Origin of the sequence: Chromobacterium sp. IRSSSOUMB001, assembly GCF_023507765.1 — a bacterium.
In the GTDB taxonomy this organism is placed as follows: domain Bacteria; phylum Pseudomonadota; class Gammaproteobacteria; order Burkholderiales; family Chromobacteriaceae; genus Chromobacterium; species Chromobacterium haemolyticum.
In genome coordinates this window covers 57672-167142 of record NZ_JALCYU010000012.1, presented here as the reverse complement: position 1 = coordinate 167142, position 109471 = coordinate 57672, and the positions used below count along the sequence as shown (strand labels likewise).

General features: G+C 64.0%; 109 protein-coding genes and 3 tRNA genes (1 of these 112 running past the window's edge). 58 read left to right on the top strand and 54 right to left on the bottom strand.

Going from position 1 to position 109471, the window contains the following annotated elements:
• Positions 1-87 precede the first annotated feature (87 nt).
• Positions 88-993 carry a LysR substrate-binding domain-containing protein gene (locus MOV80_RS16860; RefSeq protein WP_249605329.1) on the bottom strand — a complete coding sequence of 302 codons (906 nt, stop codon included), beginning with the start codon at positions 991-993 and terminating at the stop codon, positions 88-90.
• A 119-nt stretch (positions 994-1112) separates the two neighbouring features.
• Between MOV80_RS16860 and MOV80_RS16855 the strand changes: the two genes are divergently transcribed.
• Positions 1113-2036 (top strand): DMT family transporter, encoded by a 924-nt coding sequence (locus tag MOV80_RS16855; protein WP_019103099.1) that lies wholly within the window; start codon positions 1113-1115, stop codon positions 2034-2036.
• An 18-nt stretch (positions 2037-2054) separates the two neighbouring features.
• On the opposite strand, the gene MOV80_RS16850 is transcribed toward MOV80_RS16855, so the two are convergent.
• Positions 2055-2603 (bottom strand): disulfide bond formation protein B, encoded by a 549-nt coding sequence (locus tag MOV80_RS16850; protein ID WP_191186609.1) that lies wholly within the window; start codon positions 2601-2603, stop codon positions 2055-2057.
• Positions 2604-2613: 10 nt separating this feature from the next.
• A complete protein-coding gene (locus tag MOV80_RS16845; protein WP_019103097.1) occupies positions 2614-2769 on the bottom strand; it encodes a DUF5993 family protein in 156 nt (51 codons plus the stop codon).
• Between the two features lie 267 nt (positions 2770-3036).
• Here MOV80_RS16845 and MOV80_RS16840 point away from each other — a divergent pair, with 267 nt between their 5' ends.
• The 15 genes from MOV80_RS16840 to MOV80_RS16770 all read left to right on the top strand — a co-directional run bounded on the left by MOV80_RS16840 (position 3037) and on the right by MOV80_RS16770 (position 18583).
• Positions 3037-6378, top strand: a complete 3342-nt coding sequence (locus MOV80_RS16840; protein ID WP_249605328.1) for an ATP-binding protein — start codon at positions 3037-3039, stop codon at positions 6376-6378.
• Positions 6375-7268, top strand: coding sequence for a response regulator transcription factor (locus MOV80_RS16835; RefSeq protein ID WP_118267249.1), 894 nt, complete (start codon positions 6375-6377; stop codon positions 7266-7268). The genes MOV80_RS16840 and MOV80_RS16835 overlap by 4 nt, the downstream gene beginning before the upstream one ends.
• 130 nt (positions 7269-7398) lie before the next feature.
• Positions 7399-8664: an urea ABC transporter substrate-binding protein gene (urtA, locus tag MOV80_RS16830; protein ID WP_118267251.1), complete on the top strand. Its 1266-nt coding sequence runs from the start codon at positions 7399-7401 to the stop codon at positions 8662-8664.
• Between the two features lie 18 nt (positions 8665-8682).
• Positions 8683-10263 (top strand): urea ABC transporter permease subunit UrtB, encoded by a 1581-nt coding sequence (gene urtB / locus MOV80_RS16825; RefSeq protein ID WP_249605327.1) that lies wholly within the window; start codon positions 8683-8685, stop codon positions 10261-10263.
• 8 nt (positions 10264-10271) lie between these two features.
• The gene (urtC, locus tag MOV80_RS16820) at positions 10272-11372 is read left to right on the top strand and encodes an urea ABC transporter permease subunit UrtC (protein ID WP_118267255.1); all 1101 of its coding nucleotides are present in this window, start codon (positions 10272-10274) and stop codon (positions 11370-11372) included.
• 37 nt (positions 11373-11409) lie between these two features.
• The gene (gene urtD / locus MOV80_RS16815; protein WP_043592228.1) at positions 11410-12243 is read left to right on the top strand and encodes an urea ABC transporter ATP-binding protein UrtD; all 834 of its coding nucleotides are present in this window, start codon (positions 11410-11412) and stop codon (positions 12241-12243) included.
• Position 12244: 1 nt separating this feature from the next.
• A complete protein-coding gene (gene urtE, locus MOV80_RS16810; protein WP_019101204.1) occupies positions 12245-12943 on the top strand; it encodes an urea ABC transporter ATP-binding subunit UrtE in 699 nt (232 codons plus the stop codon).
• Between the two features lie 3 nt (positions 12944-12946).
• Entirely contained in the window at positions 12947-13789 is an 843-nt protein-coding gene (locus MOV80_RS16805) for an urease accessory protein UreD (RefSeq protein WP_249605326.1), read from the top strand.
• 27 nt (positions 13790-13816) lie between these two features.
• Positions 13817-14119, top strand: coding sequence for an urease subunit gamma (gene ureA / locus MOV80_RS16800; protein ID WP_019101202.1), 303 nt, complete (start codon positions 13817-13819; stop codon positions 14117-14119).
• Positions 14120-14129: 10 nt separating this feature from the next.
• Positions 14130-14435 (top strand): urease subunit beta, encoded by a 306-nt coding sequence (locus tag MOV80_RS16795; protein WP_043641697.1) that lies wholly within the window; start codon positions 14130-14132, stop codon positions 14433-14435.
• On the top strand, positions 14432-16132 hold the full coding sequence (gene ureC / locus MOV80_RS16790; RefSeq protein WP_118267259.1) for an urease subunit alpha: 1701 nt from the start codon (positions 14432-14434) through the stop codon (positions 16130-16132). Before MOV80_RS16795 ends, ureC begins: the two co-directional genes overlap by 4 nt.
• A 9-nt stretch (positions 16133-16141) precedes the next feature.
• On the top strand, positions 16142-16636 hold the full coding sequence (gene ureE / locus MOV80_RS16785; protein WP_019101199.1) for an urease accessory protein UreE: 495 nt from the start codon (positions 16142-16144) through the stop codon (positions 16634-16636).
• Entirely contained in the window at positions 16633-17313 is a 681-nt protein-coding gene (locus MOV80_RS16780) for an urease accessory protein UreF (protein WP_118267261.1), read from the top strand. Before ureE ends, MOV80_RS16780 begins: the two co-directional genes overlap by 4 nt.
• A gap of 30 nt (positions 17314-17343) precedes the next feature.
• Complete coding sequence (ureG, locus tag MOV80_RS16775) at positions 17344-18009, top strand: urease accessory protein UreG (RefSeq protein ID WP_019101197.1); 666 nt, start codon at positions 17344-17346, stop codon at positions 18007-18009.
• Positions 17993-18583: a HupE/UreJ family protein gene (locus tag MOV80_RS16770; protein ID WP_019101196.1), complete on the top strand. Its 591-nt coding sequence runs from the start codon at positions 17993-17995 to the stop codon at positions 18581-18583. Before ureG ends, MOV80_RS16770 begins: the two co-directional genes overlap by 17 nt.
• A 99-nt stretch (positions 18584-18682) precedes the next feature.
• On the opposite strand, the gene MOV80_RS16765 is transcribed toward MOV80_RS16770, so the two are convergent.
• Positions 18683-19204, bottom strand: a complete 522-nt coding sequence (locus MOV80_RS16765) for an ATP-binding protein (protein WP_019101195.1) — start codon at positions 19202-19204, stop codon at positions 18683-18685.
• A gap of 222 nt (positions 19205-19426) precedes the next feature.
• Between MOV80_RS16765 and MOV80_RS16760 the strand changes: the two genes are divergently transcribed.
• Positions 19427-20116 (top strand): SOS response-associated peptidase family protein, encoded by a 690-nt coding sequence (locus MOV80_RS16760; protein ID WP_019101194.1) that lies wholly within the window; start codon positions 19427-19429, stop codon positions 20114-20116.
• Positions 20117-20183: 67 nt separating this feature from the next.
• On the opposite strand, the gene fumC is transcribed toward MOV80_RS16760, so the two are convergent.
• A complete protein-coding gene (fumC, locus tag MOV80_RS16755; protein ID WP_019100390.1) occupies positions 20184-21563 on the bottom strand; it encodes a class II fumarate hydratase in 1380 nt (459 codons plus the stop codon).
• Between the two features lie 327 nt (positions 21564-21890).
• Here fumC and acnA point away from each other — a divergent pair, with 327 nt between their 5' ends.
• A complete protein-coding gene (gene acnA, locus MOV80_RS16750; RefSeq protein WP_118267263.1) occupies positions 21891-24563 on the top strand; it encodes an aconitate hydratase AcnA in 2673 nt (890 codons plus the stop codon).
• Positions 24564-24640: 77 nt separating this feature from the next.
• Here acnA and MOV80_RS16745 read toward each other — a convergent pair whose 3' ends face one another.
• The gene (locus tag MOV80_RS16745; RefSeq protein ID WP_118267265.1) at positions 24641-25729 is read right to left on the bottom strand and encodes a polyamine ABC transporter substrate-binding protein; all 1089 of its coding nucleotides are present in this window, start codon (positions 25727-25729) and stop codon (positions 24641-24643) included.
• A gap of 340 nt (positions 25730-26069) precedes the next feature.
• On the opposite strand from MOV80_RS16745, the gene MOV80_RS16740 reads away from it, so the two are divergent.
• Positions 26070-27620, top strand: coding sequence for an APC family permease (locus MOV80_RS16740; RefSeq protein ID WP_118267267.1), 1551 nt, complete (start codon positions 26070-26072; stop codon positions 27618-27620).
• Between the two features lie 224 nt (positions 27621-27844).
• Here MOV80_RS16740 and MOV80_RS16735 read toward each other — a convergent pair whose 3' ends face one another.
• The 9 genes from MOV80_RS16735 to MOV80_RS23470 all read right to left on the bottom strand — a co-directional run bounded on the left by MOV80_RS16735 (position 27845) and on the right by MOV80_RS23470 (position 34238).
• On the bottom strand, positions 27845-29476 hold the full coding sequence (locus MOV80_RS16735) for a methyl-accepting chemotaxis protein (protein ID WP_019100386.1): 1632 nt from the start codon (positions 29474-29476) through the stop codon (positions 27845-27847).
• A 256-nt stretch (positions 29477-29732) separates the two neighbouring features.
• Positions 29733-30515: a peptidylprolyl isomerase gene (locus MOV80_RS16730; RefSeq protein ID WP_019100385.1), complete on the bottom strand. Its 783-nt coding sequence runs from the start codon at positions 30513-30515 to the stop codon at positions 29733-29735.
• Positions 30516-30541: 26 nt separating this feature from the next.
• The gene (locus MOV80_RS16725) at positions 30542-31330 is read right to left on the bottom strand and encodes a peptidylprolyl isomerase (protein WP_019100384.1); all 789 of its coding nucleotides are present in this window, start codon (positions 31328-31330) and stop codon (positions 30542-30544) included.
• A 25-nt stretch (positions 31331-31355) separates the two neighbouring features.
• The gene (locus MOV80_RS16720; protein WP_019100383.1) at positions 31356-31622 is read right to left on the bottom strand and encodes a BolA family protein; all 267 of its coding nucleotides are present in this window, start codon (positions 31620-31622) and stop codon (positions 31356-31358) included.
• Positions 31619-31921, bottom strand: a complete 303-nt coding sequence (locus tag MOV80_RS16715) for a YciI family protein (protein ID WP_081574049.1) — start codon at positions 31919-31921, stop codon at positions 31619-31621. Before MOV80_RS16715 ends, MOV80_RS16720 begins: the two co-directional genes overlap by 4 nt.
• Positions 31921-32454 carry a septation protein A gene (locus tag MOV80_RS16710; protein ID WP_043593525.1) on the bottom strand — a complete coding sequence of 178 codons (534 nt, stop codon included), beginning with the start codon at positions 32452-32454 and terminating at the stop codon, positions 31921-31923. The genes MOV80_RS16715 and MOV80_RS16710 overlap by 1 nt, the downstream gene beginning before the upstream one ends.
• 119 nt (positions 32455-32573) lie before the next feature.
• The gene (locus MOV80_RS16705; protein ID WP_043593526.1) at positions 32574-33518 is read right to left on the bottom strand and encodes a stomatin-like protein; all 945 of its coding nucleotides are present in this window, start codon (positions 33516-33518) and stop codon (positions 32574-32576) included.
• A gap of 5 nt (positions 33519-33523) precedes the next feature.
• Positions 33524-33958 (bottom strand): NfeD family protein, encoded by a 435-nt coding sequence (locus MOV80_RS16700; RefSeq protein WP_043641722.1) that lies wholly within the window; start codon positions 33956-33958, stop codon positions 33524-33526.
• Between the two features lie 151 nt (positions 33959-34109).
• Positions 34110-34238 (bottom strand): hypothetical protein, encoded by a 129-nt coding sequence (locus MOV80_RS23470; protein ID WP_019100378.1) that lies wholly within the window; start codon positions 34236-34238, stop codon positions 34110-34112.
• A gap of 117 nt (positions 34239-34355) precedes the next feature.
• Here MOV80_RS23470 and MOV80_RS16695 point away from each other — a divergent pair, with 117 nt between their 5' ends.
• Together MOV80_RS16695 and MOV80_RS16690 are read left to right on the top strand one after the other, a co-directional pair.
• Complete coding sequence (locus MOV80_RS16695; protein ID WP_107732231.1) at positions 34356-34943, top strand: YigZ family protein; 588 nt, start codon at positions 34356-34358, stop codon at positions 34941-34943.
• A gap of 58 nt (positions 34944-35001) precedes the next feature.
• Positions 35002-35931 carry an exopolyphosphatase gene (locus MOV80_RS16690; protein ID WP_019100376.1) on the top strand — a complete coding sequence of 310 codons (930 nt, stop codon included), beginning with the start codon at positions 35002-35004 and terminating at the stop codon, positions 35929-35931.
• A gap of 79 nt (positions 35932-36010) precedes the next feature.
• Here MOV80_RS16690 and MOV80_RS16685 read toward each other — a convergent pair whose 3' ends face one another.
• Positions 36011-36673 carry an HAD family phosphatase gene (locus tag MOV80_RS16685; protein WP_019100375.1) on the bottom strand — a complete coding sequence of 221 codons (663 nt, stop codon included), beginning with the start codon at positions 36671-36673 and terminating at the stop codon, positions 36011-36013.
• 103 nt (positions 36674-36776) lie between these two features.
• Here MOV80_RS16685 and MOV80_RS16680 point away from each other — a divergent pair, with 103 nt between their 5' ends.
• Entirely contained in the window at positions 36777-37424 is a 648-nt protein-coding gene (locus tag MOV80_RS16680) for a ParA family protein (RefSeq protein ID WP_019100374.1), read from the top strand.
• Between the two features lie 188 nt (positions 37425-37612).
• Complete coding sequence (locus tag MOV80_RS16675) at positions 37613-38563, top strand: GMP reductase (protein WP_191186613.1); 951 nt, start codon at positions 37613-37615, stop codon at positions 38561-38563.
• 15 nt (positions 38564-38578) lie between these two features.
• On the opposite strand, the gene MOV80_RS16670 is transcribed toward MOV80_RS16675, so the two are convergent.
• On the bottom strand, positions 38579-39064 hold the full coding sequence (locus MOV80_RS16670; protein WP_019100372.1) for a MaoC family dehydratase: 486 nt from the start codon (positions 39062-39064) through the stop codon (positions 38579-38581).
• A gap of 97 nt (positions 39065-39161) precedes the next feature.
• Between MOV80_RS16670 and MOV80_RS16665 the strand changes: the two genes are divergently transcribed.
• The 5 genes from MOV80_RS16665 (at position 39162) to MOV80_RS16645 (ending at position 43007) form a co-directional block, all read left to right on the top strand.
• A complete protein-coding gene (locus tag MOV80_RS16665; RefSeq protein WP_039753707.1) occupies positions 39162-39914 on the top strand; it encodes a copper homeostasis protein CutC in 753 nt (250 codons plus the stop codon).
• 71 nt (positions 39915-39985) lie between these two features.
• Entirely contained in the window at positions 39986-40507 is a 522-nt protein-coding gene (locus MOV80_RS16660) for a cupin domain-containing protein (RefSeq protein WP_249605325.1), read from the top strand.
• A 64-nt stretch (positions 40508-40571) separates the two neighbouring features.
• Positions 40572-41378, top strand: a complete 807-nt coding sequence (locus MOV80_RS16655) for a hypothetical protein (protein WP_157221990.1) — start codon at positions 40572-40574, stop codon at positions 41376-41378.
• 86 nt (positions 41379-41464) lie between these two features.
• The gene (locus MOV80_RS16650) at positions 41465-42142 is read left to right on the top strand and encodes a hypothetical protein (protein ID WP_043593544.1); all 678 of its coding nucleotides are present in this window, start codon (positions 41465-41467) and stop codon (positions 42140-42142) included.
• Positions 42143-42233: 91 nt separating this feature from the next.
• Entirely contained in the window at positions 42234-43007 is a 774-nt protein-coding gene (locus MOV80_RS16645; protein ID WP_275975358.1) for a transporter substrate-binding domain-containing protein, read from the top strand.
• Positions 43008-43014: 7 nt separating this feature from the next.
• Here the strand turns inward: MOV80_RS16645 and MOV80_RS16640 are convergent, their stop codons facing one another.
• Positions 43015-43806, bottom strand: coding sequence for a helix-turn-helix transcriptional regulator (locus MOV80_RS16640; protein WP_043593546.1), 792 nt, complete (start codon positions 43804-43806; stop codon positions 43015-43017).
• Between the two features lie 114 nt (positions 43807-43920).
• Here MOV80_RS16640 and MOV80_RS16635 point away from each other — a divergent pair, with 114 nt between their 5' ends.
• The 3 genes from MOV80_RS16635 (at position 43921) to MOV80_RS16625 (ending at position 47589) form a co-directional block, all read left to right on the top strand.
• Positions 43921-45291 carry an APC family permease gene (locus MOV80_RS16635; RefSeq protein ID WP_019100365.1) on the top strand — a complete coding sequence of 457 codons (1371 nt, stop codon included), beginning with the start codon at positions 43921-43923 and terminating at the stop codon, positions 45289-45291.
• A gap of 2 nt (positions 45292-45293) precedes the next feature.
• Positions 45294-46415 carry a P1 family peptidase gene (locus MOV80_RS16630; protein ID WP_039753704.1) on the top strand — a complete coding sequence of 374 codons (1122 nt, stop codon included), beginning with the start codon at positions 45294-45296 and terminating at the stop codon, positions 46413-46415.
• A gap of 214 nt (positions 46416-46629) precedes the next feature.
• Positions 46630-47589, top strand: coding sequence for a sensor domain-containing diguanylate cyclase (locus tag MOV80_RS16625; protein ID WP_043593552.1), 960 nt, complete (start codon positions 46630-46632; stop codon positions 47587-47589).
• A 292-nt stretch (positions 47590-47881) separates the two neighbouring features.
• Here the strand turns inward: MOV80_RS16625 and MOV80_RS16620 are convergent, their stop codons facing one another.
• The gene (locus MOV80_RS16620; RefSeq protein ID WP_118267274.1) at positions 47882-48280 is read right to left on the bottom strand and encodes an SRPBCC family protein; all 399 of its coding nucleotides are present in this window, start codon (positions 48278-48280) and stop codon (positions 47882-47884) included.
• Between the two features lie 328 nt (positions 48281-48608).
• On the opposite strand from MOV80_RS16620, the gene MOV80_RS16615 reads away from it, so the two are divergent.
• Together MOV80_RS16615 and MOV80_RS16610 are read left to right on the top strand one after the other, a co-directional pair.
• A complete protein-coding gene (locus MOV80_RS16615; RefSeq protein ID WP_162897038.1) occupies positions 48609-48863 on the top strand; it encodes a hypothetical protein in 255 nt (84 codons plus the stop codon).
• Between the two features lie 380 nt (positions 48864-49243).
• Positions 49244-49594, top strand: a complete 351-nt coding sequence (locus tag MOV80_RS16610) for a hypothetical protein (protein ID WP_081574065.1) — start codon at positions 49244-49246, stop codon at positions 49592-49594.
• 95 nt (positions 49595-49689) lie between these two features.
• Here the strand turns inward: MOV80_RS16610 and MOV80_RS16605 are convergent.
• From MOV80_RS16605 to MOV80_RS16560, 10 genes are all read right to left on the bottom strand, one after another.
• Positions 49690-49779: transfer RNA gene (locus MOV80_RS16605), tRNA-Ser, on the bottom strand.
• 46 nt (positions 49780-49825) lie between these two features.
• Positions 49826-51496, bottom strand: coding sequence for a DNA repair protein RecN (gene recN / locus MOV80_RS16600; protein ID WP_081574066.1), 1671 nt, complete (start codon positions 51494-51496; stop codon positions 49826-49828).
• An 18-nt stretch (positions 51497-51514) separates the two neighbouring features.
• A complete protein-coding gene (locus tag MOV80_RS16595) occupies positions 51515-52390 on the bottom strand; it encodes an NAD kinase (protein WP_019103054.1) in 876 nt (291 codons plus the stop codon).
• Between the two features lie 9 nt (positions 52391-52399).
• Positions 52400-53068, bottom strand: a complete 669-nt coding sequence (locus MOV80_RS16590) for a response regulator (RefSeq protein ID WP_019103053.1) — start codon at positions 53066-53068, stop codon at positions 52400-52402.
• Between the two features lie 21 nt (positions 53069-53089).
• On the bottom strand, positions 53090-55366 hold the full coding sequence (locus tag MOV80_RS16585; RefSeq protein ID WP_118267456.1) for an ATP-binding protein: 2277 nt from the start codon (positions 55364-55366) through the stop codon (positions 53090-53092).
• 127 nt (positions 55367-55493) lie between these two features.
• Complete coding sequence (gene msrA, locus MOV80_RS16580; protein ID WP_118267458.1) at positions 55494-56018, bottom strand: peptide-methionine (S)-S-oxide reductase MsrA; 525 nt, start codon at positions 56016-56018, stop codon at positions 55494-55496.
• Entirely contained in the window at positions 56015-56968 is a 954-nt protein-coding gene (locus MOV80_RS16575) for a histone deacetylase (RefSeq protein ID WP_249605324.1), read from the bottom strand. Before MOV80_RS16575 ends, msrA begins: the two co-directional genes overlap by 4 nt.
• Positions 56969-56976: 8 nt before the next feature.
• Complete coding sequence (locus tag MOV80_RS16570; protein WP_019103050.1) at positions 56977-57192, bottom strand: DUF1653 domain-containing protein; 216 nt, start codon at positions 57190-57192, stop codon at positions 56977-56979.
• A gap of 15 nt (positions 57193-57207) precedes the next feature.
• On the bottom strand, positions 57208-58152 hold the full coding sequence (locus MOV80_RS16565; RefSeq protein WP_107732241.1) for a nucleoside hydrolase: 945 nt from the start codon (positions 58150-58152) through the stop codon (positions 57208-57210).
• 61 nt (positions 58153-58213) lie between these two features.
• Positions 58214-58684, bottom strand: coding sequence for a GNAT family N-acetyltransferase (locus tag MOV80_RS16560; protein ID WP_107732242.1), 471 nt, complete (start codon positions 58682-58684; stop codon positions 58214-58216).
• Between the two features lie 58 nt (positions 58685-58742).
• Here MOV80_RS16560 and MOV80_RS16555 point away from each other — a divergent pair, with 58 nt between their 5' ends.
• Complete coding sequence (locus tag MOV80_RS16555; RefSeq protein WP_081574072.1) at positions 58743-59690, top strand: tRNA-dihydrouridine synthase; 948 nt, start codon at positions 58743-58745, stop codon at positions 59688-59690.
• Between the two features lie 271 nt (positions 59691-59961).
• Positions 59962-61497, top strand: coding sequence for a mechanosensitive ion channel family protein (locus tag MOV80_RS16550; protein WP_043593571.1), 1536 nt, complete (start codon positions 59962-59964; stop codon positions 61495-61497).
• Positions 61498-61541: 44 nt separating this feature from the next.
• Here the strand turns inward: MOV80_RS16550 and mmsB are convergent, their stop codons facing one another.
• The 6 genes from mmsB to MOV80_RS16520 form a co-directional block, all read right to left on the bottom strand.
• Entirely contained in the window at positions 61542-62432 is an 891-nt protein-coding gene (gene mmsB, locus MOV80_RS16545; RefSeq protein WP_043593573.1) for a 3-hydroxyisobutyrate dehydrogenase, read from the bottom strand.
• An 18-nt stretch (positions 62433-62450) separates the two neighbouring features.
• Positions 62451-63569, bottom strand: a complete 1119-nt coding sequence (locus MOV80_RS16540) for an enoyl-CoA hydratase/isomerase family protein (protein WP_043593576.1) — start codon at positions 63567-63569, stop codon at positions 62451-62453.
• A gap of 24 nt (positions 63570-63593) precedes the next feature.
• Complete coding sequence (locus MOV80_RS16535; RefSeq protein ID WP_118267461.1) at positions 63594-64376, bottom strand: enoyl-CoA hydratase; 783 nt, start codon at positions 64374-64376, stop codon at positions 63594-63596.
• Positions 64377-64484: 108 nt separating this feature from the next.
• Positions 64485-65645 carry an acyl-CoA dehydrogenase family protein gene (locus tag MOV80_RS16530; protein ID WP_019101372.1) on the bottom strand — a complete coding sequence of 387 codons (1161 nt, stop codon included), beginning with the start codon at positions 65643-65645 and terminating at the stop codon, positions 64485-64487.
• Positions 65646-65658: 13 nt separating this feature from the next.
• The gene (locus MOV80_RS16525; protein ID WP_019101373.1) at positions 65659-67161 is read right to left on the bottom strand and encodes a CoA-acylating methylmalonate-semialdehyde dehydrogenase; all 1503 of its coding nucleotides are present in this window, start codon (positions 67159-67161) and stop codon (positions 65659-65661) included.
• A 51-nt stretch (positions 67162-67212) separates the two neighbouring features.
• On the bottom strand, positions 67213-68061 hold the full coding sequence (locus MOV80_RS16520) for a 3-hydroxybutyryl-CoA dehydrogenase (RefSeq protein WP_118267464.1): 849 nt from the start codon (positions 68059-68061) through the stop codon (positions 67213-67215).
• 137 nt (positions 68062-68198) lie between these two features.
• Between MOV80_RS16520 and MOV80_RS16515 the strand changes: the two genes are divergently transcribed.
• Together MOV80_RS16515 and MOV80_RS16510 are read left to right on the top strand one after the other, a co-directional pair.
• On the top strand, positions 68199-68600 hold the full coding sequence (locus tag MOV80_RS16515) for a MerR family DNA-binding transcriptional regulator (RefSeq protein WP_043593585.1): 402 nt from the start codon (positions 68199-68201) through the stop codon (positions 68598-68600).
• Positions 68601-68610: 10 nt separating this feature from the next.
• Entirely contained in the window at positions 68611-69795 is a 1185-nt protein-coding gene (locus MOV80_RS16510) for an acetyl-CoA C-acyltransferase (protein ID WP_118267466.1), read from the top strand.
• Positions 69796-69826: 31 nt separating this feature from the next.
• Here the strand turns inward: MOV80_RS16510 and MOV80_RS16505 are convergent, their stop codons facing one another.
• A complete protein-coding gene (locus tag MOV80_RS16505; protein WP_249605323.1) occupies positions 69827-71056 on the bottom strand; it encodes an amidohydrolase family protein in 1230 nt (409 codons plus the stop codon).
• Positions 71057-71208: 152 nt separating this feature from the next.
• Here MOV80_RS16505 and MOV80_RS16500 point away from each other — a divergent pair, with 152 nt between their 5' ends.
• Positions 71209-72744: a thioredoxin family protein gene (locus MOV80_RS16500; protein ID WP_043593593.1), complete on the top strand. Its 1536-nt coding sequence runs from the start codon at positions 71209-71211 to the stop codon at positions 72742-72744.
• Between the two features lies 1 nt (position 72745).
• Here MOV80_RS16500 and MOV80_RS16495 read toward each other — a convergent pair whose 3' ends face one another.
• Positions 72746-73930, bottom strand: coding sequence for a GGDEF domain-containing protein (locus MOV80_RS16495; protein WP_052052233.1), 1185 nt, complete (start codon positions 73928-73930; stop codon positions 72746-72748).
• A gap of 167 nt (positions 73931-74097) precedes the next feature.
• On the opposite strand from MOV80_RS16495, the gene arfB reads away from it, so the two are divergent.
• The 4 genes from arfB (at position 74098) to MOV80_RS16475 (ending at position 77101) form a co-directional block, all read left to right on the top strand.
• Positions 74098-74505 (top strand): alternative ribosome rescue aminoacyl-tRNA hydrolase ArfB, encoded by a 408-nt coding sequence (gene arfB, locus MOV80_RS16490; RefSeq protein ID WP_019101379.1) that lies wholly within the window; start codon positions 74098-74100, stop codon positions 74503-74505.
• 83 nt (positions 74506-74588) lie between these two features.
• On the top strand, positions 74589-76211 hold the full coding sequence (locus MOV80_RS16485) for a methyl-accepting chemotaxis protein (protein ID WP_019101380.1): 1623 nt from the start codon (positions 74589-74591) through the stop codon (positions 76209-76211).
• A gap of 75 nt (positions 76212-76286) precedes the next feature.
• Positions 76287-76493, top strand: coding sequence for a hypothetical protein (locus tag MOV80_RS16480; RefSeq protein ID WP_019101381.1), 207 nt, complete (start codon positions 76287-76289; stop codon positions 76491-76493).
• On the top strand, positions 76490-77101 hold the full coding sequence (locus tag MOV80_RS16475; RefSeq protein WP_107732248.1) for a 3'-5' exonuclease: 612 nt from the start codon (positions 76490-76492) through the stop codon (positions 77099-77101). The genes MOV80_RS16480 and MOV80_RS16475 overlap by 4 nt, the downstream gene beginning before the upstream one ends.
• A gap of 213 nt (positions 77102-77314) precedes the next feature.
• Here MOV80_RS16475 and MOV80_RS16470 read toward each other — a convergent pair whose 3' ends face one another.
• Positions 77315-78247: a LysR family transcriptional regulator gene (locus tag MOV80_RS16470; RefSeq protein ID WP_043593597.1), complete on the bottom strand. Its 933-nt coding sequence runs from the start codon at positions 78245-78247 to the stop codon at positions 77315-77317.
• A 230-nt stretch (positions 78248-78477) separates the two neighbouring features.
• Here MOV80_RS16470 and MOV80_RS16465 point away from each other — a divergent pair, with 230 nt between their 5' ends.
• The gene (locus MOV80_RS16465) at positions 78478-79287 is read left to right on the top strand and encodes a phytanoyl-CoA dioxygenase family protein (RefSeq protein WP_019101384.1); all 810 of its coding nucleotides are present in this window, start codon (positions 78478-78480) and stop codon (positions 79285-79287) included.
• A gap of 48 nt (positions 79288-79335) precedes the next feature.
• On the opposite strand, the gene trpE is transcribed toward MOV80_RS16465, so the two are convergent.
• The 4 genes from trpE to rpe form a co-directional block, all read right to left on the bottom strand.
• A complete protein-coding gene (trpE, locus tag MOV80_RS16460; RefSeq protein ID WP_019101385.1) occupies positions 79336-80799 on the bottom strand; it encodes an anthranilate synthase component I in 1464 nt (487 codons plus the stop codon).
• A 138-nt stretch (positions 80800-80937) separates the two neighbouring features.
• Entirely contained in the window at positions 80938-81606 is a 669-nt protein-coding gene (locus MOV80_RS16455; RefSeq protein ID WP_019101386.1) for a phosphoglycolate phosphatase, read from the bottom strand.
• Between the two features lie 69 nt (positions 81607-81675).
• On the bottom strand, positions 81676-82431 hold the full coding sequence (locus MOV80_RS16450; protein ID WP_019101387.1) for an SDR family oxidoreductase: 756 nt from the start codon (positions 82429-82431) through the stop codon (positions 81676-81678).
• A gap of 29 nt (positions 82432-82460) precedes the next feature.
• Entirely contained in the window at positions 82461-83141 is a 681-nt protein-coding gene (gene rpe / locus MOV80_RS16445) for a ribulose-phosphate 3-epimerase (protein WP_019101388.1), read from the bottom strand.
• A 107-nt stretch (positions 83142-83248) separates the two neighbouring features.
• On the opposite strand from rpe, the gene apaG reads away from it, so the two are divergent.
• Together apaG and MOV80_RS16435 are read left to right on the top strand one after the other, a co-directional pair.
• Positions 83249-83629 carry a Co2+/Mg2+ efflux protein ApaG gene (gene apaG / locus MOV80_RS16440; protein ID WP_019101389.1) on the top strand — a complete coding sequence of 127 codons (381 nt, stop codon included), beginning with the start codon at positions 83249-83251 and terminating at the stop codon, positions 83627-83629.
• Positions 83630-83967: 338 nt separating this feature from the next.
• Positions 83968-85761, top strand: a complete 1794-nt coding sequence (locus MOV80_RS16435) for an ABC transporter ATP-binding protein/permease (protein WP_019101390.1) — start codon at positions 83968-83970, stop codon at positions 85759-85761.
• An 11-nt stretch (positions 85762-85772) separates the two neighbouring features.
• Here MOV80_RS16435 and MOV80_RS16430 read toward each other — a convergent pair whose 3' ends face one another.
• The 5 genes from MOV80_RS16430 to MOV80_RS16410 form a co-directional block, all read right to left on the bottom strand.
• A complete protein-coding gene (locus tag MOV80_RS16430) occupies positions 85773-86168 on the bottom strand; it encodes a hypothetical protein (protein WP_019101391.1) in 396 nt (131 codons plus the stop codon).
• A 70-nt stretch (positions 86169-86238) separates the two neighbouring features.
• Entirely contained in the window at positions 86239-86964 is a 726-nt protein-coding gene (locus MOV80_RS16425; protein WP_161523625.1) for a metallophosphoesterase, read from the bottom strand.
• A gap of 130 nt (positions 86965-87094) precedes the next feature.
• A complete protein-coding gene (locus MOV80_RS16420; protein WP_043641807.1) occupies positions 87095-87760 on the bottom strand; it encodes an HD domain-containing protein in 666 nt (221 codons plus the stop codon).
• Positions 87761-87948: 188 nt separating this feature from the next.
• Positions 87949-88875 carry a pseudouridine-5'-phosphate glycosidase gene (locus tag MOV80_RS16415; RefSeq protein WP_107732253.1) on the bottom strand — a complete coding sequence of 309 codons (927 nt, stop codon included), beginning with the start codon at positions 88873-88875 and terminating at the stop codon, positions 87949-87951.
• A 25-nt stretch (positions 88876-88900) separates the two neighbouring features.
• Positions 88901-89983 (bottom strand): PfkB family carbohydrate kinase, encoded by a 1083-nt coding sequence (locus tag MOV80_RS16410; protein WP_107732254.1) that lies wholly within the window; start codon positions 89981-89983, stop codon positions 88901-88903.
• 417 nt (positions 89984-90400) lie between these two features.
• On the opposite strand from MOV80_RS16410, the gene MOV80_RS16405 reads away from it, so the two are divergent.
• On the top strand, positions 90401-90589 hold the full coding sequence (locus MOV80_RS16405; protein WP_043641810.1) for a putative motility protein: 189 nt from the start codon (positions 90401-90403) through the stop codon (positions 90587-90589).
• 60 nt (positions 90590-90649) lie between these two features.
• Here MOV80_RS16405 and MOV80_RS16400 read toward each other — a convergent pair whose 3' ends face one another.
• The 5 genes from MOV80_RS16400 to trxB all read right to left on the bottom strand — a co-directional run bounded on the left by MOV80_RS16400 (position 90650) and on the right by trxB (position 95073).
• A complete protein-coding gene (locus tag MOV80_RS16400; protein ID WP_232060563.1) occupies positions 90650-91477 on the bottom strand; it encodes an alpha/beta fold hydrolase in 828 nt (275 codons plus the stop codon).
• Complete coding sequence (locus MOV80_RS16395) at positions 91477-92880, bottom strand: PhoH family protein (RefSeq protein ID WP_043593601.1); 1404 nt, start codon at positions 92878-92880, stop codon at positions 91477-91479. Before MOV80_RS16395 ends, MOV80_RS16400 begins: the two co-directional genes overlap by 1 nt.
• Positions 92881-92937: 57 nt before the next feature.
• Positions 92938-93390, bottom strand: coding sequence for a peroxiredoxin (locus MOV80_RS16390; protein WP_019101399.1), 453 nt, complete (start codon positions 93388-93390; stop codon positions 92938-92940).
• Between the two features lie 98 nt (positions 93391-93488).
• Complete coding sequence (locus MOV80_RS16385; protein ID WP_043593604.1) at positions 93489-94112, bottom strand: Smr/MutS family protein; 624 nt, start codon at positions 94110-94112, stop codon at positions 93489-93491.
• 4 nt (positions 94113-94116) lie between these two features.
• On the bottom strand, positions 94117-95073 hold the full coding sequence (gene trxB / locus MOV80_RS16380) for a thioredoxin-disulfide reductase (protein WP_019101401.1): 957 nt from the start codon (positions 95071-95073) through the stop codon (positions 94117-94119).
• Between the two features lie 579 nt (positions 95074-95652).
• Between trxB and tig the strand changes: the two genes are divergently transcribed.
• The 11 genes from tig to MOV80_RS16325 all read left to right on the top strand — a co-directional run bounded on the left by tig (position 95653) and on the right by MOV80_RS16325 (position 106693).
• A complete protein-coding gene (gene tig, locus MOV80_RS16375) occupies positions 95653-96960 on the top strand; it encodes a trigger factor (RefSeq protein ID WP_019101402.1) in 1308 nt (435 codons plus the stop codon).
• Between the two features lie 18 nt (positions 96961-96978).
• Entirely contained in the window at positions 96979-97611 is a 633-nt protein-coding gene (gene clpP / locus MOV80_RS16370; RefSeq protein ID WP_019101403.1) for an ATP-dependent Clp endopeptidase proteolytic subunit ClpP, read from the top strand.
• A gap of 19 nt (positions 97612-97630) precedes the next feature.
• Positions 97631-98905 carry an ATP-dependent Clp protease ATP-binding subunit ClpX gene (clpX, locus tag MOV80_RS16365; protein WP_019101404.1) on the top strand — a complete coding sequence of 425 codons (1275 nt, stop codon included), beginning with the start codon at positions 97631-97633 and terminating at the stop codon, positions 98903-98905.
• Between the two features lie 143 nt (positions 98906-99048).
• Complete coding sequence (gene lon, locus MOV80_RS16360; RefSeq protein ID WP_043593607.1) at positions 99049-101466, top strand: endopeptidase La; 2418 nt, start codon at positions 99049-99051, stop codon at positions 101464-101466.
• A 174-nt stretch (positions 101467-101640) separates the two neighbouring features.
• Positions 101641-101910, top strand: a complete 270-nt coding sequence (locus tag MOV80_RS16355; RefSeq protein WP_019101406.1) for an HU family DNA-binding protein — start codon at positions 101641-101643, stop codon at positions 101908-101910.
• A 44-nt stretch (positions 101911-101954) separates the two neighbouring features.
• Positions 101955-102030: transfer RNA gene (locus MOV80_RS16350), tRNA-Val, on the top strand.
• 6 nt (positions 102031-102036) lie between these two features.
• Positions 102037-102113 (top strand) — tRNA-Asp (locus tag MOV80_RS16345).
• Positions 102114-102185: 72 nt separating this feature from the next.
• A complete protein-coding gene (locus tag MOV80_RS16340) occupies positions 102186-104021 on the top strand; it encodes a SurA N-terminal domain-containing protein (protein WP_249605322.1) in 1836 nt (611 codons plus the stop codon).
• Between the two features lie 370 nt (positions 104022-104391).
• Positions 104392-105129 (top strand): methionine ABC transporter ATP-binding protein, encoded by a 738-nt coding sequence (locus MOV80_RS16335; protein WP_052052234.1) that lies wholly within the window; start codon positions 104392-104394, stop codon positions 105127-105129.
• Positions 105129-105815, top strand: a complete 687-nt coding sequence (locus tag MOV80_RS16330) for a methionine ABC transporter permease (protein ID WP_019101409.1) — start codon at positions 105129-105131, stop codon at positions 105813-105815. The genes MOV80_RS16335 and MOV80_RS16330 overlap by 1 nt, the downstream gene beginning before the upstream one ends.
• 68 nt (positions 105816-105883) lie before the next feature.
• On the top strand, positions 105884-106693 hold the full coding sequence (locus MOV80_RS16325; protein WP_019101410.1) for a MetQ/NlpA family ABC transporter substrate-binding protein: 810 nt from the start codon (positions 105884-105886) through the stop codon (positions 106691-106693).
• Between the two features lie 268 nt (positions 106694-106961).
• Here the strand turns inward: MOV80_RS16325 and MOV80_RS16320 are convergent, their stop codons facing one another.
• Positions 106962-107237, bottom strand: a complete 276-nt coding sequence (locus MOV80_RS16320) for a metal/formaldehyde-sensitive transcriptional repressor (RefSeq protein ID WP_019101411.1) — start codon at positions 107235-107237, stop codon at positions 106962-106964.
• A gap of 133 nt (positions 107238-107370) precedes the next feature.
• Here MOV80_RS16320 and MOV80_RS16315 point away from each other — a divergent pair, with 133 nt between their 5' ends.
• Positions 107371-108510 carry a sulfite exporter TauE/SafE family protein gene (locus MOV80_RS16315; RefSeq protein WP_118267474.1) on the top strand — a complete coding sequence of 380 codons (1140 nt, stop codon included), beginning with the start codon at positions 107371-107373 and terminating at the stop codon, positions 108508-108510.
• A 383-nt stretch (positions 108511-108893) separates the two neighbouring features.
• Here the strand turns inward: MOV80_RS16315 and MOV80_RS16310 are convergent, their stop codons facing one another.
• Positions 108894-109471: the final stretch of a prolyl oligopeptidase family serine peptidase gene (locus tag MOV80_RS16310; RefSeq protein WP_249605321.1), read on the bottom strand. Its footprint extends 1867 nt past the window's final position; 578 of the gene's 2445 nt are visible here — the last part of the coding sequence; its start codon lies beyond the right edge, outside the window; the stop codon is at positions 108894-108896.

Sequence of the window (109471 nt, the reverse complement as noted above, 5' to 3'; positions counted from 1 at the left end):
CGCATCTGGTGGCGGTGTACATCTATCAGCCGCTGGGCGGCAAGCCGCCGCATGTGACTCGCATCGAGAACGTGCGTCTGTAAACTGCTAGGCAAGACGCTGTTGCGCAACAAGCCCGCCGCCCGGCGGGCTTTTGTTTTGGGCGGCCGCGGCTTGTTCCAGCAGCCATTGTTTGAAGACGCCCATTTCCGGGTCGCGCAGGAGGTCCGGACGGTGTATCAGGTAATAAGCGAGGTCGCTTCGCAGCGGCGGCGCGGGGAGTTCGCGCAGCCGGCCGGCGGCCAGTTCGGCTTGCAGCAAGGAGCGTCGCGCCAGCGCGTAGCCGCGGCCGGCCAGCGCGGCTTCGATGGCGGCGTTGGAGTCCACGCAGACCACGCCTTGGTCGCAGTCCAGTTCCAGGCCGGCGGCGCGGCTCCATAGCCGCCAGTCGCCGCGGTGTTCGTCGTGCAACAGCCGTTCCCCGCTGAGGGCGTCCAGCCGCGCCGGCAGCGTGGGCGCGCATACCGGCGTCAGTTCGTCGTCCAGCAGCTTGCATGCGCTGAGGCCGGGGTAGTCGCCCAGGCCGTGGCGCACGGCGAAGTGGATGTTTTCCGAAGCGAGGTCGACCACGCGGTTGCCGGTGCTGACGTGGACGTCGATGCGCGGGTGCTCGCGCATGAAGCCCTGTAGCCGAGGCAGCAGCCATTGAGCGCCGAACGATGGGGTGCAACTGAGCAGGATCACCCGGCGAGCGTCGGTCAGCCGCGCGGTGGCGTGGTCTATCAGGTCTAGCGCTTGGCGGCAGGCGTCCAGGTAGTCGCGGCCGGCGGCGTTGAGCGCCAGGCCGCGCGCGCGGCGTTCAAACAGGGGCTGGCCGAGGAAGCTTTCAAGTTTGCGCAGTTGTTGGGAGACGGCGCCGGGCGTGACGTGGAGTTCTTCGGCGGCTTGCTTGACGCTGAGTCGTCTTGCGGCGGCTTCAAAGAAGCGGAGGGAGTCCAGCGGCGGTTTGGGCATACGGTTTAGATTTTCTAAATCATCAAGCAGGAAAAATCGTTTGTTCGCGACATCTTTGCGGTTGATGATTTCAGTATCTGGTTTAGCAAAGTTAAATACAAGGCGAAGGGAGAGGCATCATGGGGATGGCGAGCTTGAGTCGTTTGCTGCTGTTGGCGGCCTTGTGGGGCGGCAGTTTTTTGTTCATGCGCATCGCCGCGCCGGCGCTGGGCGCGTTGCCCACGGCGTTTGGCCGGGTGGCGTTGGGGGCGGCGGGTCTGTTGGGGTTGATCGCTTTGCTGCGGGTGCGTTTGTCTTTCAAGGGCAAGCTGGCCGCCGCCATGATGCTGGGAGTGATCAATTCCGGCCTGCCTTTTCTGCTGTTCGCGCTGGCGGCCCGGGTGTTGCCGGCCGGTTATAGCGCGATCTTGAACGCCAGCACGCCGCTGATGGGGGTGTTGATCGGCGCGGCGGCGTTTGGAGAACGTATTACCGCCAACAAGCTGGCCGGCGTGTTGATTGGCCTGGCGGGCGTGGCGGTGTTGACGCGGACGGGGCCGGCCGCGGGGCCGGAGGCGCTGTGGGGCGTGGCGGCTTGTCTGACGGCCACCGCCTGCTATGGGCTGGCGGGGTTTCTGACCAAGCGCTGGATAGCGGACCGGGGCGGCCTGGATAGCCGCGTGGTGGCTTTGGGCAGCCAACTGGGCGCGGTGGTGTTGCTGTTGCCGTTCATGGCGTGGCAGGCAAGCGCACAGCCCTTGAGGTGGCCGGCGGCGGGAGCGGAGGTGTGGCTGGCCATGCTGGCCTTGGGCCTGCTGTGTACTTCGCTGGCCTATGTCTTGTACTTCCGCTTGATAGCCGACGTCGGCCCGCTGAAGGCGCTGACGGTGACGTTTTTGATTCCGCCCTTCGGCATTTTCTGGAGTTGGCTGGCGCTGGGCGAGACGGCGACGCTGTCCCAGGCTTTGGGCGGAGGTTTGATCGCGCTGGCGCTGTGGCTGGTGCTGCGGCCGGAAGCGCCGGCGGCGCGCGCCGCCGCGCCGGACGAGGATTGGTCGATCTAGCGGCGGCGCGGTGCGGGTTTAGTTGAGCAGCAGGTAGTTGATCGGGCTTTCTCCGCAGGCCGCCAGGCCGCATTCCAGGAACACGGACAGGGCGTTGCCCAAGAGCAGCAGCATGGTCAGGGCCACGCCGGCTTTGGCCAGCCGGCTCAGTTGCGCAGGGGGCTGGCGGTCGAAGCTGTGTTCTCGCTGGCACAGCATCAGCAGCAGCCCGCTGCCGATGAAGACGGCGAAGAAGGCGATGGCGGCCCAGGTGTAGAAGTGCAGGCCCAGGACGGGCGGGCCGAAGCCGGCGTCGCCGGGAGCGATGTGCAGCAGCACTTGGCGGCCGGCCACGGCGAAGCCGGCGGCGGCGGCCAGCAGCATCATGCCGTAATGACCGGGTTTGTCGCCCAGCAGCACGTTGGCGGCCAGCGCCACCGCTATCGCGCACAAAGCCACCCGTTGCAGCAGGCAGAGCGGGCAGGGCAGTTCATGCTGGGCGAACTGGAAGTAGAAGGCGACGAGCAGCATCAGGTTGATTAGCAGCAGGCCCAGCTGGTTTAGTTTGCCGGTGAGGTTTTGCGTCATGTCGGGTTCCTCACAGGGAAATGGGCAATGTGCTGGTGGCGTGGAACTTGAACCAGTAGAGCGTGAGCGCGAAGGCCAGGCCCCAGCAGGCGTAGGCCCATTGGCGCTTGCGCAGAATCAGGGCCAGCAGGGAGGCGGCTAGCAGCAGAAACAACAGGGTATCCATCGGAAAGTCCTTAATGTGGCGGGCCGGCGGGGCCGGCCTGGGTGGTGGTTGCCAATCAATATTAGCGCTTGCTTAATGTTGTGTGAATAGCTTGTTTGCAGGCGGTGGAGCGAAATTCGTCGCTCAATCAGTACATTTGCAATTCGTATCGTATAAAAGGGCGCGGCCGGACGCGATGTCGAGCCGGCCGCGCTTTGCGGCGCGCGGCGGCCCTTGGCAAGCTTTTTGCATTGAAGCTGTTGTTAGCATACGCTCAAGGCCGCCGCCATGTCCGCCTCCGATCCCGCGCCGCTTTACGCGGTGAAAGTCCGTCGCGATTACAACAGCTGGGTAGCGCGCGAGTCGCTGGAGGATTTTGCGCTGCGTTATACCCCGCACAGCTTCCGGCGCTGGTCGCCGTGGCGAGTGGCGCACACCGCGCTGGGCGGCGCCGCCGCCTTTCTGGTGTTGGAGGCGGTGGGCGCGGCGATGCTGACGGCGGGAGGCTTCGTCAACGCGGCCTGGGCCATTCTGGCGGTGGGGCTGGTGATTTTGCTGGTTGGCCTGCCGATCAGCGTCTACGCCGCCCGCTATGGCGTGGACATGGATTTGCTGACCCGCGGCGCCGGTTTCGGTTATCTGGGCTCCACCGTCACCTCTTTGCTGTACGCCGCCTTCACCTTTATTTTCTTCGCGCTGGAAGCCGCCATCATGGCGTATGCGCTGGAGTTGGGGTTTGGTCTGCCGCCGGCCTGGGGCTATCTGCTGTGCACAGTGGCGGTGCTGCCGCTGGTGGCTCACGGGGTCACCGCCATCAGCCGGCTGCAAGCCTGGACCCAGCCGCTGTGGCTGGGCTTGTTGCTGTTGCCTTACGGCTTCGTGCTGACGCGCCAGCCGGAGGCGCTGAGCGGCTTCTGGCACTATGCCGGGGCCGAAGGCGGGGCGGGCGGTTTCGATCTGCGCCGTTTTGGTGCGGCCTTCGGCATCGGGATCGCCTTGATCGCGCAGATGGGGGAGCAGGCGGACTATCTGCGCTTCATGCCGCCGCCCGCCGCCGGCCAGCGCCGCCGCTGGTGGTTGGCCTGTCTGGCCGGCGGCCCGGGATGGGTGTTGCCGGGCATGCTGAAGATGCTGGGCGGCGCGCTGCTGGCCTGGCTGGCCTTGGATCACGGCCAGACGGATGGGCCGGCGCCGGATCCGGCTCGCCTGTATTGGTTCGGCTATGTCCAGGGATGGGGCGACGGCCGGCTGGCGCTGGCGGCGACGGTGCTGTTTGTGCTGCTGTCGCAGCTGAAGATCAATGTCACGAATGCCTACGCCGGTTCGCTGGCCTGGTCCAATTTCTTTGCGCGGCTGACCCACAGCCATCCGGGACGGGTGGTGTGGGTGGTTTTTAATCTCTTGATCGCGCTATTGCTGATGGAGCTGGAGGTTTTCCAGGCGCTGGCGCATGTGCTGGCGCTGTTCGCCAATCTGGCGATCGCCTGGATGGTCACCGTGGCGGCGGATTTGGCCATCAACAAGCCGCTGGGGCTGAGCCCGCCGGGCATAGAGTTCCGCCGGGGCTATCTCTACGACGTCAATCCGGTGGGGCTGGGTTCGCTGGTCTTGGCCTCGGCGGTTTCGGTGTCGGCGCATCTGGGGGCGTTGGGCGAGCAGATGCAGCCGCTGGCGCCCTTCCTGTCTTTGCTGACCGCCTTGCTGGCCACGCCGGCGCTGGCCTGGCTCAGCGGCGGCCGTTATTACCTGGCGCGCCGGCCGGCGTTGCCGCCGGCCCCGCCGCAGCGCTGCGTATTGTGCCGCCGCCAGTACGAGCCGCCGGACATGGTGAGCTGCCCGGCGTATCGCGGTTGGATCTGCTCCTTGTGCTGCACGCTGGACGCGCGTTGCGATGACCGCTGCAAGCCCAAGGCGCGGCTGGACGAGCAATGGCGAGCATGGCTGAGCCGGCTGTTGCCGAGCGCTTGCCGGCCGTATCTGCAACGAGGCCTGGCCGATTATTTGCTGCTGATGACGCTGTTGCTGGCTGGCTTGGGCCTGTTGTTGGGCGGCTTGTTTTACCTGGCGCGGAGCCGACCGGGCTTGGACGCGCTGGCGGCGCGGCTGCCGCAATTGGGCGCGGGCCTGCTGTTGGGCGGCAGCGTGCTGGCGTGGTGGCTGGTTTTGCTGCGCCAGAGCCGGCAGGTGGCGAGGCAGGAGTCCAAGCGGCAGACCCAGCGCTTGTTGCGGGAGATCGCGTCCCACCGCCGCACCGACACGCTACTGCAAAAGGCGCGCCGGGCCGCGGAACAGGCCAACCAGGCCAAGAGCCGTTATGTGAGCACGCTCAGCCATGAGCTGCGCACGCCGCTGAACAGCATGTTGGGCTATGCGCAGATCCTGGACGGGGACCCTGAGATTCCGCCGTCGAAGCGGCCGGCGCTGGCGGTGATCCGTCGCAGCGGCGATCACCTGCTGTCGGTGATCGAGGGCACGCTGGATCTGGCGCGGATCGAGAGCGGCCGGCTTAATCTGGAGCCGCGGCCGCTGGATTTCGCTGAGTTCATCCGCCAATTGACGGCGATGTTCCAGTTGCAGGCGCGGGAGAAGGGGCTGGGCTTCCGCTTCCTGCCGCAAGGGGAATGGCCGGCCATGGTGCGCGCCGACGAACGCCGGCTGCGACAGGTCCTGATCAATTTGCTGGGCAACGCGGTCAAGTTCACCGCGCATGGCGAGGTCAGCCTGGGCTTGCGTTATCAGGGCGAGGTGGCGTGTTTCGAGATTGCCGACACCGGCCCCGGCATCGCGCCGGAGGAGGCCGAGCGCGTGTTCGAGCCGTTTGAGCGCGGCGGCGGGGCCGCCGGCCAGGGCGGCAGCGGGCTGGGCCTGACCATTGCGGGGATGTTGACCTCGCTGATGGGGGGCGAGTTGAGGCTGGACAGCCGGCCGGGCGGGGGCTGCGTGTTTACGCTGCGCTTGTTCCTGCCGCGATTGGGCGCCGCGCCGGCGCCGCCCTTGTCGGCGCGCGTCGGCTATCAGGGCCGGCGGCGGCGGGTGCTGCTGGTGGACAACCATGCGCAGGACCGGGAGATGCTGGCCAGCGCCTTGCTGCCTTTGGGTTTCGAGGTGGAGCAGGCCGCCAGCGGCCAGGCTTGCCTGGACTGGCTGGAGCAGGCGGCGACGCTGCCGGACCTGGTGTGTATGGATCTGGCGATGCCGGGCCTGGACGGCTGGGAAACCTTGAGGCGTATCCGCCGTCGGCACGGCGATGCGCCGGCGTTGGCGGTGATTTCCGCCAATGCCTTCGAGCAGGGGCAGGACAACGACGCGGGCATCCGCGCCGAGGATTTCTTCGTCAAGCCCATCCGGGTAGAGCGCCTGCTGGACTGGATAGGCCAGCGCTTGGAGCTGGAGTGGCTGAGCGGCGCGGAGCCGGCGCTGCGCTGGCCGCCGGAGGAGGCGCTGGACGAACTGCGGCAGGCATTGCGGCGCGGGTATTTGCGCGGCGCGCGCGCCGCCCTGTTGCGGCTGGAGGTGGGCGCGCTGGGCGCGGACCCGGCTTACCGGCCATTCCTCGCACGGGCGCGAAGCCTGCTGGACGGCTGCCGGCTGGACGAGCTGCTGCAATGGCTGCCGGGAGCGCCGGCATGAGCGCGCCCTGGGCGGAGCGGGCGACGGCGCTGATTGTTGACGATCAGCCGGAAAACCTGGCCTTGCTGCACGATGCGCTGGATTCTGCCGGCTACCGGGTCTTGCTGGCCACGGACGGCGCGGCGGCCTTGCGACGCGCCGCCGAATGCCGGCCGGACATCATTCTGCTGGACGCGGTAATGCCGGGCATGGACGGCTTCGAGACGGCGCGGCGTTTGAAGGCGGAGGCGGAAACGCAGGCGATCCCCATCGTGTTCATGACCGGGCTGAGCGACAGCGAGCACGTGCTGGCGGCGTTTTCCGCCGGCGGCGCGGATTACGTGGTCAAGCCGCTGCGGCCGGCGGAGGTGTTGGCGCGGCTGGCCGCCCATATCGGCAGCGCGCGTCAGCTGTGCCGGGCGCGGCAGGCGCTGGAGGCGTCGGGCCAGGCCTTGCTGGCGGCGGACCCGGCCAGCGGACGGCCGCTGTGGTTGACCGAGCGCGCGCGCGGCCTGCTGCGCGCTCACGGCTGGTCCGAGGCGGCGCTGGCGGAGCGCTGGCGGCTTTGGCTGGGGCAGGCCGAGGCGGGCGCGAGCCTGGCGTTGGAGGGGGGCGACGGCTCGGGCTTGCTGGCGAAGCGCTTGGCCGGGGACGAGTGCTTGCTGGCCTTGAGCGAGGGGGGCGAAGCCGCGGCGCCGCAGCGCCTGATGCGGGCGCTGGGGCTGACTCCGCGTCAGGCCGAGGTCCTGCATTGGCTGAGCCTGGGCAAGACCAACCGCGACATCGGCGACATCCTCGGCATGAGTCCGCGCACCGTCAACAAGCATCTGGAGCATGTGTTCGCCCGCCTGGGGGTGGAAACCCGCACCTCGGCCGCGGCGCTGGCTTTGCGCAGCGCCGGAGGCGGGTGAGAGGGCATACGTCATGTAACGTATTTCGGCCGGGCGGGCCGGGGCTTAGTCTGATCCTGCAGTGCAACAATTTCCAGCCGGGCCGGCCAGACGGCCTCCCGGCGTTTCAGGATCGTCCCAGGAGCTTCCCATGTTCATTCGCCCTCATGTCTTGCCTACCCTTGCGCTGAGCCTGGCGCTGGGCGGCCTCGGCGCCGCGCCGGCCCTTGCCGCCGGCACCATCAAGGTGGGGGTGCTGCACTCCCTGTCCGGCACTATGGCCATTTCCGAAACCTCGCTCAAGAATATGGCGCTGTTCGCCATCGACCAGATCAACGCCGATGGCGGGGTGCTGGGCAAAAAGCTGGAGCCGGTGGTGGTGGACCCGGCTTCCAACTGGCCGTTGTTTGCGGAGAAGGCGCGCCAATTGCTGAGCCGAGACAAGGTGGTGGTGACCTTCGGCTGTTGGACTTCGGTGTCGCGCAAATCGGTGCTGCCGGTGTTCGAGGAGTTGAACGGCTTGCTGTTCTACCCGGTGCAGTACGAGGGCGAGGAGATGTCGCCCAACGTGTTCTACACCGGCGCGGCGCCCAATCAGCAGGCGATTCCGGCGGTGGAGTACCTGATGAGCAAGGAGGGCGGCGGCGCGCGGCGCTTCTTCCTGCTGGGCACCGATTATGTCTACCCGCGCACCACCAACAAGATTCTGCGGGCCTTCCTCAAAACCAAGGGGGTCAAGGACGCGGACATCCAAGAGGCCTACACCCCGTTTGGCCATAACGACTACCAGACCATCGTCGCCAATATCAAGAAGTTCGCCGCCGGCGGCAAGACCGCGGTGGTGTCCACCATCAACGGCGACTCCAATGTGCCGTTCTACAAAGAGCTGGGCAATCAGGGTCTGAAAGCGGCCGAGGTGCCGGTGATGGCGTTCTCGGTGGGAGAGGAGGAGCTCAAGGGCATGGACGCCAAGCCCTTGGCCGGCCATCTGGCGGCCTGGAATTACTTCATGAGCGTTAAGAACCCGGTCAATGCCAAATGGACGGCGGACTACCGCGCCTGGGCGCGCAAGAAGGGCATTGCCGGGGCGGACAAGCTGGTGACCAACGATCCGATGGAGGCGACCTACGTCGGCATCCGGCTATGGGCGCAAGCGGCGCGCAAGGCCGGCAGCACCGATGTGGCCGCCGTGAGCAAGGCCCTGGCCGGGATGCGCCTGGACGCGCCGTCGGGCTATCCGCTGGAGATGGATGCCCGCAACCACCATTTGCGCAAGCCGGTGATGATTGGCGAGATTCAGCCCAACGGGCAGTTCTCGGTGGTGTGGAAAAGCCGGAGCGTGGTGCGCGCACAGCCGTGGAGTCCGTACCTCCCAGGCAACGACAAACGGCCGGATGCCCCGGTGAAGAGCAAGTGAGCCGAGAAGGAGTCCGCGATGTCCTGGTGTAAAGCCTTGTCTTGGGCGCTGGCGCTGTGGTGCGCGGCGGCCGGCGCCGGCCCCTTGGCCGACCTGGCCGGCGCCGATCCGGCCGAGCGCGCCGGCTTGATTGAAAGCTGGGCGCCGCGTCCGGACGCGGAGCGCCGCGCGGCGGTGGCCGCGTTGGAGGAGGGCCGGCTGTTACAGTCCGCCGATGGCCGGCGCGTGTTGTGGCTGCGGCCGGACGGCGCGCTCGGCGATGCGGTGTCCGGCCAGCCGGCGGCGGGCGACGCCGCCAGTCTGGAGCCGCTGCCGCTGAACAACCGGCTGCGCGGCGCTTTGGCGGTGTTTCACGCGGTCGACGAACTGGCCGCTGCGGATGCTGTCCGGCGGCTGGCCGCGGTCCGTGTGCTGGCGGACAGCGCCAACCCGGCCTTGCTGCCCTTGTTGCGGAACCGGCTGGCGCGGGAGAGCGACGCCGAGTTGCGGCGCGCGTTGGAGCAAGCGTGCGCCCGCTTGTCGCTGGCCAGCCCGGACCCGGCGCAGCGGAGAGCCGCCGCCGCGGCGCTGGCGGACAGCGGCGATCCGGCCGCCTTGGCCTTGCTGGCGCCCTTGACCGACGCCGCCAGCGAAAGCGACGCCGGGGTGCGCGACGCCGCGACGAGTGCGCAAGCGGCCATCCGCGCCAGCATGCAGGTGGACAATTTACTGGGAGCGGCCTTCGCCGGCCTCAGCCTGGGCTCGGTGCTGCTGCTGGCGGCGTTGGGCTTGGCCATCACTTATGGCTTGCTGGGCGTGATCAATATGGCGCACGGCGAGATGCTGATGCTGGGGGCCTATGTCTCTTATGCGGCGCAAAGCCTGTTTCAAAGCCGCTGGCCGGCCGCCGCCGACGCCTATCTGGCGCTGGCGTTGCCGGCGGCCTTCCTGTTCACCGCCGGTGTGGGCATGGCGCTGGAACGGCTGGTGATCCGCCATCTCTACGGCCGGCCGCTGGAAACGCTGCTGGCCACCTGGGGTATCAGCTTGGCGCTGATGCAGTTGGTGCGAACGCTGTTCGGCGCGCAGAACGTGGCGGTGGCCAATCCCGGCTGGTTGACCGGCGGCTGGGTCTTGAGCCCGGCGCTGACGCTGCCCTACAACCGCATCGCCGTCATTGTGTTCTCCGCGCTGACGCTGGGCCTGGTCTGGCTGGCGCTGAACCGCAGCCGGCTGGGTCTGTTTGTGCGCGCGGTGACCCAGAACCGGAGCATGGCGGACAGCCTGGGCGTGGCGACCGGGCGGGTGGACATGCTGGCCTTCGGCCTGGGCAGCGGCATCGCCGGCCTGGGCGGGGTGGCGCTGAGCCAGATAGGCAATGTCGGCCCGGACTTGGGCCAAGGCTATATCGTCGACAGTTTCATGGTGGTGGTGCTGGGCGGCGTGGGCCAGTTGGCCGGCGCGGCGTGGGGCGCGCTGGGCCTGGGCGTGGCCAACAAGCTGCTGGAACCGGCGCTGGGCGCGGTGCTGGGCAAGATTCTGATCCTGGCCGGCATCATTCTGTTCATCCAAAAACGTCCGCAAGGCCTGTTCGCCCTCAAGGGCCGGGCCGTGGATTAGGAGCCGCCATGCATCTTCCTTACTCTTTGGGGCTCTTGTCCGGCCTGAGCCGCAGGCGCTGGGGCGCGGCGGCGTTGGCCCTGGTCTGGCTCGGCTTGCTGGCGCTGCCCTTGCTGCATGTGTTCGCGCCGGCGGACAGCGGCTGGCGGGTGTCGGCTTATGTTCTGACCCTGGCTGGCAAGATTCTGTGCTACGCGGTGCTGGCGCTGGCTTTGGACCTGGTCTGGGGCTATGCCGGCTTGCTCAGCCTGGGCCACGGCTTGTTCTTCGCGCTGGGCGGCTACGGCATGGGCATGTATCTGATGCGGCAGATCGGCAACGATGGCGTCTATCAGAGCACGCTGCCGGATTTCATGGTGTCGCTGGACTGGCGGGCGCTGCCGTGGTTCTGGCAGGGCAGCGAGCACCTGGGCTGGGCCTTGTGCCTGGCGGTGGGCGCGCCCGGGCTGCTGGCGCTGGGCTTTGGCTGGCTGGCTTTCCGTTCCCGCATTCGCGGTGTGTATTTTTCCATCATCACCCAGGCGCTGACCTACGCGGCGATGCTGCTGTTCTTCCGCAATGAGACCGGTTTTGGCGGCAATAACGGCTTTACCGGTTTCAAGCGCATCCTGGGCTTCGGCATTGCCGAGCCGGCCACCCGCGCCTGGCTGTTCATCCTCAGCGCGCTACTGCTGTCGCTGTCTTTGCTGGGGGCGTTCTGGCTGATGCGCGGCAAGTTCGGCCGCATTCTCACCGCGGTGCGCGACGCCGAATCGCGGCTGATGTTCTGCGGTTATCGGCCGCAGGATTACAAGCTGGCGATATGGGTGTTGTCCGCCATGCTGTGCGGGCTGGCCGGCGCCTTGTACGTGCCGCAGGCCGGCATCATCAATCCGGGCGAGATGTCGCCGGGCAACTCGATAGAGGCCGCCGTCTGGGTGGCGGTGGGCGGCCGCGGCACCTTGATTGGCCCGGTGCTGGGCGCGGTGCTGGTCAATGCGGCCAAGAGCTGGTTTACCGTGGCCTTGCCGGAGTACTGGCTGTTCTTTCTGGGCGGCTTATTCATTGCCGGCACCCTGTTGCTGCCGCGCGGCTTGATGGGTTTGCTGGCGCGAGGCCGCGGCGCGTGAAACCGCCGCGCGCTTATTTATTTTCCGGATATGCGACATGAATGCAACAAGCGAAAATCCTGCTCCGCGCGGACAGTGGGAGGGCGAGGCGGTGGGCTTGTCCCGTCCATTGACGCCGGGACTGGACATCCGGCACGGACAGATATTATATCTTGACGATGTCATAGTTGATTTCGACGGTTACCGCGCCTTGAACCGCTTGACGCTGTCGATCGCCGTCGGCGAATTGCGGGTGGTGATCGGCCCCAACGGCGCCGGCAAGACCACGATGATGGATGTGATCACCGGCAAGACCCGGCCCGACGCCGGTAGCGTGTTCTTCGGCCAGACCATAGACCTGCGCCGGCACGACGAGGCCGAAATCGCCCAACTGGGGATAGGGCGCAAATTCCAGAAGCCCACGGTATTCGAGGCGATGACGGTGACGGACAACCTGGAGCTGGCGCTGGCCGGGGACCGATCGGTGCGCGCCAGCCTGCGCGCGCGGCTGGGCGCGGCTCCGCGCCGCCGCATCGACGAGCTGCTGGAACGGGTGCGGCTGCAAGATCAGCGCGGCCGGCTGGCCGGCCTGCTGTCGCACGGCCAAAAGCAATGGCTGGAGATTGGCATGCTGCTTGCTCAGCAACCCAAGCTGCTCTTGCTGGACGAGCCGGTGGCCGGCATGAGCGACGCCGAAACCGAGCAGACCGCGGAGCTGCTGCTGAGCCTGAAGGGCGAGCACTCCCTGATGGTGGTGGAGCACGATATGGATTTCGTCGCCAGCCTGGGCGGCAAGGTGACGGTGCTGGCCGAAGGCGCGGTGCTGGCGGAGGGGACGCTGCGGCAGGTGCAGGCGGACGAGCGGGTGATCGAAGTGTATCTGGGGCGCTGACATGCTGGAAATCGACGGACTGGAACAGTATTACGGCGGCAGCCGCATCCTGCGCGGTATCAGCCTGCGCGCCGAGACTGGGCAGATCACCTGCCTGCTGGGGCGCAACGGCGCGGGCAAGAGCACGCTGCTCAAATGCCTGAGCGGGCAATTGCCGATACGCGGCGGGCGCATGCTCTGGCGCGGCGAGGACATCGCCGCGCTGGCCCCGCATCAGCGCGCGGCGCGCGGCATCGCCTATGTGCCGCAGGGGCGCGAAATCTTTCCGAGGCTGACGGTGGAGGAAAACCTGCGTTTGGGGCTGGCTCGCTTCTCCGGCGGGGCGGGGCGGCGCTTGCCGGACAGCGTGTTCGAGATGTTTCCGGTGCTTGACGAGATGCGCGGCCGCCGGGGCGGCGACCTGTCCGGCGGCCAGCAGCAGCAATTGGCGATTGGCCGCGCGCTGGTAGGGCGGCCGTCGCTGCTGATGCTGGACGAGCCGACCGAGGGCATTCAGCCCTCCATCATCAAGCAGATCGGCGCGGCGATCCGTCAACTGGCGGCTGGACGCGAGATGGCCATTTTGCTGGTGGAGCAGTATTACGACTTTGCCGAAGCGCTGGCGGACCGCTATCTGGTGATGGCGCGCGGCGAAGTGGTGCGCAGCGGCCTGGGCGGGGACATGCAGGCGGACGGCGTGCGCGGACTGCTGGCGATCTGAGCGATGCGCCGCGACTCCGCCGCTGTCGGCCTGCCGCCGCCCTGGGCCGCCGAACTGGAACTGGCTTACCAGCGCCGCGACGGGCGCACCATTCCGGTGCGGCGCCGGCATTGCGGCCCTTTGAGGGTGCAACGCCACTTCATCGACGCCGCCGGCCAGTGCCAGCACATCATCGTGCACCCGCCGGGGGGCATGGCGGGCGGCGACAGCCTGAATCTGGCGGTGAGTTTGGAGGAGGGCGCGGACGCGCTGCTGACCAGCCCCGGCGCCGCCAAGTGGTACGACGGATTCGGCCGCCCGGCCAGCCAGCGGCTGGAGCTGAGCTTGGCCCCCGGCGCGCGGCTGGAATGGCTGCCGCTGGAAACCATTCTGTTCGCCGGCGCGGAGGTGAGCTTGCAAGGCCGCGTCCGGCTGCAGGGCGACGCCGCGCTGCTGTACGGCGATGTGCTCTGCCTGGGGCGTCCGGCCTGCGGCGAGCGTTTCGACCGCGGCCGCTGGCGGCAAAGCCTGGACATTGAACGCGACGGCCGGCTGATTTGGTGCGAGCGCGCCGCCTTGGCCGGCGGGGACCGCATGCTGGACGCGGCGGCGGGGATGGGCGGCCAGACCGTGGCCGGCCTGCTGCTGTGGGCCGGGCCGGCGCTGCCGGCGGCCTTGCACCAGGCGATCTTGGAACTGCCGCTGACGGGCCGCGCCGCCGCCAGCCAGTTGCCGGATGTCTGGCTGGCGCGCTTCATCGGGGACAGCGCCGAAGCCGCCCATCATTGGCTGCGGCGGGCCCGGCGTTTGCTTTACCCGTTCACCCATGGCCGCGCGGCGCAGGAGCCGCGCATCTGGGCGACTTGACCCTTCAATGAGAAATGGGACTTCACGATGGAATTGACGCCCAGAGAAAAAGACAAGCTGCTGATCTTCACCGCCGGCCTGCTGGCGGAGCGCCGCCGCGCACGCGGCCTGAAGCTGAACTATCCGGAGGCGGTGGCTTACATCAGCGCCGCCATCATGGAGGGCGCGCGCGACGGCAGGAGCGTGGCGGAGCTGATGCATTACGGCGCCACGCTGCTGGGCCGCGAGGAGGTGATGGACGGCGTGGCCGAGATGATCGCCGATATTCAGGTGGAAGCCACTTTCCCGGACGGCACCAAGCTGGTCACCGTCCACCAGCCCATTGTATGAGGACGCCGCGATGATTCCGGGACAGATCCAGGCCGCCGAAGGCGAGATCGAACTCAACGCCGGCCGCCGCACCGTGACGCTGACGGTGGCCAATACCGGCGACCGGCCTATCCAGGTGGGCTCGCACTATCACTTTGCCGAAACCAACGACGCCTTGCAGTTCGACCGCGCCGCCGCCCGCGGCTGCCGGCTGAACATCGCGGCCGGCACCGCGGTGCGCTTTGAACCGGGACAGACCCGCAGCGTGGAACTGGTGGAGCTGGCCGGCCTGAGGCGGGTGTTCGGCTTTCAGGGCCGGGTAATGGGGGGCTTATGAAAATCAGCAGGCAGGCGTATGCCGAGATGTTCGGCCCCACCGTCGGGGACCGGGTGCGCTTGGCCGACACCGAATTGTGGGTGGAGGTGGAGCGCGACTACACCGTGTACGGCGAGGAGGTGAAGTTTGGCGGCGGCAAGGTGATCCGCGACGGCATGGGTCAAGGGCAGGGGCTGGCGGCGGAGGTGGCCGACACCGTGCTGACCAATGCGCTGATCCTGGATCACTGGGGCATCGTCAAGGCCGACATCGGCCTCAAGGACGGCCGCATCGCCGCCATCGGCAAGGCCGGCAACCCGGATATTCAGCCCGGCGTCGACATCGTCATCGGCGCCGCTACTGAAATCATCGCCGCCGAAGGCATGATCGTCACCGCCGGCGGCATCGACAGCCACATTCATTTCATCTGCCCGCAGCAGATCGAAGAAGCCTTGATGTCCGGCGTCACCACCATGATAGGCGGCGGCACCGGGCCGGCCACCGGCAGCAACGCCACCACCTGCACGCCGGGGCCATGGCATCTGGCGCGGATGCTGGAAGCGGCGGAGGCCTTTCCGATGAACCTGGGCTTCACCGGCAAGGGCAACGCCAGCCTGCCGGAGCCGCTGCGGGAGCAAGTGAGCGCCGGCGCCATCGGCCTCAAGCTGCACGAAGACTGGGGGAGCACCCCGGCGGCGATAGACAACTGCCTGACGGTGGCGGACGAGATGGACGTGCAAGTGGCGATCCATACCGACACCCTGAACGAATCCGGCTTCGTCGAAGCCACGCTGGCCGCGTTCAAGGGCCGCGCCATCCACACCTATCACACCGAGGGCGCCGGCGGCGGCCACGCGCCGGACATCATAAAAGCCTGCGGCTACGCCAATGTGCTGCCCAGCTCCACCAACCCCACCCGGCCGTTCACCGTCAACACCATAGACGAGCACCTGGACATGTTGATGGTGTGTCATCACCTGGACCCGGGCATCGCGGAGGACGTGGCCTTCGCCGAAAGCCGCATCCGGCGCGAGACCATCGCCGCAGAGGACATCCTGCACGACCTGGGCGCCTTCGCGATGATGTCCTCGGACAGCCAGGCGATGGGGCGGGTGGGGGAAACCATACTGCGCTGCTGGCAGACCGCGGACAAGATGCTGCGCCAGCGCGGCCCCTTGCCGGGCGACGGCCCCGGCCACAGCAACTTCCGGGTCAAGCGCTATCTGGCCAAGTACACCATCAACCCGGCGTTGACCCACGGCATCGCCCATGAGGTGGGCAGCGTCGAGCCCGGCAAGCTGGCGGATTTGGTGCTGTGGCGGCCTGCCTTCTTCGCGGTCAAGCCCAGTCTGATCCTCAAGGGCGGCGTGATCGCCGCCGCCGCGATGGGAGACCCCAACGCCAGCATTCCAACGCCGCAGCCGGTGCACTACCGGCCGATGTTCGGCAGCTGCGGCGCGGCGGTGGCGCGCGGCAGCGTCACCTTTGTATCGCAGGCGGCGCTGCAGGCCGGCATCGGCGCGGAACTGGGCCTGCACAAGCGCTTGGTGGCGGTGCGCGGCTGCCGCCATCTGCGCAAGACGGACCTGATCCACAACGATTATCTGCCGCATATCGAGGTGGACCCGCAAAACTATCAGGTGCGCGCCGACGGCCAACTGCTGTGGTGCGAACCGGCCGAGCGCCTGCCGCTGGCGCAGCGCTATTTCTTGTTTTGAGAGGATGCCATGTTGCTGCTGACACGCCGCGCCGATGATGCGAGCGCCTGGGACGATGAGCTGCTGATGAGTTGCGAACTGCGCGGCAAGCGCCGGCTACGCACCCGCAGCGCCGCCGGAGAAGACTGCGGGCTGTTTCTGGAGCCGGGGCCGCCGCTGGCCGACGGCGAAGTGCTGCAGGCAGAGGATGGTCGCCGGGTGCGGGTAGTGGCCGCGCCGGAAGCCTTGCTGCATGTCAGTTGCGCCGACGCCATGGCCTTGACCCGCGCTGCTTACCACCTGGGCAACCGCCATGTGCATCTGCAAGTGGGCGATGGGTGGCTGCGGCTGCTGGACGACGAGGTGCTGGCGCGGATGCTGGAGCAGATGGGCGCGCAGGTGCGAAAAATCGACGCGCCGTTTCAGCCGGAGGCCGGCGCTTACGGTGGCGGCCATCATCACTCCCACGGCAAAGAGGCGGCCTTCCAATATCCGCCGCGGCTGCATCAGTACGGCGCGGCATGAGCGCGCTGTCGCGGCTGCAACTGCTGCGGCTGGCCAGTCCGGGCCTGCCTATCGGCGCGTATAGCTACTCGCAAGGGCTGGAGAGCGCGCTGGAGCTGGGCCTGGTGCATGACGCCGCCAGCGCCGCCGCCTGGCTGGGCGATGTGTTGCAAGGACCGCTGGCCCGTTTTGAAGCCGCTCTGCTGGCTCAGGCCTGGCGCGCGCTGGCCGCCGACGATCAACCGGCGCTGGCGCGGATCAATCAGCAATTGCTGGCCAGCCGAGACAGCCGCGAATTGAGGCAGGAAACCGTGCAGATGGGGTATTCGCTGCGCCGCTTGCTGCAAGCGCTGCCGGAGTGCGCCGCTTTGCCGTGGCCGGCCGGCCTGGAGCAGCCGGAGTTGGCGCTGCCGGCGGTATGGGCGCAGGCGGCGCGCGCCTTGGGCGTGGACGAGGCCGGCACGGTGGACGCGTATCTATGGGGCTGGCTGGAAAACCAGGTCACGGTTCTGCTCAAGGCGATGCCGATGGGGCAGACGGCCGGCCAGCAATTGTTGTCGGCGCTGTTGCCGGCCGTGGCCGCGGCCGGCGCGGAGGCGAGACGGATGCCGGCGGAACAACTGAGCAATTTCGCCCCTGGCCTCGCCTGGGCGGCGATGAAGCATGAAACCCAGTACAGCAGGCTGTTCCGGTCTTGAGCCGGCGGCCGCGATCTCAAGGAGAAAGCGATGAACACAACAGGACTCGCCAAGGGCCGCGGGCCGTTGCGGGTGGGCATAGGCGGGCCGGTGGGCTCCGGCAAGACCCACCTGACCTGGGCGCTGTGCGCGGCGCTGCGCGATAAATACAATGTCGCCGCCGTGACCAACGACATCTACACCCAAGAAGACGCGCAATTCCTAGTCCAGCATCAAGCGCTGGAGGCGGACCGCATCATCGGCGTGGAAACCGGCGGCTGCCCGCACACCGCCATCCGTGAGGACGCGTCGATCAACCTGGAGGCGGTGGCGCGGCTGAACGCCCGTCATCCCGGCCTGGATATCATCTTCATCGAAAGCGGCGGCGACAACCTGGCCGCCACTTTCAGCCCGGAGTTGTCCGATCTGACGCTGTACGTGATCGACGTGTCCGCCGGCGACAAGATTCCGCGCAAGGGGGGGCCGGGCATCTGCAAGTCGGACCTGCTGGTGATCAACAAGATCGATCTGGCGCCGTTGGTGGGGGCCTCGCTGGACGTGATGGCGCGCGACGCCGGCCGCATGCGCGGCGAGCGGCCCTTCGTTTTTTCCAATCTCAAGCTTGGTCAGGGTTTGGCCGACATCATCGCCTTTGTCGAAACCCAGGGCATGCTGCAACTCAACGTCTCAGGAGCCGAAAATGACTCTCTTGCGTAAACCTCTGTCGGCCGCGCTGGCCATATTGCTGGTCAGCGGGCTGGCCCAGGCTCACCCCGGTCACGCCGTCGCCGGTTTCTCCAGCGGCCTGGCGCATCCGCTTGGCGGGCTGGACCACCTCTTGGCCATGCTGGCGGTGGGCTTGTGGTCGTGGCGGCTGGGCGGCGCGGTCCGATGGCAAGGACCGCTGACCTTCATGGCTTTGCTGGCCGTTGGCGGCGTCCTGGGTTGGCTGGGCGTGAGCACGGCGGCGCTGGAAAGCGGCATCGCCGCCAGCGTGATCGCGCTGGGCTTGCTGCTGGCCTTCGCCTTGCAGCCGCGACGGGGGCTGGCCTTGACGGCGATTGCCGGTTTCGCCTTGCTGCATGGCATCGCCCATGGTCAGGAGATGCCGCACGACGCCTCCGGCTTGGCTTACGCCGCCGGTTTCGTGCTGGCTTCCGGCCTATTGCACGCGGCCGGCTTGTTGTTGGGACAAACGGAAGCGCGCTTTGCGCTGGGCGAACGGCTGGGCCGCGTTGTCGGCGGCGGCATCGCCCTGTGCGGAGCGCTGATGCTGGGCGGCTGGGTCTAATAGCGCGGCAAGGCAGGGCGCCGGCGGGTAAGCGGCCATCTTGTCAATGAAAAAACGCCGGCAAGCCGGCGTTTTCCGCTGAGACGGCCAGGGGCCGGTTCAGGCCTCCGCGTTGCTGTGGGCGACTACGTTGAAGCCTTCCTGCGGGCTGGGCGGCACGAAGTAGCGAGTGATGTGGTCGAACTCCGCTTCGCTGACGCTGAACGGGTGGGCGCCCTTGGCGTTGCGCTGACGCAGCCGCGCTTTGCAGGCTTCGTCGCTGACGTCCAGCAGGTGCAGCTGGTGCGCCGCGCCGCTGGCGTCGATCAGCTCGCGCATCCAGCGGCGGCTGTCCAGTGTATTGGCCGGCATGTCCAGCACCACGGACAGGCCTTGGCGCAGCAGGGCGGCGATGTGGGCGGTCAGCGCCTGTTTGAGCGACTGCGAGCGGCGCACGTAGTCGGTCATGGTACGGATCTCGCCAGGGTAAAGCTGGGCCAGCCATTCGTCCTCGCTGATCAGTACGGTGCGAGCTTGTTTGGCCAGGTTGCGGGTCAAGGTGGACTTGCCCGCGGCGATCTTGCCGCAAACCAGATGCAGCGTCGCCGCGGCCGTGTCTTTGGATTGTTCATTGCTTGGCATGGCAGTCTCCTGGTGGTGGCTCATATGAAAAAACCCGCCGTGTGGGCGGGTTGCCGGGCTTCGTCTGGCCGCGTGCTAACCCGCCCCGAAACGGGCGTTAATCCAATCTTGGCTGGCATAGGGGACGAAACGGCGCATAGTGGGCTTATGGTCGCCGCTTGAGGCTTGCTTGTCAAACCGCGGAGGCGGGCCGGCCGCCGCAATATCCGGTAAACTGCGCCGATGTGCGTCAACTATCTATGTCCCCATCCCGATCAACTACCGCTGTTCGGCGTAGAGCCTGGCGGGCTGGTTTGGCAGGAAGAGGCCTGGCAGGACTACGCCGCTCCCTTCATCGTGGCCGGCCGCCAGGGCCTGGAGCTGCGGCTGGGCAATTACGGGCTGGTGCCCAAACGCCATCAACCGGACGGCCTGCGGTTGTCCACCACCAACGCGCGCTCGGAAACCGTGGCCGAGCTGAAAAACTTCCGCTACCCGTGGCGGGCCGGTCAGCGTTGCCTGGTGCCGATGCGGGCCTTCTTCGAACCTTCGTATGAAACCGGCCGCGCGGTGCGCTGGCGAATCGGCCTGGCCGACGATGCTCCGTTCGCGGTGGCCGGGTTGTGGCGGGCGTGGTCGGAGCCGGATGGCTCAATCAGCCACGCTTTCACTCAGTTGACGGTAAACGCCGAGGCGCACGCGCTGATGCGCCGCACGCATAAGCCGGAGGACGAAAAGCGTTCGCTGGTGATTGTGCGGCCGGAGGATTACCTGGTCTGGCTGACGGCGCGCCGCCCTGACAACGCGCATCGCTTGCTGCGGCTGTTTCCGGCGGAGGAGATGCGCGCCGAGGACGCGCCGCTGGCGCCGCGCCAGGGCGGGCCTAAGCCGGCGCCTCAGCCGCTGCCGCGTACATTGGGTTTGTTCGACTGAGCGTCGGCGGTCGTTCATGCTCTTCCTCTTTGCCTTGTGAATCACGAGGAAGAGCGTGAACCGGTTTTTAGATCATCGCCTTCGGATCCACCCACTGGTCAAACTGCTCCGCCGTCACATAACCCAGTTCCAGCGCCGCTTGCTTGAGGGTGCCTCCGTTGGTGTGGGCCAGCTTGGCGATGGCGGCGGCCTTGTCGTAGCCGATGTGCGGATTGAGCGCGGTGACCAGCATGAGCGATTGCTCCAGCAATTGCTCGATGCGAGGGCGGTTTGCCTGCATGCCGCGCACGCAATGATGGTTGAGGCTGTCCATGCCGTCGGCGAGCAGGCGCACGCTTTGCTGGAAGTTGTGCGCGATCAGCGGCTTGAACACGTTCAATTCGAAGTTGCCGGAAGCGGCGCCGATGGATAGCGCCACGTCATTGCCCAGCACTTGGCAGCACAGCATGGTCACCGCCTCGCACTGGGTGGGGTTGACCTTGCCCGGCATGATGGAGCTGCCTGGTTCGTTTTCCGGAATCAGCAGTTCGCCCAGGCCGCTGCGCGGGCCGGACGCCAGCCAGCGGATGTCGTTGGCGATCTTGATCAAGGCGGTGGCCAGTTGCTTGAGCGCGCCGTGCGAGTGCACCAGCGCGTCGTGCCCGGCCAGCGCGGCGAATTTATTGCCGGCGCTGACAAAGGGCAGGCCGCAAGCGCGGTTGAGTTCGGCCGCAACGCGCGGGCCGAACTCCGTGTGGGTATTGAGGCCGGTGCCCACGGCAGTGCCCCCCACGGCCAGTTGGTAGAGGCCGGGCAACGCGGCGCGGACGGCGTGTTCCGCTTGCTCCAGTTGATCCACCCAGCCTGACAGCTCCTGGCCCAAAGTCAGCGGAGTGGCGTCCTGCAAATGGGTGCGGCCGATCTTGACGATGTCGGCGAAAGCGGCCGCTTTGTCCACCAGCGCGGCGCGCAGCCGGCTCAGCGCCGGTAGCAGCCGGTCATGCACCGCGCGTGCGGCGGCCACGTGCATGGCGGTGGGATAAATATCGTTGGAGGATTGGCCGCGGTTGACGTCGTCGTTGGGGTGGACGAGCCGACCGGGGCCGCGCTCGCCGCCCAGCAGTTCCGAGGCGCGGTTGGCCAGCACCTCGTTCATGTTCATATTGGTTTGAGTGCCGGAGCCGGTTTGCCATACCGACAGAGGGAAGGCGTCCGGGTGTTTGCCGGCCAGCACTTCGTCGGCGGCGGCGACGACGGCGTCGGCCTTGTTCGCAGGCAGCTTGCCCAGCTCGCGGTTGGTCAACGCGGCGGCGCGCTTGACTTGGGCCAGCGCCAGGATCAGTTCCTGCGGCATGGTTTCGTTGGATATGGCGAAGTGGCCGAGCGAGCGCTGGGTTTGCGCGCCCCACAGCGCATTGGCTGGGACTTCGATGTCGCCGAAGGAATCGTGTTCTATTCTGTGTGTCATGGCATGCCTTTCGCACGGGAATGAGGTTTCGATTGTATGCCAAATGCAAGGCAAGGGCTGAACCATTGACCTGTTTCAGGGTCTGTATACGAGGCGGAGCACCTCGGACTGGCCGCTTTTCGAGGTGTTCCCATCGTTTTGGCCTTTGAGAGTGTGTTAACGATCTCGCGAGAAAAAGCGAGACAAGACGAAAACAGCGGAGAAAGCGGCACGTACATGGGGTACATGAGCATTTCGACACTGTACTCACCGTGTCGCGTCTGACGAATCGCAGCAGATCGTAAACAGGTTCTTGGCTTGCATCTTGGCTTTCAACAGGAGTCCACCATGTCGCTTCGTTCCGAATCCACTTTGCGTTCCTTTACCCTGGCCTCGGGCCAGTCCTGTCAATTTCATTCGCTGCCGGCCCTGGCGGAGCTGGGTATCGGCGATGTCAGCCGGCTGCCGGTGTCGCTGCGCATCGTGCTGGAGTCCTTGCTGCGCCATCTGGACGGCCAGCACGTCGGCGAGGAACATGTGCGCCAATTGGCGGGCTGGCGGCCGCAGGCGCCGCGCAGCGAGGAGATCCCCTTTGTGGTGGCGCGCATCGTGTTGCAGGATTTCACCGGAGTGCCGCTGCTGTGCGATCTGGCGGCGATGCGCTCGGTGGCCGAGCGCTTCGGCAAGCCGCCCAAGCGCATCGAGCCGCTGGTGCCGGTGGATCTGGTGGTGGACCACTCGGTGCAAGTCGACCACTTCCGCGAGAACAACGCTTTGGACCTTAACATGAAACTGGAATTCCGCCGCAACGCGGAGCGCTACCGTTTCATCAAATGGGGAATGCAGGCCTTCGACACCTTCAAGGTGGTGCCGCCGGGCATCGGCATTGTGCACCAGGTGAACCTGGAATATCTGGCGCGCGGGGTATTGAGCAAGGACGGCGTGTATTACCCGGACAGCCTGGTGGGCACGGATTCGCACACCACCATGATCAACGGCCTGGGCGTGGTGGGCTGGGGCGTGGGCGGCATCGAGGCGGAAGCCGGCATGTTGGGTCAGCCGGTGTATTTCCTGACGCCGGACGTGGTGGGCGTGCATTTGAAGGGCAGGCTGCGCGAGGGCGTGACCGCCACCGACTTGGTGCTGACCGTCACCGAGCTGCTGCGCAAGGCGCAGGTGGTGGGCAAGTTCGTGGAGTTCTACGGCGCAGGCGCGGCCTCGTTGACCTTGCAGGACCGGGCTACGCTGGCGAATATGGCGCCGGAGTACGGCGCCACCATGGGTTTCTTCCCGCCGGACGAGCAGACCGCCGCCTATCTGACCGCCACCGGACGCAGCGAAGCGGAGGTGGACGCGTTCCGCCGCTATTTCGAGGCGCAGCAGATGTTCGGCATGCCGCAAGAGGGCGAGATCGATTACAGCAGCGTGTTGGAACTGGACCTGGCCATGGTGGTGCCCAGCGTGGCCGGGCCGCGCCGTCCGCAGGACCGCATCGCCTTGCCGGAGCTGAAGCCGCGCTTCACCGAGCTCTTGCATCAGCCGGCCAAGGCCGGCGGCTACGGCAAGAACGAGGCTGGCGGTTTCAGCGGCAAGCTGCGGCACGGCTCGGTGCTGATCGCGGCTATCACCTCCTGCACCAACACCTCCAACCCGGGGGTGATGCTGGCCGCCGGCTTGCTGGCGCAAAAGGCGGTGGCGCGAGGGCTGAGCGTGGCCAGCCATATCAAGACCTCGCTGGCTCCCGGCTCGCGGGTGGTGACGGACTACCTGGGCAAGGCGCATTTGCTGGCGCCGCTGGAGCAACTGGGTTTCCGCGTGGCCGCCTACGGCTGCACCACTTGCATCGGCAACGCCGGCCCGCTGGATCCGGAATTGGAGAACGAGGTCAGCGGTCAGGATTTGATCTGCGCTTCGGTCTTGTCCGGCAACCGCAACTTCGAGGCGCGCATCCATCCGGCAATCAAAGCCAACTTCCTGATGAGTCCGCCGCTGGTGGTGGCCTTCGCCATCGCCGGCCGGGTGGACATCGATCTAGAACATGAGCCGCTGGGCGTTGGCGTGGATGGCAAGCCGGTGTACCTGCGCGATATCTGGCCCAGCCAGCAGGAAGTGGGAGAGGCTTTGCTGCAAGCTACGGACGCGGCGACTTACCGCCGGCTGTACCAGGATTTTGCCAGCGGCAACCCCTTGTGGAACGACATTGCCGCCAGCGTGGGCGAGGTCTACGGTTGGGAGCCGTCCAGCTATATCGCGGAGCCCCCGTTCTTCCAGGATTTCGCGATGCAGCCCACGGCGCAGCCGCCTATCCGCGGCGCGCGCGCCTTGGCGATCTTCGGCGATTCGGTGACCACAGACCACATCAGCCCGGCCGGCTCGATCAAGCCCAGCTCGCCGGCCGGCCTGTATCTGCAGGCGCAGGGCATCACGCCCGGCGATTTCAACAGTTACGGCTCGCGCCGAGGCCATCACGAGGTGATGATGCGCGGCACATTCGCCAACGTGCGCATCCGCAACCTGATGCTTGCGCCGGATGCGGACGGCAAGCCGGTGGAAGGCGGCCTGACCCTGTTGCAGCCGGACGGCGAGCAGATGTCGATTTACGATGCGGCGATGACCTATGTGCGCGCCGGCACGCCGACGCTGATCTTCGCCGGCGAGGAGTACGGCACCGGCTCCAGCCGCGATTGGGCGGCCAAGGGCACGCGGCTGCTGGGCGTGCGCGCGGTGGTGGCCAAGAGCTTCGAGCGCATCCACCGCTCCAATCTGGTGGGCATGGGGGTGTTGCCGCTGCAGTTCCTGGACGGCGACAGCGCCGCCGGCCTCAAGGGCGACGAAACCTTCGAGCTGCGCGGGCTGGAGGACGGTATCGAGCCGCGGCAGCGGGTGCGCCTGCTGATCCGCGACGCAGCCGGGGGCGAACGTGAACTGCCCTTGCTGCTGCGCATCGACACGCCGGTGGAGGTGGATTACTACCAACACGGCGGCATCCTGCCTTATGTGTTGAGGCAGTTGCTGGCCTGAGCGCCGTATTTTGAACGGCGCTTAATGAACAACAGCCGCTCAAAGCGGCTGTTGTTCATTGGTGGCGCAGCGCGGATTCAGCTGCGGCCCAGCTTGAAGTTTTGCCACAAGCGGCCGTAGATGCGCAGGGTTTCCTGACCCACGCTCTTTTGGATGAAACTATTTTTCAAGTCTTCGGCGTTGGGGAAGATGGAGCGGTCGTTCAAGTACTGCTTGTTGACGAACTGCCGCGCCGGCAGGCTGCCGGGGGCGAAGGTCACGGTGTTGGCGTTGTCCGCGGCGATCTTGGGATCCAGGCTGTAGTTGATGAAGGACAGCGCATTGGCCACGTTCTTGGCGTCTTTGGGGATGGCCATGCTGTCCACCCAGATGGCCACGCCCTGTTTGGGCATCAGCGGCACCACTTTGACGCCGTTCTTGGCGTCCACGGCGCGGCGCTTGGCGATGTTGAGGTCGCCGCCGTATCCCATGGCCAGACAGACTTCGCCGCTGGCCATATCGTTGATGTAGCCCGAAGAGGAAATGCGGGTCACGCTGGCGCGAATGGCGTTGAGCTGCGGCATGATGGCGCGATAATCGGCTTCCTTGGTGCTACCCGGATCCTTGCCGAAGTAGTGCAGCGCCATCGGGAAGAATTCGGACGGGGAGTCCAGGATGCTGACACCGCAGGATTTGAGCTTGGATACGTATTCCGGTTTGAACAGCAGGTCCCATTCATTGGCCGGCAATTTGCCGCCCAGCGCCTTTTTCACTTTTTCCTCATTGATGCCCAGGGTGATCACGCCCCAGAAATACGGCACCGCGTATTTGTTGCCCGGATCGGACACTTCCATCATTTTCAGCAGCGCCGGGTCGATGTTCTTGTAATTGGGGAGCTTGCTCTTGTCCAGCGGCTGAAACAGGCCGGCCTTGATGCCCAGGCCCAGCACATTGTTGGACGGCACCACTAGGTCGAAGCCGGAGCGGCCGGTCATCAGCTTGGCGTTGAGGGTTTCCATGCTGTCGTAGACGTTGTAATTGACCTTGACGCCGGTTTGCTTGCTAAAGCCTGGCACGGTGGTGGGGGCGATGTAGTCGGACCAGTTGTAGACGTTGACGGTATTGGCCTGAGCGAGGCCGGCGCCGGTCAGGCCGAGCGCGAGCAGACCGTGCTTCCAAGTGTTCATATTCTCTTCCTTCTCTCTCTTTGCGTGGTTCTTGCGATGCGTGTGGCCGGTAGGCCCGGCTCTAGCGCAAGGCGCCGGCGCGGGCCGGATCTTGCCGAGCCAGCATATCTCCCCAAGCGGGTGGCGTCTATTATTTTTGCCATTTGATGTTTTTGTGTTAATTATCTGCGTACTCCATGCAACCACGCCTGACGCGCGCGGTCCTGCCATAAGCGGGGCCGGCCGGCGGACACGGCGGGACGCGCGCATTCGCGCCGGGGCTTGCGCGCCGACGCGGACATAAAGACAACAAGGCGAGGGCCGACGTAGCGACGCGGTCCCGGAGCAAAGGAGATGCACCATGCGTAATGTTGACAACGCTTTGCCGGCCCCGGACGGGGGAGGCTTGAGCGCAAAGGGCTTGCCCGCCGGCTCCATCGGCATTCTCGGGCTGGTGGTGATCGGGATTTCCGTATGCGCGCCGGCGTACACGCTGACCGCGTCCCTGGGGCCGGCTGCCACCCAGGTGGGCAAGCAGATGCCGGCGGTGTTTTTCGTCAGCTTCATTCCCATGCTGTTGGTGGCCATAGGTTACCGCGAGCTGAACCGCGAGATGCCGGACGCAGGGACGTCCTTCACCTGGGCCACGCGGGCCTTTGGGCCATGGATAGGCTGGATCGCCGGCTGGGGGCTGGTGGTGTCCACGGTGCTGGTTCTGTCCAACACCGCCGCGGTGGCGGTGGACTTCATGTATCTGGCGCTGGGCCAGGCCTTGGAGCGGCCGGACATCGCGGCGCTGCCTGACGACGCGGTGGTGAACATCGCCTCCTGCCTCGGCTTCATGGCGGTGGCCACTTGGATTTCCTGTCGCGGTTTGCAATCCACCAAGCGGGTGCAATATGTGTTGGTGTCGTTCCAGGTATTGGTGCTGGCCTGGTTCGCTTGGGCGGCGTTCAGCGCCGCCGCCGACGGCGGTCATCCGTATTCCATACCGGTGGAGTGGAGCTGGTTCAATCCCTTCGCGGTGGAGAGCTTTTCCCAATTCGCCGCCGGGGTGGCGGTGTCCATCTTCGCCTATTGGGGCTGGGACACGGTGGTGACCATCAGCGAGGAAACCACGGGCGACAAACGCGCAAATCTGTCCGGCAAGGCCGCCACGCTGGTGATGGTGCTGCTGGTGGGCTCTTACGTGCTGATCAGCGCGGCGGTGGTGTCTTTCGCCGGCGTGGGCACCGACGCCACGGGCCTAGCAAACCCGGCCATCGCGGCCAATGTGTTCACCGCGCTGGCGGGGCCGGTGATGGGGCCGGCGGCCATCTTGCTGTCGCTGGCGGTGATGTCCAGCTCCGCCGCGTCCTTGCAATCCACCTTTATGTCGCCGGCGCGCACCATGCTGGCGATGGGCCATTATCAAGCTCTGCCGGCCAAGTACGCGGTGGTGGAGTCCCGCTTCAAGGCGCCGGCTTACGCCACCGTGGTGTCCGCGCTGGTGGCCTCTGTGTTTTACGCGGTGATGCGGGTGGTCAGCGAGAACGTGCTGTCCGACACCATTACCGCTCTGGGCATGATGGTGTGCTTCTATTACGGCCTGACGGCCTTTGCCTGCGTCTGGTATTTCCGCAAACAGGCGCTGACTTCGGCGCGCCATTTCCTGTTGCGCGGCCTGTGCCCGGGCTTGGGCGGCATCCTGCTGTTCGTCGCGCTGATCCGCACCACGCTGGACAGCATGGACCCGGCCTTTGGCAGCGGTTCTCATATCGGCGGCCTGGGCCTGGTGTTCATTTTGGGCGTGACGGTGGCGCTGACGGGCTTGCTGGTCATGCTGTACATGTATCGTAAATATCCGGCCTTCTTCCGCGGCGAGGTGCTGAAGAAGGGCACACCGGTGTTCAGTTTCGACGAAAATATCTGAGAACCTGTTTACGATCTGCTGCGCGTCGTGAAGCGTTACACGGCGAGTACAAGCTCAAAATGCTCATGTACCACGAGTACATTCCGCTTTTTCGCTCGTTTTCGCCTTGTCTCGCCTTAGCTCGCGAGATTTTGAACAGGTTCTGAGACTCTGAGGGCCGGCTGAGCGCGCGCAAATGAAAAAGCCGCCCGGAAGGGCGGCTTCGACATGGAGGGTGAGGCGGTTCAGATGCGGAAGAAGCGCACCGCTTGATGCAAGCGCTGGGCAATGTCGGACATGGAGTGTGAGCTGTCCGCCACATTGCTGACGATGGCGGTGTTTTCCTCGGCCATCTGCGCCACTTTTTCCATATTCTGCGCGATCTCGGTACTGGCCAGCTTCTGCTCCTGCACGGCGCTGACGATGGTGCCGGTGCTGTCGGTGGACTTGGCCACCGCTTGTTCGCCTTCCTGCAAGGCGTTTTCCACGGTGGAGACAAAGGACTGGCTGCTGCTTAGCGAAGCAAGGCTGGTGGTGATGGCGTCTTCCAGTTCCACCGACTGGGTGCCCAGAACGTGAGTGACCTGGTCGATTTCCTTAGCGGATTCAGCCGAGCGCTCGGCCAGTACGCGCACTTCGTCGGCCACCACAGCAAAGCCGCGGCCCAGTTCGCCGGCGCGCGCGGCTTCGATGGCGGCGTTGAGCGCAAGCAAGTTGGTTTGATCGGCGATGTCGCGCACCTGGCTGGTCATGCTGGTGATCTTACGGGTGTTGGCGACGAAGTTCTTCACCGCTTCGGCAATGCCGTTGACGGCTTTTTCGACATTGTTGACTTCCTTGATCAGCAAGCTGAGTTGGGCGGTGCCGTTCTTGGCGGTGACCAGGCTGGTTTGAGCGTGTTCGCGTACTTCCTGAGCGGCCTCGGCCACGTGGCTGATGCTGACGGTCAGTTCCTCCACGGCGGCGGCGGAGCTGGCGGCGGCCTGACTTTGCTGGTGGGAGGCGGTCAACACTTGTTCGGCGGATTCAGACAATTGGCTGGCCACGCTATTGGCTTCTTCCGCGCCTTGCTGGACGTTGCCGATGGCTTGCACCAACTGCTCGCGCATATCGGCCAGCGCGGCGATGACCTGGGCCGGCTCGTCCTTGCCGTCCGGTGTCAGCTCGATGCGCAGATTGCCGGCGGCCACTTCGCGCGCGGCTTCCACCGCGCTGTTCAGCGGGCGGGTGATGGAGCGGGTCAGCAGCCAGCCTATCAGCGCGGCCGCGGCCAGACAGATGGCGGTGATGGTCAGCGAGGTGGCGCGCACGGCGGTGGCGCTGGTTTCGGCATCTTTGCGGCTGTCCTGGGCGCGGTCCGCCAATGCCTTGCCCAGTGCTTCCACCTTTTGTTCCAACTGGTGGATCAGCGGGCGGTGCTGGTTGACCATGAAGGCTTCAGCTTCTTTGTTCTGGTTGGCCAGCGCGAAGGCCATCAGCTTTTGCGTGGGCGCGTCCAGCGCGGCCTGGGCCTGGCCCACGTCTTTGAGCAGGGCGGCGGTGGCCGGTATCGGCGGGAACTTGGCAAAATGGTCTTCCAATGCTTTTTCGGCGTTGTTGAAGGCCTTGATGGTCTGGTCGGTCTGTGCCTTGATCTCGGCCATCTTGGCCGGGTCGGTTTCAATGATCAGGTCGCGCGCGCCGATGCGCTGTTGTTGCAGGTGGTGATCCAGCTGCGCGACGATCAGCAGGGATTCCAGGCGGTTGTCGGTGATGTCCTCCATGCTGTCGCTGATGGAGGAGAGCCCGTTGAGCATGACCACACTCATGATCAGCACCAGGGCGATCAGCGCGCCGAAGGCGAGGGCGAGTCTTTGTCCAATGCGCAGGTTTTTCATCAGTTTGTCCCGTGGTGACTTTATTGTGGTGCTTCCAATTTAATATATTTATGAAGTGATCAAAAAGTGAATAATTACTTATAGGACAGCGGATAAAATTTTTGGAGACGTTTTTGCGATTCTGCGGAAAAACCATGGGCATGAGACGGGGCGATGGCAAGGCGGGCAGGGGGGCGGCCTGGCGACGTGGCTTATGCGATAGGTATGAAAAAAGCGGACCGGGGTCCGCTTGGTCTGCTTTGCCGCGGCGCGCGGCTTACTTCTGGATTTGCGCCTTGGCTTTGAGTTCGGCGATCAGCTTTTCCACGCGGCCGCCCATGATACGCTGGGTCAGTTGCGGGCGGATGTCGTCTAGCGCCGGCACATTGCGTTGCACGCGGGCGTCGTCCAGCTTGATCACATGCCAGCCGAACTCGGTTTTCACCGGTTTGGCGGTCACTTCGCCCTTGGACAGCTTGGTCATGGCTTCGGAGAACGGCGCTACGAAGGTGCCGGCTTCCTGCCAGTCCAGGTCGCCGCCCTTGTCCTTGCTGCCCGGATCCTGGGATTTCTCCTTGGCCAGCTTGTCGAAGGACTTGCCTTTCTTCAGCGCGTCGATCACCGCCTTGGCTTCGGCTTCGGTTTTCACCAAGATGTGGCGAGCGTGGTATTGCTTGGTTTCCGGCACGCTGGCCACCAGCTTGTCGTATTCGGCTTTCAGGTCGGCGTCGCTGACCGGGTTGGACTTTTCATAGTCCTTGATCAGGCGGTTGGCCAGCGCCATTGCTTGCATATTGGCCAGTTCGGCGGCGAATTCCGGCGATTTGTCCAGACCCTTCTTTACGGCTTCCTGGCGCAGCACTTCGGCGGTGACCAGTTGATCCTTGACCATGTCGCGCGCTTGCGGGTTGGCCGGCTGGCCCTGGGCTTCCATCATCTTGACCACGGCGTCGATGCGGGCGTCGGAAATGGCCTGGCCGTTGACGACCGGGCCGGCAACCACGATGGCGCTGCCGGCGAAGGCGGCGACGAGGGCGCTGGTCAGCAGGAGTTTACGCATATTCTTAGGTGTCCTGAAGGTTTGGTTTATTGGATCTTGGCCTTGGCGCGCAGGTCTTCCACTGCCTTGGCGATGGCTTCTTCTTGCAGTTGGCGGCCGATTTGCGGCTTGGCCTCATCCAGCGACGGAAGCTTGGCGTCACGAATGTCTTCCACCTTGAACACGTGCCAGCCCAGCGGGGACTGGTACGGTTTGCTGCTGGTCTGGCCTTTGCGGATGTCTTTCAGCGCGGCGGCCAGCGGCGGGTCCATGCGGTTGAGGTTGCCCCAGCCCATTTCGCCGTTGCTTTGCTTGGCGTTGGGGTCGATGGAGCGGGTTTTCACCAGTTCGTCGAACTTGGCGCCTTTTTTCAGATCGGCGATCACTTTCTGCGCGTCGGCCTCGCTCTTCAGCGTGATCTGGCGCGCGTGGATCTCCTTGCTGCCGGTCTGTTGGGCGGCGAGCTTGTCGTAGACGCTCTTGATCTGGGCGTCGCTCACCGGCGCTTGTTTGGCGATGTCGGCGAACAGCGCTTCTCGCAGCATTTCATTGCGGATGTCATCCAGGCGCTGGGTGAACAGCGGCTGCTTGTCCAACTGGCGCTTGCGCGCTTCCTGCAGGATGACTTCGCGGGTGATCAGCGAGGTTTTCAACTGCTCGCGCAATTCCGGATTGTCCTGAGCCTTGCCGCCGCTGCTTTGCACGATGTTGGCGACTGCGGCGTCCAGTTCTTTCTTGTCGATGGCTACGCCGTTGACCACGGCGATGGATTCCGCGGCGGCGGGCAGGGCGATGGTGGCGGCCAGCACGACGGCGGCGATGCGGGAAAGCTTCATGGGGTACCCCTTGGATGGAATCAAGTCAGATTTCTTCAGGCGTGAACGCTCTGATGGCCAGAGCGTGCACCTTGGTTTGCATCAAGTCGCCCAGCGTTTCGTAGATCAGCCGGTGGCGATGCACGCGGCTCAGCCCCTGAAAGCGGGCGCTGACAATGGTGAGTGTGTAATGCCCGCCGCCGTCGCGCGCGCCGGCGTGGCCGGCGTGCAGCGCGCTGTCGTCCTGAATATCCAGGTGTTCCGGCGTTAAGGCTTGCAAGGCGGAACGGAGGAGTTCAACCGTGGCGCTCATTGCGGCAATACCTTGAGGAAGGGTTTGACACTGACGCCGGCGTAGACGCCGGCCGCCACATAGGGATCCGCGTCGGCCCAGACCTGGGCGGCGTCCAGTGATTCGAACTCGGCGACGATCAGGCTGCCGCTGAAACCGGCGGGGCCGGGGCAGGCGCTGTCAATGGCGGGACAGGGGCCGGCCAGCACAAGGCGGCCGGCGTCCTGCAACGCCTGCAAGCGGGCAAGGTGGGCCGGGCGGGCTTCCAGCCGGCGCGGCAGCGAGTCTTCATGATCTTGGCCGATGATGGCGTAAAGCATTATTTCTTTTCCTCAATGTATTTGGAGAGGAACAGGCTTTGGGCGATGACGAAGGCCAGCATCAGGCCCAGGCCGCCAAACAGTTTGAAATTGACCCATACGTCTTCGCTGAAGCGATAGGCAACAAATAGATTGAGCGCGCCCATAAAGGCGAAGAAGCCCACCCAGGCCCAGGTCAGCTTGCGCCATACCGGCGCGGGGAGCTGCAACTGTTGGCCCATCATCAGCTTCAGGCCGTTTTTGCCCAGGAAGTCGCTGATCAGTAGGCCGGCGCCCATCACCCAGTACAGCACGGTGGGCTTCCACATGATGAAGTGCTTGTCGTGCAGCAGCAGGGTGGCTCCGCCCAGCACCACGATCAGGCCAAGGCTGACCCACTGCATGGTGTCCACCTTGCGGTGGCGCAGCCAAGTCCAGCCCACCAGCAAGGTGGTGGCGACGATGGCGACGCCGGTGGCGATGAACATGTCGCGGCTCAGCCAGTAAGTGGCGAAGAACAGGACGACGGGAAACAGGTCAGTGAAGAATTTCATGCGCACGATTATGGGGGCGGCCCGGCGGATATTCAAGCCGGGCAAGGGTTGAAGAGTTCAATGCGAAACGGAGGCTCGCCGGGCGTTTGCGCGCAGGGCGAGCCTGTTGCAAGGCAGCGTCAGCGCTGGGTTTGCTTGACCACGCTCATCGCGCTGGCCACTAGCGAGCTTACGTCGGCCACGTTGGCCGGCAGGATGATGGTGTTGTTTTCCTTGGCCAGTTTGCCGAAGGCGGCCACGTATTGCTCGGCCACTTTCAGGTTGACCGCTTCCAGCCCGCCCTCGGTGTGGATGGAACTGGCCACGCGCTTGATCGCGTCGGCAGTGGCATCCGCCACTAGGCGCAGCGCTTCGGCTTCGCCCAGCGCTTTGTTGATGGCGGCCTGTTTGTCGCCCTCGGAATTGTTGATGGTGGCTTGCATCTCGCCTTGGGATTTCTGGATCGCCGCTTCGCGCGAGCCGTTGGCCAGGTTGATCTGCTCCATCTTCAAGCCTTCGGACTGGGCGATGCGCGCGCGCTTTTCCCGCTCCGCGGTGATTTGCGCCTGCATCGCGTGCAGGATGTCCTGCGGGGGTACCAGGTCCTTGATCTCGTAGCGCAGCACTTTCACGCCCCAGTTGACGGCGGCTTCGTCCAGCGCGGCCACCACGGTCTGGTTGATCTCGTCGCGTTCCTCAAAGGTTTTGTCCAGCTCCATCTTGCCGATCACCGAGCGCAACGTGGTTTGCGACAGCTGGGTGATGGCGATGATGAAGTTGCTGGTGCCGTAGGAGGCGCGCTGGGCGTCGGTTACCTGAAAGTAGAGGATGCCGTCCACTTTCAACTGAGTGTTGTCGCGGGTGATGCAGACCTGGCTGGGCACGTCCAGCGGCACTTCCTTCAGGCTGTGCTTGTAGGCGATGCGGTCGATGAAGGGAACGATGATGTTGAGGCCAGGCGCCAGTGTGCCGTGGTAGCGGCCGAGGCGCTCGACGATGTAAGCGTTCTGCTGCGGCACCACGGCCAGTGATTTGAACACGAAGACGATGACAGCGGCGAGCAGGATCAGGGGCAGGAGTTCCATGGGTCTTATTGTTCCGGTTGGGTTGAACTGATTTTGAGCAGATTGCCGTCGCGGCCGACGATGTAGGCGGTGGCGCCGGTTTCCAGCGGCGCGCCGTCGACCGGGGCGGCGTCCCAGGCTGCGCCGCGGTATTGCACGCGGGCGTGGCCGGAGGCGGGGGCGTGGAGAATTTGCACCGGCTGACCGAGATCCGGGTCGTCGGCCCGCGGCTGGGCGGGGAGGGGCGGATGTCGGCGTTTGTAGCCGTAGACCAGCGCCACGCCGGCCACGCCGGCGATGCTGGCGATCACGTATTGGCTGGCTTCGGGCGCGCCCAGCCAGGCGGACACGCCGCCGCACAACATGGCGACGGCGACGACCAGCAGGTAAAAGGTGCCTGAGTAGAACTCGGCGATCAGCGCGATCAGCGCGCTGGCAATCCAGATGGCGGTTAGCGGCAAGACGATGCCCTTGTCAAATTAATGCGCTCATTTTCATGCCATCGCCGCGGAATGACAAGCGAACGGGAGCGCGCCCCTCAAAAACGAACGCGCTCTCAAGAGTTGGTTCAATGCCGCGTTGCCGAAGCGCGGCGGACATCAAACCGGTTCTTTAGACATGATCTTTGTCCGGCAGATAATGGGACAGGCGAGCCTCTTCCTCGTCATCCAGCCAGAATTTGTCCAGCATGACCCAGACTACGGCAAGCAGCGAAGCAAGCACGACGAGCAGGATGATCATGGCTTTGGCTCCTTTAGGGTGAACAAGGCGCATTCCCGTTTTCATTGTAGTGCTTGCCCCGGCGCTTTGCCGGTGATAGGGGTACAATCCACCCCTTCAGACACCCAGAGGGACGGAATGTTCCATTTGCAAGCGTTGGCGCAGGCCGAGGTTGAAATCAAGAAGAGCCGTTTCATCGGCATTGTGCAAGCGGTGAGCAGCCGGGAGGAGGCGCAGGCGCGGCTGGCGGAGATCCGCGCCCAATGGCCGGATGCGCGTCATTACTGCGCGGTGTTGCTATGCGGCGCGGATTCCATGCTGGACGACGACGGCGAACCTTCCGGCACTGCTGCGCGGCCAATGTACAACGTGCTTAGGCACAAGGGCGTCTGCGATGTGCTGGCGGTGGTGGTGCGGTATTTCGGAGGAATAAAATTGGGTGCGGGCGGCTTGGTCAGAGCCTACACTCAAGCTGTTAACGCCGCGATGGATGCGGCCTGCCTGGTGGCGGTGGTGCCGCGCGGAGATTACGATGCGACGGTGGATTTCGCCGGCGAGGCGCGTCTGCGCCATTTATGCCAAGAGTTGGGGGTGCCGGTGTCGGCCCCCAGTTACGGCGAACGGGTGAGCTTGAGGCTGAGCTTGCCTCTCGCTGAGGCGGAGGCCCAGTTGGCGGCGTTGACGGACGGGATGGCCGGCGCGCTGGAGGTGTCGCCGGTCGACTGAGGCGCCGTACGGCGCGGGCGGGGCCGCGCCGGCCCTTCAAGCTGGAGAGAGGGAACTCATGTCGCAACAGCAATATCGCCTGGTGACGCGCAGCGATTTCGACGGACTGGTGTGCGCGGTGCTGCTCAACGAGCTGAATCTGATCAACGAGATCAAGTTCGCCCACCCCAAGGACATGCAGGACGGCAAGGTGGAGATCACCGAGAACGACATTACCACCAACCTGCCTTACGTGGCGGCGGCGCATCTGGTCATCGACCATCATCTTTCCGAAACCCTGCGCAACTCCAGCGCGGACAATTATGTGATAGACCCCAAGGCGCCCTCGGCGGCGCGGGTGGTGTACAACCACTTTGGCGGCAAGCAGGCGTTTCCCAATATCAGCGACGAGATGATGGAGGCGGTGGACAAGGCCGATTCCGCGCAGTACACGCTGCAGGAAGTGCTGCACCCGTCCGGCTGGGTGCTGCTCAATTACCTGATGGACGCGCGCACGGGTCTGGGGCGCTTCAAGGAGTTCCGCATCAGCAATTATCAGCTGATGCTGGACTTGATCCGGTATTGCCGAGATCACAGCATCGATCAGATCCTGGCCCTGCCGGATGTGCAGGAGCGCGTGGAGTTATACGCCAAGCACGAGGCGCTGGCCAAGGAGCAGATCCGTCGCTGTTCCCGCGTTTATGGCAACCTGGTGGTGTTGAATCTGCTGCATGAAGATGTGATTCACCCGACCAACCGCTTCATGATTTACGCGCTGTTCCCAGACTGCAATATCTCCATCCATCAGTTGTGGGGCGTCAATCGTCAGAACACGGTGTTCGCGGTGGGCAAGTCCATCATCAACCGCACTTCGCGCACCAATGTCGGCGCGCTGATGCTGCAGTACGGTGGCGGGGGGCACGAGGCGGCTGGCACTTGCCAGGTGGGCAACGACCAAGCCGAGGATGTGCGCGATGAGTTGATCGCGCGCATCCGCGGCCACGGCTGAGAAAACTGCCCCTGGCAACCATTAACGATCTTGAGAGCAAGCCCTAGTCCGCGCATAGATCTTGGACGGACGCTAAACGTCAGGCCAGCTGGCGCAGTACGTCCAGGGCCTGATGCAGGTCCTTGCACACCGCCAGCGCTTGATGGGTCTGGTCCGCCGGCGGCGTAACCAGGTCCGGCACCAGGATCACCCGCATGCCGGCGGCGACGCCGGCGTGCAGGCCGTAGATCGAGTCTTCCAGCACCACACAGCGGAGCGGGTCCACGCCCAGCTTGCGCGCGGCGGCCAGATAGACGTCCGGCGCCGGCTTGGTGTGGGCCACTTCGTCACCGGCCACCACGGTGTCGAAATACCGCGAGAGCCCGGTGCGGCCCAGCTTGATGTCGGCCAGCTGGCGCTGGGTGGAGGTGGCCACCGCGCGCGGCAGCGCTTGCGCGTCGACCCAGTCCAGCAAGGCCTCGATGCCGGTCTTCAGCGGAATCTCCTCATGCTCCAGCATCTGCCAGTAATGGCGGCGGCCCACGTTTTGCAGCGCGACGGCCCCGTCCTGGCTGCCCAGTCTCTCGCTGAGGAATTCGGTGCAGCGGCGCATGGACAGGCCCACCATGTCCAGCAGCAGTTGATCGCTGAGCGGCATGTCCAGCTCGTCGGCGGCGCGGCGCCAGGACTCCATGGAAATTCTTTCGGTGTCTATCATCAAGCCATCCATGTCGAACAGAATGGCGTCATAGTTTTGCGGCATGCGGGCTCCTTTTCCGGGCTTCGACCTTACCCCTATAGCCCGGCTGCGGCAAGCGCTCCCCCTCTGGTATAGTGGGCCATCGTAAACGGCAGAGGAGGCGGATGTGCAATCGGTATTGGTGGCCAACCCCAAGGGCGGCAGCGGCAAATCGACCTTGGCGACCAATCTGGCCGGCTATTACGCCGCGCGCGGCAAACGCGTGATGCTGGGCGATGTGGACCGGCAGCAATCCTCGCTAGGCTGGCTGGCGCAACGCGACGCGGCGCTGCCCTCCATCGCGGGCTGGGAGGTTAAGGCTGGCGAGGCGGCGCGGCCACCCAAGGGCACCGAGGTGGTGGTGTTGGACAGCGCGGCGGGCCTGCACGGCAAGAAGCTGGCGGCGCTGGTGTCCCGGGTAAGCCGCATCCTGGTGCCCATTCAGCCGTCGCCGTTCGATATGTGGGCGAGCGAGGCTTTTTTCGAGCAACTGCTGGAAGAGAAGGCCATCCGGAAGAACAAGGCCTTCATGGCGGTGGTGGGCATGCGGGTGGATCCTCGCACTCGCTCCGCGCGCGAGCTGGAGAAATTTCTGGCGGATCACGAAGTGCCGGTGTTGACCTGGTTGCGCGACACCCAACTTTACGTGCAGGCGGCTTCCAGCGGGTTGTCGCTGTTCGACCTGCCTGTGTCGCGCACCCAGCGCGACCGCGAAGCCTGGCAGCCGCTGCTGAACTGGCTGGGCGAGGAAGACGAAAGCTGGTGCGACAAGTGAAATGTTTTGTCTTGATCTGAAATAAAATGGCTTGACGTGAAGAAACCGGCGGCGTAAGGTGTGCCGGTAAGTGCGTGCGAGCCAAACGAGGCGTCGCAGGGGACACTGTAAACGGGAGCCGTCGGGGCTCCCGTTTATATTTGGGGCCCCTCGTTTTTTGACTCTATTTCCGCTTTGGGAGCACACGCATGATCAAGACAGAACTCAATTACGGCGACGTTTATCTGGTGCCGAAAAAAACCGTAGTGGACAGCCGCAAGGAATGCGACACCTCGGTGCAGTTCGGCCCGCGCCGTTTCGACATGCCGGTCTACGCGTCGAATATGAAGTCGGTGGTCAGTGCCGAGACCAGTGAGCTCTTCGCCGCTCAGAACTGGTTCTACACCATGCACCGCTTCAATGTGGACGCGGTGGCTTTCACCCGCGCCATGCAGGGAAAAGGTCTGTTCGCCTCCATCAGCGTAGGCGTCAACGAAGACACCCACGAACAACTGGACGCGCTCAAGCAAGCGGGGCTCACCCCTGAGTACATGACGCTCGACATCGCCAACGCCTGGTGCGTGAAGGCGGAGCGCATGATCAAGCACATCAAGCAGCTCTTCCCCGGTACTTTTCTGATCGGCGGCAACATCGCCACCGCCGAGGCCGCGCGCGATCTGGAAAGCTGGGGCTGCGATGCGATCAAGGCCGGCATCGCCGGCGGCCGCGTCTGCATCACCAAGAACAAGACCGGCTTCCATCGTCCGATGATTTCCACGGTGCAGGACTGCGTGGCCGCGGTCAAAGTGCCGGTGATCGCGGATGGCGGCATCGTCGAGCACGGCGATATCGCCAAGGCGCTGGCCTGCGGCGCCAGCATGGTCATGGCGGGCTCGCTGTTTGCCGGTTACGACGAATCCGCCGGCGAGATCGTCGAGATCAACGGCAAACACTACAAGGAATACTTCGGCAGCGCCTCTCAGTTCAACAAGGGCGCCTACGTCAACGTCGAAGGCAAGAAAATCCTGGTGGAGTACAAGGGCAGCATCGGCAAGCTGTTGCGCGAACTGAAGGAAGACCTGCAGTCGTCGATCAGCTACGCCGGCGGCAACACCTTGCAGGCCTTGCGCAACGCTGAACTGATCCAGGTTCGCCGCTGATCCGGGCTGCTCGGCTCAGGCGTGCTGCGTCGTCGGACGGGGCGCGTCTTCTTGAGGCTGGGCGCGGCATTGCGCCCAGATCGAGCACTCCAGTTGCATGGCCACCTCGTCGCGTTGATTGAGGGTGGTCCAGCGCACTTTCACCACGCCGAAGCCGGGCTGGCTGTTGGAGCGGCGCTTGTCCAGCACCTCCACGGCGACTCGCAAGGCGTCGCCGGCGCGGGTGGGCTGCGGCCAGCGCATCTTGTCGATCTGCATGCCGATCAGGCCGTTGGCCATCTTCCCAAGCTCGGTCTGGGTCACTAGCCGCATGCTCAGGCTGCTGGTCTGCCAGCCGCTGGCGGCCAGGCCGCCGAACAGGCTGTCCGCGGCGCTTTGCGGGTTGGTATGGAAATGCTGCGGATCATACTGCCGTGCGAAGCCGATCAGCTCTTCCTCGCTCAGTACGTGGGTGGGGCTGTGGAACAATTGTCCCGCTTTCAAATCTTCAAAATAGAGCATATCGACTTACGTTTGCGTCATCTCGAGCGCGCAGCTTAACGCGGCCGGCGAAACGGGTCAAAATCCGCAAGGCATTCAGCCGAGCAAGGGGAATATTTTGTCGCAAGATAGACAGTTGGAAGTGTGCGCCGGCTCGCTGGCGTCCTGCCTGGCCGCCGCGCAGGGCGGCGCGGCCAGGGTGGAGTTGTGCGCCAGCCTGGAAACCGGCGGCGTCACGCCGTCGCCGGGCATGATCGCGCTGGCGCGGCAGCGGCTGGACATCGGCCTGCATGTGATCGTGCGTCCGCGCGGCGGCGATTTTCTGTATTCCGACGACGAATTCGAAGTGATGCGCCGCGACGTGCTGGCCTGCCGCGAGCTGGGGGCGGACGGCGTGGTGCTGGGCCTGCTGACCGCGGACGGCGACGTGGACGTGGAGCGCAGCCGCGAGCTGGTCCAACTGGCCGGGCCGATGAGTTGCACCTTTCACCGCGCCTTCGACATGGCGCGAGAGCCCGAACAGGCGCTGGAGCAAGTCATCGCCAGCGGCTGCCGACGCGTGTTGACCTCCGGCCAGGCGCCGGACGCGCTGGAAGGCGCGGCCCTGATCAACCGTTTGCGCCGCCAGGCGGGGGCGCGGCTGATTCTGATGCCGGGCGGCGGCGTGCGGCCGGACAATCTGGCCGAGCTGGCGCGGGCCACCGGCTGCCGTGAATTCCACGCCTCCGCTCGGGCCAGGGTGAGCAGCGCGATGCGCCATCGCCAAGCCGGGGTGAGCATGGGGGCGGCGGGTATGGACGAGTATGACAGAATGGAAACCTGTGTCGAAACCGTGCGAGCCATGACGGATTTGCTGCGCGGATTGGATTGACGCTTGTCTGGCGGAACGGATTTGCAGGATGATTCTGGCATTTTCCGGCCGCGGGTCATGAGGAGCGCAGAATGAGCAAGCCGTCGCATGTGGTCAATATCGATCAGGTGGAAGCCGTGGACTATCGGGAAGGGGAAGGGTGGGGCGGCAGCTATCAGCCGTTGACGCCGGCGCTGGACGCCTTGCCCGGCCGGCTGGGCGCCAATTTGACCCGTCTGCCGCCGGGGCGCGCGGGCTGTCCCTTTCACTCCCATGCCCGCGAGGATGAAATCTTCTATGTGTTGTCCGGGCGCGGAGTGCTGCGCCTGGGCGATAGCCTGCAGGAAATCGGTCAGGGAGACTGTATTTCCTGCCCTGCGGGCACCGGCGTCGCGCATCAGATCGCTAATCCTTTCGATCAAGACCTGGTCTACCTCGGCATCGGTGTCAACGACCCGCACGAGGTCTGCGTCTATCCGGACAGCGGTAAGGTGCTGGTCCGCCATCTGAAGCAGGTGGGGCGGCTGGAGAGCGCGCCGTATTACGACGGGGAGCCGGCGCGCCCCGGCATCTTCGACTTGCTGGAGCGCCAGCAGGCCCTGCCCCGGAAATAGGCGGTTTGGCATGCGGCGGCGGCATGAGCGATAAAGGAACCATCGCTCATTAATGGACAAGGCAATGAAGAGGCGGGGATTAAGTCTTGCGGGAGCGGTGTTGGCGCTGGCCTGGCCGCTGAGCGCGGCGGCGGCGGAGCCCTTGCTGCTCTGCTACGAGGACCAGGCCTCTTATCCCTGGCTGGACGGCCGCGGCGGCGGGCTGGACATTCAACTGATCAAACACCTGCAGGGCGGGTTGAAACGGGAGCTGTCCCTGCATCCAATGCCGTGGCGGCGCTGCATCAATATGCTGCGCCAAGGCAAGATGGACGGCGCCTTCGCCGCCAGCTTTGTGCCGGAGCGCTTGCAATGGGGGGTATACCCCATGTTGTCGGACGGCGCGCCGGACGCCAGCCAGCGTCTGCATAGCGCCACTTACTCCCTGTACCGGCTCAAGGGCACCACGGTGGACTGGGACGGCGCGCGCCTGTCCAGCGGCATGGCGCCGATAGGCATGCAGACCGATTTTTCCATCGGTGTTTTCCTGCGCAAGCAGCAGGTGGCGATAGACGACAGCAACCGCGATCCGCTGGCCATCTTGCAAATGTTGCGCTTGCGGCGCTTAAGCGGCGCGGCGCTGCAAACGCCGCGCGCGGAGCAGATTCTGCACGACCATCCCGAGCTGGCGGAGGCGATAGAGCGCTGCCGGCTGCCTTTGGAAGAGAAACCTTATTTTTTGATACTGTCTCGCCAATTGGCGTACCGCGAGCCGGGCCTGCCGGGCAGAATCTGGGCGGAACTGGAACGGCAACGGGAAGCGCCGGCTTTTCTCGCCCAGTTGCGGGTGGCGGGAGCGCACCGGGAAGCAGGCGGGGCTGCGCGCAAATGAAGACAGAATGCTCAGCGACCGCTTGCTATCAAACTTAAAGTTTTTGCTTTATTATTTTCCGCTCCATGATTGACTTGGGAATCCCAATGCATAAAAAAACGCTTCTGGCCGCAGGCTGTTTGTGGCTGACCGCCGGACCGGTCTTGGCGGAGGCCTGGTCCTATCCCGGCTGGCAGGACGGCCGCGATACCCGCGTCAAGGCGCTGGCTCTGTTGCAAACCTTGAACGCCACCTTGCTGAGCAATAGCAGCGCCACCCGCACTTTGCAGCAGTGGTGCGCCGATCACCGGATGGCGTCGCCGGCCCAGATTCGCGCCTTGCGCAATCCGGCGGACCACAAGGACGCCAGCGCGGAAGTGCGCGCCCAGTTGCAGGCGCGGCCTGGCGAACGCATCGCCTACCGCCGCGTGCAATTGGCCTGCGGCGAACACGTACTGTCCGAGGCCGATAACTGGTATCTGCCCTCCAAGCTGAGCGCGGAAATGAACCGCCTGCTGGACAGCAGCGATGTGCCGTTTGGCCGCGCGGTAGCCGCGCTGAATTTCCGCAGGCAGACTGAGGAGGTCAAACTGCTGTGGTCGCCGTTGCCGGCTGGCTGGGAAATGAAAGCCGCTGCTTCGGAGACCGCCGCCGCCGGGCTGGATATCGCCCAGCAAGTGCTGCAACACCGCGCCGTGCTGTATCGCGGCAGCGACAACGCGCCGTTCAGCGTGGTGGTGGAAACCTATCAGCGCGAAGTCTTCGCCTTCCCTCTGGCTTATTGAGAATCTGTTCATGATCTGCTGCGGGTCAGCAGATAGCTCGAGCCGGGTGCTGGCAGCGCCCGCCGAGTAAACATCACAAGAAAAAACGACCATGATGAAGCAAAAACAAATGCTGGGCTGCCTGTTGGTGGGCAGCCTGATGGCGGGCCAGCCGGTGCTGGCGGACCGCTTGGACGACATCCTGCAACGCGGCAGCGTGCGGGTGGGCACCACCGGCGACTACCGCCCGTTCAGCGAACGCGATTCCGGAGGCGACTACCGCGGCCTGGATATCGAAATGGCCCAGAGCCTGGCGCGGGCGCTGGGCGTCAAGCTGGAACTGGTGGCCACCAGCTGGCCGACGCTGATGCGTGACCACGCTGCCGGCAAGTTCGACATCGCGATGAGCGGGGTGTCGATCAATCTGGAGCGGCAGAAGCGGGCGCTGTACTCGCTGCCTTATCTGAACGACGGCAAAACGCCGATCACCCGCTGCGAAAACGCGCAGCGCTTCCAGACCATCGCCCAGATCAACCAGCCCCAGGTCAAACTGATCGTCAACCCGGGCGGCACCAATGAAAAGTTCGCTCGCGCCCGCCTGCCGGCGGCCACGCTGACCGTGCATCCGGACAACGTCACCATTTTCCGGCAGATCATAGACGGCAAGGCGGATCTGATGGTGACCGATGCGGTGGAAACCCGTTACCAGCAAAAGCTGCACCCGGAGCTGTGCGCGGTGCACCCGGACAAGCCGTTCGACTTTTCGCAAAAAGCCTATCTGCTGCCCAACGACTGGCGCTGGAAAGCCTGGGTGGACCAATGGCTGAGCCAGAGCCTGCAAAACGGCGAATTCGCCGGCCTGTCGGCGAAGTGGCTGGGGAAATAAATCTAGCCTAGGCTTCGCTGCCTCGCAGTTGCTCGATATAGCAATTGAACAGCTCGGCGTGGCTGGCCACGCCGAGCTTCAGATACAGATTGCGGCGGTGCACCTTGACCGTTTCCGGCGAAATGGCCAATTGCTGGGCGATGGCCTTGCTGGACAGGCCGCACAGCGTCAGCCGCGCCACCTCGGCTTCGCGCTCTGACAGCTTGCCGTGGCCAAAATGACTCAGCGTTTGAGTCAACTGGTCGGACAGGCGGGCAGCAGGCGGGGTGGGCGCGGAGCATAACTGCCAGTGACGCCGCATCGCGGACAGCAGCCAGGGCTGCATCACGCGCAGCTTGCCGATGTCGGCTGGCTCGAACTCGCTGGCCTTGCCCAGCGACAATGACAAGACCTGTCCCGCATCGACGCGCAACAGCACCTGAACCTCGTCCACGCCGACTTCGCCGCTCATGTAACGTTGAAAATATTCGCTTTGACGGAAGTGGTCCGGCGCGATGTCGGGCAAGTGGTGGATGCCGTCGACAAAAGGGCGCTGCGTGTATTGATAGAAGGGGTCCAGCAGGTATAGCCCCTGGCAGTAAAGCGCCATCGGCGACGCCGCGGCCTGGTGCTGAAAATCGCACTCTTCCAGAATCCGTGGCGGCGCATCCGAGTGGTAACAAGCGGCCAGCGCATTGTCCAGCGGCACGCCGCCGCGCAACAGCAAAACCATCTGACGCCAAAACCCGGGCAGGCCGATTTGCGCCATCAGCTGAGCCAGATGATGGTGCAGCGGCAGTTCCTTCAACAAAGCTTCCATCCGGCAATCCCCGCTTGGGGTAACCCATCACGGTGATTGGGCACCTTCTCGCGTCAAAATACACTGTCTTCCGCAAGTCTGACTACAAGACCATAGCGACAAGAGGAGAACAGCATGAGCCAAGAAGCAAGCAGTCCGGGATTGCGCCGCTCGTTGAGTGTGACGGATGTCGTGTTGATTACCGTATCCGGCGTGACGCCGGCCAGTTCCATTTTCGTGATTGCACCGTTTGCGCTGCAAGGCGCCGGCAGCGGAGCTTTTTTGGCCTTCGCGCTGGCGGCGGCGCTGGCCGTCGCGTTCGCGCTTTGCTACGCCGAGCTGGGCGCGGCCCACCCCAACGCCGGCGGAGAATACGTGATCATCGAGCGGGTGTTCGGCCGCGCGCTCAGCCTGCAAATGTATCTGCTGATTTTATGCCTGTTGTTGTTCATCCCCGCGGTGCTGGCCACCGGCGCCGCGCCCTATCTGAACTCCGCGCTGGGCACCCGGCTGGACGGCGCCGAAGTGGCGCTGGCCATGATCGTGCTGTGTTTCGGCATCGCGGTGCTGGACATCAAGCTGAACGCCTGGCTGACCGGCTCCTTCCTGCTGCTGGAGCTGGCCGCCTTGGCCTTGATCGCCTGGCTGGGTTTCAGCGAAGCGCAGCAGCCGGCGACGGTGCTGTGGCAGCCGGTAAAGGCGGCGGCCGACGGCGGCCTGAGCGCGGTCTCCGCCGCGACGATCTTCGCCATGGTGGGGACGGCCGTGTTCGCTTACAACGGTTTTGGCGGGGCGGTGTACTTTGCCGAGGACATGCGAGAAAGCGGCCGGCCGGTGGCGCGGGCGGTGCTGGCTGCGCTGTCCATCGTGGTATTGGTGGAGTTGATACCGGTGACCGCCTTGATCCTGGGCGCGCCGTCGCTGGCTGAGATGAGCCGGCAGGCTGACCCGATCAACTACGTGCTGAGTCATTTGAGCAGTCCGACGCTGGCGCGGGTGATCAGCGGCGGCATCTTTTTATCGGTGTTCAACGCCATCATCGCCATCGTGGTGCAAAGCGGCCGCTTTTTGTACTCCAGCGGCAGGGACGGCTTGTGGCCGGCGCCGGCGAGCCGGGCGCTGCAGCGCATCCATCCGCGCTTTGGCACGCCCTGGGTGGCCACGCTGGCATTGGCCATCCCGTCCGCCTTGTTGACCTTTCATTCCAGCTTGGGCGATCTGGCTTCCTTCACCGTAATCATCCTGATGCTGAACTACTTATTGCTGGCGCTGGCGGCCTTGCGCAGCCGCCTGGGCCTGCACCCTCACCCTTACCGCATGCCGGGCTGGCCGTGGCCGCCCTTGCTGGCTGTGGTTGGCAGCCTGGCCCTGTTGTGGGCGGTGCTGCGGGACGCGCCGGCGCGCGACTGGTGGATTATCGGCGGCATCGCGCTGACCGGGCTCTTGCTGGCGGGCCGTAAGCAGCCCGTCGCGGTATTGATCGTTGAAGAACAGAAAGAGAGGTGATTATGTTGAAACGAGCCAGGGCATTGGGCATTCGCATCGGCCAGGGCGAGCCCGGCCCCTTGAACGCGATTACGGACGTGCCCGGCGTGCGGGTGGGGCATGCCGCCGCCTGGGCGGATTTCGACGACGGCCGCCGCGCACGCACGGGGGTCACGGTGATTGAGCCGCGGCCGGGTTTGGCGCGGCGCAGGCCGTGCTTTGCCGGCGTGCATGTCTTGAACGGCAACGGCGACGCCACCGGGCTGGAGTGGCTGCGCGAGGCCGGCGTGCTGAGCACGCCGATCGCGCTGACCAATACCCACAGCGTGGGCGTGGTGCGAGACGCCTTGATCGCCAGCGAGCGCGAGGCGGTGGCCGGAGAGCCTCAGCTGTATTGGACCATGCCGGTGGTGCTGGAAACCTTTGACGGCCTGCTCAACGACATCAACGGCTTCCACGTGACGGCGGAGCACGCGCGCGCCGCGCAAAAGGCGGCCAGCGGCGGCTTGCCTGCCGAGGGCAGCGTGGGCGGCGGCAGCGGCATGATCTGCCACGAGTTCAAGGGCGGCATCGGCACTGCTTCGCGGCGGCTGCCGGCGGAGGCGGGCGGCTGGACCGTGGGCGCGCTGGTGCAGGCCAACCACGGCAAGCGCGGCTCCTTGCTGGTGGAGGGCTATCCGGTGGGCCGCCGCCTGAGTTGCGCGGAGATTCCCTCTCCGTTTGAGACCGGGCGGCTGCCGCAGCCCGGCATGGGCTCCATCGTGGCGGTGCTGGCCACCGACGCGCCCTTGTTGCCGGATCAATGCAGGCGGCTGGCGCAGCGCGCCGGCATCGGCATCGCCCGAACCGGCGGCGGCACCGAGGACTCCAGCGGCGACATCTTCGTGGCCTTTGCCACGGGCAATCAGGGCTTGCCGATGACCGATTACGCCGGCAAGGGCGCGTTGACCTGCGCGGTGGAAATGGTGAACGCGGACCATCTGTCGCCCTTGTTCGAGGCGGCGGCGGAAGCGGTGGAAGAGGCCATCGTCAACGCCTTGCTGGCGGCGGGAGAGCTGACGGGCAACCACGGTCACGCGGCGCATGGACTTAAGGCCGAGCGCTTGCTGAGCGCGCTGAGGGAAAGCGGCTGGCGTCCGCGTTAAGACCCGCTAACCAAACCCCTGATCCTGCGTTGCGCCTCCTTGTCGTACTACTTGTACTGCCTGCGTCGGCGCGCCTTGGCTCAGGTTCTCTGCGAGGTTTTGTTAGCGGCTCTAAGCCGCAGGTCCGCCCGGCTCCGACGTTGGGTTCGCGCTATGTGATGCTATTATCATTGTGTGGCCGCCCCGGCGGCGAATCGACGTGCAGGAGGCGGGCATGAAGACACCGGACATTCCGGCGGACGAGCCGCAGCGTTTGGCGACCCTACGCGCGTTGGGCGTGCTGGACACGGCGGCGGAGGAGCGTTTCGACCGGCTGACCCGCATGGCCAAGCGCTTGTTCCGGGTGCCTATCGCCTTGGTCAGCCTAGTGGACGAAAACCGCCAGTGGCTCAAGTCCTGCGTCGGCATGTCGACGGTGGAAACCGGGCGCGATATTTCCTTTTGCGGCCACGCCATTCTGGGCGATGACATCTTCTACATCCCGGACGCCTTGGCGGATGAACGTTTCGCCGACAATCCGCTGGTGACGGGCGCGCCGCATATCCGTTTCTACGCCGGTTGTCCGCTGCATGCCGCCAACGGCGCCAAGGTGGGCACTCTGTGTGTGATCGACGTCCAGCCGCGGGAGTTCGATCACGACGACGCACAGGCGCTGCACGATCTGGCGCGCATGGTGGAGGCGGAACTGATTGCCTTCCAGGCCGCCACTACGGATGAACTGACCGGCCTTTCCAACCGGCGAGGTTTCCGGCTGCTGGCGCAGTACAGCCTCAATTTCTGCGCGCGGCAAAACCTGCCGGTCAGCCTGGCTTTTATGGACCTGGACAAGTTCAAGGCGATCAACGATTGCTTCGGTCACGCCGCCGGCGACCAGGCGCTGGCGGCCTTCGCTGAGCTGATGCGCGGCTCTTTTCGATCCGCGGACCTGCTGGCGCGGCTGGGCGGAGACGAGTTCGTGGTGTTGCTGTCCGATGTCGGGCAGGAGCGGGCGCAGGCGGCGATGGCCAAATTCGAACGCCATCTGGACGCTTACAACGCCGGCTCCGGGCAGCCGTATCCGCTGGCGTTTTCCGCCGGCATTGTCGAGCTGGACGCGGAGCGCCATTTCTCCATCGAGGCCTTACTGGCAGAGGGCGATGAACTGATGTATTCGATCAAAGCCGCTAAAAGGTAGCTTTTCGTGGCTGTCCATGTGTTTTTTGCGCCGGAACTTCACTTTGCATGCCCCTCTGCTCTGAAAACAGACTGCGCATTGCATGCGTTACGAATAATATTCAAGAGTCCGTTCAAGGCCTCGCTCTTGCTCGCACGAGCGTAAACACGTTTTCAGAGTGGGCGCGCCGCCTGGAGCGCCGTCCCGACCGCTATGAGTACCGAGCGCACATATCTGGCGGGCAGCATAGGTCGGCACGTGCTGCACTGCTTCACCGCCGAAGCGGCGCGGGCGACGCACTGAAAGCGGCCGCTCAGTCCCGCTCCAGCCAGGCTTTGGCCGCGGACAGATCGCGCGCCACCCAGTCGGCGTCGGCTTCGAATTGCGCGTCGTCGACGCCTGGCTGGCGGAACAGCGTCAACAGCAACTCGCAACCCTCGTCCCGCGCCAGCAGACGCAAGGGGACGTAGACTTCAGCCTGACCGGGCGGCGACACCCAGTGATCCAGCACGCCGTAGTCGTTGGCCGGCGAAAAGCGCAAGGGCATCACGCCGTGAGGCGTGTCCGCCAACCAGCCGTCGCCGTCGCGGCGCATCACGCCGGCCAGGCCGGATGCCCATAGCGGAAAATTCTCCGGCGGCGCCAGCAAGGCGTAGGCGCGGGCGAAAGGGCAGGCAATACTGATGCTGAGGTGGCGTGGCGGCGTGGACATGGAATTCTCCAATACGGCAGTGCTCTTGAGTGTAGCCGACAGCGGACCATGTGCCGTTGACATGGCCCGTGCCAGCGGGCTATGGTCGTCCCCGGTGCTCAAAACACCAAACAAACATACAGCGGCTACCGCACCCGTAAGATTCGCGGTTTTTTTGCGTCCATGGTTTTGGCAAACCCCCACTTGTGGGACAATGCGCGTCCATGGCCGGGTGTGCGGCTAATACAATACCCGCAAGGGGAATACGCCCGCCGTCTGTATGCGGTTTTGAGCACCCGGCCGCCCTCTCAAAAGGGGCAGAACTCAAAACGACATACAGGAGGCCGCCATGGCCAAAATCGACACCCTCCGCGAGGCGCGTCGCGCCCTCAGGCATCTTCGTGCCGCCCAATCCCATTTCAAACAATTGCCCGAGGCGCTGCGCCGGGAGATGTCCCGTCAACCACCGCGTCAAACGCCGTTCATCGTAGAACTGTCCCCGGAGGTTTTGTGGAGCCTGCTGGAGGCGAGGTATAGCGTGGAATGCGCGTATGAGCGGCTGCAGTTGCTGATTGCTTCGATGCAGGGTGGGAGCCTCAAATAGGCGAGGGTAGGCCTGGTTCGCAAGGTCGCCTGTGTTGGCTGGCCTTGCAACCACGCTCGGGCTATATTGTCTACGTTTTATGCCAATCACTTTTTAGACAAGGCTCCTGTTATGAAACGCACGACCATGACCTTAGAGGCGATTTCCGTATCGTCAGAGGAGTTGGATGCAAAGACTTTCTTGGAACTTGCGGAGCAACACCCTGAGCAGATTAAGCGTGTCAGTATTGTGCCTGGCCACTTGGGTAGCCGTAGCATTGGAGGCCGGCTGCGAGTCGAGTACGCATTGCCATTTAGCAAGGTACTGAACAAATAAGCGAGCCTGCCAGAAGCTCTCCTCCCGCTGAACTGACTCAGTTATCTGAGGACACTGTACGAAGAATGCTTGAAGTACAGGCGGCTGATTTGGGTGTGAGGCGGCAAGAGTTGGAGGTGCGGAGTCAAGAGTTATTACATAATAAAGAGTACGCAGTTTCTTTGTTGGAGGCCCAGGAAAGAGACAGAGAGAATGAGCGTAAACATCAACAGGAAATTGCGAAGCAACGATCTGGCGGAAGTCTGGTTGTGTTTCTGTTGATACTGGTTTTTGCCGCTGTCGCCTTGTATTTGAATAAGGACGAAGTGGTAAAGGATATTGTAAAAATTGTGATCCCGGCAGTGTTTGCAGGCTTGGGAGGTTATCAGTATGGCAAGAATCAAGGTCTAACGCAGTCGACTGACCAGTCGCAGTAATGACTAAGGTTTGTGTCTGCTTTTTAAAAGCCGAAGCCTCGGCAGGCTGTGTTCTAAAACGGCAATGGCCCAAGCATTTGCTTGGGCCATTCTTTTGGCGGAAGCGGTGAGATTCGAACTCACGGTGGGCTCGCACCCACGACGGTTTTCAAGACCGTTGCATTAAACCACTCTGCCACGCTTCCCGATTCGGTAAGAGGGCGCAATTTTAGCGGGTCTTGCGGGGTTTGCCTAGAGGGCCGGCGCATTTGACGCCAGCATTTCCGCCGCGTGCTCGCGCGTGGTCTGGGTCAGCTCCACGCCGCCCAGCATGCGGGCGATTTCCAGCACCCGCTGTTCGCTGTCCAGCGGCTCGATGCGGCTCTTGACCCGGCCTTTGTGCTCACTCTTGCTGACCTGCCAGTGGTGGCTGCCGCAGGAGGCCACTTGCGGCAGGTGGGTGATGCACAGCACTTGGTAGCGCTGGCCCAACTGGCGCAGCATGTGGCCGATGACTTCGGCGACGCGGCCGCCGATGCCGACGTCCACTTCGTCGAAGATCAGCGTGGGCACGCTGGCCACTTGGCTGATCACCACCTGCATCGCCAGGCTGATGCGGGACAGTTCGCCGCCGGAGGCCACTTTGGCTAGCGGGCGCAGGCTGGTGCCGGCGTTGGCCGCCACCAGGTATTCGATGGATTCCAGGCCGTGGGCGCTGGGCTCGGACAGGGGCGCCAGTTCGATGGCGAAGCGCGCGCCGCTCATCGCCAGGTGCTGCATTTCCGCGCCGATGCGCGCGGACAACTCGCTGGCGGCCTGGCGGCGTTTGCCGGACAGCGCTTCGGCCTGCGTGCGGTAGCGCGCTAGCGCGGAGGTTTCCGCCAGGGACAGCGCTTCGATGTCGGCGGAGGCTTCCAGCGCTTGCAGCTGTTGCTGCCAGTCGTCCAGTTTTTCCTGCAGGTCTTGCGGCTGCACCCGGTATTTGCGCGCGGTGCTCATCAGCGCGTCTAGCCGGCCTTCCACTTCGGCCAGCTGGCCGGGGTTTTCGTCGATGTCGCTGGCGTAGTCGCGCAGGCTGTAGACCACTTCGCGCAGTTCGGCGTCCACGGAGTCCAACAGCGATAGGGTGTCCGCCAGCCGCGGGTCCAGGTTGGCCAGCTTGCTGAGCCGGGTTTGCACCTGGGACAGCATGGTCAGGCAGCTGTTGTCCATCTCGGACAGGGTCTCCACCGCCAGCTGGGCGCTTTGCGCCAGTTCTGCGGCGTTGGCCAGTCGGGAATGGCTTTGGTTCAACGCGCTCCATTCATCCGGCTGTAGATTGAGTTCGCTCAGTTCGTTGATCTGCCAGTTCAGCCGTTCGCGCTCGACTTCGGATTCGCGCGACAGCCGTTCGGCGTCGGCGCGGGCGCGGCGGGCGGCTTGCCAGTCCTGCCAGGCTTTGTGCACGTCGCGGGCCAGCGCGGAGGAGCCGGCGTAGGCATCCAGCAGCTGGCGCTGGGCGTCGGCTTTCATCAGCGACTGGTGGGCATGCTGGCCGTGGATGTCGACCAAAAATTCGCCCAGCTGCTTGAGCTGGCTGAGGGTGGCGGCCTGGCCGTTGACGAAGCTGCGCGAACGGCCGGATTTGTCCAGCAGCCGGCGCAGCAGGAGCACGTCGTCGTCGCCGTTGAGGCCGTTTTCTTCCAGCCATGCGTCGATTTCCGGGCGGCCGCGGGTGTCGAATTCGGCGGTGATCTCGGCGCGTTCGGCGCCTTCGCGCACTTGGGCGCCTTCTGCGCGGTCGCCCAGCAGCAGGCTCAAGGCGTCCAGCAGTATGGACTTGCCGGCGCCGGTTTCTCCGGTGAGCACGGTGAAACCAGCTTGGAAGTCCAGCGAGATGTTGTCGACGATGACGAAGTCTTTAACGGTCAGCGATAGGAGCATGGGTGTTCGCGTCAGGTGTCAGAGTAGGCGCTCGCCCCAGTGGAGCTTGTGGCGCAGCATGTCGTAGTAGTTGTAACCCACCGGGTGCAGGATACGCAGCGGGTTGCGGTAGCGGCGGATCAGCACGCGGTCCATTTCCATCAGGTCGCAATGGGATTGGCCGTCGAAGTGCACGCGGGCGTCGAGGCCGCGGGTGAGCATGAATTCCACTTCGCAGGAGTCATTGACCGCGATCGGGCGGTTGCTCAGCGATTGGGGGCAGATGGGCACCAAGGCGATGGCCTGCAGCGTGGGGTGCAGGATGGGGCCGCCGGAGGCCAGCGAGTAGGCGGTGGATCCGGTGGGGGTGGAGACGATGAGGCCGTCCGAGCGTTGGCTGTAGACGAACTGGTTATCGATGAAGACTTCGAACTCTATCATCGAGCCCATCGCGCCGCGGCTGAACACCACGTCGTTGAAGGCCAGCGCGTTGGCCACTTCGGCATCTTCGCGTATCACCGCGGCCTGTAGCAGGATGCGGTCTTCCGGCACGAAGTCGCCGCGCAGGATGGCGTCCACCGAGTCCAGCATCTCGTGCAGCGGGATATCGGTCATGAAGCCAAGCCGGCCCTGGTTGATGCCGATCAGCGGCACCCGGTAGGGGGCCAGCAGCCGGGCGATGGACAGCATGGTGCCGTCGCCGCCCAGCACAATGACGATGTCGGCCAGCTTGCCCATGTCATTGCGGTCTATCAGCGCGTGCGGGCCGGCTTCTTGCTGGGTGGCGCTGTCTTTATCGATCAGCACGGTGGCGCCGGAGGCGGACAGGTGGTCGGCCAGCCGGCGCAGGGATTCGACGATGGCGGGCTTGCTGTGCCGCGCCACCAGGCAGACGTGTTTGAACAGTCGTTCCATGGCGTTGTTTCAGTAAGGGGTGGGCGTATCGTTCAAAAAACTATCGTCGTTGGGTTTCTTGCCGGTGGCTTCCAGCGCTTTCAGGTAGAAGCGCACCAGGTCCGCCAGAGAGTCTACACCGAGTTTGTTGAACAGGTTGGCCCTATGTACTTCTATGGTGCGCGGTGACAGGTCCAGCACCCGGGCGATTTCCTTGCTGGACATGCCGTCCGCCACCAGTTCCAGCACTTCGCGCTCGCGGCCGCTTATGCGGGCGAGCAGGCCCATCACTTCCTGGGTTTCTTCTTCCTTGCGGTGTTGCAGGATGCTCAGGCGTATGCCCTTGCGCAGGCTTTCGATCAGCCGGGCCTGGTCTATCGGCTTGGTCAGGAAGTCGATGGCGCCGGTCTGGAAGGCGCGGCGGCATTGTTCGATGTCGCCGTGGCCGGTGATGAAGACGATGGGCAGGGTCACGTTTTTGTCGATCAGCTGTTCTTGCAGCGCCAGGCCGGTGATTTGCGGCATGCGGATGTCCAGCACCAGGCAGGCGATGTCGTTGCCGCCGTAGTGGGCGAGGAATTCCATCGCGTTGGGAAAGGTGACGGTGCGCATGCCTTGCGCGGCGATCAGCATGGCCAGCGAGTCCAGCACGGCTGGGTCGTCGTCGACGATGTAGACGGTTGGCGTGGTGTTTTGCATTGTGTTTTTGACTCCTGCCGGTTACCCCGTTGACGGCGGCGCGTCCCGTTGCGGCAGTTCAATGATGAATTCCGCGCCGCCGGTTGATTTGTTGCGTGCGCTCAGCTTGCCGCCAAACGCTTCTATGGCGGTCTGGCAGATGGCCAGGCCCAATCCCATGCCGCTGGCTTTGGTGCTGAAGAAGGGCGCGAAGATGCGATCCAGCAATTCCGGCGCGATGCCGGCGCCGTTGTCGCCTATGCTTAGCCGGATCCAGCGGCCGTTCAGGCTAGTGGCGATGCTGAGCCGCCCCCAGGGGGCGACGGTTTCCATGGCGTCCAGCGCGTTGCGCATCAGGTTCAGCACCACTTGTTCCAGTTGTATGTTGTCAGCGTAGACCAAGGGCAGATCATGGCAAATATTCTGCTCAATATGAATATCGTGGGTTTTTAGTTCGTATTCCAGCAGGTTGAGCGCATTGTCCACCACCTGGTTCAGATCCATGGGGGTGAATTGCTGGGTTTTTTTGATCACGAATTCGCGCAGGCGCTGGATGATTTGACCGGCGCGGCTGGCCTGGGTGACGGAGGAATCCAGCGCGCGGCGCAGCATGGCCATGTCCGGCTCTTCGTCTTCCAGCAGGCTGAGGCCGGCCTGGCAGTAGCTCATGATGGCGGACAGCGGTTGGTTGATCTCGTGTGCGATGCCGGAGGCCATCTCGCCCATGGTGTTGATGCGGGCGACGCGGGCCAGCTCCATTTCGTGCTGACGCAGCCGGGTTTCGCTGGCCTCCAGCGCGGCCAGCATGCGGCGGCGGATCGGCGCGGTGTCGCGGAAGGTCAGCACCGCGCCCATCAGCTGGCCGTTGCGGCCGGGTAGCGGGGACACCGAGCCTTCGATCAGCAGTTTTTCGCCGTCGCTGCGCATCAGATAGCAGTTTTGCGCCAGCAGCACGGTTTCGCGGCGTTGGATGGCCTTGTGCACCGGGTCTTCCTCCACCTGGCGCGCAAACTCGTAGTTGAGCCGAACCACTTGATGCAGCTTGCGTTGCGCGGCGTCTTGGGCCTTGAGACCGAGCAGGGTTTCCGCCGCAGGGTTGAGGTAGCGGATGCTCAGGTCGATGTCGATGCTGACCACCGCGTCGCTGATGCCGCTGAGCGCCACCATTGCGTATTCGCGCTCGCGGTGGAGCTTGTCTTGCGCCTGTTCCTGCGCCTGGCGGTTTTGCGCCAGCAGCGCCAGGATGATGAGCAACAGGTAGGCCGGCACCATGGAGAAGACGGCGCTGAGCAGCAGTTCCAGCGGAGCGGTGCGGTCGAAACTGAGCTGGCGGCGCACCGTCAGCTCATACGGCAGGTAGGGGGTGTCCAGGTTTTTGCGGATTTCCAGGGCGGGCAGCAGCCATTGCGCCAGCCAGCCGGGCTGGTCCTGTTGCTGATGGCGGTAGATCAGCGGGTCGTAGCCGCTGGGAGCGCTGTCCTTGCGCTGTAAGACCACGCTGTAGCGCGTCGCCATATTGGGGGTCAGGCTGACCAGCTTGTCCAGCGCCAGCACCTGCACCACCATGCCCGCGGTTTGCTCGCTGCGCACCAGCGGCACCGGCGACGGGGCCTCGGTGTTGTAGATGGCGGAGAAGAAGGCCAGGGCCTGCTTGCCGTTGTTGAGGCGCAGCACCGGGGACACCGCCTCGCCCTGGCCCATCGCGCGGTGGACGGTGGGCGCCAGCACGCTGTCGGCCAGCAGGTCAAGGCCCATTTCGCGCCAATCGTCGGAGGCCAGGCCGGGCTCGGCCATGCTAAGCGGCAGGTAGCGCGGCCGTTTAGCCGCCAGCCGCCAGGCTTGTTGCTGGTCCCAGGCGTTGTCCTGCTGGTGCTGGTAGTCGCGGATGCGGTAGGGCTGGCCTTGCAGCTGGCTGCGCATGCGTTCAAATTCGCGGCGGTAAGCGTGGCTGACCAGCGGCTGGTAACCGATGAAGTAGAGCTGAGGCTGTTCGCGCGCCAGAGACTCCACCAATAGGCGGATGCGCGCTTCGCGCAGGCTGTTTTCCTGGTCGACGATGTCGACCACGCTTTGCTGCAGCATCTCGCTTTCCTGCAGCCGGGTCTGTAGGCCGGAGAGGATCAGGCTGTGCACCTGCTGGTGCTCTTGATGCTGCTGGTTGAGGTCCAGCGCCACCGATTGGCCCAGCAGCAGGGCGAAGGTGAGCAGCCACAACACGGCGCAGGCCAGGCGTCCGCGCGGGGAGGCGGTGCGCAACAGGTCCAGGTGACGGGTGAGGGCGGTGCGGAATGCAGTGATGATGCTGTGCTTGTCTGCCATGGGGAGATTGGGTTCGTCCGGCGCGCAGCCAATCTGGGCATCGCCGCTACTGAGCCGGATTATAGCGGCGATGCCCGGGGTGCGCGAACCCAGCCGGGAGCTGGGTTCGCCCCTGGCAGGGTGTGGCTTATTTCTTTAAGTAAACAGAAAAATATTGCTGAAATTTGGCCAATTTTGGCGCTACGACCATCTGGCAATAGGGTTCGTGGCCATGTTGGTCAAAGTATTGCTGGTGATAGTCTTCGGCCGGATAAAAAGGCGCCGCGGCCTCCAGCCGGGTGACGATGGGAGCAGGGTAGTCGCCGGCCAGGTCCGCCAGCATGCGTTCCGCCGCCTGACGCTGTTCTTCGTCGTGGTAAAACAGCACCGACGCGTATTGCGGGCCGACGTCGTTGCCCTGGCGGTTGAGGGTGGTGGGGTCGTGCAATGCGAAGAAGGCGCGCAGCAGGGTGTCGTAATCGATCTGGGCCGGGTCGTAGCGGATCTGCACCGCTTCCACGTGGCCGCTGCGGCCGCCGCAGACTTCTTTGTAACTGGGGTTGGCGCCGGGGCCGCCGGTATAGCCGGAAATGGCGCTGTGGACGCCGGCCAAGCGGTTGTAGGCGCTTTCGATGCACCAGAAGCAGCCGCCTGCGAAGGTTGCGGTTTTCATGTTTGGCTCCATTGACGGGTGGGATGAGTATGAGTCGTGTCGGGGCGAGGGATCTGTCCCTCGGCGCCGAAAATGTGCCAAGCCAGGCGCACGGTTTCGGTCTGGATCGCCACGGTGTCCTCAATTGGCACCGCGTAGCCGCCGCCCATGACAACGGCGACAGCGGCCTTGGCCTGGCGACAGGCTTCCAGCACCATGCGGTCTCGTGCGGCCAGGCCGTTGAAGCTTAGCGCCAGCTTGCCCAGGCGGTCGCCGGCGTAGGGGTCGGCGCCGGCCAGGTAGAACACCAGGTCCGGGTCCGCGGCGAACAGGCGCGGCAGTTGCTCGGCCAGAATGGCGAGGTAGGTTTCGTCGCCGGCGCCGTCCGGCAGTTCTATGTCCAGGTTGCTGGCTTCGCGGAGGAAGGGAAAGTTGCCGGCGCCGTGCATGGAGAAGGTGAAGATGCGGTCGTCGCCGCGCGTGATGGCGGCGGTGCCGTCGCCCTGGTGCACGTCTAGGTCTATTACCAGCGCGCGCCGAGCCAGGCCTTCGTCCAGCATCAGCCGCGCGGCCACGGCGATGTCGTTGAACACGCAAAATCCGCTGCCCATCGCGCGGCCGGCGTGGTGGGTGCCGCCGGCCAGGTTGACGCCGCAGCCGCGCGCCAGCGCCCAGCGGGCGGCGGCGATGGTGGCGCCTACCGAGCGGCGGCTGCGTTCCAGCAGTTGCGGGCTCCAGGGCAAGCCGATCTCGCGCTGTTCGACGGCGCTGAGCGCGTCGTTGAACACCTTGTCCAGATAGGCGTCGTCGTGGGCCTGCGCCAACTCGTAGCGGCTGGCAGCCGGCGCGGCGTCCATTGCCTCGGCGGCGAACCTCGCCACCGCCTGCGCCAGCAGCGCGTATTTTTGCGCGGGGAAGCGATGGCCGGGCGGCAGCGGCAGCGGAAATTGATCGGTGCGGAAAATGCGCATCGCGGCGCTCAGAAGGCTTTGACCAAGGCGAAACGCGGCAGGGTCTGGCCCTCGTGAGCGACGCTTTCCTCGAACATGCCGGCCGGGCGCGCCCACAGGCCGAACTCGCCGTAAAGCGCGCGGTACATCACCAGCAGTTCACCGGTTTCGGAGTGGGTGGCGGTACCCACTACTTCGTAGAGCGGTCCTTTGTAATGGCGATAAATGCCGGGAGCGATTTTCATGGGGCCTCCTTGGGTTTACGGCAGATGGGCGAGGGCCTCGGCCATCAGTTGGAACAGGCCGTCGGCGTCCACCTCGGTCAGGTAGAGCGCGTTGGGCTCGCGGCCGGATTCGCCGTGCCAGTCCACCACGGTGGCTCCGGTGGTGTAGTGGCCGGCTAGTTCCACTACCACGTTGACGGTGCGGCCGCGGAACAGATCGGGGCGCAGCAGGTAGGCGATCACGCAGGGGTCGTGCACCGGCGCGCCGTCCTGGCCCAGCTTTTGCACGTCGTAGCGCTCCAGAGACGTCAGCAGCGAGGCCGCCAGCGGCCCGCAGCGGTTGGGGAGGTCGCGCAGCAGCGCCACGCGCGCCGGAGTGGTGGTTGCCTGGTGGGTGACATCCAGCGGCAACATGACGATGGGCGCGCCGCTGCGCAACACAATGTCCGCCGCGTGCGGATCGGTATGAATGTTGAACTCCGCCGCTGGAGTCATGTTGCCGCCGGCGAAATAGCCGCCGCCCATCAGCACGATGCGGCCAATGCGCGCGGCGATGTCCGGCGCCCGGCGCAGGGCCAGAGCAATATTGCTCAATGGCCCCACCGGGCAAAGGGTGACGCTGCCCGGAGGTTCGCGGCGCAGCGTGTCGATGATGAAGTCCACCGCATGCTCTGAGCGCACCGGCATCACGGGTTCGTGCAACGGCGCGCCGTCCAGGCCGCTGGCACCATGCACATGTTCGGCGCCCTGGTAGGGCTGGACCAGCGGCCGGTCTGCGCCGGCGTAAACGGGCACGTCGCTGCGTCCGGCCCATTCGCAGACGATGCGGGCGTTGCGGGTGGTTAGTTCCACGCCGACGTTGCCGGCCACCGTGGTCATCCCCAATAGCTCGATGTCAGCGCGCGCGCCCAGCAGGAACAGTATGGCGACCGCATCGTCCAGGCCGGGGTCCGTATCGAAAATGACGCGGTGCTGTTTCATGTCGGCTCCATTGGGCAATGTCATCAAGGGGGCGAAGGATGCCGCAGCGCTTGGCGGCGCGTCAAGGCGCGGCCGGTGCTGACGACGAGGACTCGCTCCATTCATAGACCCGGAATTCGGTATCCAGTTTAAACCCTGATCGTTCATACAGCCGCTGTGCGTTCAGGTTGTCGTGCGCGGTTTGCAGTGTGACGCCGCCGCCCAGCGCGGCGACATGGCGCTGGCAATGTTCCAGTAATAATTGGCCGACGCCGCCTCCGCGAGAGGCCGGCGATACGAACAAGTCGTGCAGCAACCAGTGCGGACGCAAGCCTAGCGAGGAGAAACCAGGATAGAGCAGGGCGAAGCCTTGGACGCCGGCCGCGTCTTCGGCCAGGAAAACCACCGCTTCGCCCTTGCGCAGCCGCTGTTCCAGAAAGGCGGCGCAGGCCTCAGCCGGCTGCGTTGTCCGATAAAAATCGAGATAGGCCAGAAATAAGGGCAGCCATGAGCCGACGGACTCCGCGTCGGCCTGGCGAATAGCGATTTGCATTGAATGCCTTTCCCCGCTTTGCGGTACAATATTCGCCTTTTTTCCGGCGATGTTTGCAATGAAATTGGTTCTTGCCCCGATGGAGGGCCTGGTGGACGAGGCGATGCGCGATGTGCTGACCCGGGTGGGCGGCATTGATCTGTGCGTGACCGAGTTTGTCCGCGTCACCTCGGCGCTGCTGCCCACGCGCACCTTCATGCGGCTGGCGCCGGAGCTGGCGCGCGGCGGCAAGACCCTCGCCGGCGTTACGGTACGAGTGCAGTTGCTGGGTTCGGACCCGGTTTGCCTGGCCGAGAACGCCGCCAAGGCCGCCAGCCTGGGCGCGCCGGGCATAGATCTGAATTTCGGCTGTCCGGCTCCCACTGTCAACCGCCATCGCGGCGGCGCCGTTTTGCTTAACGACCCTGAACTGCTGTTCCAGATCGTGCAGGCGGTGCGCGCGGCGGTGCCAGCCGAAATACCGGTTACCGCCAAGATGCGGCTGGGCTATGAAGACAAAAGCCGGGCGCTGGAGTGCGCGCGGGCGTTGGAGGCCGGCGGCGCGCAGGAACTGGCGGTGCATGGCCGCACCAAGGTGGAGGGCTACCGCCCACCGGCGCACTGGGACTGGATTGCCCGCATCCGCGAGAGCGTGGCGGTGCCTGTGGTGGCCAACGGCGAAGTGTGGACGCTGGACGATTACCGCGCTATCCGCGAGCAAAGCGGCTGCGACACGGTGATGATAGGGCGAGGCCTGGTGGCCTGCCCGGACCTGGCTTTGCGCATCAAGCGCCAGGACGGCGCCGAACCCATGCCCTGGAACGAGATGCAGCCCTGGGTGCTGGACTTGTTTCTGCAGTGCCGCGTCCAGTCCGAGGATGGACGCTACCCGGTGGCGCGCACCAAGCAATGGCTGGGGCAACTGAAGCGAACCTGGCCGGAGGCCGGCGCCTTGTTTGAGCGCATCCGCAGGCTGACCAGGCCGGACGAAATGGAACCTGTACTGCGAGACATGCTTGCTAAGTAAATGTACTCATATCTAAATGCTATGGGAATGTGTAGCATTCAATTGCGCGCTGCACTGGTATAGCAGGGCGCTGTGATTCCGGCGGCTCCCCAGCTCCGGCGATTACACTTCCCCGATACCTTGCAGCCCTCCCTATACGGGAGGGATTTTTTTTATCCGCCGCGATGGACTATCAATGAAAAGCGGCCGGACTGTTGTTTCCTCTTTAGTTCCCTGCCGCAGCGGCGCCGCCATCGGCGGTTTCCCATCAAGACTTCATCGCGGAGGCGGCATGGATACGGCCCCGACGGTTAGCTGGCTGGAAAAGCTGATCCCTCAGGCGTGGCACGACAGCCTGACGTTGTTCGTGGCGCTGACCGCCGCCTGCGCCGCCTTGCTCTATCTACTGCGGCCGGAAACCCGAAAATCGACGCTGCGCTCTTTGCTGGCCGCCGCCATTGCGCTGGTGGTGATCAATCTGGGGCCTCAGGACGGGCAGGCGGTAGCGGAGTGGGTCAAGCAGGTGGCCATCATCGTGCTGGGCCTGGCGCTGATCCGGCTGTGGGCGATGATGCTGATGCGGCTGTTCCTGCCCTTGCTGCGCCTGCATCCGCCGCGCATCCTGGAAGACATTCTGCTGGTGCTGGGCTGCGTGGGCTGGGGGCTGGTACTGCTGCGCCTGGCCGGCCTGGACCTGAGCCACATCGTCACCACCTCGGCGGTGATCACCGGTGTGCTGGCGTTCTCGATGCAGGACACGCTGGGCAATATCCTGGCCGGCCTGTCGCTGCAGCTGGACAATTCGGTGGAGGTGGGCGATTGGATCAAGTCCGGCGAGCTATCCGGCCGGGTGGTGGAAATCAATTGGCGGGCCACGCTGGTGGAAACCCGCAACTGGGAAACCGTGGTGATTCCCAACAGCCAGCTGATGAAGGGGCAGTTCGCCATCCTGGGCAAGCACCAGGGCGCGCCGCTGCAATGGCGGCGCTGGGTGTGGTTCAACATCAATTGGGACACGCTGCCCAACCAGATCATTTCCGTGGTGGAGCGTTCCCTGCGCGAGGCGCAATTGCCCGGCGTGGCGCTGTCGCCGGAGCCCAACTGCATTCTGATGGGCTTCGAAAACGGCTACAGCAAGTACGCGGTGCGTTACTGGCTGACCGATCTCGCCGCCGACGACCTGACTGACTCCGTGGTGCGCACCCATATCGATGCCGCCTTGCGCCGCCACAATCTGAAGATGTCCTCGCCGCACTACAATGTGCTGACCATCAAGGACAATGAAAAGTACATGGAAGCGCGGATGAAGAAGCATCTGGAAGAGCGGGTGCAGGCGCTGCGCAAGGTGGAACTGCTGTCCAGCCTCAACGACGAGGAGTTGGTGGTGCTGGCCGATCAACTCAAGTTCACCCCCTTCGTTACTGGCGACATCATCATGCACCAGGGCGCAGTGGCGCACTGGCTCTACATCATGCTCAACGGGGAGGTGGAAGTGTGGGTGAATCTGCCGGACGGCAGCCGCAAGCTGGTGGACGTGCTGGAGGGCGGCAACTTCTTCGGCGAAATGGGCTTGATGACCGGCGAGGCGCGCAGTGGCACCGTGATCGCGCGTTCCAATGTGGAGTGCCTACGGCTGGACAAGGAGTCCTTCCAGTCCATTCTGAGTTCGCGCAAGGAGTTGGCGGAGGCGATCTCGTCGATTCTGGCCGAACGGCTGGCCGAGCGCACCCGCAAGCTGCCGCAGGATTGGCAGGAAGGTCACGGTTCGCCGCAGCGGGCGGAGCTGGTGGACAAGATCCGCCGTTTCTTCGGCCTGGCCAAGCACTGAGCGGAGGCGGTAGGCGGCCCCAAGGCGGGGCCGCGCGACGGCGCTCAATCCAGCGGGTGGAAGTGCTTGAGGATGCTGGAGAAATCCAGCTTGCCGAAGCCGGCTTGCGCGTGCTCCTCGTACAGATTGCGCGCCAAGGAGCCCAGCGGATTGGCCGCGTGGCTGTGTAGCGCGGTTTCCTCGGCCAGACCCAGGTCTTTCAGCATCAGTTCGGTCATGAAGCCGCCGCTGTAGCCTCTGCTGGCCGGCGCGTTTTCCATCACGCCGGGCCAGGGGTTGTACAGCTCGGTGGCCCAATTGCGGCCGGAGCTCTGACTGATGATGTCGGACAGCACCTTGGGGTCCAGCCCGTTCTTCACGCCCAGCGCCAGCGCCTCGGCGGTGCCGGCCATCAGGATGCCCAGCAGCATATTGTTGCAGATCTTGGCGGTCTGGCCGGCGCCGGCGGCGCCGGCATGGAAGATGTTCTTGCCCATGGCTTGCAGCAAGGGCCGCGCCCGCTCCAGCTCGGCGGCGGCGCCGCCGACGATGAAGGTGAGCGTGCCGGCGGCGGCGCCGGCGGTGCCGCCGGACACCGGCGCGTCCAGCATCTTGAGGCCGGCGGCGTCGGCCGCGGCGGCCACCTTGCGCGCGGTGGCGGCGTCTATGGTGCTGCAGTCCACCACCAGGGTGCCGGCCGGCAGTTGCGCGAACAGGCCGGACTCGCCCAAGTACAAGCCTTCCACGTGGCGGCCGGCCGGGAGCATGGAAATCACCGCGTCGGCGCCGCGAACGGCGTCGGCGGCGGAGGAGGCCGAGCGCGCGCCGGCGGCGGCCAGCTTGGCCAGCGCGTCGGCGGACAGGTCGAACACGTTCAGCTTATAACCGTGTTTCAGCAGATTGGCGGCCATCGGTCCGCCCATATTACCCAGGCCGATGAAGGCGATGGTTTGCATATTCTGTCTCCTCTATTGTTATTGGAGCGAGGCAAGCGGGTGTTCGGCCGCCGTCCACGGGGAATCGAAATGGCTGTCCACCCAGCCCGGCGGAATGTCGGCCAGCTCGCGGCAATGCCATTGCGGCGCGCGGTCCTTGTCCACCAGTAGCGCGCGCACGCCTTCGCGGAAGTCCGGCTTGGCGCAGAAGTTGACCGACAGCGCCAGCTCCATGCGCAGGACCTCGGCCAGCGACAGGTGCTTGGCGCGCTGGAAGATTTCCCAGCAGACGGCGGCGGATGTCGGGCAGCCGTGGCCGAAGCTCTTGGCGGCGGCGGCCAGCCACGGGTCTTCGAAGGCGGTGTCGCGCAGCGAGGCGGCCACCGCGTCCAGGCTGCCGCGGTTCATCAACTGGTGTACCGCCAGCAGGTTGCGGCCGGCGTTGGCTTCCGGCTGCGCCACGCCGCGCTCCATCTCGTTGAGTAAGGCGCTGACCAGGCCGTGGTGGCGTTCCGCCGGCTGTTCCCAGGCCAGTTCGCGCAGCGCCGTCAGCAAGGCTGGTTGGCCGTCGGCCGGCAGCACGTGGTCGGCCAGATTGCACAGCAGCGCGTCGCCGGCGTTCAGCGGCGCGCCGGTCAGGCCGAGGAACAGGCCGAGCTTGGCCGGCATCCGTTGCAGGAACCAGCTGCCGGCCACGTCCGGGTATAGGCCGATGGTGATTTCCGGCATCGCGATGCGGGTGGCCGGGGTGGCCACGCGGTGGCTGGCGCCGGCCATCAGGCCGAGGCCGCCGCCCATCACGATGCCGCCGCCCCAGACGATCAGCGGCTTGCGGTAGCGGTGGATGTGGTAATCGAGCCGATATTCCTCGCTGAAGAAGGCGACGGCGTGCGGGTTGGGATAGACGTCGCCGTCTTCCAGCAGCGCGGCGCGCAGCGAGCGCACGTCGCCGCCGGCGCAGAAGGCTTTGTCGCCGGCGCCGCGCAACAGCACGGCCACCACGGCGTCGTCGTTCTCCCAGGCGTTCAAGCGCGCGTCCAGCAGCCGTATCATCTCCAGCGTCAGCGCGTTCAGCGATTTTTCCGCGTTCAGCGTGGCGATGGCGATGCGCTGGCCGCCGCGGACCGGCAGTTCTTCAAACAGTACCAGGTGGGACATGGCGGATTCGTCCTTGGGTGAAGATCAGGCGTTCTTCCACTGAGGCGCGCGTTTTTCCAGGAAGGCGCGGGTGCCTTCGCCCTGATCCTGCGTGTCGAACAGCTTGATGAAGCCTTCGCGTTCGTGGATCAGATTGTGAGCCGGCGGCTGCAGCCGCGCGCGTTGCACTAGCTGCTTGCACACAGCCACCGACGACGGCGATTGGCGGTCGACTTTTGCCGCCAGCGTGAGCGCGGCGTCCAGCGCCTGACCTTTGGCCACCACTTCTTCCACCAGGCCGATGCGCTGGGCGGTGCGCGCGTCGATGCGCTCGCCGCACAGAATCATGCGTTTGGCCCAGCCTTCGCCGACCAGCCAGGGCAGATTCTGGGTGCCGCCGGCGCAGGGCAGCAGGCCGACGCCGGCTTCAGGCAGCGCCATTTGCGCCTGCTCCTCGGCGATGCGGATGTCGCAGGCCAGCGCGCATTCCAGGCCGCCGCCCATCGCATAGCCGTTGACGGCGGCGATGCTGACGCCGCGGAAGGCGGACAGCGCCTCGAAGGCCTCGCCGAACAGCATGGTCATTTCCGTGGCCACCTTTTTGTCGCCGTCCGCGAATAGATTGAGATCGGCGCCGGCGGAGAAGAATTTTTCTCCCTGGCCGGTGATCACCAGCGCGTAGATGTCGCGGTCGGCGTTCAGGTCCGCCACCAGTCGTTTCAGCGCGCTCAGGCTATCTCGGTTCCAGGTGTTGGCCGGCGGATTGTCTATGGTGACCACGACGGTGTGGCCGCGTTTTTCCACGTTCAGGTGGGCGTAGTTGTTCATGGCGTTTGCCTTTATGGATTCGGTTTTGATTGAGCGAGGCCGGGAAAATCCAGCGAAGCGGCTGAGGCAAGGCGGCGCAAGGCCGCATCTTGGATTTTCCGGTTTCGCTCAGCGCAGCGTTTCCAGCGCGCCGTCTTGCAATAGTTTGCGCGCCACGATCATCCGCATCACTTCATTGGTGCCTTCCAGGATCTGGTGCACGCGCAGATCGCGCACGTGGCGTTCCAGCGGGAAGTCCTTCAGATAGCCGTAGCCGCCGAACAGTTGCAGCGCGTTGTTGGCCACATTGAAACTCAAATCGGTGGCCAGCCGCTTTGCCATGGCGCAATAAGCGCTGGCGTCCGGGCTGGCCTGGTCCAGTTTCCACGCCGCCAGCCGCACCATCTGCCGCGCGGCCACCAGTTCGGTCAGCATGTCCGCCAGCCGGAACTGCACGCTTTGCAGCTCGGCCAGCGGCTGGCCGAATTGCTGGCGCTCCTGCACATAGCGCTGGGCGGCGGCCAGCGCGGCTTGAGCGGTGCCCACCGCGCAGGTGGCGATGTTGATGCGGCCGCCGTCCAGTCCCTTCATCGCGAAAGCGAAGCCTTGGCCTTCCTCGCCCAGCCGGTTGGATGCGGGGATTTCCACATTGTCGAAGGTGATGGCGCGGGTGGGCTGGCTGTTCCAGCCCATTTTTTTCTCTTTCTTGCCGTATTGCACCCCGGCCGCGTCCGCCGGCACCACGAAGGCGGACACGCCTTTGGGTCCGGGGCCGCCGGTGCGCGCCATCACCACCAGCACCTGGGTGCTGCCGGCGCCGGAGATGAACATCTTGGAGCCGTTGAGCACGTAATGGTCGCCCTTGCGCTCGGCGCGGGTCTTCAGCGAGGCGGCGTCGGAGCCGGCACCGGGCTCGGTCAGACAGTAGCTGCCCAGCAGTTCGCCGCTGACCATGCGCGGCACCCAGCGCTGAGCCAGCTCCGGGCTGCCGAAGCTGGCTATCATCCAGGCCACCATATTGTGGATGGTCAGATAGGCGGCGGTGGAAGTGCAGCCGGCGGCCAGCTCTTCAAAGATGATGGCGGAGTCCAGCCGCGGCAGGCCCAGACCGCCGTAGGCTTCGGGGGTGTACAGGCCGAGAAAGCCCATCTCGCCGCTGCGGCGGATCACCTCCAGCGGAAAGATTTCCTCTTCGTCCCATTCGGCGGCGCGCGGCGCGAGTTCGCTGGCGGCGAAGTCGCGGGCGCTGTCCTGAAAAGCGATCTGTTCTTCAGTCAGTGCGAAATCCATGGCGGGCTCCCTGTCAGCGCAGCGAAATGGTGGTGTTGACCTTGCCGCCGCTGGCGGCGTCGTCGAACCAGCGGCTGGTGACGGTTTTGGTCTGGGTGTAGAACAGCACGACTTGCTTGCCGTAAGGGCCGAGGTCGCCCAGCTTGGAGCCGCGCGAACCGGTGAAGCTGAACAGCGGCACCGGAACGGGGATGGGCACGTTGATGCCCACCTGGCCGACGTCGATCTCCTCCTGGAATTTGCGCGCCGCCGCGCCGCTCTGAGTGAACACCGCGGTGCCGTTGCCGTTGGGGTTGGCGTTGACGATGGCGATGGCGTCGTCCAGCGAGTCCGCCGCCATCAGGCACAGCACCGGGCCGAAGATTTCCTGGTGGTAGATGCTCATTTCCGGTTTGACGCCGGAGAAGATGGTGGGGCCGACGAAGTTGCCGCGCTCGTAGCCGGCCACCTGGATATCGCGGCCGTCCAGCTCCAGACGCGCGCCTTCTTCCACGCCGCGGGCGATCAGGCCGGCCACGCGCTCGCGGGCGGCGCAGGAGATCAGCGGGCCCAGGTCCGGGTTGTCCTTACCGGCGCCCACTCTCAGGCCGCGCGCCTTGGCCACCAGTTCCGGAATCCACTGTTGGGCCTCGCCCACCAGCACCGCCACCGACAGCGCCATGCAGCGCTGGCCGGCGGCGCCGAAAGCGGCCCCGGCCAACTGGTTCAGCGCCTGTTCCTTATTGGCGTCCGGCAACACGATGGCGTGGTTCTTGGCGCCCATCATGCATTGGGTGCGCTTGCCGTTGAGGCTGGCGCGATGGTGCACATGGGTGCCCACCTTGGTGGAGCCGACGAAGGACACCGCCTTGATGTCGCGGTGGTCGCACAGGGCGTTGACCACATGTTCGCCGCCGTGCACCACATTTAGCACGCCGGGCGGGATGCCGGCTTCCAGCGCCAGCTCCACCAGGCGCATGGTCACCATCGGGTCTTGTTCCGAGGGTTTGAGCACAAAGGTGTTGCCGGTGGCGATGGCCATCGGGAACATCCACAACGGAATCATCGCCGGGAAGTTGAACGGGGTGATGCCTGCGCAGACGCCCAGCGGTTGCAGCACGGTGTAGGTGTCCACGCCGCCGGCGACGTTCTCCGCGTATTCGCCCAGTTGCAGATTGCCGATGGAGGACGCGTGCTCCACCACTTCCAGGCCGCGGAAGATGTCGCCCTCGGCGTCGGCCAGGGTCTTGCCTTGCTCGGCGGTCAGCAGCGCCGCCAGTTCCTTCATGTGCTCGCGGATCAACTGTTGATACTTCAGGAAAATGCGCGCGCGCGCGCCGATGGCGGTTTTCTTCCAACTGGCGAAGGCCGTCTTGGCGGCGCTGACGGCGGCGTCGACTTCGTCTTGGGTGGCCATCGGCACCCGCGCCAGTACCTCTTGGGTGGCCGGGTTGACGACGTTCCGCCATTCGGCGCTATGGGATTCGACGAATTCGCCGCCTATCAGCAATTTGATGGTGGGGACTGCCTGGGTCATGGTGCTGCCTCCGTCTAATCTTGATGAAAGCCCGTTGCCGGCGGCGCCGGCTCAGGCGTAGCTGTAAAAACCCTTGCCGCTCTTGCGGCCGAGGTGGCCGGCCTGCACCAGCTGGGCCAGCAGCGGGCAGGCGCGGTATTTGCTGTCGCGGAATTCGGTGTAGAGGATGTCCATGATGGACAAGCAGGTATCCAGGCCGATCAGGTCCGCCAGCGCCAGCGGGCCGATGGGGTGGTTCATGCCCAACTTCATCACGGTATCGATGTCCTCGGCGCTGGCCAGGTTTTCGTATAGCGTGAAAGCAGCCTCGTTGATCATTGGCATCAGCACCCGGTTGGAGACGAAGCCGGCGGCGTCCTTGACCGTAACCGGGGTTTTGCCCAAGGCCTGGCTCAATTCATAGACCAGCCGGTAAGCGGCGTCGCTGGTTTGCAGCGCGCGGATGATCTCCACCAGCTGCATCACCGGCACCGGGTTCATGAAGTGCATGCCCACCACGCGTTCCGGCTGGCTGACCCAGCTGGCGATGCGGGTTAGCGAAATCGACGAGGTGTTGGACGCCAGCACCGCGTCCGGGCGCACCACGGCAGCCAGTTGGCGGAAGATGCTTTCCTTGACGGCGGCGTTCTCGGTGGCGGCTTCCACCACCAGATCGCGGTCGGCCAGGTCGGCCAGGCGGGTGGTGGTCTGGATGCGGGCGAGAATGGCGGGGACATCGGCTTCGGCCAACTGGCCTTTCTTCACCAGCCGCGCCAGGCTGGAGGCGACGGCGGCCAGGCCCTTGTCCAGGGCGGCCTGGCTGACGTCGGCCAGGCGCACGTCGTAACCGTGGGCGGCGAAGACCTGGGCGATGCCGTTGCCCATGGTGCCGGCGCCCACCACTGCGATTTTGGCTTGCATGTTGTTTCCTCGACTATTTGCTCTATGCTGTATTCAAGATAGCTTGACGTTTACGTTAACGTCAATCAACAATGACAAGCGCAACGGCGAATGTTGCGCGAATGGTCCGGCGGCGCCGGGGAGGGCGGGAGAGGGAGATGGCGGAGCAGACTTATAGCATTACCGAGTTGGCGCAGGAGTTCGACGTGACCACGCGCACCATCCGCTTTTACGAAGACCAGCAACTGCTGGAGCCGTTGCGGGCGGGGCAGCGCCGCATCTACAGCCGGCGCGACCGGGTGCGGCTGATGCTGATCCTGCGCGGCAAGCGCATCGGCTTGTCCTTGCAGGAAATCCGCGAGCTCTTCGCGCTGTACGACGCGGCCAGCGACGACGCGCCTCAGCTGCACGAATTCATCCGCATCCTGCAGCGCAAGGAACAGCAGTTGCTGGAGCAGATGGAAGACATCAAGGTGGTATTGAGCGAAATTTCCCAATTACGGCATCAGTGCGAGAAAACGCTGGACAGGCGCGGCGCGGATGCCCGGCAATCGACATGAGGAGTAAGCAATGCAACAGCAAGACATCGTGATCGTGGGCATGGCGCGCACCGCCATGGGCGGCTTCCAGGGCGCTTTGGCGGCCAAGACGGCGGCGGAGCTGGGCGCGGCGGCGATCCAGGCCGCGGTGGAGCGCGCGGGCGTGCCTGCGGCGGACATCAACGAAGCCATCGTCGGCTGCGTGCTGCCGGCCGGCCAGGGCCAGGCGCCGGCGCGCCAGGCGGCGTTGGGCGCCGGCCTGCCGCTGGCGGTGAACTGTACCACGGTCAACAAGATGTGCGGCTCCGGCATGAAGGCGACGATGCTGGCCCATGATCTCTTGCGCGCCGGCAGCGCGCGGGTGATGGTGGCCGGCGGTATGGAAAGCATGAGCAACGCGCCCTATCTGATGACCAAGGCGCGGGCCGGCTTGCGGCTGGGCCATGGCGAAATCAAGGACCATATGTTCCTGGACGGCCTGGAGGACGCTTACGACAAGGGCAAGCTGATGGGGGTGTTCGCCGAATGGTGCGCGGAGAAGTACGGCTTCAGCCGCGAGGCCCAGGACGCCTTCGCCATCGCCTCGTTGAACCGTGCCCAGGCGGCGATCCGCGACGGCCTGTTCCGCGACGAGATCGCGCCGGTGACGGTTAGCGGCCGCGGGGGAGAGCAGGTGGTGGACACCGACGAGCAGCCCTTGAAGGCCAATGTCGACAAGATTCCGACGCTGAAGCCGGCGTTCAAGAAGGACGGCACGGTGACGCCGGCCAACGCCAGCTCCATTTCCGACGGCGCCGCCGCGCTGGTGTTGATGACGGCGGAGGAGGCGGCGAGCCGCGGCCTGCGGCCGCTGGCCCGCATCGTTGGCCACGCCACCCACGCTCAGGAGCCGGGCTGGTTCACCACCGCGCCGGTGGAGGCGATCCGCAAGCTGCTGGCCCAGGCTGGCTGGAGCGTCGGCGATGTGGATCTCTACGAGATCAACGAAGCCTTCGCCGTGGTGACGATGGCGGCGATGCACGACCTGGGCCTGCCGCACGACAAGGTCAACGTGCATGGCGGCGCTTGCGCGCTGGGCCATCCCATCGGCGCCTCCGGCGCGCGCATCATCATCACCCTGCTGTCGGCGCTGCGTCAGCGCGGCGGCAAGCGCGGTGTGGCCAGCTTGTGCATAGGCGGCGGCGAGGCGACGGCGATGGCGCTGGAGTTGCTGTAAAGGCTTTCCCGGCGACGGATCCTGGCTGGGTCTAGCTTTCGGCCCACCAACCGGGCCGGCCGCCGCGCAGCACGCCGCGCACCGGCTTGCGACGGGCGATCAGCTCGGCCGAGCAACAGGCGTCCACCAGCGTCAGATCGGCGGCGTCGCCGACTTGCGGCCACACGCGGCGGCCGGCGTCGTCCAGCGGCGTCAGGCCGCGGCTGATGTGGCGCAAGGCGCGGCTCAGCGCGTATTCGTTGTTCCAGCCGTGGCGCTCGCCCAGACGGCTGGCGCGCTCGACGATGCTGCCGCTGTTGTACGGCGTCCAGTGGTCGTTGATGTTGTCGTTGCCCAGGCTCAGCGGGATGCCGTGCGCGGCCAGGACTTGCGGCGGAGGCATGGGCACGTCGATGGGTGCCGCCGACACGATGGCGATGCCGCTGGCGGCCAGTGCCGCGCACACCTGGTCCAGCCGGGCCGGCTCCAGTTCTCCCAGGCAGTAGGCGTGGCTGACGCAGACCTGGCCGGCCAGGCCGGCGGATTCGCTCAGCCGCGCCAGCCGCTCCAGTGTGTAGGCGCCCAGCTCGCCGCGGTCGTGCAGGTGCAGGTCCACCGGCGCGCCGTGCTTGACCGCCAGCTCCAGCGTGGCGTTGAGGGAGCGCTCGATGTCGCCGTCCACGCTGGCCGGATCCACTCCGCCAACCACGTCGAAGCCGGCGGCCAGCGCCTGGTCCATCAGTTTGATTGTGTCGCCGGCCAGCAGGCCGTGTTGCGGGAAGGCGACCAGTTCGTAATCCAGCCAATGCCGGCGGCTGTCCAGCGCCAGGCGAACTTGCTCCATGGTGGCGAGGCCGGCCACCGGGTCCACATTACAGTGCACGCGGGCGAAGGCGACGCCACTGGCTGCAATCAGGTCCAGCAGCGCTTCGGCGCGGCGCCGGGTGTCCGGCAGGAAATCGAGCAGAAAGCCCTGTTCCTCGCGGATGCGCTCAGCCACGCTGATGAAGGAGGTCGCGGCGCGCCAGGGGCCGCCGTAATGACCTTTGTCCAGGTGGATGTGCATGTCGGCGAAGGCCGGCAGCGCCAGCCAGCCGCATGCGTCGCGTCGCGGCCGGCCGTCGTCAGGAGGGAAGTCGAAGCGCATTTCGGCGATGCGGCCGTCGGCGATCAGCAGATGGGCGCGGCGGGCGGCGGTGGAGACGACTTGGCCGGCGGCGTCGCGTTCGAAGCCGTTTTCCAGCAATAGAGGGCCAAGCCAGTAAGCGGGGGGAGTCGTCATGCGTGGTGTCCTTGCGGCGAAAGAGGCGGTGTCGCGCAGTGGAAACGCGACATTGGATTTTTTATCGCTAAGCACAGAAGCGATCGCACTTTATTACGTTCGAATAATTGCGTTAGCATGGTTCGACAACCCAACCATAAGAGAATTCTGCGATGAAGCTTACCTTGATCTCGCTGGCCTTTGTTGCCGCCAGCCTGGCGCTGCCGGCAGAAGCCGCCTCCGCCCCTGCGGACGGCCACGCGCTGCCGCCTGGCATTGCCTGGCTGCAAGGCGATGTGCCGGCGGCCTTCGCCAAGGCCAAATCGGAAAACAAGCCGTTGTTCCTGTACTGGGGCGCGGTATGGTGCCCGCCGTGCAACCAGGTCAAGGCCACCATTTTCAACCGCCAGGATTTCATCGCCCGCACCCGCCAGTTCGTGCCGGTTTACCTGGACGGCGACAGCCCGGACGCGCAAAAGCTGGGCAGCGAGTTCAAGGTGCGCGGCTATCCAACCATGATTCTGTTCCGCCCGGACGGCGCGGAGATCACCCGCCTGCCGGGCGAGGTGGACCCGGAGCGTTATCTGCGCACGCTGGAACTGGGCCTGGCGGCGGCGCGGCCGGTGAAAGTCTTGCTGCAGTCTGCCCTGGCCGGCGATGCGTTGGCGGATGGGGACTGGCAATTGCTGGCGGACTATTCCTGGGACACGGATCAGGCGCAGATCGTGCCGGAGAAACAAGTGGCGGCGACTTTGGCTCGGCTGGCGGACAAGGCTCCGGCCCAGCCGACGGCCACTGCTTTACGGTTGAAGTTGAAAGCGCTGGCCGCCGCGGCCAGCGAGGAGACACCGGTGACGGACCGCGCGCAAGGGCTGGCAATCGCGCGCGCAGCCTTGGCTCAGCCGCGCGTCAACGCCGACATCTTGATCAACAGCGCCGCCGACATCGTCAAGGCCTTGAGCGCGGAGGGGCCTGAGCGCTTGGCGCTGGCGGCGCAATGGGACGCCGCTTTGGACAAACTGGCCGTGGACGCGGGCTTGTCCACCGCGGATCGCCTGGGCGCATTGTCGTCGCGGTTGGCGTTGGCTCGCTTGGACCAGCCCAAGGGCGAATTGCCGCGCGCCTTGCGCGAGGAGGTCAAACAGCGAGTGGCGGCGGCGGACAAAGCCACCGGAAATCCCTATGAACGCCAAGCGGTCATCACCGCAGGCGCAGATCTGTTGACGCAAGCGAGCTGGCTGGACGAATCCGACGCGCTGCTCAAGGCGGAGCTGGGCCGTTCGCACGCGCCTTATTACCATATGCTGATCCTGGCTTCCAATGCTAAGCAGCGAGGCGACAAGGCCGGGGCGCTGGACTGGTACCGTCAGGCCTACGAAGCCGCCAACGGCCCGGCTACGCGTCTGCAATGGGGCGTCAGCTATTTGAGCGGGGCGATTGAATTGGCGCCTGGGGACGAGAAGCGGATCGAGAGCACTGCCAGCGCGATCTTCAAGGAAGCGGGCAGCACGCCCAGCGCCTTCTACGAACGCAACCGGCGCTCGCTGGAAAAGGCCGTAAACCGGCTCAAGGCCTGGGGCCGGCAGCAACAGCAGGAGGCGGCGCTGGCGCGCTTGGCCGGGCAATTGGAGGAGGTGTGCGGCAAGCTGCCGGTCGGCGATCCTCAAAAGCCGGTGTGCGAGGGACTGGCTCAGTCCGCCCGGTCTTGAATCAAGCCGCGGCGGCCGGCAGCGCAGACAGCATCACTTTGTCGCGGCCGTGGTGCTTGGCTTGATACAGCATGGCGTCGGCCTCGCAGAACAGGCTTTCCAGCGAGGCGTGGCTGCTGTTCAGACAGGCCACGCCCAAGCTGGCGGTAAAACGCAGCCGAGAGCCGGCGTCCGGCAGCGGCAGTTCAATGCGGGCTATGGCGGCGCGCAGCCGCTCCGCCACATGGCCCGCCTGCTCTCTGCCGGTATCCGGCAGCAGAATGCAGAACTCCTCGCCGCCGTGGCGGCCTATCAGATCCGTTTGACGCGCTTGGCGTCGCAGGCAGTCGGCCAGCGCGGTCAGCGCCTGATCGCCAGCCAGGTGGCCGTGACGGTCGTTGATGCTTTTGAAATGGTCTAGATCCAGCACGATCAACGACAGGGCACGCCGCTCGCGCTGGGCCAGACGGAACGCGGCCACCGCCTCTTCATCGAAGCTGCGCCGGTTCAGCAAGCGGGTCAGGCTGTCGCTGCGTGATTGCTGCAACAACTGATCCATCGCCCGCTCGTACACCAGATAGAGCTGGCACACCACCACGCCATAGCCGGACCACTGTGTCATCAGCAGCAGCAGGTTCTGACGCTGGCCGGCGACTTCGATGTCCGGCTGCATGGCGGACAGCGCCAGCGCCAGCCGCGTCAGCTCCAGCAGCAGGGTCAGCACCGCAAGCGCCGAGGCCAGCGATTTGCCGGCGCGCGGAGAATCCTGTTCCGCTTGCCACAGCCGCCAGGCGATCAAGCCCCATAGCAGACAGGCGCCCAGCGAGAAGATGGCGTGGCGGGCCAGTGCCGAATGCGCGAGGCCGTCGTGGATGAACAGCAGCAAAGGAATGAAGACCAGAGCCAGGCCCAAGGGCAGGCTGTAGTGGCTGGAGTGCTTGTAAAAACGCTCAATGCTGATCAGAACGTGCAGCGCCGCCAACTGGATCAGCAGCTTGGCGCTGATGGAAATCAAGGCGGGATCCAGGTCCAGCGGGGCAAGATAGAGCAGTCCGGCCGCCGCGTCCAGCAACCCGCCGATGGCGAGCGCCAGCACCGCGGGTTGGCGCTGGCTGCGCTGCCAGAACAGGAAAGTGACCAGGGAGATGACCAGGCTGTAGCCGGCGGTGCAAGCCAGTGTTGTCCGAGGGTCGAGAAAAAATGACATCGTGTTCTATGGGCAAAGAGCGTCCGGCAGGGTATCGGCCAGGCAAGCGCACGACAATAGCAGTCTATTGATATTCATACAATTTCACTCTGAAATAAAACGCCGCCCCATGCCAAGGGGTGCGGCGGGTGCGCTACAATTATTTCTTTTGACTGTTGGTCTGCATCATGGACAAGCCGCGGTATCCGATCAGCGAGCGCGAAGTGGAGTTCAGCGCGATGCGCGCGCAAGGCGCGGGTGGGCAAAACGTCAACAAAGTGTCGTCGGCGGTGCATCTGCGCTTCGACGTGCGAGCCTCCTCCCTACCAGAATGGCTGCGGGAGCGGCTGCTGGCCTTGCCGGACCAGCGGCTGAACAAAGACGGGGTGCTGGTGATCAAGGCCCAGCAGTACCGCACTCAGGAATTGAACCGCGCGGACGCGCTGCAGCGCCTGCAAGCCTGGGTCGACGCCGCCAGCCACACCCCCAAGGCGCGCCGCGCCACCAAACCCACTTACGGCTCCAAACAGCGGCGGCTGGCCGGCAAGACGCGGCGCGGCGAAGTCAAGTCTCTGCGCGGCAAGGTGGATCTGTAGTCGGCCGCAATTGCTTCGGCGGAATCTCGGGAATGTATTAGTGTTAATGCTATGGGCATTAATGCTAAGGCAAGGGGACCGCGATGCAAGGCTTGACGATTCGGATGCAGCTGCAGCTGCTGGCTTTCGGGGTAGTGGTATCCTGCCTGCTGATCGGCGCGGTTGGTTACCAAAGTACGGTGCACCTGGTGCGCAGCATCAATGAATTGCTGGACAGCCAGGGCGCGGTGCGGCGACAAATGGATGCCGACATGATGCACGACGCGGTGCATGGCGATGTTCTGGCGCTAATGTTGGCGCAGAAAAACGGCGATCGCGCCGCGCTGACCGAAATCCGCAAGGACGTGGAGGAGCACAGCAAGCGCTTTCTCGGCGCGATGAAGGAAAACCAGGACAAGATCAGCGATCCCGAGGCACGTTCCTTGCTGCAGCAAATTCTGCCGGTGGTGGAACGCTATACCGGAGCGGCGGCCGCCATCGTAGCCGCCGGCTTTGACCAGCCGGAGCAGGCCGCGGCCAAGCTTAAGGACTTCCAGCAGGACTTCGCGCTGCTGGAGGACAAGATGGAAAAACTGGCCGACGCCATCGACAGCGGTTCGCGGCGGCAGAACGACAGCACGGTGGCGCAGGTGGGCGTGGCCGCCGTGATCATCATTGTGGCGGCGCTGGCCGCGGCTTTGCTGATGGCCATGTTGTGCTGGTGGGTGGCGCGATCGGTGCTACCACCTATTGAGCGTTTCAAGGATACGGCGCAACGTATCGAACGCAGCGGCGATTTGTCCATCCGCGCGCAAGTTGGACGGCGCAATGAACTGGGCGCGGCCATCGGTGAATTCAATACTCTGATGGACACCCTCCAGGGCATTGTGGGCAAAGTGGGCCAGACTTCGGGCGCGCTTGGGGATTCGGTCGACGAGATTGCCCAACTCACCCAAGGCGTGGAACAGGCCAGCCGGTTGCAAACCGATTCGGCGCAGTCCATGGCCGGCGCCATTCAGCAACTGGCCGACCATCTGGCCAGTGTTGCGGAGCACGCCGACAGCACTTTGCGCATCGCCGGCGAAGTGGGGCAATGCTCGAGCGAAGGCAGCAAGGCGGTGCAGCAGACCGTGGGCAATATCGGCAACCTGGCCCAAACCATTCATCACAGCGCCAACAGTGTGCAATTGCTGGAAGGCGACATCCGCAAGATAGGCGGCATGGTGGATGCAATCCGCGGTATCGCCGATCAGACCAATCTTTTGGCTTTGAACGCGGCCATCGAAGCCGCGCGTGCAGGCGAGTCCGGCCGCGGCTTCGCCGTGGTGGCGGACGAGGTGCGCGCGTTGGCGGAGCGCACCGCGCAGGCGACGGCGGATATCGTCAATGTCATTTCCCAGTTGCAGGCCACCTCGGAGCAAGTTGTCAGCGGCATGGAAAACGGCGTGGGTCAGGTAGAGCAGGGCGTGGAACTGGTGAAGCAGCTGGGCGGCATGGTTGACCAGATCGGCCGCCAGGCCGGCGTGGCTGAGGAGCGCATCCGCAATATCTCCAGGCTTCTGGATAACCAAAAGGCGGCCGGGGCGCAGATCCTGGCCAACGTCGACGAAGTAACTCAGCACGCCGGCACCACCAGTCGCTCGGTGGGGCAGGTGCAAGACGAGTTGGTGCAACTGCGCGGTCATTTCGGCGAGCTGAGCGAATCCATCCGTCATATGCGGGTGTGAGCGGTTTGGCCGCCGCCGCCTGCGCGGGTAGAATGCGCAGTTTTCGGCACGCGGAAGCGATGTGAGGATACGGTCATGGCCAAGAAGCAAAAACAAGACGAGTTGGACGAGGAAACCCGCGCGCTGCTGGAATGGTGCGCCGAGGTGGAGACTCACCTGGTGGCGGCCGGCGCCACCGTGGCGGAGGCGCAGGAGCATATCGAGGAACAGGCGGAGTGGTACACCGATCAGTACTACGATGGCCTGAGCCCGGAAGAGGCGGCGCGGGCGGCGCTGAAATGAGTAGACGCATCGCCGTCATCGACTTCGAAACCAACGGCGCATCTCCGGGGCGCGATTGCCGCGCCACCGAAATCGGCGTGGCGCTGCTGGAGGACGGCCGCATCGTCGGCCGCTATCAAAGCCTGATCAACGCCGGCGTGTGGATTCCGCCGATGATCGAGCGCCTGACAGGCATCAGCAACGTGATGTTGCGCGACGCGCCGCCGCCGGCGGTAGCGATGGCCGAAGCGGCGCGCTTCGTCGGCGACACGCCGCTGGCTGCTCACAACGCCAGTTTCGACCGCAAGTTTTGGGATTACGAGCTGGCCCAACTGGGTCTGGCGCGCAAGCAGGACTTCGCCTGCACCCTGTTGTTGTCGCGCCGGGTGCTGCCGCAGGCGCCGGACCACAAGCTGGGCACTTTGGCGCGCTGGCTGAGCTTACCGGACACCGGCCGCGCCCACCGGGCGCTGGCCGACGCGGAAATGGCCGCGCAGCTCTTGTGCCATTTGCAGGGCGAGCTCAGCCGCCGCTACGGCGCGCGTCTGGCCGATCACAGCCAATTGTGCGGCATGCAGAAGGTCAGCGCGGCCAAGATAAGTCAGTACCTGCAGGCCCAGGCTGGCTGAGAACCTGTTTACGATCTGCTGCGCATCGTGGAGCGTTACACGGTGAGTACGGCTTCGAAATGCTCATGTACCGTGTGTACACTCCGCTTTCTCAGCCGTTTTCGCCTTGTCTCACCTTAGCTCGCGAGATCGTAAACACGCTCCGAGAACCTGTTTTTGATCTGCCGCGCTTCGCGGTCACGCGACAGAGTGAACACCGCCTTTGAATGCTCATCATGTATCGTTGCCGGCCGCGCCGACCCCAAAAGCGGGCCTGGCCGAGAACCAGTCCAGCGCGCGTTCACGCAGTGCGGCAATGGCCGGCGTCTCCGCCCGCTCGCGCAGGCAGGCCAGCACAATGCGTTGCTCCGGCAGCGGTTCGGCGATGGGACGCAGCGTCAGCGGCCGGCCGTCGTAACTGTGGTCGCCGCTGGGCCGGGTGTAAGCGATGGCCACGCCCAGACCGTGGGCCACCATGCCGCGCTGTAGTTCAAAACTGCGGACCGACTCCAGCCGCGCCGGTCGCAACCCGTGCATGCGCAGCAAGTCCAGAAAGTGCGGGCCGCTGTGCGCCTGTTCGGTCAGCAGCAGCGGCCATTCGCACAGCTCCTTCAACATCACCTTTTCGGTCTGCGCCAGCGGGTGGTCAACCGCCAGCAGCGCGTGGGGCGCCAGCGTGCGCAGTTCGGTCAAGGCCAGCGTGGGCGGCAGCGCCAGATCATAGCTGATGGCGGCGTCCAGCCCGCCCTGAAGCAGCTGTGGACCGATCAGGTCGAACCCGCATTCACGCACCTCCACGCGTAGAGAGGGGTGACGTTCGCGCAGCGCGCGCAACACAGGCGGCAAGCAGTAGGGCGCCAAGTCCTCGAAGCAGCCTAGCGCCAACTCCCCGGCCAGCGCGTCCGCGCCATTGGCCAGCCCCTCGAGCGCCATTGCGGCTTCCACGGTCCGTCGCGCCTGCGCCAAGGCCTGCCTGCCAAACGGCGTCGTCGCCATTCCGGCGCCGCGGGTGCGGACAAACAGCGCTTGTCCCAGGATGTTTTCCAGCTCGCCTACGGCGGCGGACACAGCCGGCTGAGATACGTTCAGCCGTTCGGCCGCCGCGCTGATGCCGCCGTGGCGGGCCACGGCCAGCGCGTAGCGCAATTGGCGCAGGGTCAACTTCATCGCTTTTTCCGAGGAGGATAATCAAAACATATTATTTTATTTTGGCATGGGTTTGCGGCGATAGTGAGGACAAGCGCCCGCAGCGGCGGCGCCCACACGCATTAGAGCCTGTTCAACGTTTCGCGAGCGAGGGCGAGACAAGGCGGGAGCGAGCGAAAATGAGCTTGTACTCGCCGTGCAACGCTTCACGAAGCGCAACAGACTTTGAACCCTGGAAAGAGGAGAACGCCATGCTTGCCTGTCCCGAGATTTCCGCCGCCGACATCGCCGCCTTCCAGCGCGACGGCGCGGTTTGTCTGCGCGGCCTGTTCCGCGATTGGGTCGATGTCATCGCCGCCGGCATCGAGCGCAATTTGCGCGCTCCGGGGCCGTACGCCGGCAATGTGGTGGCCACCGGCGAGCCGGGTTCTTTCTTTGAGGACTATTGCAACTGGCGGCGGATTCCTGAATTCGAGGCGGTGGTCACGGAATCGTCCGCCGCGGCCGGCGCCGCAGCGCTGATGCGTTCGGCCACCGCGCAATTCTTCCATGAGCATGTGCTGGTCAAGGAACCGGGCACGCACAAACCCACGCCTTGGCATCAGGACATCCCGTATTACTTTGTCGACGGCGAACAGACCGTCAGTTTCTGGATTCCAGTGGATCCGGTGGGCGAGGCGACGCTGCGCTTGATCGCCGGTTCGCATCGCTGGGAGGAGTGGGTGCGGCCGCTGCGCTGGAAAGATGAATCCAGTTTTTATCAAGGCGATACGCGCCGATATCGAGACGCGCCGGACCCGGAGCGCGAGCTTGGCATGGAGGTGCTGGAATGGGCTTTGGAGCCTGGCGACGCGGTGCTGTTCGATTTCCGCACTGCGCACGGCGCGCGGGGCAACCCCGGCGGCGGTAGGCGGCGAGCCTTGTCATTGCGCTGGCTGGGCGACGATGCGCGCTACGTCGAGCGTCCCGGCCGCACCTCGCCGCCTTATCCGGATCATGGCATGCGGCCGGGGCAGCGGCTGCGCGAGGATTGGTTTCCGGTGCTCTGGCCGGCGGCTTGAGCAAGAAGCTGTTCAATGCCAAACGGCCCGCCTTGGCGGACGTTTGGCTCAGGCGTCCAGCCCCTGCTGGGCCAGCGCCGCGGCGCGCAGCACTGCGCGCGCCTTGTTTTGGGTTTCCTGCCATTCCATTTCCGGGGAGGAATCGGCGACGATGCCGGCGCCGGCCTGCACGTAGAGCATACGGTTCTTCAACACCGCGGTGCGGATGGCGATGCACAGGTCCATGTCGCCGTTGAAGCCGAGATAGCCGACCGCGCCGCCGTAGATGCCGCGCTTGCTGGGTTCGAACTGATCGATGATTTCCATCGCCCGCACCTTGGGCGCGCCGGACAACGTCCCAGCCGGAAAAGTGGCCTTAAGCACGTCGATATTCGACACTTCCGGACCAACCTTGCCTTCCACGCTGGACACGATGTGCATCACGTGGGAATAGCGTTCGATGGCCATATTGTCGGTAACGCGCACGCTGCCGGTGGCGGCGACGCGGCCCACGTCGTTGCGGCCCAGATCCATCAGCATCACATGCTCGGCGATTTCCTTGGGGTCGGCCAGCAGTTCCGCGGCCAGCGCCTCGTCCTGCTCGCGTGTCTGACCGCGCGGGCGAGTGCCGGCGATAGGACGCACGGTGACGGTGTCTTGCTCGCGGCGTACCAGGATTTCCGGCGAGGCGCCTACCACGTGGAAGTCGTCGAAGTGATAGAGGAACATATAAGGCGACGGGTTCAGGCTGCGCAGCGCGCGGTAAAGGCTGAGCGGGGACTCCGCGAACGGCATCTGCATGCGCTGCGACAAAACCACCTGCATGATGTCGCCGTCCTGAATGTAGCGCTTGCAGGCGGAGACCGCGTCCTTGAAAGCCTGTTCGCCGTATTCGGACGCCGATTGCGTGCTTTGACCGGGCAAGGACAAGGGCGCTTCCAGCGGCTCGCGCAGACGGGCGCGCAGTTGTGCCAGCCGCGCTTCGGCTTTGAGCAGAGCATTGGGCACTTCCGGATCGGCGTAGACGATCAGATAAAGCTTGCCGGACAAGTTGTCCACCACCGCCAACTCCTCGGACACCATCAGCAGCATGTCCGGCGTGCCTATGGTGTCGGGCTTGCTGGTTTCGGCCAGACGTTTTTCGATATGGCGGATGGTGTCGTAGCCGAAATAGCCCACCAAGCCGCCGGTGAAGCGCGGCAGGCCGTGCTGAGGCGGTGTGTGGAAGCGCTGTTGGAACGCTTCAATGAAGGCCAGCGGGTCGCCGCTGTGGCGCTCGATGACCTTGTCGCCGTATTCCACCTGTACCTGTTGGCCGTTGACTCGCAGCCGGGTGGTGGACGGCAGGCCGATGAAGGAGTAGCGACCGAAGCGTTCGCCGCCGACGACGGACTCCAACAGATAGGAGTAGGGTTGGTTGGCCAGCTTCAGATAGACCGACATCGGGGTGTCGAGGTCGGCGAACAACTCCAGGCTGACCGGGATGCGGTTGTAGCCAGCGGCGGCCAGGCGGTTGAATTCTTCATGGGTCATGGCGGGTCCTGCGCTTTTGTGGTCATGGTGAGGTCGAATGCGGCTTGTTAAACAGGCATTGAGCGACGCCATCGGCATCCACGCCGGTATCCTTGCTGATTCATGAATTTGTCATCCGTAAAAGAAGTTATCAGCTGATCAGCTATTCTTCATCAAATCGTATAGTTCGGCAATATTAGCCACTACCAAGTCGGAGCCCAGGCTCGCCGCGTCGGCGTAGCCGTAGCTGACGGCGATGGCGGCGCAGCCGCTATTGCGAGCGGCCCGCACATCGTTGGCGGAGTCGCCCACCATCGCCATCTGCTCCGGCGAGATGCCCAGCACCTGGCAGACATGTTGCAGCGGCAGCGCCGACGGTTTCTTCTCCGCCAGGGTGTCGCCGCCGATGACTAGGCTGAAGTGGTCGCGCAGGCCAAGCTGCTCCAGCAGCGGCAGCGCCAGCCGCTCGGATTTGTTGGTCACCACCGCCAGCGGCAGTTGCAACGCGCGCAGCAGGCCCAAGCCCTCGCTGACGCCCGGGTAGATAGTGGTGCGGTCGCTCAGGTGTTCGCGGTAGTACTGGATGAAGAAGACATAGCCGCGCTCCCACAGCGCCGGGTCTGCCTGGCCGTCGCGTTCATTGGTCAGCGCGCGGTGAACCAGGCTGGCGATGCCGTCGCCAACATGTTCCTGAATGCGCAGAGCCGGCAGCGGCGGCAGGTCCAGGTGTTCGCGCATGGCGTTGGCGGCGGCGGCCAAATCGGGAATGGAGTCGACCAGGGTGCCGTCCAGATCGAAGGCGACGGCTTTGATGTATTTCAGGTTCATATGCGTTTCAGTGCGGCGGCCTTGGCCGCTGTTTGGTGCTTGCCGCGCGCGGCAGATTGTGAACAGGTTTCAGCCCAGGTTGCGGATGTCCACCACGGTTTGCAGGCCAAAGGCCGGCGACAGCAGATGGTCGACGATGCGGCGCGCGGCGGCGGCCGGGGTGCTGAGTTCGCCGTCCGCTTTCAGCGCGTCGAAACGCGCTTTTTGCGGAAATTGTTTGGCGTCGCTGCCGCGGATATTGGCCTGCATCTCGGTGTCCACCACGCCGGGATAGAGAGCTACGATTTGCGCGGCCTTGTCCTGGCCGGCCTGCTCAGCGGCCACGCTGCGGCTGAAGTGGTCCAGCCCGGCCTTGGTTGTGCAATACACGCTCCAGCCCGGATAGGGCTTGGCGGCGGCGCCGGAGGAAATGTTGAGGATGCGGCGGCGAGCTTTAAGGCTGGCGCTGGCGCGCAGCAGCGCGTCGGTGGCCAGCATCGGCGCCGCCAGGTTGATCGCCAAGGCGCGTACCACGTCCTCGGCCGGGTAATGGCCGGCTTGGGCAATGGGGGTGACCACGCCGGCGTTGTTGATCAGGTTGAGGCTGGCGCAATCGGCCGGTTTCAGTTGTTCCACCGCGGCGGCGATGGCCGGGGCCACCGCGGCGGCGTCGGAGAGGTCGACGTCTAGGGCGATCAGGCGTTCCGGATAGCGGCGCGCCAGCGGGGCCAGCGCGTCCACGGCGCCGCGCGCCAGGCCGGCGACGCGGTAGCCGTCGGCAAGCAGGGCTTCGGTCAACGCCAAGCCTAGGCCGCGGGAGGCGCCGGTCACGATGAAGGCATGCATATTCTGTGCTCCTGGGAAGGGGGCTGGCGTCAGCGGAGCTGGGCCAGCTCGGCGCGCATTGCGTCGATCACGGTTTTATAGTTGTCCTGGCCGTAGATGGCGGAGCCGGCGACGAAGGTGTCGGCGCCGGCCTCGGCCACCGCGCGGATATTGTCGGCCTTGATGCCGCCGTCCACTTCCAGCCAGACTTCGCCGCCGTGCTTGGCGGTGTATTCATCAATGCGGCGGCGCGCCTCGCGCACCTTGTCCAGCGCGTGCGGGATGAATTTCTGCCCGCCGAAGCCCGGGTTCACCGACATGATCAACACCATGTCTATCTTATCCATCACGTGATCCAAATAGGACAGCGAGGTGGCCGGGTTGAATACCAGGCCGGCTTTGCAGCCCGCGTCCTTGATCAGGCCCAGCGTGCGGTCCACGTGCTCGGAGGCTTCCGGGTGGAAGGTGATGATGTCCGCGCCGGCTTTGGCGAAGGCGGCGGCCAGGCTGTCCACCGGCTTCACCATCAGATGGACGTCGATGGGCGCGGCGCTGTGCGGGCGGATGGCTTCGCACACCATAGGCCCTATGGTCAGGTTGGGCACGTAGTGGTTATCCATCACATCGAAATGGATGATGTCTGCGCCGGCGGCGATGACATCGCGAACCTCTTGACCAAGACAGGAAAAATCGGCGGAAAGAATGCTGGGAGCGATACGGAAAGTGCGCATAGGGCGTTGCTTTGGGCAAGGATGAACACGGGATGGCCACATTCTACCGCGCCAAAAGCGTCCCGGCGGGATAAAATGAAGCACAAACAACAAAAGGAGCGCTGAACATGGCGGAAAAAACCTACCGTGTCGAAGTGGAAGCCGAACCGCATTACATCGAAGAACAGTCCAATATGGCCAACGACATCTATGTGTTCGGCTATCGCATCCGCATCACCAACACCGGCAGCGAACCGGCGCAACTGGTCAGCCGCCACTGGATCATCGCCGACGCCAACGAGCAGGTGCAGGAAGTGCGGGGCATGGGCGTGGTGGGAGAGCAGCCGCGCATCGAGCCGGGGCAGTCTTTCGACTATTCCAGCGCCACCCATCTGAAAACGCCCTACGGCTCAATGAAGGGCAGCTATCAGTTCCTGGCCGACGACGGCAAGCGTTTCGAGGCCGAAATCCCCGAGATGAATCTGGTGGCGCCGCGCGTGCTGCATTGATGGCCCGTTCAATGTCCGCTGCGCGTTGGCGACGCGGCGTTGAATCCGGCGCCGGCATGCTCATGCGTTGCTTGACCATGCCGTTTCCGTCAGCCTCAACGCTTTGCCTCGCTCCATCTCGCTAGACTTTCGAACAGGCGCCGGGACTTCACAAAGCCGGCGGCGTTATTTTTCCCTTGGCCAGGTCCACCACACGATGAAGGTGGCCAATCCGCCGGCAATCGCCGCTTCCAGCAATAATATCCACATGTCCGCGCCCCCTGGCGAGCGTTGATGATGTTTGCAAAACTGCTCAACTCTCACTTTGGAACAGCTTGACCCAACAGGCAATCCCGAATATGCGTTTTACTCATTCCGGCCCGGCGCCTAGCCGCCGAAACGATGTCGCCACCCTCAAAACGCTTTTGCCCTATTTGTGGGTGTTCAAGTGGCGGGTGCTGCTGGCGCTATCCTGTATGGTGCTGGCCAAGGTGGCCGCGGTCAGCGTGCCCTTGTACCTGAAGGACATCGTTGATCAACTCTCTGTGCCGGCCACCCTCTTGGCGTTGCCGGTGTTGGCTCTGACCGGCTATGGTTGCGCCCGCTTGTTGTCCAGCGTGCTGGGGGAACTGCGCGACGCGGTGTTCGCGAGGGTGATACAGGGCGCGGTGCGCAGCGTGGCCGGCGGTGTGTTTCAGCATCTGCTGCGGTTGTCGTTGAGGTTTCATCTGGAGCGCCAGACCGGCGGCATGAGCCGCGACATCGAGCGCGGCACCAAGGGCATAGGCTTTCTGCTCAATTTCACCGTGTTCAATATTCTGCCCACGCTGCTGGAAATCGGCATGGTTACCGCCATTCTGCTGCATCGCTACGCTTGGCCGTTCGCGTTGGTGACCTTAGGCACCATTGCCGTCTACATCGCGTTCACTCTGGTGGTGACAGAGTGGCGCACCGTTTACCGTCGCAGCATGAACGATCTGGATTCCAAGGCCAACGCCAAGGCGATAGACGCGTTGCTGAATTACGAGACGGTCAAATATTTCAACAACGAGGGCTATGAGGCGGAGCGCTACGATAAGAACCTGGCGGCCTGGGAGGCTTCCGCGATCAAGAATCAGGTGTCTCTGTCCATGCTCAACGCCGGCCAGGGCCTGATCATCGCCAGCGGCGTCACTTTGATCATGGTGTTGTCCGCGCGCGAGGTCGTGGCTGGGCGGATGACGGTGGGGGACGTGGTATTGGTGGCCACGTTCATTACCCAGTTGTACGCGCCCTTGAACTTCCTGGGTTTTGTCTATCGCGAGATTAAGCATTCGCTGGCCGACATCGAGCGCATGTTCTCGCTGTTGAACGCCAATGAGGAAGTGGCGGACGCGCCGGGGGCTGCGGTCTTGGCCGCGCGGGCGGCCGGAGTGCGCTTCGAGCAGGTGGGGTTCGCTTATGAGAGCAAGCGCCGGATTCTAAGCGAAGTCAGCTTCGATATTCCGGCCGGCAAGACGCTGGCGGTGGTCGGCGCCAGCGGCGCCGGCAAATCCACGCTGTCGCGCTTGCTGTTCCGCTATTACGACGTTGGGCAGGGGCGGATTATGGTCAATGGCCGCGACATCCGAGAGCTGACTCAGGATAGCCTGCGCGCCCATATTGGCATCGTGCCGCAGGATACCGTGCTGTTCAACGACACGGTGTATTACAACATCGCTTACGGCCGGCCGGGAGCTAGTCGCGAGGAGGTGATCGAGGCGGCTAAGTCCGCGCACATTCACGACTTTGTCAGCGGCCTGCCGGATGGTTACGACACGATGGTGGGCGAGAGAGGGCTGAAGCTGTCAGGTGGGGAAAAGCAAAGGGTGGCGATTGCGCGCACTATTCTGAAGAACCCGCCCATCCTTATCTTCGACGAGGCCACCAGCGCGTTGGATTCGCGCACCGAGAAGGCGATCCAGCGCGAACTGGTGGAGATCTCAGCCAACCGCACCACGCTGATCATCGCCCACCGGCTGTCCACCATCGTCGACGCCGACCAGATCCTGGTGATGGAGGCCGGGCGCGTGTTGGAGCAGGGCGCGCACCGCGAACTGCTGGAGCGTGGCGGCCGCTACGCCGAGATGTGGCGCTTGCAGCAGACGGAGCAGCTGGCGGCCGGCGACGCCTGAAAGGCGTCGCTTTAAGCTTGGCGGCGGCCGGCGGCTTTCAATTCGCTCATCGCCGCCAGCACCTCGTCGGCCAGCGCCAGCATGCGTTGGCAGTCGGCCGCTTGCGGCAGGGAGGAGAAGTCCAGCGTGGGGGCCAGCGCCTGCAAGGCGCGGCGGGCGCTGGCGGCCACGTCGGCGGCCAGATTGAAGTCGCCGGGAGACAGCACCCGGCCGTTGCGGACTTTCTTGTAGTATACGGCCGCCATCTGCGCGTATTGCGTCGCGGTTTGCTGCGCGGCCAGGCTGGGGCCCAGCGCTTCCAGCAGCGCCATGATTTCGCGGCAGGCCTGTTCCGCGGCGTTCCAGCGCTTGTCCTGCTGCTGGCGTTGCTGCGCCTGGGGCTTGGTCGCGGCTTTCTTGCTGGCCATCTTGGGCTCCTGGGGAAATAGACAGAGCGCCGCATTCTAGCCATCCCGGCCGCGGCGCGCCACCGTCGCGCTATTCGTGCAGGTGGAAGCCGAGCAGGGCGTCGTCTTCGCTGGGCAGCGATAGTTCGACGAAATCGTTTAGGCAGAACAGGGTCAGTTTACCGCCGTAGACCGCGCCGGTGTCCAGGTTCAGTACATTGTCGAAGCGGGTGGCGCTGGTTTGTGGGGTATGGCCCACCAGCAGCAGGTCAACACCGCGCACGACACCGCCACGGCTGTTGCGCGCGCGTTCCCGAGACCATAGCGTGACGTTGCGGCTGGACTCCGGCAGGGTGCCGTTCGCGAGGCCGGAGGCCAGTGCCTCCCAGTCGTTGTCCGGGCAGTCGGCGTGCAGCACGCCGATCTTGCCGCCGTCCGCGTCGGCGACTTCAATGGCGTATGGCAGGCGCTGAAAAGCAGTCAGGCAGGCTTGCCGCTGAGGGGCCGGCAGCGTCAGCAACCAGGAGCCTCCATTGTTCACATGACGGACTTCGGCTTGCTTGTCCCCCAGCAGCGAGTCAATCGCCAGTTGCTCGTGATTGCCGCGCACTGCATAGAACCAGGGTTGCGCCAGCCACTCCAGCACCGCTGCGCTGTCGGCGCCGCGATCTATCATGTCGCCAACCGACAGCAGGCGATCGCATTCGGGATTGAAGGCGGCCATTTTCAGCAAGCGCGACAATTGGCGGAAGCATCCGTGAATGTCGCCAACCGCCCAGTCTCGGCCTTGGGTATTGCTTTGCAGCTTCAGAATCATGCTTGAACTCGGGGGTGGGGTGCGTTTATTTTGCGCCATGCCCATGGTTTTGTCATTGAGTTGATAGTTTCAAAGCTAGAATTGTTTTGATTTGACTATCAATGGCTTACCGAGTTCGGCGCCGTCTGGGCTAGCCGGTTAGCCATTCCTGGCAAAATTGCCGGCGGAAGTCGCGCAACCATTGCAGCCGCAGTTCTGCCATTTTTCTGCCGGCTTCTGTTTGCATCATGGCCGGCAATTTGGCGAGTTTGACCTCGATGTGATCCAGCGCCCAGCGGCGGTCGTCCAGTTCGCGGGCCTCGCCAAGCGGGTCCAGCGGGTGGGCCAGCGCGGAGTCCATGCGCCCGGCGGTATAGAACAGCCGCGCCAAGCCGACGGCGCCCAGCGCGTCCATGCGGTCGGCGTCCTGCACGATGCGGGCCTCCAGGCTTTGCGGCGGTATGGCGGCGCTGAAACTGTGCGCCTCGATGGCGTGGGCGACACCGTCCAGCCGGTCCGCCGGAAAATCGCTGGCGGCCAGCAGCGCGCGGGCGCGCGCGGCGGCCTGGCGCGAGGCCAGGTGGCGCTCTGGGTGGTTCTTCGGCAAGTTGACCAGATCGTGCAGATAGCAGGCGGCCAGCACGGTCAGCGCGTCAGCGGCGGGGTGGGCGTCCAGCAACTGTCGGGCGCAGGCCCAGACACGGTGAAAATGGTTCAGGTCGTGGGCGCCGTCGTCGTCGCCCGGCTGTTGTTGCAGCAGGTCGATCAGGCGGGCGCGCCAGACGTCGATAGTCGCATTGGGGAGGATGGCGTTCATGGCGGCGGCAAGGATTGGGGCAGGGGATTACAGCCCCAATCCGCGTTGTCGTCAAGCTGGCCATTTAGAGCGGCTAACAAAAATCAGTTTTACGGCTGAGGCAAGGCGCGCCGACGCAGGCAGTACTTGAGTACGGCAAGTCGGCGCAACGCAGCATCAGGGGTTTGTTAGCCGCTCTTGGCAGGTGCTTAGCCTGCGTTCATCTCGCAGTAGCGCGCGGCGATAGCGGAGGCCAGGCGGGCGTTGTTCAGCACCAACTGGATGTTGGCGGCCAGGCTGTTGCCGCCGGTCAGCTCGCAGACGCGGGCCAGCAGGAAGGGGGTGGACTCCTTGCCGGCTACCCCTTGCTCCTCGGCTTCGCGCAAGGCCTGCTCGATGGCGGCGTCTATCTTGTCGCGCGGCATCGCGTACTGCTCCGGAATCGGGTTGGCCACCACCATGCCGCCGCGCAGCTCCAGGCTCCACTTGGCCTGCATTGCGGCGGCGATGTCGGCGGCTTCATCCAGACGGTGATCCAGTTTGAAGGCGCTGTCGCGGGTGAAGAAGGCTGGGAGGTGGTCGCAGCGGTGGCCGATGACCGGCACGCCGTGGGTTTCCAGGTATTCCAGCGTCAGGCCCAGGTCCAGGATGGACTTGGCGCCGGCGCAGACCACGGCTACCGGGGTTTGCGCCAGTTCCTGAAGGTCGGCGGAAACGTCGAAGCTGCGTTCGGCGCCGCGGTGCACGCCGCCGATGCCGCCGGTTGCGAACACGCGGATGCCGGCCATCGCGGCGATGATCATGGTGGAGGCTACCGTGGTGGCGCCGCTGCGCTTGCCGGCGACGATGAAGGGCAGGTCGCGGCGGCTGACCTTGGCGATGTCGCGGCCGCCCTTGCCCAGGTATTCGATCTCCTGCGCGCTCAGGCCCGCTTTCAAGCGGCCGTCGATGATGGCGATAGTGGCCGGCACCGCGCCGTGGGCGCGGATTTCCGCTTCCACTTGCAGCGCGGTTTCCACGTTCTGCGGATAGGGCATGCCGTGGGAAATGATGGTGGATTCCAGGGCCACTACCGGGCGGTTGGCGGCCAGTGCCGCGGCTACTTCGGGGTGGATATCGAGATGGGCGTTGTGCATTGCGTGCTCCTTGTTGATGACGAGATCAGGCGTTCAGATAGGCATCCACTGCCGCGCGCGACAGAGAAGGGTTGTTGGTGGCGGCGCAGGACAGTGTCAGCGCGGCGCAGCCGCGGGCAAAGCGCACGCTGTCCGCCAGCGACAATTCATTGAGCCAGCCCCAGACCAGGCCGGCCATCAGCGCGTCGCCGGAGCCGGTGGTGTTGACGATGGCGCAGTCCGGCGCGTCCAGCCAGCCGTCGCCGGCTTCGCCGCTGTAATAGATGCCGGCGCCGGCCATGCTCAGCACCACGCGGCGTACGCCTTGGCCATGGAACCAGCGCGCCGCATCCGGCGCGTGTTCCGCCCGCTCCAGCGGCAGGCCGGACAGGGCGGCGGCTTCCAGGCGATTGGGTTTGAGCGTATGTATGCGGGACAGCCAGGGTCGAATGCGTTCCGCCTTGAAGGCGGATACCGGGTCGACAAATAGCGGCTTCTCGCCGCTTTCGGCTATCAGCCAGGCGAGCGCGTCTGCGCTCAGATTGGTGTCCGCCACCACCGCGCCCGCATGGCGCACCAGATCGCGCTGCGCTTGCAGGCGTTCCGGTGTCAGCCGGTTGAGGATGTCCATATCGTTGATGGCCAGCGCCATGTCGCCGTCGGCCTGCTGGATGGACAGATAGGTGGAAGTGGCCGCGTCCGGCAGCGTCAGACAGCCGCGGACGTCGACGCCGGCGCGCTGGGTGGCTTCTAACAGCGAGCGGCCGTGGATATCGTCGCCCACCACCGAAACTAGCCGGCAGTCGGCGCCCAAGCGCGCCAGATTTTCCGCTACGTTGCGAGCCACGCCTCCGGGCGAACAGCGTACCTGGCCGGGATTGGAGTCGCCGTGGCGCAGCGCGGCGGCGGTGCTGCCGACAATGTCCATATTGGCGCCGCCGACGGCGGCGACATAGCGCTGCTCGGCCAGGATGTAACCCTTGCCGCGGATGTGACCCTTCTGCGCCAGGTTCATGATATGCCCAGCCACTGCCGAGCGGCTGATGCCCAGCTGATCCGCCAGCTCCTGCTGCGGAATCAGCGGATCGCGGCGCAGCAGGGCGAGGATTTGTTGTTCCCGCTCTGTCATCAAACATTTGTCCGTTTTGCAAACATTTGTTTGATGTTACTGCTTTGGCATGTCGCGGGTCAAGGGCGGCGCATTTCTCATGGAGATAGTCGCGGGCAGATGAGACAGTGATCACGCCGGACGCGCTGAGGCAGCATGGCTACCGGCTGTTCTTCATTCACTTGCATGAGCGGCGAGTCATCGCGGAACGCCAGTGAAACGCTTGGATGGATGAGCGGGAAATCGATCAGGTATAGGCTGTACAAGCGCATGGATGGGGGAGAATGAGGGTAGCGATGGTTGTGCGCGGAAATGGCGAGGCGTGCTCGGCGCTGTAGTGTATTGGATACAAAAGACTAAATTCTGCGATGACAGCCTGAGGCAATGCGTCTAGACTATAGCCATGCGCATTGTGCGTGTTTCAAAGGGAGGCAAAGTATGGATGGATTGAGTCAGATCAGCGGGCAAGGCGTATCCAACAGCCTCCAGATCTACGCATTGAAAAAAGCCATGTCGGCGTCGGCGCAGTCGGCTTTGAGCCTGGTGCAGGGCGCGTCCGATAATATGGCGCAGGCCCAGGCCAGCAATCCCGCCCATCTGGGGCAGAACATCGATACCCGCGCCTGATCCGGCGCGGGAACTGAAAAAGCGGCCTTGGCCGCTTTTTTTATTACGGATTGTGGGCGTTCAAGCGCTGAGCGCCTGATCCCAATCCTCGGGGAATTGGCGTTCCAGCCAGTTTGCCAGCCATTCGGCCACGCTCTCCCAGCGGGTGTCCAGCATCATCATGTGACCAAGATGGGGCAGGATGTCCGCCGCCACGTCCAGGCGGCGCGCGGTGGCCACCACGTCCTCAGGCCCCACCAGCCGGTCTTCCGCCGCGCCCAGCACCAGCGCCGGCAGCCTCGTCAGCGGCCGGTTGGTCAGCGGGTTGACCAGGGTCATGTCCATTAATGCGCGCTGACTTTCCTGTTGGCAACGGCTGATCAGCAGCTCCACGGCCGATTCGGGCGCGTCCGGCGATAGCAGCATGTCTTTCAGTTCGATGAACTCCGGGTCGTACAGGCCGTGCTGGTACATATTGAGCTTGAGAAACAGGGCGGGCGCCTGCGTCAGCAGCCTCAGGCTGGAAGAGGCCAGGCCAGTGGGCGGCACCGAGGCCAGCAAGGCCGCGCCCGGAAGCTTGTGGCGGCTCAGATATTGCTGCACCACATAGCCGCCCATGGAGTGGCCCACCATCACCGGCGCGGCCGGCAATTGTTTGAGCGCGAAGTCCAGATTGCGCACATAGTCGTCGATGCCGATGGCGGCCAGGTAGTCCCGGCCCTCGCTGCCGCCGTGGCCTTCCAGGCTTAGCGCCCAGCAATCGTAACCTTGCCGGGCGAACCAGGGCATGAAGTTTTCCCGCCAGCACCAGGCGCCGCAGAAGGCGCCGTGAATGAACAACAACGGCGGCGCATGGCGCGCCGCCGTTGTGGCCGGGGCTTGATGGAGCAGCTCCAGGCGGGGGTGCATCACAGTACTTCTGCTGCGTGGTCGGCCAGCCGCGAGCGCTCGCCGCGTTGCAGCGTGATATGGCCGGAATGACCCCAGCCCTTGAAGCGGTCCACCACATAAGTCAGGCCGGAGCTGCCCTCGGTCAGGTAGGGGGTGTCGATCTGAGAGATATTGCCCAGGCAGACCACCTTGGTGCCGGGGCCGGCGCGGGTGATCAGCGTCTTCATTTGCTTGGGCGTCAGGTTCTGAGCCTCGTCTATGATCAGGTATTTGTTGAGGAAGGTGCGGCCGCGCATGAAGTTCAGCGATTTGACCTTGATGCGGGAGCGAATCAGATCGCGCGTCGCGGCGCGGCCCCAGTCGCCGCCGTCGTCATCGCTCTTGTTGAGCACGTCCAGATTGTCCTCCAGCGCCCCCATCCACGGCGCCATTTTCTCCTCTTCGGTGCCCGGCAGGAAGCCGATGTCCTCGCCCACCGGCACGGTGACCCGGGTCATGATGATTTCGGAGTACAGCTTCTGTTCCAGCGTCATCGCCAAGCCGGCGGCCAGCGTCAGCAGCGTCTTGCCGGTACCGGCCTGACCCAGCAGCGTGATGAAGTCCACCTCAGGATCCATCAGCAGATTGAGAGCGAAGTTCTGCTCGCGATTGCGCGCGGTGATGCCCCAGACATTGTTTTTGTGGTGGCTGTAGTCCTTCAGCGTCTGCAGCACCGCGGTCTTGCCTTCCACCTGGGTCACTCGCGCCTGCAGCGGCTGGGCGCCTTCCTGCCACAGCATCTGGTTGACGTAGAGATTCTGGCCGTCCGGGCCTTTGACCTGGTAGTAGCTGCGGCCCTGTTCCTGCCAGGATTTCATGTCCTTGCCGTTGCGCTCCCAGAAGCTCTCGTCGATTTCCCGGGTGCCGGTGTACAGCAGGTCGGTGTCTTCCAGCACCTTGTCGTTGAAATAGTCTTCCGCGTCCAAGCCTAGCGCGCGGGCCTTGATGCGCATATTGATGTCTTTGGATACCAGGATTACCGAGCGGCCCTGCTGCAGTTCCTTCAGCGCCATCACGATGCCGAGGATCTGATTGTCGGCCTTGCCCACCGGCAGCGACGGCGGTAGCACGCTGTGTATCGCCTGAGTCTGCAGGATCAGCTTGCCGGTGGCGGCGTCGCGGCTGGCGTTCTTCAGCGGAATGCCGGATTCGATTTTGGCTTCGGCGCCGCTGACGATCTCATCGAGGAAACGGCTGGCCTGGCGCGCGTTGCGCGCCACTTCGGACATGCCCTTCTTGTGGGTGTCCAATTCTTCCAGCGTGATGATGGGGATGAACACATCGTGTTCTTCGAAACGATACAAGCAGGTGGGGTCGTGCAGCAGCACGTTGGTGTCGAGAACAAACAGCTTGCTGGCGCTGATTTTTTTGCGGCTGGCCATAATGATCCCCTGGTTTTATCGCGGGGCGGCCCGGAAGCCGGCCGCCCGACGCGGTTTTTAGAGTGTCTTGACGAAGTCCAGCACCGCCGCGGCGTGGCCGGGTACCTTGACGCCGCGCCATTCGCGCGCGATGTCGCCGTTCCCGTCAATCACGAAGGTGCTGCGTTCAATGCCTCTGACTTGTTTGCCATACATATTCTTCATCTTGATGACGCCAAACAAATTGCAGACGGTCTCCTCTGTGTCGGACAGCAGTTCAAACGGCAGCTCCAGCTTGGCCTTGAAATTTTCATGGGATTTCAGACTGTCGCGGGAAATGCCGACGATGGCGGCCCCGGCGGCGGCGAATTCGGCATGGAGGTCGCGGAAGTCCATGCTTTCATTGGTGCAACCGGGGGTGTTGTCTTTGGGGTAGAAGTAGATCACCAGCGGCTTGGGGCTGGAGGACAACTGAAACGTGACGCCGGCGGTGCCGGGCAGGGTGAAGTCGGGGCAAGCAGTGCCGGACATGCAGTAACTCCTGTGGTGGAACTGGGTGGTGCGTCCGCCTTGTTTTGAGATTAGCGGATTCCCGCCCGGTTAGACAATGGGAATGGGTAACGAAATTTTCACGGCGCGTGTTCGCGCCGCAGCAGCACCAGAAGCGCGCCGGCGCCGCCCATGGTTTCGCCGGCCTCGCAGAAGGCCAGCACATCGGGGTGGTGCTTGAGCCAGGCGCGCACCATGCGTTTGAGCACTGGCTGGCCGTTGGAGCCGAAGCCCTTGCCGTGTATCACCCGCACACAGGGACCATGTCGGCGCGCCTGGTGCAGGAACAATGCCAGCGCGTCCTGTGCCTGATAGCGGTCGCAGCCGTGCAAGTCGAGCTGACGCGTCACCGGCCAGAAACCGGCGCGCAGCTTCTTCAGCGTGGCTGAAGGCATGCCGGGTCGGGCGAAATGGGCGTCGACCTCGGCGGGTTCGAACCAGCCCACCATGTGCTGCAGCAAGGCCTGCTGCACTGCTTCCGACGCTTGGCCGTGCTGATGGCGGCGGCGCGGATGCGGGCTGGGCTTGGGGCGGGGGCTGGCGTGACGGCCATCCGGCTTCATGGGCTTGACGTCGCGAAACAGCTGGCGGAAATCCGGCTCCGGTTCGGCCTGAGGCGCGGCGGAAACGGAAACGCCAGCAGGCGCGCGGGAGTCGCGCACCTGCTGGCGCAGGCCTTGCAAGGCTTTCTTGAAGGCTTTCAAGCGTTTACTTCAGGCTGTCCAGATAGCGTTCCGCGTCCAGGGCGGCCTGGCAGCCGGAGGCCGCGCTGGTCACCGCCTGGCGGTAAATATGGTCCTGCACGTCGCCGGCGGCGAATACGCCCGCCACGCTGGTGGCGGTGGCGTTGCCTTCGCGGCCGCTCTTGGTGATCAGGTAGCCGGTGGCGTCCATTTCCAGCTGGCCTTTGAAGATTTCGGTGTTGGGTTGGTGGCCGATGGCGACAAACAAGCCCATCACCTTGATTTCTTCAGTGGCGCCGTCCTGCATCGATTTCAGGCGCAGGCCGGTGACGCCGGAGTCGTCGCCCAGCACTTCGTCCAGAGTGGCGTTCAGCTTCAGGCTGATCTTGCCTTCCTTGACGCGGTCCATCAGTTTGTCGATCAGGATTTTCTCTGCGCGGAAGGTGTCGCGGCGGTGGATCAGGGTGACGTGTTTGGCGATATTGGCCAGGTACAGCGCCTCTTCCACGGCGGTGTTGCCGCCGCCGATCACCGCCACGTCCTGGTTGCGGTAGAAGAAACCGTCGCAGGTGGCGCAGGCGGACACGCCCTTGCCCTTGAAGGCTTCTTCGGACGCCAGGCCCAGGTATTTGGCCGAAGCGCCGGTGGAGATGATCAGCGCGTCGCAAGTGTATTCGCCGGCATCGCCCACCAAACGGATCGGTTTTTCGTGCAGATGCGTGGTGTGGATGTGGTCGAACAGGATTTCGGTGCCGAAGCGCTCGGCGTGTTGCTGAAAGCGCTGCATCAGTTCCGGGCCCATCACGCCGGCGGCGTCCGCGGGCCAGTTGTCCACATCGGTGGTGGTCATCAGCTGGCCGCCTTGCGCCAGGCCGGTGATCAGCACCGGCTTCAGGTTGGCGCGCGCCGCGTAAACAGCGGCGGTGTAGCCGGCGGGGCCGGAGCCAAGAATCAGCAGGGGGCTGTGGCGAGTCGTGGTCATGATGTTTTCCTGTGTGAGAAGCGGTAAGAGAGCCGATGGCGACGGTCCGGGGCGGAGTGCTTGGGGCCGAGAACGCGCCGTTCAGTTCTGAAGTATGGAGCCAAGCCGGCGGAATCCAAGCTCCTGACGCCCGCCGGCGTCGGCCGCGCCTGCGCGGCGGCGACCGTTTCGGCTGACAATATACAAGAGCGGCGAGGCAAGGTTAAGGGCCGGCGTGATTGGAATATTCAACATTGCTGATTGAAATCCTTTATCGCCCGTCCAGGCCGTCCTATTGGCCGGGCTTGGTCCAGGTCAAAATCATTTGTGCATTCACGCGTTGATTCAAAAGCTTGCCGTTTCTCGGGCCGTCCTCATGCTGGAATTCGTGGCGGGGCTGGGCCCGCCTGGCCCGCCGCGGCCGCGTGGCGGCTACTTGCCAGCGCCGGCCGCGTGCTATACTGTCCGCTTTCGCGTTGGGTGCGTGGTGTAACTCCACGCAGCGCCAGTCTAAGGTGAGGCAATGTCCTTCGAGTCTGCCGATCCGTGGCGTCGTACCGTCCCAGATGACTAAACCTGTCACACACTTAAGGATTTAACATGCAAGTACAGCTGGAAACATTGAGCAATCTTGAGCGCCGCATGAATATCGCCCTGCCGATGGCGGCTATCGACACGCAAGTGGCCGAGCGCCTGAAGCGCGTGGCCCGCAACGCCAAGATTCAAGGTTTCCGCCCGGGCAAGGCTCCGCTGAAGATCGTGGAAATGAACTACGGCGCCCAGGTGCGTGAAGAAGTGATGGGTGAACAGGTTCAACAGGGTTTCTACTCCGCCGTGAGCGAGCAGAAACTGCGTGTCGCAGGTTACCCGCGCTTCGAGCCGGTAGCCGCCGGCGACGACAAGGAAAACTTCAAGTTCGCCGCCACTTTCGAGGTTTACCCGGAGGTGAAGCTGGGTGAACTGGCCGGCAAGGAAGTGGAAAAGCCGCTGACTCCGGTGACTGACGCCGAAATCGAGAAAACCATCGATATCCTGCGTAAACAGCGCACTCGCTACAACCGCGTTGAGCGCGAAGCCGCCACCGGCGACCGCGTGATCATCGACTTCAAGGGCGCCATCGACGGCGTGGCCTTCGAAGGCGGTTCCTCCGAGAACTTCCCGTTCGTGCTGGGTCAGGGCCAGATGCTGGCCGAGTTTGAAGCGGGCGTTGCCGGCATGAAGGAAGGCGACATCAAGAGCGTGGAAGTGAGCTTCCCCGAGGACTACCACGGCAAGGACGTGGCCGGCAAAACCGCCGTGTTCGAAATCCTGCTGAAGAATGTGGCTGAAGCCGTGCTGCCGGAAGTGAACGAAGAGTTCGCCAAGCAGCTGGGCATCGCCGACGGCGACGTTGAGAAAATGCGCGCTGAAATCCGCAAGAACGTGGAGCGCGAAGTGAAGCGCCGCCTGCAGGCCCGCACCAAGGAAAACGTGATGCAGGTGCTGTTGGACTCCACCGAGATCGAACTGCCGAAAGCCCTGGTCAGCCTGGAAATCGGCCGTCTGGTCGAGCAAGCCCGTCGCGATATGCAGCAACGCGGCATGAACGTCAAGGACATGCCGTTCCCGCCGGAGCTGTTCGCTCAACAAGCCGAGCGCCGCGTGGCTCTGGGCCTGATCCTGTCCGAAGTCGTGGAATCCAACAAGCTGGAAGCCAAGCCGGAGCAGGTCAAGGCCATGATCACCGAGTTTGCCGACAGCTACGAAGATCCGGCTGAAGTGCTGACCTGGTACTACGCCAGCCCGGACCGCCTGGAAGGCCCGACTTCCATGGTGCTGGAAGACAATGTGGTTGAATTTGTGCTGTCCAAGGCCAATGTTGTAGAGAAAGAACTGTCCTTCGACGCCCTGATGGGCAACAACGCCTGATAACAGCTGGAGTGGCCGATGAAATCGATGATGGAACCTCAAGGTCTGGGCCTGGTGCCCATGGTGGTGGAACAAAGCGGCCGCGGCGAGCGCGCGTATGATATCTACTCGCGTCTGCTGAAGGAGCGCATCGTTTTCCTGGTGGGCCCTGTCACGGATGAGTCGGCCAACCTGGTTGTGGCGCAGATGTTGTTCCTTGAATCGGAAAATCCGGACAAGGATATTCACTTCTACATCAACTCGCCGGGTGGGTCGATTACCGCGGGCATGTCCATTTACGACACGATGAACTTCATCAAGCCGGATGTTTCCACCTTGTGCATCGGCCAGGCCGCCAGCATGGGCGCCTTCCTGCTCGCCGCCGGCGCGCCGGGCAAGCGCTTCGCGCTGGCCAACAGCCGGGTGATGATTCACCAGCCGCTGCTGTACGGCGGCGGTCTGTCCGGCCAGGTCACCGATATCGAGATCCACGCTCGCGAACTGGTCAAGGTCAAGGCCAAGATGAACGAGCTGTTGGCCAAGCACAGCGGTCAACCGCTGGAGCGGGTGATGGCCGACACCGAGCGCGACAACTTCATGTCCGCCGACGAGGCGCAGGCCTACGGCTTGATCGACAAAGTGCTGACGTCCCACAAGGACGTGAAAGCTTAAGGAGTGATGGAATCCGCCAATGGCTGACAAGAACAGCAATGAAAAGCTTCTCTACTGCTCTTTCTGCGGCAAGAGCCAGCATGAAGTCCAGCGCCTGATCGCCGGGCCGCAGGTATTCATCTGCAACGAATGCGTCGAGTTGTGCAACGACATCATTCGCGAGGAGCTGGAGAAGGGCGTCGGCGATGCCGCGTCCGCCCCCGAAGACAGTCCGCTGCCCACACCTCAGGAAATCCGCGCGGATCTCGACCAGTACATCATTGGTCAGGATTTCGCCAAGAAAACCCTGTCGGTGGCGGTGTACAACCACTACAAGCGCCTGAGCAGCCCGGCAAGCAAGAACGATGTCGAGCTGGCCAAGAGCAATATCTTGCTGATCGGCCCGACCGGCTCCGGCAAAACCTTGCTCGCCCAGTCGCTGGCCCGTCTGCTGGACGTGCCCTTCGTCATCGCCGACGCCACCACGCTCACCGAAGCGGGTTACGTGGGCGAGGATGTCGAGCACATCATCCAGAAGCTGCTGCAAAAATGCGATTACGACGTGGACAAGGCCCAGCGCGGCATTGTCTACATCGACGAGATCGACAAGATCTCGCGCAAGTCGGAAAACCCGTCCATCACCCGCGACGTATCGGGCGAGGGCGTGCAGCAGGCGCTGCTGAAGCTGATCGAGGGCACCGTTGCCTCGATTCCGCCGCAGGGCGGCCGCAAGCATCCGAATCAGGAATTCATTCAGGTGGACACCACCAACATCCTGTTCATTTGCGGCGGCGCTTTCGACGGCCTGGAGAAGATTATTCGCCAGCGCTCGGAGAAGGGCGGCATTGGTTTCGGCGCCGACATCAGCTCCAAGGACGATGGCAAGAGCTTGTCCGTGTTGTTCCAGGAGGTGGAGCCTCAGGATCTGATTCGTTTCGGTCTTATTCCTGAACTGATCGGCCGGCTGCCGGTGGCGGCAACGCTGGAGGAGCTGGACGAGGAAGCACTGGTCACCATCCTGACCCAGCCGAAGAACGCGCTGATCAAGCAGTATCAGAAGCTGTTCTCGATGGAGTCGGTGGAGCTGGAGGTTCGTCCGTCCGCCTTGCGCGTGATCGCCAAGCAGGCGCTGATCCGCAAGACCGGCGCGCGCGGCTTGCGCTCCATTTTGGAACGGGCGCTGCTCGACACCATGTACGAGCTGCCGTCCATGGCCGATGTGGAAAAAGTGGTGGTGGATGAAAAGGTTATCGACAAGGGCGACAAGCCGTTGTTCATCTATCGCGATAAGGACGACAAGGCGCAATCGGCCTGATTGTTCGCCGCGAATCCGGAGACCGCCCAAACCGGGCGGTTTTTTATTTGTAGAGCCGGAAATCTGATTTAGTATGGGGGTGTTGAATTTTACTGTCCGCCCCCCATCTCCCAAGCATTGTTTCACAAGCAAGGTTAGGTGATATGCCGCAACCCGCAGAACTCAAAGAAGAATCCACGCTGCCATTGCTGCCATTGCGCGATGTGGTGGTCTTCCCCCATATGGTCATCCCGCTGTTCGTCGGCCGCGCCAAGTCCATTCGAGCGCTGGAGCTGGCGATGGACGAGGGCAAGCAAATCCTCTTGGTGGCGCAGCGTTCCGCCTCCAAGGACGAACCGTCCGCCGACGATCTGTACCCAGTCGGCACCATCGCTTCGGTGTTGCAGATGCTCAAGCTGCCGGACGGCACCGTCAAGGTGCTGGTCGAAGGCCGTCAGCGCGCGATGATCGAATCCGTAGGCGAGGAAAACGAGTGCTTTGTCGGCGCCTTCAAGCCGCTGAGCCCGGAAGCCGAGGAATCGACCGAGACCGAGGCAATGCGCCGCGCGCTGCTCGCCCAGTTCGAGCAGTACGTCAAACTGAACAAGAAAATCCCGCCGGAGGTCTTGAACTCGCTGGCCGGCATTGACCGCGCCGGCCGCATGGCCGACACCATCATTGCCCACCTGCCGCTGAAGCTGGAGCAGAAGCAGGAGGTGCTGGAGATGTTCGACGTGCAGCAGCGCCTCGAACACCTGATGTCGCAGCTGGAAGGCGAGATCGACATCCTTCAGGTGGAAAAGCGCATCCGCGGCCGCGTCAAGCGGCAGATGGAAAAGAGCCAGCGCGAGTACTATCTGAACGAGCAGGTCAAGGCGATCCAGAAAGAGCTCGGCGAGATGGACGAGGTCAGCGACCTCGACGAGCTGGAAAACAAGATCAAGGCCGCGGGCATGAGCAAGGAGGGCCGCGAGAAGGCGATGTCCGAGCTCAAGAAGCTACGCATGATGTCGCCTATGTCGGCGGAAGCCACCGTGGTGCGCAACTACATCGACACTCTGCTTGAGCTGCCCTGGAAGAAGAAAACCAAGATCAGCAAGGACGTGGCTAAGGCCGAGGAAGTGCTGGACGAGGATCACTTCGGCCTGGAAAAGGTCAAGGAACGCATCCTGGAGTATCTGGCGGTGCAACAGCGCGTCGACAAGCTCAAGGCGCCCATCCTGTGCCTGGTGGGGCCGCCGGGTGTGGGCAAGACCTCCTTGGGGCAGTCTCTGGCGCGCGCCACCAACCGCAAGTTCGTGCGCATGGCGCTGGGCGGGGTGCGCGACGAGTCCGAGATCCGTGGCCATCGCCGCACCTATATCGGCTCGATGCCGGGCAAGGTGCTACAGAACATGAGCAAGGCGGCGGTGAAGAACCCGCTGTTCCTGCTGGACGAAGTGGACAAGATGGGCGCGGATTTCCGCGGCGATCCGTCGTCGGCGCTGCTGGAGGTGCTAGACCCGGAGCAGAACCATTCCTTCATTGATCACTACGCCGAAGTCGAATTCGACTTGTCCGACGTGATGTTCGTGGCCACCGCCAACTCGTTGAACATTCCGCCGGCGCTGCTGGACCGGATGGAGATCATCCGTCTGGCCGGCTACACCGAGGACGAGAAGGTCAACATCGCCACTAAATACCTGCTGCCCAAGCAAATGAAGGCCAACGGCGTGCAGGAAGGTGAGCTGGCGGTGCAGGAGTCCGCGCTGCGCGACATCGTGCGCTATTACACCCGTGAGGCCGGCGTGCGCAGTCTGGACCGCGAGATAGCCAAGATTTGCCGCAAGGTGGTGACCAGCGCCTCGTTGAAGGCGGGCAAGGCGGCCAAGGTGACGGTTAGCGGCCGCAATCTGGACAAGTATCTGGGTGTGCGCCGTTTCGACTACGGCATCGCCGAGGATGAGAACCGCATCGGTCAGGTCACCGGCCTGGCCTGGACCGAGGTGGGCGGCGAACTGCTGACCATCGAGGCGGTGTCGCTGCCGGGCAAGGGCAACATCATTCGCACCGGCCAGCTGGGCGAGGTGATGCAGGAGTCCATCACCGCGGCGATGAGCGTGGTGCGTAGCCGCGCGCGTTCGCTGGGCATCAAGCCGGACTTCTACGAGAAGAGCGATATGCACATCCACGTGCCGGAAGGCGCGACGCCCAAGGACGGGCCAAGCGCCGGCATCGCGATGACCACGGCCCTGGTGTCCATCCTGACAGGCATTCCGGTGCGCGCCGACGTGGCGATGACCGGCGAGATCACGCTGCGAGGCGAGGTGTTGCCCATTGGCGGCCTGAAGGAGAAGCTGTTGGCCGCTCACCGCGGCGGAATCAAGCATGTGTTGATCCCCAAAGGGAACGAAAAAGATTTGGTTGAAATTCCCGCCAATATCAAGCATAAAATCGAAATCCATGCCGTTAAGTGGATTGACGAGGTCTTGGCCTTGGCGTTGGAGAGACAGCCGGAGCCTTTGTCGGAAGAAGAAAAGCCGGCGGAGGAGTTGCGAGCGACGCAGGAAGCGGCGCAAGGCGTGTCCGTGATGAAGCATTAAGAATCATGGCCTTAGCCAAACGCTGAATAACTTGTGTTCAAGCGGCTTTCCAGTGTGTTTGCGAAATGGCAAAATGCCCGTCAAAGCCGCTTGACACAAGGATTTCGCCCTTGCTATAAAGCAAGCGGTTTTTATCCGAATTACGTAGACCGAGAACGACGAAAGGGGACTTACGTGAACAAGTCTGAACTGATTGACGCTATTGCCGCTGAGGCCGATATCTCCAAAGCCGCCGCCGCCAAGGCGCTGGACGGCATGGTGGCCGCTGTAACCGACGCTCTGAAAAAGGGCGACACCGTGACCCTGGTGGGCTTCGGCACCTTCTACGTTGGCGAACGCGCTGAACGCAGCGGCCGCAACCCGAAGACCGGCGCCACCATCAAGATCCCGGCAGCTCGTTCGCCGAAGTTCCGTGCTGGCAAGGCACTGAAAGACGCGCTATAATTAGCGGCCTTGGCAGCCCCTAGCGGCTGGCAAGGTGTTTCGAGGGGCGTTTAGCTCAGTTGGTAGAGCGTCTGCCTTACAAGCAGAATGTCGGCGGTTCGACTCCGTCAACGCCCACCACAGTCCGGAGCGGTAGTTCAGTTGGTTAGAATACCGGCCTGTCACGCCGGGGGTCGCGGGTTCGAGTCCCGTCCGCTCCGCCAGAACTCACAAAAAGGTGAACGAAATTCAGCGTTCACCTTTTTTTTTGACAAGGGTGGCTCAAGCCAATCGCCATGTTCGAGTTTGTCCAGAACAATAAAGTCTTCATTCAGGTTGTATTGGGAGCTGTTGCGTTGACCTTCGTGGGCTTCGGCGTGGGCAGCTATGAAGCAGCTTCCGACGACCCTTATCTCGCCAAGGTAGGTTCCTCCAAGATTTACAAGCGCGATCTGGATCGAGCCTTGGAAGGCCAGCCCACCGATCCGGCCAGTCGTCAGGCCACGCTGGAAAACCTGATTCGCCAAGAGCTGCTGCTGTCCGACGCACACGACCGCGGCGTCACCGTCAGCCCCGAGCAGTTGCGCAAAGTCATTGCCTCCATTCCCGCCTTCCAGGACAACGGCAAGTTCAGCCCGGAACGTTATCGCGAGTTCCTGCAAAACCGCTACCCGTCGCCTGAGGCATTCGAAACCCAGGTCAAACGCGACCTCGTGCTGCAAAGCCAGCTGACCGGTATCGCCGGAACCGAGTTCGTCGCGGGCACGGTGGTCAATCGCTTGGCCGGCCTGTTGGGCGAGGGCCGCGAAGTGCGTTCCTTGCTGTTGAAGCCGGCGGACTTCGCCGCTGAAGTCAAAACCGACGAAGCATCGCTCAAGGCCTTCTACGACGCTAATTTGAAGCGTTTCCGCGTGCCGGAGCGGGTCAAGCTCGATTATGTGCTGCTGTCCCAGGACGCGTTGGCTCAAGGCGTTAAGCCCGGCGACGCCGAGCTGCAGAAGTACTACGAAGAACACAAGGCCGAGTTCAGCAATGAGCAGCGCCGTGCTTCTCACATCTTGCTGACGGTGGCCAAGGACGCCAAGCCGGAGCAGAAGGCCAAGATCAAGGCGGAAGCCGAGGCGTTGTTGAAGGATGTTCGCGCCAATCCGGCTCGTTTCTCGGAGTTGGCCAAGGCCAAGTCGCAAGACCCGGGTTCCGCGGCCAATGGCGGCGATCTGGGCTTCTTCGGCCATGGCATGATGGTGAAGCCTTTCGACGACGCGGTGTTCCGGATGAAGCCGGGCCAGATCAGCGAAGTGATCGAGACCGAGTTCGGTTATCACATCATCAAGCTGGACGAGGTCAAGGCGCAGGACTTCGCCGAAGTGAAGGCGGCTATCGCCGAGAAGCTGCAGCGTCAGCAGGCGGGTAGCCTGTTCCGCAGCCAGGCCGACAAGCTGACCGAGCTGGCTTACCAGCAGGGCGACTCATTGAAGGCTCTGCAGGAGCAACTGAAGCTGCAGCCGCAGCATTCGGATTGGCTGAGCCGCGGCAAGCCGGCGGCGGACCCTCTGCTCAACAGCCCCAAGGTGCTTGAAGCGGCGTTCAGCGAGGACGTGCTGAAGAAGAAACACAATAGCGAGCCAGTGGATATCGGCAACAACCGCCTGTTGGTGGTGCGCGTGGCCGAGCATCAGCCGGAACGTCAGCAGTCGATGGACGAAGTGCGCGATGTAATCAAGGCCGAACTGGTGGCCAAGGAAGGCGCCAAGCTGGCCGAGAAGAAGGGCCAGGCCCTGTTGGCTGAGCTGAAGGCGGGCAAGGGCGATGGCAAGGCCTGGGGCGAATCCAAGACCCTGCTGCGTCGCGATCCGGCCGGGTTGCCGATTGCCGACGCGCGCGCCGTGTTCGCCGCTCAGGCGGGCAAGCTGCCGGCCTTCGCCGGCGCCAAGCGTGATAACGGAGAATACGCGCTTTATCGCATCGACAAGGTGATTCCTGCGCCGGCGGCCAGCGAGGCCGAACGCGGCCAACTGAGCGCCATTTTGGGCGAGATGAACGCCAACGCTCAGTTGTCCAGCTATCTCGACACGCTGCGTCAGAAGTACAGCGTGACAATGGGCAAGCAGAGTTTGTCCGACGCTCAATAAACCTGTGTTGGAGTTGTCTCATCGCCGCCGTCAGCGCCTGCTGGCGGCGGTTTTCCATATGTTTTTGTGCTGAATTGTTTATAGCTATTCTCGCTAAGAGAGACGTTTTTTTGAACTGGATGAGACAATTTCAATGTTTTTGGGGTGGGGCTATTGACTGAAAACGAAAAAAGATGTTCAATCATAAACAAATTTAGTCGCCGATTTGAACACAGCTTGCGGGCGTAAAACAGCTAAAGCGTGGGTAAGCAGACCCAGGAAACAAACCAGCATCTGCTTACAGTAATCTCGATTCAGCAGTGATTCCGAAGATTCCCATGCAAGGCCCGCCAAGTTCATTGGCGGGCCTTGTGTTTTTGGAGTGTTTGGAATGATTCATCTGCAAAATGTTCGTAAGCGTTTCCGTCATCCCGAGGGTGGCTGGTTCGACGCGGTCACGGACACCTCTCTTACCATTCGTCCGGGCGAAGTCTTCGGACTGATCGGCTTTTCCGGCGCCGGCAAGTCCACTTTGCTGCGCCTGATCAATTTACTGGAGCGCCCGGACCACGGCGCGGTCATCGTCGATGGTGAAGACCTGACCAGCTTGTCCGCCAAGGCTTTGCGCCGCGCGCGCCAGAATATCGGCATGGTGTTCCAGCAATTCAATTTGATGGCCAACCGTACCGTGGCCGGCAATGTCGCCTTCCCGCTGGAAGTGGCGGGCTGGGCTAAGACGGATATAGATAAGCGCGTCAACGAATGTCTGGAAGTGGTGGGCTTGCTGGACCGCGCCAACCACTACCCGGCCCAATTGTCCGGCGGTCAGAAGCAGCGCGTCGGCATTGCCCGCGCCCTGGCGCCCAGCCCCAAGGTGATTCTGGCCGATGAGCCCACATCGGCGCTGGACCCGAAAACCACTCAAGCCGTGTTGGAGTGCCTGAAAGACATTAATCAACGCTTTGGCGTCACTATCGTCATCGTCACTCATGAGATGGGCGTGGTGCGGGCGATCTGCCATCGCGCGGCGGCTTTGGACGCCGGCCGAGTGGTGGAAGTGGTGGATGTGTCGGATAACGAAGTGGCGGCGGATTCCGATCTGGCGCGCTCGCTGCTGGAGGCCGCGTAATGGATGCCGCAACCCTGAACGAAGCATTGCAAAACCTGACGAGCATGGGGCCGGAAATCTGGCAGGCCTTCCAGGAAACGCTGGTGATGCTGGGCATAGGCCTGAGCGCGGCCGTCTTGCTGGGCGGCCCGCTGGGCATCGTGCTCTACCTGACCCAGCCGGGCCAGCAGTTCGCCAACCGCGCGTTGAACGGCGTGTTGGGCTGGGTGGTGAACCTGGTGCGTTCCTTCCCCTTCATCATTCTGATGGTGTCGTTGGTGCCGCTGACGCGGGCGCTGGTGGGCAGCACCATCGGTCCGGTGGCGGCTTCGGTGCCGCTGGCCTTCGCCGCGATTCCATATTTTGGTCGTCTGGTCGAGCAGACGCTGCGCGAGATTCCTCGCGGAGTGGTGGAGGCGGCCGAAGCGATGGGCGCCAGCCCGCTGCAGATCATTTGCAAGGTGCTGCTCAACGAGGCGCGCTCCGGCCTGATTTCCAGTCTGACCATCCTCACCATCAGCTTCCTGAGCTATACCGCGGTGGCGGGGGTGGTGGGCGGCGGCGGCATTGGCGACTTGGCCATCCGCTATGGCTACTACCGTTATCAGACCGATGTGATGGTGGCCATGGTGCTGATGCTGGTGGTGCTGGTGCAGATCATCCAACTGCTGGGCAACCGGCTGGCGGCCAAGCTCGACAAACGTTGACATTAGCCGGCGCTTGGCGCCGGCATGGTGGACCTTTTACCTATCAATGGACAAAGCAGGAGAAAAAAATGCGTAGATTCGTGATCAAGGCAGTGGCGGCTTCGGTATTGGGATTGGCGGCGGCGGGCGCGGCGCTGGCGGCGGACCCGGCCAAGAAGGACATCGTGATTGGCACCACCGTCGGCGATTTCGGCGACATGGTCAAGCAGTCGATCAAACCGATTCTGGAAAAGCAGGGCTACAAGGTCAAGCTGGTGGAGTTCACCGACTATGTCCGCCCGAACCTGGCTTTGCAGGAAGGCGCGCTGGATGTGAATGTGTTCCAGCACAAGCCCTATCTGGACAACTTCGTCAAAGAGCACAAATTGAGCTTGAAAGAGGCTTTCCAAGTGCCGACCGCGCCGCTGGGCATTTACGCTGGCAAGATCAAGGCGCTGAAAGACGTCAAAGTGGGTTCCACCGTGGCCGCCCCCAATGATCCGTCCAACTTTGCCCGCGCACTGGTGATGCTGGCCGATCTGGGCTGGGTCAAGCTGAAGCCGGGCATCAACCCCTTGACCGCTTCCGAGCGCGACATCGCCGTCAATGTGAAGAAGATCAAGATTATTCCGCTGGAGGCCGCGCAATTGCCGCGTTCGCGCAGTGATGTGGACTTCTCGGTGATCAACGGCAACTACGCCACCAGCTCCGGCATTAAGCTGACCGAGGCGGTCTATCAGGAGAAGAGCTACGCCTATGTCAACTGGGGCGCGGTGCGCACGGCTGACTTGAGCAAGCCCTGGGCCAAGGACGTGGTGGCGGCTTACAACTCGCCGGAGTTCAAGGCTTTCGCCAAGCAGAAATACGCGGGCTACAAGCTTCCGCAGAACTGGAAGTAAGCGAGATTGTTATTCGCGCGCCGGCCAACGGCCGGCGGCGCAGGATTTCTTGTAACACTCCTGGCTACAAGACTTGGTGGGAGGGCTTAGCCCTCCCTATTTTTTTGCGCGCTTAGAACCTGTTCAAAGTCTGCCGCGCTTCGTGGAGCGTTGTACGGTGAGTACAAGCTCGAAATGCTCATGTAACACGTGACCATTCCGCTTTTTCTCGCGTTTTCGCCTTGTCTCGCCCTTGCTCGCGAGACTTTGAACAAGCTCTTAGGTGCTCTTATTTCAGGTAGGAGCGCAGCACACTCGTCACCTGTTCCAAGTCTTTGCCGCGCTGTGCGGGGTCGACAGCCTCCGGGCCCAGGTGCTCGCGCAGATGGCCCTCGATCACTTCCATCATCAGTCCATTGACAGCGCCGCGCACTGCGGCGATTTGTTGCAAAATCGCCGAGCAATCAACTTCCTGTTCCAGTGCGCGTTCCAACGCTTCCGCCTGGCCTTTGATGCGCCGGACGCGGGTCAATAACTTCTTCTTGTCTTTCACGGTATGCGGCATGCGAGTGGACGTCCCTTATTGTTGATAATATACTGGGGTATAGTATATGGGCGCAGCTTTGCTGCGGTGTCGCCGGTTTGTCCCTCCGAGAGCGGGGAGGCCGGCATGAACGTATTGTAAAAGAAGGCTGAAGATGCCGCCAATCGCCGAGCTGATTCAACAAGGAAGTATTAATCTCTGGTTGTTCATTCCTTCCGCCATCCTGCTGGGGGCGCTGCACGGGCTGGAGCCCGGGCATTCCAAGACCATGATGGCTTCTTTCATCATTGCTATCCGCGGCAGCATCGGCCAGGCCGTGCTGCTTGGCCTGTGCGCGGCCTTGTCGCATTCGCTGATCGTTTGGCTGCTGGCTGCGCTGGCGCTCAAGTACGGAAATCAGTTGATTGCCGAGCAGGCGGAGCCTTATCTGATGCTGTTTTCGGCTGTCGTGGTCATGGTGGTGGCAGCCTGGATGCTATGGCGTACTTGGCGAGACAATCTAGCCGCTCGGGCCATGCTGAAGCCGCCTCAGGGCGGCCGCATGATAAACACCGGCCATGGCTTGATGGAGGCGCTGCCCGTGCGGGAGGAGGGGCTGCGCGTGGCCTTGTACCAGTACGACACCGGTTTGCGACGGCTGAAGCCTGATGGACGTGGCTTGTCGCTGGCTTGGCGGCGCGGCGAAGAGCAAGGAGTGCTAGGTTTTGAAACTGAGGGGGAGTATCTGCTCAGCCCGTGTTTGCCCGCTGGAGCGCTTGTAAGCGCTTTGCTCTTGAGTCACGGCGGTCACGCTCATCGCTACCCTTTGCAGCTGGAGGCAATGGGCGGCGCCGAGCGCGCCGGGCCCTACCGTCGGGCGGAGGGCGCGGGGTCGACACAACGAGCGCGTCGCGCGTCGGCGGCGCTGCCCGTTTATCAAGACGCGCACGAACGCGCGCACGCGGAACAGATTCAGCAGCGCTTTGCGGGCAAGGAGGTAGGCAATGTTCAGATTGCGTTGTTTGGCCTGACTGGGGGCTTGATACCGTGCCCGGCCTCGGTGACTATTTTGCTGCTATGCCTGCACCTGAAGCACTTTTCCCTGGGGGCTACCATGGTGGCTGCGTTCAGCCTGGGTCTGGCCTTGGCGCTGGTCAGCGTTGGAGTGTTGGCGGCCTGGGGCGTGCGTCAGGCGAGCGCCCGCTTTGGCGGGCTGGGCGAATGGGCGCGGCGCGCGCCCTATCTATCTGCCGGTTTGATGTTGCTGGTTGGGTTGGCGATGGCCGCGCAAGCCGCGCGCGGCCTGGTCGCTTAGAACCTGTTCTAAGCGTCTGTTTACGATCTCGCGAGCTAAGGCGAGACAAGGCGAAAATGGCGGAAGAAGCGGAGTGTGCAGTGGTACATGAGCATTCTGAAGCGGTTTTCAACGCTGTATCGCTGATGCGCAGCAGATCGTAAACAGGTTCTAGGACCCGCTAAGCAAACATCTGATCCTCCCTTGCGCCTCTTTGTCGTTGCCTGCGTCCGCGCGCCTAGGCTCAGGTTCTCTGCGAGGTTTTGTTGGCAGCTTGAAGTCCGCGGCGCATCGTAAGACGTGGCGCGGCGAGTGCTCCTTGCGAAATGCGCATGTACCCCATGTGCATTTCGCCTTTTCTGCGGTTTTCGCCATGTCTCGTTCCGAGACTTTGAACCGGGTACTTAGGATGGCCTCCGCGCGGCGCCGGCGCGACTCAGGTACAACCCCAGCCAGCGGTCCTGTTCCCACAGCATGTGCAGGATGGATTCACGCGCGCGGTAGCCGTGGCTCTCCGCCGGTAGGGTCACCAGCCGCGCAGTGGCGCCCAGTCCTTGCAGCGCTTGATACAGCCGCTCGCTTTGCAGCGGGAAGGTGCCGGGGTTATTGTCCATCTCGCCATGAATCAGCAAGAGCGGGTCTTTGATCTGATTGGCGAAGTTAAACGGCGACATGGCTTGGTAGACCTCTTTGGCCTGCCAGAAATTGCGTTCCTCCGATTGGAAGCCAAAGGGTGTCAGCGTGCGATTGTAGGCGCCGGAGCGGGCGATGCCGGCATGGAACAGCCGGGTGTGAGCCAGCAGGTTGGCAGTCATGAAGGCGCCGTAGGAATGGCCGCCGACGGCGATGCGGGCCGGGTCGGCCACGCCCAGTCGAACCACTTCGTCCACGGCGGCCTGGGCGTTCATTTTCAGTTGCGGCAGGTAGCTGTCGTTCGGCTCTTTGTCGCCTTCGCCGACGATGGGCATGCCTGGGTCGTCCA

What these genes read in the sequence shown, in the direction of transcription:
- MOV80_RS16860 (WP_249605329.1), bottom strand. Translation starts at nt 993, where the DNA reads ATGCCCAAACCGCCGCTGGACTCCCTCCGCTTCTTTGAAGCCGCCGCA.
- MOV80_RS16855 (WP_019103099.1), top strand. Translation starts at nt 1,113, where the DNA reads ATGGGGATGGCGAGCTTGAGTCGTTTGCTGCTGTTGGCGGCCTTGTGG.
- MOV80_RS16850 (WP_191186609.1), bottom strand. Translation starts at nt 2,603, where the DNA reads ATGACGCAAAACCTCACCGGCAAACTAAACCAGCTGGGCCTGCTGCTA.
- MOV80_RS16845 (WP_019103097.1), bottom strand. Translation starts at nt 2,769, where the DNA reads ATGGATACCCTGTTGTTTCTGCTGCTAGCCGCCTCCCTGCTGGCCCTG.
- MOV80_RS16840 (WP_249605328.1), top strand. Translation starts at nt 3,037, where the DNA reads ATGTCCGCCTCCGATCCCGCGCCGCTTTACGCGGTGAAAGTCCGTCGC.
- MOV80_RS16835 (WP_118267249.1), top strand. Translation starts at nt 6,375, where the DNA reads ATGAGCGCGCCCTGGGCGGAGCGGGCGACGGCGCTGATTGTTGACGAT.
- urtA (WP_118267251.1), top strand. Translation starts at nt 7,399, where the DNA reads ATGTTCATTCGCCCTCATGTCTTGCCTACCCTTGCGCTGAGCCTGGCG.
- urtB (WP_249605327.1), top strand. Translation starts at nt 8,683, where the DNA reads ATGTCCTGGTGTAAAGCCTTGTCTTGGGCGCTGGCGCTGTGGTGCGCG.
- urtC (WP_118267255.1), top strand. Translation starts at nt 10,272, where the DNA reads ATGCATCTTCCTTACTCTTTGGGGCTCTTGTCCGGCCTGAGCCGCAGG.
- urtD (WP_043592228.1), top strand. Translation starts at nt 11,410, where the DNA reads ATGAATGCAACAAGCGAAAATCCTGCTCCGCGCGGACAGTGGGAGGGC.
- urtE (WP_019101204.1), top strand. Translation starts at nt 12,245, where the DNA reads ATGCTGGAAATCGACGGACTGGAACAGTATTACGGCGGCAGCCGCATC.
- MOV80_RS16805 (WP_249605326.1), top strand. Translation starts at nt 12,947, where the DNA reads ATGCGCCGCGACTCCGCCGCTGTCGGCCTGCCGCCGCCCTGGGCCGCC.
- ureA (WP_019101202.1), top strand. Translation starts at nt 13,817, where the DNA reads ATGGAATTGACGCCCAGAGAAAAAGACAAGCTGCTGATCTTCACCGCC.
- MOV80_RS16795 (WP_043641697.1), top strand. Translation starts at nt 14,130, where the DNA reads ATGATTCCGGGACAGATCCAGGCCGCCGAAGGCGAGATCGAACTCAAC.
- ureC (WP_118267259.1), top strand. Translation starts at nt 14,432, where the DNA reads ATGAAAATCAGCAGGCAGGCGTATGCCGAGATGTTCGGCCCCACCGTC.
- ureE (WP_019101199.1), top strand. Translation starts at nt 16,142, where the DNA reads ATGTTGCTGCTGACACGCCGCGCCGATGATGCGAGCGCCTGGGACGAT.
- MOV80_RS16780 (WP_118267261.1), top strand. Translation starts at nt 16,633, where the DNA reads ATGAGCGCGCTGTCGCGGCTGCAACTGCTGCGGCTGGCCAGTCCGGGC.
- ureG (WP_019101197.1), top strand. Translation starts at nt 17,344, where the DNA reads ATGAACACAACAGGACTCGCCAAGGGCCGCGGGCCGTTGCGGGTGGGC.
- MOV80_RS16770 (WP_019101196.1), top strand. Translation starts at nt 17,993, where the DNA reads ATGACTCTCTTGCGTAAACCTCTGTCGGCCGCGCTGGCCATATTGCTG.
- MOV80_RS16765 (WP_019101195.1), bottom strand. Translation starts at nt 19,204, where the DNA reads ATGCCAAGCAATGAACAATCCAAAGACACGGCCGCGGCGACGCTGCAT.
- MOV80_RS16760 (WP_019101194.1), top strand. Translation starts at nt 19,427, where the DNA reads ATGTGCGTCAACTATCTATGTCCCCATCCCGATCAACTACCGCTGTTC.
- fumC (WP_019100390.1), bottom strand. Translation starts at nt 21,563, where the DNA reads ATGACACACAGAATAGAACACGATTCCTTCGGCGACATCGAAGTCCCA.
- acnA (WP_118267263.1), top strand. Translation starts at nt 21,891, where the DNA reads ATGTCGCTTCGTTCCGAATCCACTTTGCGTTCCTTTACCCTGGCCTCG.
- MOV80_RS16745 (WP_118267265.1), bottom strand. Translation starts at nt 25,729, where the DNA reads ATGAACACTTGGAAGCACGGTCTGCTCGCGCTCGGCCTGACCGGCGCC.
- MOV80_RS16740 (WP_118267267.1), top strand. Translation starts at nt 26,070, where the DNA reads ATGCGTAATGTTGACAACGCTTTGCCGGCCCCGGACGGGGGAGGCTTG.
- MOV80_RS16735 (WP_019100386.1), bottom strand. Translation starts at nt 29,476, where the DNA reads ATGAAAAACCTGCGCATTGGACAAAGACTCGCCCTCGCCTTCGGCGCG.
- MOV80_RS16730 (WP_019100385.1), bottom strand. Translation starts at nt 30,515, where the DNA reads ATGCGTAAACTCCTGCTGACCAGCGCCCTCGTCGCCGCCTTCGCCGGC.
- MOV80_RS16725 (WP_019100384.1), bottom strand. Translation starts at nt 31,330, where the DNA reads ATGAAGCTTTCCCGCATCGCCGCCGTCGTGCTGGCCGCCACCATCGCC.
- MOV80_RS16720 (WP_019100383.1), bottom strand. Translation starts at nt 31,622, where the DNA reads ATGAGCGCCACGGTTGAACTCCTCCGTTCCGCCTTGCAAGCCTTAACG.
- MOV80_RS16715 (WP_081574049.1), bottom strand. Translation starts at nt 31,921, where the DNA reads ATGCTTTACGCCATCATCGGCCAAGATCATGAAGACTCGCTGCCGCGC.
- MOV80_RS16710 (WP_043593525.1), bottom strand. Translation starts at nt 32,454, where the DNA reads ATGAAATTCTTCACTGACCTGTTTCCCGTCGTCCTGTTCTTCGCCACT.
- MOV80_RS16705 (WP_043593526.1), bottom strand. Translation starts at nt 33,518, where the DNA reads ATGGAACTCCTGCCCCTGATCCTGCTCGCCGCTGTCATCGTCTTCGTG.
- MOV80_RS23470 (WP_019100378.1), bottom strand. Translation starts at nt 34,238, where the DNA reads ATGATCATCCTGCTCGTCGTGCTTGCTTCGCTGCTTGCCGTAGTCTGG.
- MOV80_RS16695 (WP_107732231.1), top strand. Translation starts at nt 34,356, where the DNA reads ATGTTCCATTTGCAAGCGTTGGCGCAGGCCGAGGTTGAAATCAAGAAG.
- MOV80_RS16690 (WP_019100376.1), top strand. Translation starts at nt 35,002, where the DNA reads ATGTCGCAACAGCAATATCGCCTGGTGACGCGCAGCGATTTCGACGGA.
- MOV80_RS16685 (WP_019100375.1), bottom strand. Translation starts at nt 36,673, where the DNA reads ATGCCGCAAAACTATGACGCCATTCTGTTCGACATGGATGGCTTGATG.
- MOV80_RS16675 (WP_191186613.1), top strand. Translation starts at nt 37,613, where the DNA reads ATGATCAAGACAGAACTCAATTACGGCGACGTTTATCTGGTGCCGAAA.
- MOV80_RS16670 (WP_019100372.1), bottom strand. Translation starts at nt 39,064, where the DNA reads ATGCTCTATTTTGAAGATTTGAAAGCGGGACAATTGTTCCACAGCCCC.
- MOV80_RS16660 (WP_249605325.1), top strand. Translation starts at nt 39,986, where the DNA reads ATGAGCAAGCCGTCGCATGTGGTCAATATCGATCAGGTGGAAGCCGTG.
- MOV80_RS16655 (WP_157221990.1), top strand. Translation starts at nt 40,572, where the DNA reads ATGAAGAGGCGGGGATTAAGTCTTGCGGGAGCGGTGTTGGCGCTGGCC.
- MOV80_RS16650 (WP_043593544.1), top strand. Translation starts at nt 41,465, where the DNA reads ATGCATAAAAAAACGCTTCTGGCCGCAGGCTGTTTGTGGCTGACCGCC.
- MOV80_RS16645 (WP_275975358.1), top strand. Translation starts at nt 42,234, where the DNA reads ATGATGAAGCAAAAACAAATGCTGGGCTGCCTGTTGGTGGGCAGCCTG.
- MOV80_RS16640 (WP_043593546.1), bottom strand. Translation starts at nt 43,806, where the DNA reads ATGGAAGCTTTGTTGAAGGAACTGCCGCTGCACCATCATCTGGCTCAG.
- MOV80_RS16635 (WP_019100365.1), top strand. Translation starts at nt 43,921, where the DNA reads ATGAGCCAAGAAGCAAGCAGTCCGGGATTGCGCCGCTCGTTGAGTGTG.
- MOV80_RS16630 (WP_039753704.1), top strand. Translation starts at nt 45,294, where the DNA reads ATGTTGAAACGAGCCAGGGCATTGGGCATTCGCATCGGCCAGGGCGAG.
- MOV80_RS16625 (WP_043593552.1), top strand. Translation starts at nt 46,630, where the DNA reads ATGAAGACACCGGACATTCCGGCGGACGAGCCGCAGCGTTTGGCGACC.
- MOV80_RS16620 (WP_118267274.1), bottom strand. Translation starts at nt 48,280, where the DNA reads ATGTCCACGCCGCCACGCCACCTCAGCATCAGTATTGCCTGCCCTTTC.
- MOV80_RS16615 (WP_162897038.1), top strand. Translation starts at nt 48,609, where the DNA reads ATGGCCAAAATCGACACCCTCCGCGAGGCGCGTCGCGCCCTCAGGCAT.
- MOV80_RS16610 (WP_081574065.1), top strand. Translation starts at nt 49,244, where the DNA reads ATGCTTGAAGTACAGGCGGCTGATTTGGGTGTGAGGCGGCAAGAGTTG.
- recN (WP_081574066.1), bottom strand. Translation starts at nt 51,496, where the DNA reads ATGCTCCTATCGCTGACCGTTAAAGACTTCGTCATCGTCGACAACATC.
- MOV80_RS16595 (WP_019103054.1), bottom strand. Translation starts at nt 52,390, where the DNA reads ATGGAACGACTGTTCAAACACGTCTGCCTGGTGGCGCGGCACAGCAAG.
- MOV80_RS16590 (WP_019103053.1), bottom strand. Translation starts at nt 53,068, where the DNA reads ATGCAAAACACCACGCCAACCGTCTACATCGTCGACGACGACCCAGCC.
- MOV80_RS16585 (WP_118267456.1), bottom strand. Translation starts at nt 55,366, where the DNA reads ATGGCAGACAAGCACAGCATCATCACTGCATTCCGCACCGCCCTCACC.
- msrA (WP_118267458.1), bottom strand. Translation starts at nt 56,018, where the DNA reads ATGAAAACCGCAACCTTCGCAGGCGGCTGCTTCTGGTGCATCGAAAGC.
- MOV80_RS16575 (WP_249605324.1), bottom strand. Translation starts at nt 56,968, where the DNA reads ATGCGCATTTTCCGCACCGATCAATTTCCGCTGCCGCTGCCGCCCGGC.
- MOV80_RS16570 (WP_019103050.1), bottom strand. Translation starts at nt 57,192, where the DNA reads ATGAAAATCGCTCCCGGCATTTATCGCCATTACAAAGGACCGCTCTAC.
- MOV80_RS16565 (WP_107732241.1), bottom strand. Translation starts at nt 58,152, where the DNA reads ATGAAACAGCACCGCGTCATTTTCGATACGGACCCCGGCCTGGACGAT.
- MOV80_RS16560 (WP_107732242.1), bottom strand. Translation starts at nt 58,684, where the DNA reads ATGCAAATCGCTATTCGCCAGGCCGACGCGGAGTCCGTCGGCTCATGG.
- MOV80_RS16555 (WP_081574072.1), top strand. Translation starts at nt 58,743, where the DNA reads ATGAAATTGGTTCTTGCCCCGATGGAGGGCCTGGTGGACGAGGCGATG.
- MOV80_RS16550 (WP_043593571.1), top strand. Translation starts at nt 59,962, where the DNA reads ATGGATACGGCCCCGACGGTTAGCTGGCTGGAAAAGCTGATCCCTCAG.
- mmsB (WP_043593573.1), bottom strand. Translation starts at nt 62,432, where the DNA reads ATGCAAACCATCGCCTTCATCGGCCTGGGTAATATGGGCGGACCGATG.
- MOV80_RS16540 (WP_043593576.1), bottom strand. Translation starts at nt 63,569, where the DNA reads ATGTCCCACCTGGTACTGTTTGAAGAACTGCCGGTCCGCGGCGGCCAG.
- MOV80_RS16535 (WP_118267461.1), bottom strand. Translation starts at nt 64,376, where the DNA reads ATGAACAACTACGCCCACCTGAACGTGGAAAAACGCGGCCACACCGTC.
- MOV80_RS16530 (WP_019101372.1), bottom strand. Translation starts at nt 65,645, where the DNA reads ATGGATTTCGCACTGACTGAAGAACAGATCGCTTTTCAGGACAGCGCC.
- MOV80_RS16525 (WP_019101373.1), bottom strand. Translation starts at nt 67,161, where the DNA reads ATGACCCAGGCAGTCCCCACCATCAAATTGCTGATAGGCGGCGAATTC.
- MOV80_RS16520 (WP_118267464.1), bottom strand. Translation starts at nt 68,061, where the DNA reads ATGCAAGCCAAAATCGCAGTGGTGGGCGCCGGCACCATGGGCAACGGC.
- MOV80_RS16515 (WP_043593585.1), top strand. Translation starts at nt 68,199, where the DNA reads ATGGCGGAGCAGACTTATAGCATTACCGAGTTGGCGCAGGAGTTCGAC.
- MOV80_RS16510 (WP_118267466.1), top strand. Translation starts at nt 68,611, where the DNA reads ATGCAACAGCAAGACATCGTGATCGTGGGCATGGCGCGCACCGCCATG.
- MOV80_RS16505 (WP_249605323.1), bottom strand. Translation starts at nt 71,056, where the DNA reads ATGACGACTCCCCCCGCTTACTGGCTTGGCCCTCTATTGCTGGAAAAC.
- MOV80_RS16500 (WP_043593593.1), top strand. Translation starts at nt 71,209, where the DNA reads ATGAAGCTTACCTTGATCTCGCTGGCCTTTGTTGCCGCCAGCCTGGCG.
- MOV80_RS16495 (WP_052052233.1), bottom strand. Translation starts at nt 73,930, where the DNA reads ATGTCATTTTTTCTCGACCCTCGGACAACACTGGCTTGCACCGCCGGC.
- arfB (WP_019101379.1), top strand. Translation starts at nt 74,098, where the DNA reads ATGGACAAGCCGCGGTATCCGATCAGCGAGCGCGAAGTGGAGTTCAGC.
- MOV80_RS16485 (WP_019101380.1), top strand. Translation starts at nt 74,589, where the DNA reads ATGCAAGGCTTGACGATTCGGATGCAGCTGCAGCTGCTGGCTTTCGGG.
- MOV80_RS16480 (WP_019101381.1), top strand. Translation starts at nt 76,287, where the DNA reads ATGGCCAAGAAGCAAAAACAAGACGAGTTGGACGAGGAAACCCGCGCG.
- MOV80_RS16475 (WP_107732248.1), top strand. Translation starts at nt 76,490, where the DNA reads ATGAGTAGACGCATCGCCGTCATCGACTTCGAAACCAACGGCGCATCT.
- MOV80_RS16470 (WP_043593597.1), bottom strand. Translation starts at nt 78,247, where the DNA reads ATGAAGTTGACCCTGCGCCAATTGCGCTACGCGCTGGCCGTGGCCCGC.
- MOV80_RS16465 (WP_019101384.1), top strand. Translation starts at nt 78,478, where the DNA reads ATGCTTGCCTGTCCCGAGATTTCCGCCGCCGACATCGCCGCCTTCCAG.
- trpE (WP_019101385.1), bottom strand. Translation starts at nt 80,799, where the DNA reads ATGACCCATGAAGAATTCAACCGCCTGGCCGCCGCTGGCTACAACCGC.
- MOV80_RS16455 (WP_019101386.1), bottom strand. Translation starts at nt 81,606, where the DNA reads ATGAACCTGAAATACATCAAAGCCGTCGCCTTCGATCTGGACGGCACC.
- MOV80_RS16450 (WP_019101387.1), bottom strand. Translation starts at nt 82,431, where the DNA reads ATGCATGCCTTCATCGTGACCGGCGCCTCCCGCGGCCTAGGCTTGGCG.
- rpe (WP_019101388.1), bottom strand. Translation starts at nt 83,141, where the DNA reads ATGCGCACTTTCCGTATCGCTCCCAGCATTCTTTCCGCCGATTTTTCC.
- apaG (WP_019101389.1), top strand. Translation starts at nt 83,249, where the DNA reads ATGGCGGAAAAAACCTACCGTGTCGAAGTGGAAGCCGAACCGCATTAC.
- MOV80_RS16435 (WP_019101390.1), top strand. Translation starts at nt 83,968, where the DNA reads ATGCGTTTTACTCATTCCGGCCCGGCGCCTAGCCGCCGAAACGATGTC.
- MOV80_RS16430 (WP_019101391.1), bottom strand. Translation starts at nt 86,168, where the DNA reads ATGGCCAGCAAGAAAGCCGCGACCAAGCCCCAGGCGCAGCAACGCCAG.
- MOV80_RS16425 (WP_161523625.1), bottom strand. Translation starts at nt 86,964, where the DNA reads ATGATTCTGAAGCTGCAAAGCAATACCCAAGGCCGAGACTGGGCGGTT.
- MOV80_RS16420 (WP_043641807.1), bottom strand. Translation starts at nt 87,760, where the DNA reads ATGAACGCCATCCTCCCCAATGCGACTATCGACGTCTGGCGCGCCCGC.
- MOV80_RS16415 (WP_107732253.1), bottom strand. Translation starts at nt 88,875, where the DNA reads ATGCACAACGCCCATCTCGATATCCACCCCGAAGTAGCCGCGGCACTG.
- MOV80_RS16410 (WP_107732254.1), bottom strand. Translation starts at nt 89,983, where the DNA reads ATGACAGAGCGGGAACAACAAATCCTCGCCCTGCTGCGCCGCGATCCG.
- MOV80_RS16405 (WP_043641810.1), top strand. Translation starts at nt 90,401, where the DNA reads ATGGATGGATTGAGTCAGATCAGCGGGCAAGGCGTATCCAACAGCCTC.
- MOV80_RS16400 (WP_232060563.1), bottom strand. Translation starts at nt 91,477, where the DNA reads ATGCACCCCCGCCTGGAGCTGCTCCATCAAGCCCCGGCCACAACGGCG.
- MOV80_RS16395 (WP_043593601.1), bottom strand. Translation starts at nt 92,880, where the DNA reads ATGGCCAGCCGCAAAAAAATCAGCGCCAGCAAGCTGTTTGTTCTCGAC.
- MOV80_RS16390 (WP_019101399.1), bottom strand. Translation starts at nt 93,390, where the DNA reads ATGTCCGGCACTGCTTGCCCCGACTTCACCCTGCCCGGCACCGCCGGC.
- trxB (WP_019101401.1), bottom strand. Translation starts at nt 95,073, where the DNA reads ATGACCACGACTCGCCACAGCCCCCTGCTGATTCTTGGCTCCGGCCCC.
- tig (WP_019101402.1), top strand. Translation starts at nt 95,653, where the DNA reads ATGCAAGTACAGCTGGAAACATTGAGCAATCTTGAGCGCCGCATGAAT.
- clpP (WP_019101403.1), top strand. Translation starts at nt 96,979, where the DNA reads ATGAAATCGATGATGGAACCTCAAGGTCTGGGCCTGGTGCCCATGGTG.
- clpX (WP_019101404.1), top strand. Translation starts at nt 97,631, where the DNA reads ATGGCTGACAAGAACAGCAATGAAAAGCTTCTCTACTGCTCTTTCTGC.
- lon (WP_043593607.1), top strand. Translation starts at nt 99,049, where the DNA reads ATGCCGCAACCCGCAGAACTCAAAGAAGAATCCACGCTGCCATTGCTG.
- MOV80_RS16340 (WP_249605322.1), top strand. Translation starts at nt 102,186, where the DNA reads ATGTTCGAGTTTGTCCAGAACAATAAAGTCTTCATTCAGGTTGTATTG.
- MOV80_RS16335 (WP_052052234.1), top strand. Translation starts at nt 104,392, where the DNA reads ATGATTCATCTGCAAAATGTTCGTAAGCGTTTCCGTCATCCCGAGGGT.
- MOV80_RS16330 (WP_019101409.1), top strand. Translation starts at nt 105,129, where the DNA reads ATGGATGCCGCAACCCTGAACGAAGCATTGCAAAACCTGACGAGCATG.
- MOV80_RS16325 (WP_019101410.1), top strand. Translation starts at nt 105,884, where the DNA reads ATGCGTAGATTCGTGATCAAGGCAGTGGCGGCTTCGGTATTGGGATTG.
- MOV80_RS16320 (WP_019101411.1), bottom strand. Translation starts at nt 107,237, where the DNA reads ATGCCGCATACCGTGAAAGACAAGAAGAAGTTATTGACCCGCGTCCGG.
- MOV80_RS16315 (WP_118267474.1), top strand. Translation starts at nt 107,371, where the DNA reads ATGCCGCCAATCGCCGAGCTGATTCAACAAGGAAGTATTAATCTCTGG.